Annotated in this window: 100 protein-coding genes, 3 tRNA genes, 1 other RNA gene and 2 riboswitches (2 of these 106 only partly in view); of the genes, 42 read left to right on the top strand and 62 right to left on the bottom strand. The window is 70.2% G+C overall.

The genetic code is table 11. The annotated features are described in order from the left end of the window. Together BLQ61_RS01260 and BLQ61_RS01255 are read right to left on the bottom strand one after the other, a co-directional pair. Nucleotides 1-1,472: the 5' portion of a phosphoethanolamine transferase gene (locus tag BLQ61_RS01260; protein WP_091565688.1), read on the bottom strand. The gene continues 259 nt to the left of window position 1, outside the view; only the first 1,472 of its 1,731 coding nucleotides appear in the window; the start codon lies at nt 1,470-1,472; the stop codon falls past the left edge of the window. Nucleotides 1,473-1,520: 48 nt separating this feature from the next. Then, nucleotides 1,521-2,240, bottom strand: coding sequence for a phosphatase PAP2 family protein (locus BLQ61_RS01255; RefSeq protein ID WP_091565685.1), 720 nt, complete (start codon nt 2,238-2,240; stop codon nt 1,521-1,523). Nucleotides 2,241-2,366: 126 nt separating this feature from the next. On the opposite strand from BLQ61_RS01255, the gene BLQ61_RS01250 reads away from it, so the two are divergent. Both BLQ61_RS01250 and BLQ61_RS01245 read left to right on the top strand, forming a co-directional pair. Next, nucleotides 2,367-3,047: a response regulator gene (locus BLQ61_RS01250; RefSeq protein WP_091565683.1), complete on the top strand. Its 681-nt coding sequence runs from the start codon at nt 2,367-2,369 to the stop codon at nt 3,045-3,047. Next, nucleotides 3,044-4,399: a sensor histidine kinase gene (locus BLQ61_RS01245; RefSeq protein WP_091565680.1), complete on the top strand. Its 1,356-nt coding sequence runs from the start codon at nt 3,044-3,046 to the stop codon at nt 4,397-4,399. Before BLQ61_RS01250 ends, BLQ61_RS01245 begins: the two co-directional genes overlap by 4 nt. Before the next feature lie 16 nt (nt 4,400-4,415). Here BLQ61_RS01245 and BLQ61_RS01240 read toward each other — a convergent pair whose 3' ends face one another. Next, nucleotides 4,416-4,835 (bottom strand): acyl-CoA thioesterase, encoded by a 420-nt coding sequence (locus tag BLQ61_RS01240; protein WP_091566451.1) that lies wholly within the window; start codon nt 4,833-4,835, stop codon nt 4,416-4,418. A 176-nt stretch (nt 4,836-5,011) separates the two neighbouring features. Here BLQ61_RS01240 and BLQ61_RS01235 point away from each other — a divergent pair, with 176 nt between their 5' ends. The 4 genes from BLQ61_RS01235 to BLQ61_RS01220 all read left to right on the top strand — a co-directional run bounded on the left by BLQ61_RS01235 (nt 5,012) and on the right by BLQ61_RS01220 (nt 9,675). Continuing rightward, complete coding sequence (locus BLQ61_RS01235; protein ID WP_091565678.1) at nt 5,012-6,718, top strand: electron transfer flavoprotein-ubiquinone oxidoreductase; 1,707 nt, start codon at nt 5,012-5,014, stop codon at nt 6,716-6,718. A gap of 170 nt (nt 6,719-6,888) precedes the next feature. Then, nucleotides 6,889-7,857: an ABC transporter substrate-binding protein gene (locus BLQ61_RS01230; protein WP_091565675.1), complete on the top strand. Its 969-nt coding sequence runs from the start codon at nt 6,889-6,891 to the stop codon at nt 7,855-7,857. A gap of 98 nt (nt 7,858-7,955) precedes the next feature. Then, nucleotides 7,956-8,864: an ABC transporter permease gene (locus BLQ61_RS01225; RefSeq protein ID WP_091566449.1), complete on the top strand. Its 909-nt coding sequence runs from the start codon at nt 7,956-7,958 to the stop codon at nt 8,862-8,864. A 16-nt stretch (nt 8,865-8,880) separates the two neighbouring features. After that, nucleotides 8,881-9,675, top strand: a complete 795-nt coding sequence (locus tag BLQ61_RS01220; RefSeq protein ID WP_091565672.1) for an ABC transporter ATP-binding protein — start codon at nt 8,881-8,883, stop codon at nt 9,673-9,675. 65 nt (nt 9,676-9,740) lie between these two features. Here the strand turns inward: BLQ61_RS01220 and BLQ61_RS01215 are convergent, their stop codons facing one another. After that, nucleotides 9,741-10,196, bottom strand: coding sequence for an Lrp/AsnC family transcriptional regulator (locus tag BLQ61_RS01215; protein ID WP_091565669.1), 456 nt, complete (start codon nt 10,194-10,196; stop codon nt 9,741-9,743). 321 nt (nt 10,197-10,517) lie between these two features. On the opposite strand from BLQ61_RS01215, the gene BLQ61_RS01210 reads away from it, so the two are divergent. The 11 genes from BLQ61_RS01210 (at nt 10,518) to bktB (ending at nt 24,044) form a co-directional block, all read left to right on the top strand. Beyond that, nucleotides 10,518-11,489, top strand: coding sequence for a TRAP transporter substrate-binding protein (locus tag BLQ61_RS01210; RefSeq protein ID WP_091565666.1), 972 nt, complete (start codon nt 10,518-10,520; stop codon nt 11,487-11,489). A 77-nt stretch (nt 11,490-11,566) separates the two neighbouring features. After that, on the top strand, nt 11,567-12,061 hold the full coding sequence (locus BLQ61_RS01205) for a TRAP transporter small permease (RefSeq protein ID WP_091566447.1): 495 nt from the start codon (nt 11,567-11,569) through the stop codon (nt 12,059-12,061). A gap of 40 nt (nt 12,062-12,101) precedes the next feature. Beyond that, nucleotides 12,102-13,379: a TRAP transporter large permease gene (locus BLQ61_RS01200; RefSeq protein ID WP_091565664.1), complete on the top strand. Its 1,278-nt coding sequence runs from the start codon at nt 12,102-12,104 to the stop codon at nt 13,377-13,379. A gap of 21 nt (nt 13,380-13,400) precedes the next feature. Continuing rightward, nucleotides 13,401-13,501: riboswitch (glycine riboswitch) on the top strand. 17 nt (nt 13,502-13,518) lie between these two features. Then, a riboswitch (glycine riboswitch) is annotated at nt 13,519-13,634 on the top strand. Between the two features lie 63 nt (nt 13,635-13,697). Beyond that, on the top strand, nt 13,698-14,837 hold the full coding sequence (gene gcvT, locus BLQ61_RS01195) for a glycine cleavage system aminomethyltransferase GcvT (RefSeq protein WP_091565661.1): 1,140 nt from the start codon (nt 13,698-13,700) through the stop codon (nt 14,835-14,837). 87 nt (nt 14,838-14,924) lie between these two features. Then, on the top strand, nt 14,925-15,299 hold the full coding sequence (gene gcvH / locus BLQ61_RS01190; protein WP_091565657.1) for a glycine cleavage system protein GcvH: 375 nt from the start codon (nt 14,925-14,927) through the stop codon (nt 15,297-15,299). A gap of 289 nt (nt 15,300-15,588) precedes the next feature. Next, nucleotides 15,589-18,549 (top strand): aminomethyl-transferring glycine dehydrogenase, encoded by a 2,961-nt coding sequence (gene gcvP, locus BLQ61_RS01185; RefSeq protein WP_091565654.1) that lies wholly within the window; start codon nt 15,589-15,591, stop codon nt 18,547-18,549. A gap of 82 nt (nt 18,550-18,631) precedes the next feature. Beyond that, the gene (locus BLQ61_RS01180; protein ID WP_091566445.1) at nt 18,632-19,036 is read left to right on the top strand and encodes an FKBP-type peptidyl-prolyl cis-trans isomerase; all 405 of its coding nucleotides are present in this window, start codon (nt 18,632-18,634) and stop codon (nt 19,034-19,036) included. Nucleotides 19,037-19,103: 67 nt separating this feature from the next. Next, nucleotides 19,104-21,338 carry a hybrid sensor histidine kinase/response regulator gene (locus BLQ61_RS01175; RefSeq protein ID WP_091565653.1) on the top strand — a complete coding sequence of 745 codons (2,235 nt, stop codon included), beginning with the start codon at nt 19,104-19,106 and terminating at the stop codon, nt 21,336-21,338. Beyond that, complete coding sequence (locus tag BLQ61_RS01170) at nt 21,331-21,996, top strand: RluA family pseudouridine synthase (protein ID WP_091565650.1); 666 nt, start codon at nt 21,331-21,333, stop codon at nt 21,994-21,996. Before BLQ61_RS01175 ends, BLQ61_RS01170 begins: the two co-directional genes overlap by 8 nt. Before the next feature lie 13 nt (nt 21,997-22,009). Further along, complete coding sequence (locus BLQ61_RS01165) at nt 22,010-22,765, top strand: SDR family NAD(P)-dependent oxidoreductase (RefSeq protein WP_091565647.1); 756 nt, start codon at nt 22,010-22,012, stop codon at nt 22,763-22,765. Nucleotides 22,766-22,859: 94 nt separating this feature from the next. Further along, nucleotides 22,860-24,044, top strand: coding sequence for a beta-ketothiolase BktB (gene bktB / locus BLQ61_RS01160; RefSeq protein ID WP_091565645.1), 1,185 nt, complete (start codon nt 22,860-22,862; stop codon nt 24,042-24,044). A 92-nt stretch (nt 24,045-24,136) separates the two neighbouring features. Here bktB and BLQ61_RS01155 read toward each other — a convergent pair whose 3' ends face one another. From BLQ61_RS01155 to BLQ61_RS01145, 3 genes are all read right to left on the bottom strand, one after another. Next, nucleotides 24,137-24,577, bottom strand: coding sequence for a universal stress protein (locus tag BLQ61_RS01155; protein ID WP_091565642.1), 441 nt, complete (start codon nt 24,575-24,577; stop codon nt 24,137-24,139). Between the two features lie 82 nt (nt 24,578-24,659). Continuing rightward, nucleotides 24,660-25,418 (bottom strand): 2OG-Fe dioxygenase family protein, encoded by a 759-nt coding sequence (locus BLQ61_RS01150; protein ID WP_091566443.1) that lies wholly within the window; start codon nt 25,416-25,418, stop codon nt 24,660-24,662. A gap of 94 nt (nt 25,419-25,512) precedes the next feature. Further along, nucleotides 25,513-26,376, bottom strand: coding sequence for a c-type cytochrome (locus BLQ61_RS01145; RefSeq protein ID WP_091565639.1), 864 nt, complete (start codon nt 26,374-26,376; stop codon nt 25,513-25,515). Between the two features lie 49 nt (nt 26,377-26,425). Here BLQ61_RS01145 and BLQ61_RS01140 point away from each other — a divergent pair, with 49 nt between their 5' ends. From BLQ61_RS01140 to BLQ61_RS01125, 4 genes are all read left to right on the top strand, one after another. Next, complete coding sequence (locus BLQ61_RS01140) at nt 26,426-26,797, top strand: c-type cytochrome (protein ID WP_091565637.1); 372 nt, start codon at nt 26,426-26,428, stop codon at nt 26,795-26,797. Beyond that, nucleotides 26,794-27,717, top strand: a complete 924-nt coding sequence (locus BLQ61_RS01135) for a cytochrome c oxidase subunit II (RefSeq protein WP_091565634.1) — start codon at nt 26,794-26,796, stop codon at nt 27,715-27,717. The genes BLQ61_RS01140 and BLQ61_RS01135 overlap by 4 nt, the downstream gene beginning before the upstream one ends. Continuing rightward, a complete protein-coding gene (locus tag BLQ61_RS01130) occupies nt 27,714-30,218 on the top strand; it encodes a cbb3-type cytochrome c oxidase subunit I (RefSeq protein ID WP_091565631.1) in 2,505 nt (834 codons plus the stop codon). Before BLQ61_RS01135 ends, BLQ61_RS01130 begins: the two co-directional genes overlap by 4 nt. Before the next feature lie 89 nt (nt 30,219-30,307). Next, nucleotides 30,308-31,654: a PQQ-dependent sugar dehydrogenase gene (locus tag BLQ61_RS01125; RefSeq protein WP_091565628.1), complete on the top strand. Its 1,347-nt coding sequence runs from the start codon at nt 30,308-30,310 to the stop codon at nt 31,652-31,654. Nucleotides 31,655-31,739: 85 nt separating this feature from the next. On the opposite strand, the gene BLQ61_RS01120 is transcribed toward BLQ61_RS01125, so the two are convergent. From BLQ61_RS01120 to BLQ61_RS01110, 3 genes are all read right to left on the bottom strand, one after another. Next, nucleotides 31,740-31,816: transfer RNA gene (locus tag BLQ61_RS01120), tRNA-Pro, on the bottom strand. A 68-nt stretch (nt 31,817-31,884) separates the two neighbouring features. Continuing rightward, the gene (gene infA, locus BLQ61_RS01115; protein ID WP_091565626.1) at nt 31,885-32,136 is read right to left on the bottom strand and encodes a translation initiation factor IF-1; all 252 of its coding nucleotides are present in this window, start codon (nt 32,134-32,136) and stop codon (nt 31,885-31,887) included. 260 nt (nt 32,137-32,396) lie between these two features. Further along, a complete protein-coding gene (locus tag BLQ61_RS01110) occupies nt 32,397-33,521 on the bottom strand; it encodes an HPP family protein (RefSeq protein ID WP_245703759.1) in 1,125 nt (374 codons plus the stop codon). Nucleotides 33,522-33,743: 222 nt separating this feature from the next. Here BLQ61_RS01110 and asd point away from each other — a divergent pair, with 222 nt between their 5' ends. After that, nucleotides 33,744-34,589, top strand: a complete 846-nt coding sequence (gene asd / locus BLQ61_RS01105) for an archaetidylserine decarboxylase (protein ID WP_091565621.1) — start codon at nt 33,744-33,746, stop codon at nt 34,587-34,589. Between the two features lie 13 nt (nt 34,590-34,602). Here asd and BLQ61_RS01100 read toward each other — a convergent pair whose 3' ends face one another. Beyond that, nucleotides 34,603-34,863, bottom strand: a complete 261-nt coding sequence (locus BLQ61_RS01100) for a hypothetical protein (protein ID WP_091565618.1) — start codon at nt 34,861-34,863, stop codon at nt 34,603-34,605. Between the two features lie 188 nt (nt 34,864-35,051). On the opposite strand from BLQ61_RS01100, the gene BLQ61_RS01095 reads away from it, so the two are divergent. The 3 genes from BLQ61_RS01095 (at nt 35,052) to BLQ61_RS01085 (ending at nt 37,328) form a co-directional block, all read left to right on the top strand. After that, nucleotides 35,052-35,387: a hypothetical protein gene (locus BLQ61_RS01095; protein ID WP_091565615.1), complete on the top strand. Its 336-nt coding sequence runs from the start codon at nt 35,052-35,054 to the stop codon at nt 35,385-35,387. Between the two features lie 138 nt (nt 35,388-35,525). Continuing rightward, nucleotides 35,526-36,053: an Rrf2 family transcriptional regulator gene (locus BLQ61_RS01090; RefSeq protein ID WP_091565612.1), complete on the top strand. Its 528-nt coding sequence runs from the start codon at nt 35,526-35,528 to the stop codon at nt 36,051-36,053. 168 nt (nt 36,054-36,221) lie between these two features. After that, a complete protein-coding gene (locus BLQ61_RS01085; protein WP_091565610.1) occupies nt 36,222-37,328 on the top strand; it encodes an acyltransferase family protein in 1,107 nt (368 codons plus the stop codon). Between the two features lie 11 nt (nt 37,329-37,339). On the opposite strand, the gene BLQ61_RS17150 is transcribed toward BLQ61_RS01085, so the two are convergent. Next, entirely contained in the window at nt 37,340-37,573 is a 234-nt protein-coding gene (locus tag BLQ61_RS17150) for a hypothetical protein (protein WP_139182701.1), read from the bottom strand. Here BLQ61_RS17150 and argA point away from each other — a divergent pair. From argA to BLQ61_RS01065, 4 genes are all read left to right on the top strand, one after another. Next, entirely contained in the window at nt 37,557-38,909 is a 1,353-nt protein-coding gene (gene argA / locus BLQ61_RS01080) for an amino-acid N-acetyltransferase (protein ID WP_091566440.1), read from the top strand. The genes BLQ61_RS17150 and argA overlap by 17 nt on opposite strands. An 85-nt stretch (nt 38,910-38,994) precedes the next feature. Further along, on the top strand, nt 38,995-39,657 hold the full coding sequence (locus BLQ61_RS01075; protein ID WP_091565608.1) for a phosphoribosyltransferase: 663 nt from the start codon (nt 38,995-38,997) through the stop codon (nt 39,655-39,657). Further along, on the top strand, nt 39,654-41,024 hold the full coding sequence (locus BLQ61_RS01070; protein ID WP_091565605.1) for an erythromycin esterase family protein: 1,371 nt from the start codon (nt 39,654-39,656) through the stop codon (nt 41,022-41,024). Before BLQ61_RS01075 ends, BLQ61_RS01070 begins: the two co-directional genes overlap by 4 nt. 14 nt (nt 41,025-41,038) lie before the next feature. Further along, entirely contained in the window at nt 41,039-41,743 is a 705-nt protein-coding gene (locus BLQ61_RS01065) for a glutathione S-transferase (RefSeq protein WP_091565602.1), read from the top strand. Nucleotides 41,744-41,803: 60 nt separating this feature from the next. On the opposite strand, the gene BLQ61_RS01060 is transcribed toward BLQ61_RS01065, so the two are convergent. The 6 genes from BLQ61_RS01060 to BLQ61_RS01035 form a co-directional block, all read right to left on the bottom strand. Further along, nucleotides 41,804-42,334 (bottom strand): disulfide bond formation protein B, encoded by a 531-nt coding sequence (locus tag BLQ61_RS01060; protein WP_175488180.1) that lies wholly within the window; start codon nt 42,332-42,334, stop codon nt 41,804-41,806. A gap of 67 nt (nt 42,335-42,401) precedes the next feature. Beyond that, entirely contained in the window at nt 42,402-43,526 is a 1,125-nt protein-coding gene (locus BLQ61_RS01055; RefSeq protein WP_091565599.1) for a sulfate/molybdate ABC transporter ATP-binding protein, read from the bottom strand. Between the two features lie 63 nt (nt 43,527-43,589). Then, on the bottom strand, nt 43,590-44,492 hold the full coding sequence (gene cysW / locus BLQ61_RS01050) for a sulfate ABC transporter permease subunit CysW (RefSeq protein WP_091565598.1): 903 nt from the start codon (nt 44,490-44,492) through the stop codon (nt 43,590-43,592). Then, on the bottom strand, nt 44,489-45,367 hold the full coding sequence (gene cysT / locus BLQ61_RS01045; RefSeq protein ID WP_091565597.1) for a sulfate ABC transporter permease subunit CysT: 879 nt from the start codon (nt 45,365-45,367) through the stop codon (nt 44,489-44,491). Before cysT ends, cysW begins: the two co-directional genes overlap by 4 nt. Nucleotides 45,368-45,392: 25 nt before the next feature. Beyond that, the gene (locus BLQ61_RS01040; RefSeq protein ID WP_091565595.1) at nt 45,393-46,400 is read right to left on the bottom strand and encodes a sulfate ABC transporter substrate-binding protein; all 1,008 of its coding nucleotides are present in this window, start codon (nt 46,398-46,400) and stop codon (nt 45,393-45,395) included. A gap of 99 nt (nt 46,401-46,499) precedes the next feature. Then, nucleotides 46,500-47,441, bottom strand: a complete 942-nt coding sequence (locus tag BLQ61_RS01035; protein ID WP_091565592.1) for a LysR substrate-binding domain-containing protein — start codon at nt 47,439-47,441, stop codon at nt 46,500-46,502. Between the two features lie 139 nt (nt 47,442-47,580). On the opposite strand from BLQ61_RS01035, the gene BLQ61_RS01030 reads away from it, so the two are divergent. Further along, entirely contained in the window at nt 47,581-48,231 is a 651-nt protein-coding gene (locus tag BLQ61_RS01030) for an FMN-dependent NADH-azoreductase (RefSeq protein WP_091565589.1), read from the top strand. A gap of 115 nt (nt 48,232-48,346) precedes the next feature. Here the strand turns inward: BLQ61_RS01030 and BLQ61_RS01025 are convergent, their stop codons facing one another. The 5 genes from BLQ61_RS01025 to dnaX all read right to left on the bottom strand — a co-directional run bounded on the left by BLQ61_RS01025 (nt 48,347) and on the right by dnaX (nt 54,328). Then, nucleotides 48,347-48,901, bottom strand: a complete 555-nt coding sequence (locus BLQ61_RS01025; RefSeq protein ID WP_091565587.1) for an NADPH-dependent FMN reductase — start codon at nt 48,899-48,901, stop codon at nt 48,347-48,349. Between the two features lie 156 nt (nt 48,902-49,057). Continuing rightward, complete coding sequence (locus BLQ61_RS01020; RefSeq protein ID WP_245703757.1) at nt 49,058-51,136, bottom strand: ATP-binding protein; 2,079 nt, start codon at nt 51,134-51,136, stop codon at nt 49,058-49,060. A 144-nt stretch (nt 51,137-51,280) separates the two neighbouring features. Further along, nucleotides 51,281-51,871 (bottom strand): recombination mediator RecR, encoded by a 591-nt coding sequence (gene recR / locus BLQ61_RS01015; protein WP_091565585.1) that lies wholly within the window; start codon nt 51,869-51,871, stop codon nt 51,281-51,283. A gap of 165 nt (nt 51,872-52,036) precedes the next feature. Continuing rightward, the gene (locus BLQ61_RS01010; protein ID WP_091565582.1) at nt 52,037-52,369 is read right to left on the bottom strand and encodes a YbaB/EbfC family nucleoid-associated protein; all 333 of its coding nucleotides are present in this window, start codon (nt 52,367-52,369) and stop codon (nt 52,037-52,039) included. A 69-nt stretch (nt 52,370-52,438) separates the two neighbouring features. After that, entirely contained in the window at nt 52,439-54,328 is a 1,890-nt protein-coding gene (dnaX, locus tag BLQ61_RS01005) for a DNA polymerase III subunit gamma/tau (protein WP_091565580.1), read from the bottom strand. Nucleotides 54,329-54,393: 65 nt separating this feature from the next. Here dnaX and ffs point away from each other — a divergent pair. Together ffs and BLQ61_RS00995 are read left to right on the top strand one after the other, a co-directional pair. Continuing rightward, nucleotides 54,394-54,490, top strand: an RNA gene (gene ffs, locus BLQ61_RS01000) — signal recognition particle sRNA small type. A 174-nt stretch (nt 54,491-54,664) separates the two neighbouring features. After that, complete coding sequence (locus tag BLQ61_RS00995) at nt 54,665-55,330, top strand: hypothetical protein (RefSeq protein ID WP_091565577.1); 666 nt, start codon at nt 54,665-54,667, stop codon at nt 55,328-55,330. Between the two features lie 27 nt (nt 55,331-55,357). Here BLQ61_RS00995 and BLQ61_RS00990 read toward each other — a convergent pair whose 3' ends face one another. The 16 genes from BLQ61_RS00990 to BLQ61_RS00915 all read right to left on the bottom strand — a co-directional run bounded on the left by BLQ61_RS00990 (nt 55,358) and on the right by BLQ61_RS00915 (nt 75,143). Next, entirely contained in the window at nt 55,358-55,789 is a 432-nt protein-coding gene (locus tag BLQ61_RS00990) for a TOBE domain-containing protein (protein WP_342672222.1), read from the bottom strand. A gap of 97 nt (nt 55,790-55,886) precedes the next feature. Beyond that, nucleotides 55,887-56,747 (bottom strand): ModD protein, encoded by an 861-nt coding sequence (gene modD / locus BLQ61_RS00985; protein WP_245703756.1) that lies wholly within the window; start codon nt 56,745-56,747, stop codon nt 55,887-55,889. Continuing rightward, complete coding sequence (locus BLQ61_RS00980) at nt 56,744-57,406, bottom strand: molybdate ABC transporter permease subunit (protein WP_091566435.1); 663 nt, start codon at nt 57,404-57,406, stop codon at nt 56,744-56,746. Before BLQ61_RS00980 ends, modD begins: the two co-directional genes overlap by 4 nt. A 5-nt stretch (nt 57,407-57,411) precedes the next feature. Next, nucleotides 57,412-58,140 (bottom strand): molybdate ABC transporter substrate-binding protein, encoded by a 729-nt coding sequence (gene modA / locus BLQ61_RS00975; protein ID WP_245703754.1) that lies wholly within the window; start codon nt 58,138-58,140, stop codon nt 57,412-57,414. A 47-nt stretch (nt 58,141-58,187) separates the two neighbouring features. Next, nucleotides 58,188-59,099 carry a DUF364 domain-containing protein gene (locus BLQ61_RS00970; RefSeq protein ID WP_091565570.1) on the bottom strand — a complete coding sequence of 304 codons (912 nt, stop codon included), beginning with the start codon at nt 59,097-59,099 and terminating at the stop codon, nt 58,188-58,190. Then, nucleotides 59,093-59,887 (bottom strand): class I SAM-dependent methyltransferase, encoded by a 795-nt coding sequence (locus tag BLQ61_RS00965; RefSeq protein WP_091565567.1) that lies wholly within the window; start codon nt 59,885-59,887, stop codon nt 59,093-59,095. The genes BLQ61_RS00970 and BLQ61_RS00965 overlap by 7 nt, the downstream gene beginning before the upstream one ends. Beyond that, nucleotides 59,884-60,699, bottom strand: coding sequence for an ABC transporter ATP-binding protein (locus BLQ61_RS00960; protein WP_091566430.1), 816 nt, complete (start codon nt 60,697-60,699; stop codon nt 59,884-59,886). Before BLQ61_RS00960 ends, BLQ61_RS00965 begins: the two co-directional genes overlap by 4 nt. A 44-nt stretch (nt 60,700-60,743) precedes the next feature. Then, nucleotides 60,744-61,778, bottom strand: coding sequence for a FecCD family ABC transporter permease (locus BLQ61_RS00955; protein ID WP_091566428.1), 1,035 nt, complete (start codon nt 61,776-61,778; stop codon nt 60,744-60,746). Nucleotides 61,779-61,894: 116 nt separating this feature from the next. Next, a complete protein-coding gene (locus tag BLQ61_RS00950; RefSeq protein WP_091565563.1) occupies nt 61,895-62,965 on the bottom strand; it encodes an ABC transporter substrate-binding protein in 1,071 nt (356 codons plus the stop codon). Next, entirely contained in the window at nt 62,965-63,540 is a 576-nt protein-coding gene (locus BLQ61_RS00945; protein ID WP_091565560.1) for a DUF2478 domain-containing protein, read from the bottom strand. Before BLQ61_RS00945 ends, BLQ61_RS00950 begins: the two co-directional genes overlap by 1 nt. A 184-nt stretch (nt 63,541-63,724) precedes the next feature. Continuing rightward, nucleotides 63,725-64,630 carry a substrate-binding domain-containing protein gene (locus tag BLQ61_RS00940; RefSeq protein ID WP_091565558.1) on the bottom strand — a complete coding sequence of 302 codons (906 nt, stop codon included), beginning with the start codon at nt 64,628-64,630 and terminating at the stop codon, nt 63,725-63,727. Then, nucleotides 64,611-66,644, bottom strand: coding sequence for a TonB-dependent receptor plug domain-containing protein (locus tag BLQ61_RS00935; protein ID WP_091565555.1), 2,034 nt, complete (start codon nt 66,642-66,644; stop codon nt 64,611-64,613). Before BLQ61_RS00935 ends, BLQ61_RS00940 begins: the two co-directional genes overlap by 20 nt. A 156-nt stretch (nt 66,645-66,800) precedes the next feature. Beyond that, the gene (locus BLQ61_RS00930; RefSeq protein ID WP_091565552.1) at nt 66,801-68,210 is read right to left on the bottom strand and encodes a TIGR03862 family flavoprotein; all 1,410 of its coding nucleotides are present in this window, start codon (nt 68,208-68,210) and stop codon (nt 66,801-66,803) included. 5 nt (nt 68,211-68,215) lie between these two features. Next, the gene (locus BLQ61_RS00925; protein WP_091565549.1) at nt 68,216-71,548 is read right to left on the bottom strand and encodes a UvrD-helicase domain-containing protein; all 3,333 of its coding nucleotides are present in this window, start codon (nt 71,546-71,548) and stop codon (nt 68,216-68,218) included. Between the two features lie 17 nt (nt 71,549-71,565). Further along, nucleotides 71,566-72,588, bottom strand: coding sequence for an alpha/beta hydrolase family protein (locus BLQ61_RS00920; protein WP_091565546.1), 1,023 nt, complete (start codon nt 72,586-72,588; stop codon nt 71,566-71,568). Beyond that, nucleotides 72,585-75,143: a PD-(D/E)XK nuclease family protein gene (locus BLQ61_RS00915; protein ID WP_091565543.1), complete on the bottom strand. Its 2,559-nt coding sequence runs from the start codon at nt 75,141-75,143 to the stop codon at nt 72,585-72,587. The genes BLQ61_RS00920 and BLQ61_RS00915 overlap by 4 nt, the downstream gene beginning before the upstream one ends. Before the next feature lie 116 nt (nt 75,144-75,259). On the opposite strand from BLQ61_RS00915, the gene trxA reads away from it, so the two are divergent. The 6 genes from trxA (at nt 75,260) to BLQ61_RS00885 (ending at nt 82,237) form a co-directional block, all read left to right on the top strand. After that, complete coding sequence (trxA, locus tag BLQ61_RS00910) at nt 75,260-75,592, top strand: thioredoxin TrxA (RefSeq protein WP_091565541.1); 333 nt, start codon at nt 75,260-75,262, stop codon at nt 75,590-75,592. A gap of 258 nt (nt 75,593-75,850) precedes the next feature. Next, complete coding sequence (rho, locus tag BLQ61_RS00905) at nt 75,851-77,113, top strand: transcription termination factor Rho (protein WP_091565538.1); 1,263 nt, start codon at nt 75,851-75,853, stop codon at nt 77,111-77,113. An 89-nt stretch (nt 77,114-77,202) separates the two neighbouring features. After that, entirely contained in the window at nt 77,203-78,615 is a 1,413-nt protein-coding gene (locus BLQ61_RS00900) for an EAL and HDOD domain-containing protein (RefSeq protein ID WP_091565535.1), read from the top strand. Nucleotides 78,616-78,747: 132 nt separating this feature from the next. Then, nucleotides 78,748-79,011, top strand: coding sequence for a type B 50S ribosomal protein L31 (locus BLQ61_RS00895; protein ID WP_091565533.1), 264 nt, complete (start codon nt 78,748-78,750; stop codon nt 79,009-79,011). Between the two features lie 173 nt (nt 79,012-79,184). After that, nucleotides 79,185-80,891 carry a hypothetical protein gene (locus tag BLQ61_RS00890; RefSeq protein ID WP_091565530.1) on the top strand — a complete coding sequence of 569 codons (1,707 nt, stop codon included), beginning with the start codon at nt 79,185-79,187 and terminating at the stop codon, nt 80,889-80,891. Continuing rightward, nucleotides 80,891-82,237 carry an MATE family efflux transporter gene (locus BLQ61_RS00885; RefSeq protein ID WP_091565528.1) on the top strand — a complete coding sequence of 449 codons (1,347 nt, stop codon included), beginning with the start codon at nt 80,891-80,893 and terminating at the stop codon, nt 82,235-82,237. The genes BLQ61_RS00890 and BLQ61_RS00885 overlap by 1 nt, the downstream gene beginning before the upstream one ends. Here BLQ61_RS00885 and phoR read toward each other — a convergent pair. From phoR to pstS, 7 genes are all read right to left on the bottom strand, one after another. Further along, nucleotides 82,188-83,582 (bottom strand): phosphate regulon sensor histidine kinase PhoR, encoded by a 1,395-nt coding sequence (gene phoR, locus BLQ61_RS00880; protein WP_091565525.1) that lies wholly within the window; start codon nt 83,580-83,582, stop codon nt 82,188-82,190. The two genes, BLQ61_RS00885 and phoR, sit on opposite strands and share 50 nt — an antisense overlap. 100 nt (nt 83,583-83,682) lie before the next feature. Continuing rightward, nucleotides 83,683-84,405: a phosphate regulon transcriptional regulator PhoB gene (phoB, locus tag BLQ61_RS00875; RefSeq protein ID WP_091565523.1), complete on the bottom strand. Its 723-nt coding sequence runs from the start codon at nt 84,403-84,405 to the stop codon at nt 83,683-83,685. A gap of 16 nt (nt 84,406-84,421) precedes the next feature. Next, the gene (gene phoU / locus BLQ61_RS00870; RefSeq protein WP_091565520.1) at nt 84,422-85,123 is read right to left on the bottom strand and encodes a phosphate signaling complex protein PhoU; all 702 of its coding nucleotides are present in this window, start codon (nt 85,121-85,123) and stop codon (nt 84,422-84,424) included. Beyond that, nucleotides 85,120-85,896, bottom strand: a complete 777-nt coding sequence (gene pstB / locus BLQ61_RS00865; protein WP_091565518.1) for a phosphate ABC transporter ATP-binding protein PstB — start codon at nt 85,894-85,896, stop codon at nt 85,120-85,122. The genes phoU and pstB overlap by 4 nt, the downstream gene beginning before the upstream one ends. Before the next feature lie 38 nt (nt 85,897-85,934). Further along, the gene (gene pstA, locus BLQ61_RS00860) at nt 85,935-86,816 is read right to left on the bottom strand and encodes a phosphate ABC transporter permease PstA (RefSeq protein WP_091565515.1); all 882 of its coding nucleotides are present in this window, start codon (nt 86,814-86,816) and stop codon (nt 85,935-85,937) included. Continuing rightward, a complete protein-coding gene (pstC, locus tag BLQ61_RS00855; RefSeq protein ID WP_091566426.1) occupies nt 86,813-87,736 on the bottom strand; it encodes a phosphate ABC transporter permease subunit PstC in 924 nt (307 codons plus the stop codon). Before pstC ends, pstA begins: the two co-directional genes overlap by 4 nt. Nucleotides 87,737-87,899: 163 nt before the next feature. Next, nucleotides 87,900-88,937 carry a phosphate ABC transporter substrate-binding protein PstS gene (pstS, locus tag BLQ61_RS00850; RefSeq protein WP_091565512.1) on the bottom strand — a complete coding sequence of 346 codons (1,038 nt, stop codon included), beginning with the start codon at nt 88,935-88,937 and terminating at the stop codon, nt 87,900-87,902. A gap of 287 nt (nt 88,938-89,224) precedes the next feature. Here pstS and BLQ61_RS00845 point away from each other — a divergent pair, with 287 nt between their 5' ends. Continuing rightward, nucleotides 89,225-91,453, top strand: coding sequence for a putative bifunctional diguanylate cyclase/phosphodiesterase (locus BLQ61_RS00845; RefSeq protein ID WP_091565509.1), 2,229 nt, complete (start codon nt 89,225-89,227; stop codon nt 91,451-91,453). 118 nt (nt 91,454-91,571) lie between these two features. Here the strand turns inward: BLQ61_RS00845 and BLQ61_RS00840 are convergent. The 16 genes from BLQ61_RS00840 to BLQ61_RS00765 all read right to left on the bottom strand — a co-directional run bounded on the left by BLQ61_RS00840 (nt 91,572) and on the right by BLQ61_RS00765 (nt 108,712). Next, nucleotides 91,572-91,647, bottom strand: a tRNA-His gene (locus BLQ61_RS00840). Between the two features lie 50 nt (nt 91,648-91,697). Further along, complete coding sequence (locus BLQ61_RS00835; RefSeq protein ID WP_091565506.1) at nt 91,698-93,620, bottom strand: SurA N-terminal domain-containing protein; 1,923 nt, start codon at nt 93,618-93,620, stop codon at nt 91,698-91,700. 302 nt (nt 93,621-93,922) lie between these two features. After that, a complete protein-coding gene (locus tag BLQ61_RS00830; protein ID WP_091565503.1) occupies nt 93,923-95,059 on the bottom strand; it encodes a M20 family metallopeptidase in 1,137 nt (378 codons plus the stop codon). 14 nt (nt 95,060-95,073) lie between these two features. Continuing rightward, nucleotides 95,074-95,949 carry an alpha/beta hydrolase family protein gene (locus BLQ61_RS00825; RefSeq protein WP_245703752.1) on the bottom strand — a complete coding sequence of 292 codons (876 nt, stop codon included), beginning with the start codon at nt 95,947-95,949 and terminating at the stop codon, nt 95,074-95,076. Continuing rightward, a complete protein-coding gene (locus BLQ61_RS00820; RefSeq protein WP_245703751.1) occupies nt 95,949-96,968 on the bottom strand; it encodes an ABC transporter ATP-binding protein in 1,020 nt (339 codons plus the stop codon). The genes BLQ61_RS00825 and BLQ61_RS00820 overlap by 1 nt, the downstream gene beginning before the upstream one ends. Continuing rightward, complete coding sequence (locus BLQ61_RS17495; protein ID WP_091565498.1) at nt 96,952-97,944, bottom strand: ABC transporter ATP-binding protein; 993 nt, start codon at nt 97,942-97,944, stop codon at nt 96,952-96,954. The genes BLQ61_RS00820 and BLQ61_RS17495 overlap by 17 nt, the downstream gene beginning before the upstream one ends. Beyond that, a complete protein-coding gene (locus BLQ61_RS00810) occupies nt 97,941-98,873 on the bottom strand; it encodes an ABC transporter permease (protein WP_245703750.1) in 933 nt (310 codons plus the stop codon). Before BLQ61_RS00810 ends, BLQ61_RS17495 begins: the two co-directional genes overlap by 4 nt. Continuing rightward, nucleotides 98,870-99,847, bottom strand: a complete 978-nt coding sequence (locus BLQ61_RS00805; RefSeq protein WP_091565494.1) for an ABC transporter permease — start codon at nt 99,845-99,847, stop codon at nt 98,870-98,872. Before BLQ61_RS00805 ends, BLQ61_RS00810 begins: the two co-directional genes overlap by 4 nt. 65 nt (nt 99,848-99,912) lie before the next feature. Further along, the gene (locus BLQ61_RS00800) at nt 99,913-101,529 is read right to left on the bottom strand and encodes an ABC transporter substrate-binding protein (RefSeq protein WP_425415592.1); all 1,617 of its coding nucleotides are present in this window, start codon (nt 101,527-101,529) and stop codon (nt 99,913-99,915) included. Between the two features lie 259 nt (nt 101,530-101,788). Continuing rightward, nucleotides 101,789-101,864, bottom strand: a tRNA-Val gene (locus BLQ61_RS00795). A 17-nt stretch (nt 101,865-101,881) separates the two neighbouring features. After that, the gene (locus tag BLQ61_RS00790) at nt 101,882-102,154 is read right to left on the bottom strand and encodes an HU family DNA-binding protein (protein ID WP_091565488.1); all 273 of its coding nucleotides are present in this window, start codon (nt 102,152-102,154) and stop codon (nt 101,882-101,884) included. Between the two features lie 226 nt (nt 102,155-102,380). Beyond that, nucleotides 102,381-102,947, bottom strand: coding sequence for a CDP-diacylglycerol--glycerol-3-phosphate 3-phosphatidyltransferase (gene pgsA, locus BLQ61_RS00785; protein WP_091565486.1), 567 nt, complete (start codon nt 102,945-102,947; stop codon nt 102,381-102,383). 36 nt (nt 102,948-102,983) lie between these two features. Further along, nucleotides 102,984-104,933 carry an excinuclease ABC subunit UvrC gene (gene uvrC, locus BLQ61_RS00780; protein WP_091565482.1) on the bottom strand — a complete coding sequence of 650 codons (1,950 nt, stop codon included), beginning with the start codon at nt 104,931-104,933 and terminating at the stop codon, nt 102,984-102,986. A gap of 105 nt (nt 104,934-105,038) precedes the next feature. Continuing rightward, a complete protein-coding gene (locus tag BLQ61_RS00775) occupies nt 105,039-106,019 on the bottom strand; it encodes a TIGR03915 family putative DNA repair protein (protein WP_091565479.1) in 981 nt (326 codons plus the stop codon). 12 nt (nt 106,020-106,031) lie between these two features. Next, nucleotides 106,032-107,321: a putative DNA modification/repair radical SAM protein gene (locus BLQ61_RS00770; RefSeq protein WP_091565476.1), complete on the bottom strand. Its 1,290-nt coding sequence runs from the start codon at nt 107,319-107,321 to the stop codon at nt 106,032-106,034. Nucleotides 107,322-107,482: 161 nt separating this feature from the next. Continuing rightward, nucleotides 107,483-108,712: a CaiB/BaiF CoA transferase family protein gene (locus tag BLQ61_RS00765; protein ID WP_091566422.1), complete on the bottom strand. Its 1,230-nt coding sequence runs from the start codon at nt 108,710-108,712 to the stop codon at nt 107,483-107,485. A gap of 83 nt (nt 108,713-108,795) precedes the next feature. Between BLQ61_RS00765 and BLQ61_RS17490 the strand changes: the two genes are divergently transcribed. The 3 genes from BLQ61_RS17490 to BLQ61_RS00750 form a co-directional block, all read left to right on the top strand. Next, the gene (locus BLQ61_RS17490) at nt 108,796-110,112 is read left to right on the top strand and encodes an elongation factor P maturation arginine rhamnosyltransferase EarP (protein WP_245703749.1); all 1,317 of its coding nucleotides are present in this window, start codon (nt 108,796-108,798) and stop codon (nt 110,110-110,112) included. 167 nt (nt 110,113-110,279) lie between these two features. Continuing rightward, nucleotides 110,280-110,834 (top strand): elongation factor P, encoded by a 555-nt coding sequence (gene efp, locus BLQ61_RS00755; protein WP_091565473.1) that lies wholly within the window; start codon nt 110,280-110,282, stop codon nt 110,832-110,834. A gap of 208 nt (nt 110,835-111,042) precedes the next feature. After that, nucleotides 111,043-111,862, top strand: the 5' portion of a protein-coding gene (locus tag BLQ61_RS00750) for an MFS transporter (RefSeq protein ID WP_091565471.1). 410 nt of this gene lie beyond the right edge of the window; 820 of the gene's 1,230 nt are visible here — the first part of the coding sequence; its start codon is at nt 111,043-111,045; its stop codon lies beyond the right edge, outside the window.

Raw genomic sequence — 111,862 nt, 5'->3', positions numbered from 1 at the left:
AGCGACTCGCCGTGGTCGCTCAGGTACAGCAGGCCGGTGTCGTAGTCGGCCGTGCGCGTGCGCAGCCAGTCGATGGTGTGCGCCAGGAAGGCATCGGTGGCGGCGATGCTGTTGTCGTAGGCGTTGACCAGCTCGCCGTGCGCGCAGTCGGCCAGCACTTCGGTGCGGCATTCCGGCAGGAAGACTTTCTGGTTCTGCCCGGATCGCTTGTGGTACGCCGGGCCATGGCTGCCCATCTGGTGCAGCACCAGCAGCACGCCGGCGGCGCGCTGCGCGGGTGGCAGGGCCGCCAGGCGCGCGTCCAGCCCCACCAGCAGCGCCTCGTCGCGGCACTCGCCGCCGTCGCACAGCTGCTGGCGCTGGGCCGGCGACAAGGCATCCACGGCCTGGGCATGCGGCACACGTTCGCACACGCCCTTGCAGCCGGACTGGTTGTCCACCCACAGCACCGCCATGCCGGCGGCCTGCACCACGTCCAGCAGGTTCTCGGTGTCGGCCTTGCGCGACTCGAACGCCGCCTTGCCCAGCGGCGAGAACATGCACGGCAGCGACGCCAGCGTGCTGGTGCCGCACGAGCGCACGTTGCCCCACGACAGCACGCCGCGCCGCGCCAGCTCGGGCGTGGTGTCCCGGCCGTAGCTGTTCAGGCCGAAGTGGTCGGCACGCGCCGTCTCGCCCACCACCAGCACGAGCAGCGGCGGCCGTGCCTGTCCGGCGTGGCTGGCGCCCAGGGCCGCGCCGGCGCCCATCGGCACCAGGGTACGGCTGCGCGCAAAGGCCGGCCGCACCAGCGCCGTGGCGGTCGAATACAGGCTGGCCAGCGGGTTCATCAGGTAGCGCAGCTGCGGGTGGTTGCGCATCAGCGGCGCCAGGTCGCGCGCGTCCACCAGCACCGTGGCGCCGGCCACGGCCAGCGCCAGCGCCAGCAGCACCAGGTTGCGCGCCACCTGGCGCAGCACCGGCAGCGCCGGGATGCGCACCCGTGCCAGCCACCAGGTCGGCAGCGCGAGCACCGCCAGCACCGCCAGCGCCATGCGCGCGCCCAGCAAATCGCGCACCTCGTGCAGGTCGGTCTGCAGCACGTTGGCGGCCATGCCCGGGTCCATGACCACGCTGTAGGTCAGCATGTAGTACTGCGCCAGCGCGGCAACGGCCGCCACCAGCCACCACACCAGGCGCATGCCGCGCGTCCAGGCAGTGAACGCCAGGATCGCCACCTGGCCACACACCAGCAGCAGCGCCAGCGCCAGGCCGGAGCGCAAATACAGGCTGGGCGCGCCGCCCACGCGCGCCAGCTGCAGCCACAGCGGCACGTTCGCCACCAGCGCCAGGTAGAGCGCCAGGCGCAGCACGACCTGCTGCGCGCTCAGGGGCCGGGCCAGCCAGCCATCGATGCGGCGCAGCAGCTGCCAGACGGGTTGCAGCAGGGAGCCGGCAAAGGCCGGCCGGGGAGACAAGGTGGAGAAGGCCATGACGGCGGATGCTCGCCGCGCCACCTGAAAGCGACCTGAAACGCGCGTTCAGCCAGCGTTCAGCTGCCGGTTTCCAGCCGCGGCGCGGCGCGCGTCCCAGGCGCGTACCAGCGCCTCGACCACCACGCCCACCGTCCAGCAGATCCACGCCGTCCACAGCGTGTGGCTCAGGTAGTGCGCGCCGCGCAGCTGCTGCGCCACACCCAGCACTGCCCCGGCCAGCAGCGCCAGCACCAGCCAGCGCGTGGCCAGGCGCGGCAGCGCACGGCGCAGGACGCACCAGCCGGCCACGAAGGCCAGAGCCGCCGAGGCGTGTCCGGCCGGGAAGCAATGGCCGCTGCCGCCATCGCGCACGCCCCACAGCCAGTGCGAGACATAGGCCGCGCTGCCGCCGAACTCCGCCAGGTCCCACGGGCAGCTGGTGCTGCTGGCGCGCTTGAGCGCCGTGATGGCCAGCATGGCCAGCAGGATGGAGCCGACCAGCTGCCAGCGATCGCGCGGCGCCAGGCGCCGCAGAAAGCCCCAGGGCCGCCACGCGCCCAGCGCCAGCGCCAGCAGCAGCGCGCTGCTGGCCCAGCGCGGCAGGCTGTGCAGCAGCAGCACGTACAGCGCATGCCCGCGCCAGGCGAAGCCGCTGGCGCCGCCCGACAGGCGCGCCAGCGCCAGGTCCAGCCCGCCGGCATCCCACAGCAGCAGGGGCACCAGCAGCAGCACGGTGCACGCGGCCAGGCGCCGCAGGGACAGAGGTGGGACGGCAGGAACGGACATGGGCTCACCAGCGTGAAGCAATCAAACGGCCAGACTAGGCGGCCGCGCTGAACGGCGCCTGAACACCCGCCGCGCCTACACTGGCGGCCCTGTTCATGAGCCCCGGCCTTCGACGGCCCGCCGACCATGCGCCTGCTGCTGGTAGAAGACGACACTGCCCTGTGCGCCGCCGTGTGCGGCTACCTGCGCGCCAAGGCCTTCGTGGTGGACGTGGCCACCACGCTGGGCGAGGCACGCGCCGCACTGCACGGCGCGCGCTACGCGGCGCTGCTGCTGGACCTGCATCTGCCCGACGGCGACGGCCTGACGCTGCTGCGCGAGCTGCCCGCGTCAAAGGAGCGCCCCATCGTCATCGTGCTGACCGCGCGCGACCAGGTCAGCGACCGCATCCGCGGACTGGACGCGGGCGCCGATGACTACCTGGTCAAGCCCTACGACCCGGCCGAGCTGCTGGCGCGGTTGCGCGCCGTCGAGCGCCGGCGCACCGACGCGCAGGCGCCGCTGCTGCAACTGGGCGCGCTGCAGATCGACCTGGGCGCCGAGCAGGTGCGCCGCGCCGGCCTGCCGGTGGCGCTGACGGCCAAGGAATGGGCGCTCTTGCGCGTGCTGGCCACGCGCGCGCACCGGGTGCACACGCGCGAGGCGCTGCAGGACGCGCTGTACGGCTGGGGCGACGAATCCGACAGCAACACGCTGGAGGTCTTCATCAGCCGGCTGCGCAAGAAGCTCGGGCGCGAGCACATCGAGACCGTGCGCGGCCTGGGCTACCGGCTGGCGGCACCCAGCGCGCCGGACGCTGCGCCATGAGGGCGCGGCCCACGCGCGCCTGGCTGCATGCGCAGACACTGGCCGGGCGGCTGGCGCGCACGCTCATCCTGTGGGTCGGCGGGGTGTGGCTGGCCTGCGTGCTGGGCGTGGTCTGGTATGTCGATGGCGAGATCAACTACAACTTCGACAGCGAGCTGATCGAGGTCTCGCACCGGCTGTTCGGCATTGCGCTGGAGCACCTGGACGCCGCCGGCCCGACACCGGACGGGGCGCCGCGCGCCATGCCCGCGCCGCAGGATTTTGCCGACGCCGAGGTGCCCTACCGGTTGGTCGGCAGCGACACGCGCGAGCTGGCGCACTCGTCCAGCGCCCGCGACGGGCAGTTCGACGTGCCGCTGGCCACGGGCTTCGCCGACCAGGGCGAGTGGCGCATCTACACGCTGCGCCATCCCACGCGGCCGGTGTATTTGCAGGTGGCCGACCCGCTGCACGAGCGCCGCGAGGCGGTGAACCGCACCTTGGTTGGCCTGATCGTGCCGCTGGTGGCGGTGCTGCCCCTGCTAGCCTGGCTGCTGCGGCGCATCGCCCGGCGCCAACTGCGCGTGCTGGAGGCGCTGGCGCGCGAGATCGGCCTGCGCGACGGCGCGCTGCTCACCCCCATCGCCCTGCCCGGCCTGCCGCACGAACTGCGCAGCGTCGAGGAGCACGTGAACCACCTGCTGCAGCGCCTGTCGCTGGCGCTGGACGTGGAGCGTGCCCTGGCGGCCAACGCCGCGCACGAGCTGCGCACGCCGCTGGCCGCGGCCCGGCTGCGGCTGCAGACCGCGCTGGACCATGGGCTGGCGCGCACCGACGTGCAGGCGGCGCTGGACGCGCTCGGCACGCTGGCCCAGCGCACGGAGAAGCTGCTGCAGCTCTCGCGCGCCGAATCCAGCGCGCCGCTGGCGCGCGAGGCCGTGCCGCTGGAGCCCCTGGCGACCCAGGTGGCGCAGGAATTCTGGGCCGACGAGGCGCTGGTGGACCGGCTGGACCTGGTGGTGGCGCCGGACGCCGCGCACGCCGTGGCCGGGGATGTCGATGCCTTGGGCATCGCGCTGCGCAACCTGGTGGAAAACGCCCTGCGCTACAGCGCCGGCAGCGCGGTCGAGCTGCGCGTCGGCCCCGGGCCGGTGCTGGCGGTGCGCGATGCCGGCCCCGGCGTGCCCGCGCACGCGCTGGATGGCCTGCGCCAGCGCCACGTGCGCGCCAGCGCCGACCGTGCCGGCTACGGGCTGGGGCTGTCCATCGTGGCCAGCATCGCCGAGCGGCACCAGGCGCGGCTGGTGCTGGCCTCGCCGCCGCCCGGCCAGGCGCGCGGCTTCGAGGCGCGACTGGAGCTGCAACCCGGCTGACGCGCCCGGTGGGACTTCACGCCACCGCCGCCCGCAGCCACTCGGGGAGCGGCGCCGCCTTGTGCTGCGTGAAATCGACCCACATCAGCGTGGCGCCGCCCTCGGCCAGCACCACCCCCGGCTGGTCCTCGCGCTCCATGGTGATCCAGGTCTCGACGGTGGTGCGCGCCGCGTCGCTGACGTAGAGCGTGAGCAAGAGCTGCGCCGGATAAGCAATCTCGCGCAGGAAGTTGCAGAAGGCGTGGGCAATGACCGCGCCCTGGCCCGGCGGCGCGGTGTCGCGGCCCACGGCGCGCATCCACTCGATGCGCACGTCCTCCATGTAGCGGAAGTACATGGCATTGTTCACATGGCCCACGGCGTCCATGTCGCCCCAGCGCACGGGCATGCGCGTCTGGTGCACCAGTTTCTTGTGTGTCGGCAGGGGAGTCTTCATGGCGCGCATTGTCCCTGGCGCCGCGCCAGCGGCGCGTGCAGCGCCGGCACCCGCGTGACAGCGGCGACGCAGGGCAGTCGGGCGGCATGCATACAATCGTCCGATTCGGCTCGCGCCATGGCGCCAAGGGCCCTGCACCTCATTATTAATTACGTCCTCCCTGGACCGAGACACCCATGACGAACGAAGACATCCTGCAGCAGTACGGGCCGCGCGAAGCCATGGAATACGACGTGGTGATCGTCGGCGGCGGCCCGGGCGGGCTGGCCACCGCCATCCGCCTCAAGCAGATGGCCGCAGCCAACGGCACCGAGGTCTCGGTGGTGGTGCTGGAAAAGGGCTCGGAGCCCGGCGCGCACATCCTGTCGGGCGCCATCATGGACCCCAAGGCCCTGACCGAGCTGATCCCCGACTGGAAGGAAAAAGGCGCTCCACTGAACCAGCCGGTAAGCGACGACGCGATGGTCTTCCTAGGCGAGAACTCGTCGTTTCGCACACCCAACTTCCTGCTGCCACCGTGCTTCCAGAACCACGGCAACTACGTCGTCAGCCTGGGCAACGTGACACGCTGGCTGGCCGAGCAGGCTGAGGGCCTGGGTGTGGAGATCTTCCCGGGCTTCGCCGCCGCCGAGGTGCTCTACCACGACGACGGCTCGGTCAAGGGCGTGGCCACGGGCAACATGGGCGTCGGCAAGGACGGCGAGCCCACCGGCGACTTCCAGCTGGGCATGGAGCTGCACGGCAAGTACACCATCTTCGCCGAAGGCGCGCGCGGCCACCTGGGCAAGCAGCTGATCGCACGCTACAAGCTCGACGACGGGCGCGACCCGCAGGCCTACGGCATCGGCGTCAAGGAGCTGTGGGAGATCGATCCGAAGCGCCACCAGCCCGGCTTCGTGCTGCACACCGCTGGCTGGCCGCTGGCCAATGACACCTATGGCGGCGGCTTCCTCTACCACCTGGAGGACAACAAGGTCACGCTGGGCTTCATCACCGGGCTGGACTATGCCAACCCCTACCTGAGCCCGTTCGAGGAAATGCAGCGCTGGAAGCTGCACCCCAACATCCGCTGGTACCTGGAGGGCGACGAGTCCCAGGGCATCAAGCCGGCCAAGCGGTTGGGCTATGGCGCGCGCGCCATCACCGCCGGCGGCCTGATGAGTCTGCCCAAGTTCGTCTTCCCCGGCGGCGCGCTGGTCGGCTGCGACGCGGGCTTCCTGAACGCCAGCCGCATCAAGGGCAGCCACGCCGCCATCAAGACCGGCATGCTGGCGGCGGACGCCGCCTTCGAGGCGATTGCCGCGGGCCGCCAGGGCGACGAACTCACCGCCTACACCCGCGCGTTCGAGTCCAGCTGGCTGCACGAGGAGCTGAACAAGGCGCGCAACTTCAAGGCCTGGTTCAAGAAGGGCCTGACCGTGGCCACGCTGGCCAACGGCATCGAGCAGTTCGTGCTGCGCGGCCACATTCCCTGGACGCTGCACCGCGACAAGCCCGACCACGCCTGCCTGAAGCCCGCGGCCGAGTGCCAGCCCATCGTCTACCCCAAGCCCGACGGCAAGCTGACCTTCGACCGCCTGTCCAGCGTGTTCGTGAGCAACACCAACCACGCCGAGGACCAGCCCGCGCACCTGAAACTCAAGGACGCGGCGGTGCCCACGCAGATCAACCTGCCGCTGTACGCCGGGCCGGAGAGCCGCTACTGCCCGGCCGGCGTGTACGAGTTCGTGCCCGACGAGGCCGCCGGCGGCAATGCCCAGCGGCTGCAGATCAACGCGCAGAACTGCGTGCACTGCAAGACCTGCGACATCAAGGACCCGACGCAGAACATCGTCTGGGTCACGCCCGAGGGCGGCGGCGGGCCGAACTACTCGGGCATGTAAAAAGCATAGCTGCAGGCCCTGACAAACAAAGGGCTTGCACCGGTTTTGCTTCAATTTCCAGCCGTGCTGTCACAACACGTACACTCCCGCTCCAGCGCACCGTGCTGCGCCGGGGCCGCGAGGACGATCCGCATTCCGAGCCCTGCTCATCGATACCCAAGGAGAGACACATGAAGAAGCTGCCCTGGATGGGCCTGGGCGCCATCGCGCTGGCCGTTGCCGCCGTGGCCCCCGCCGCCGCACAGGACATGAAGTCCGTGGCCGTGACGGCCATCGTCGAGCACCCGGCGCTGGACGCCGTGCGCGACGGCGTCAAGGACGCGCTGAAGGCCGCAGGCTACGAGGACGGCAAGAACCTGAAGTGGCAGTACCAGAGCGCCCAAGGCAACACCGGCACGGCGGCGCAGATCGCGCGCAAGTTCGTCGGCGACAAGCCGGACGCCATCGTCGCCATCGCCACCCCTTCCGCGCAGGCCGTCGTGGCCGCCACCAAGAGCGTGCCGGTGGTGTTCTCCGCCGTGACCGACCCGGTGGCCGCCAAGCTGGTGCCCAGCTGGGAGCCGTCGAAGAACAACGTCACCGGCGTGTCCGACCTGCTGGCGCTGGACAAGCAGATCGACCTGATCAAGCAGGTGGTGCCGAACGCCAAGCGCGTGGGCATGGTCTACAACCCCGGCGAGGCCAACTCGGTGGTGGTGGTCAAGGAACTCAAGGCGCTGCTGCCCAAGCACGGCATGACGCTGGTCGAGGCTTCGGCGCCGCGCTCGGTGGACGTGAGCAGCGCCGCGCGCAGCCTGGTCGGCAAGGCTGACGTGATCTACACCAACACCGACAACAACGTGGTCTCGGCCTACGAGGCGCTGGTGAAGGTGGGCCAGGACGCCAAGCTGCCGCTGGTCGCCTCGGACACCGACAGCGTCAAGCGCGGCGCCATCGCCGCTCTCGGCATCAACTACCGCGACCTGGGCGAGCAGACCGGCCGCATGGTGGTGCGCATCCTCAAAGGCGAAAAGCCCGGCGACATCAAACCCGAGGTCAGCACCAAGATGGAGCTGTTCGTGAACCCCGGCGCCGCCGAGAAGCAGGGCGTGAAGCTGTCCGACGCCCTGGTCAAGTCCGCCGCGCAAGTGGTGCAGTGACCCGCGCCTGACCCCGCTGCCGGTGGCGCTGCCCGCCGGCCCCTGCAGGAGCCTCGCCACGCGCGGGCTCCTGCTTTTCGTTGTACCGCTTCGCTGCCATGTCCCTGTTTTCCCTGCTGGGCGCCGTCGAGATCGGGCTGATCTTCAGCCTCGTCGCTTTGGGCGTGTTCATCTCGTTTCGGCTGCTGCGCTTTCCCGACCTGACGGTGGACGGCAGCTTCCCGCTGGGCGGCGCGGTCTGCGCCATCCTGATCTCCAGCGGCACCAACCCCTATGCGGCCACGCTGGCCGCCACCGCCGCGGGCGCCGTGGCCGGGCTGGTCACTGGCTGGCTGAACGTGCGCCTGAAGATCATGGACCTGCTGGCGTCCATCCTGATGATGATCGCGCTGTACTCGGTCAACCTGCGCGTGATGGGCGGGCCGAACGTGCCGCTGATCAACGACCCCACGGTGTTCACCCTGCTGCAGCCCGAGGGGCTGGAGGACTACTGGTGGCGCCCGCTGCTGCTGGTGGTGATCGTGGTCGCCGCCAAGCTGGCACTCGACTGGTTCTTCGCCACCGAGCGGGGCCTGGCGATCCGCGCCACGGGTTCGAACGCGCGCATGGCGCGCGCGCAGGGCATCAACACCGGCGCCATGGTGCTGCTGGGCATGGCAGTGTCCAACGCGCTGGTGGGACTGGCCGGCGCGCTGTTCGCGCAGACCCAGGGCGGCTCGGACATCTCCATGGGCATCGGCACCATCGTCATCGGCCTGGCCGCGGTCATCGTGGGCGAGAGCATTCTGCCCTCGCGCAAGCTGGTGCTGGCCACGCTGGCCGTCATCATCGGCGCCATCGTCTACCGCTTCTTCATCGCGCTGGCGCTGAACAGCGACTTCATCGGCCTGAAGGCGCAGGACCTGAACCTGGTCACCGCCGTGCTGGTGACCGTCGCCCTGGTCATCCCGCAGCTCAAGCGCCGCCTGCGCAGCAAGCGCGTGCCCGATGCGCCCAAGAGTCTGTGAACCCGGGGAACCCACCATGCTGAGCGCACAAGACCTGTTCATCACCTTCAACCCCGGCACGCCGATCGAGACGCGCGCGCTGCGCGGCATGTCGCTGGAGATCCCGGCCGGGCAGTTCGTGGCCGTCATCGGCTCCAACGGCGCGGGCAAGTCCACCTTTCTGAACGCCATCTCGGGCGACCTGCCGGTGGACACCGGCCGCATTGCCATCGACGGACTGGACGTGACGCGCCAGCCGGTGTGGGCGCGCGCCCAGCGCGTGGCGCGCGTGTTCCAGGACCCGATGGCCGGCACCTGCGAGGACCTGACCATCGAGGAAAACATGGCCCTGGCCCAGCAGCGCGGCACGCGCCGCAGCCTGCGCGGCGCGGTGAAGGCCAGCGAGCGCGCCATGTACCGCGACCGCTTGGCCACCCTCGGCCTGGGGCTGGAGAACCGCCTCACCGACCGCATCGGCCTGCTCTCGGGCGGCCAGCGCCAAGCAGTGAGCCTGCTGATGGCGGCGCTGCAGCCCTCGCGCATCCTGCTGCTGGACGAGCACACCGCCGCGCTGGACCCGCGCACGGCCGACTTCGTGCTGCAGCTCACCGCGCGCATCGTGGCTGAGAACAAGCTGACCACCATGATGGTCACCCACAGCATGCGCCAGGCGCTGGATGTGGGCGAGCGCACCGTCATGCTGCACCAGGGCCAGGTGGTGCTGGACGTGTCGGGCGAGGCGCGCGCGCGCATGGACGTGCCCGACCTGCTGCAGATGTTCGAGCGCGTGCGCGGCGAGAAGCTGTCGGACGACGCGCTGCTGCTGGGCTGACCGGCAAGCTCACTTTTTCATAGCACAAAGCCCTTGAGGGACAAGGGCTAGCGGCATTTTTTTCTTCAAATATCCAGCGGCAGGTCGGCTTTCTTCAGCGTGCGCAGCACGAAGCTGGAGCGGCTGTGGCGGATGCCGCGGATCCTGTAGAGCTTCTCGCGCAGCAGGCGCTCGTAGTCGCGCGTGTCCTTGACGACCACGCGCAGCAGGTAGTCGTAGTCGCCCGAGACCAGGTGCGCCTCGACCACCTCGGGGATGCTGGCCAGCACCTCGCCGAATTTCTCCAGCGTGTTGTCCGAGTGGCTGTCCAGCGTCACCATGACCAGCACCGTGTCGCCCAGGCCGAGCGCCAGCGGGTCCAGCCGCACGGTGTAGCCCTGGATCACGCCGGCTTCCTCCATTTTCTTGATGCGCGCCCAGCACGGCGAGGGCGACAGGCCAACGGCGGCGCCGATGTCCTGCAGGCTGGCGCGCGCATCGCGCTGCAGGACGGAGAGGATTTTTCTGTCGAGACGGTCCATGCGGTGGATTATTCATCCATATCCACGAATGCAGAAAAATTTGCTGCAAGGGCGCTAAAACCCCAGAAATACAGCAAATCCAACTGCACCCGCTTGCGCATACTTCATCCCAGACAGGCGCTCTTACCGGGGCGCACGACATTGACCAGCGCCCCGCCCGGTTACCCCTGGGCGGGGCTTTGGCAAGCCAGTCTGCACACCGCCTGTCGCGCACGCGCCAACGCCGCCGCGCTCCACCGGCACAAACCCCGATGGCCCCCTGATGCTGCACCGCCATAATTTTTCGGTGGCATCTGCCCGGCATTCAGGAGACAAGCACCCATGCAACCCACCCGACTCGCGCTCGGCCTCGCCTTGGCCCTTGGCCTGGCTGGCTCGGCGCTGGCGCAGACCACCATGCGCATCAGCATTTCCACGGCACAGAACTCGCACCAGGGTGTGGCCATCGACACCTTCGCCAAGGAGGTGGAAAAGCGCACCGGCGGCCGCTACAAGGTACAGACCTTCTACAACGGCGCCCTGGGCGGCGAACGCGAATCCATCGAGTCGGTGCAGCTGGGCACGCAGGAGCTGGCGTTCTCTTCTACCGGGCCGGTGCCCAACTTCGTGCCCGAGACCAAGATCCTGGACGTGCCCTTCCTGTTCCGCGACAAGGCGCACGCCCGCGCCGTGCTGGACGGCCCCATCGGCCAGGACCTGCTGGCCAAGTTCGACGCCAAGGGCTTCAAGGCGCTGGCTTGGGCCGAGAACGGCTTCCGCCACATGACCAACAGCAAGCGCGATGTGAAGACGCCCGAGGATCTGAAGGGCCTGAAGCTGCGCACCATGGAGAACCCGGTGCACATCGCCGCCTACAAGGGCTTCGGCATCATCACCACGCCCATGGCCTTCCCGGAAGTCTTCACCGCGCTGCAGCAGGGCACGGTGGACGGCCAGGAGAACCCGCTGCCGGTCATCATCTCGGCCAAGTTCGACCAGGTGCAAAAGCACCTGTCGCTGACGGGCCACGTGTATTCACCCTGCATCTTCGTGATGAACAAGGGCGTGTTCGACAAGCTCTCCGCACAGGACAAGCAGGCCTTCATCGACGCCGCCAAGGAAGGCACCAAGGCCAACCGCGCCCGCGTGGACGAGGACGACGCCAAGGGCGTGGCCGACCTGCGCGCCAAGGGCATGACGGTGATCGACAACCTGGACAAGGCCAAGTTCGTCGCCGCCCTGGCGCCGGTGAACGCCCAGTTCGAAAAGGAATTTGGCAAGGCCAACCTGGACAAGATCCGCAACTACCAGTGATGCTCTTGTTTCGATAGCTGCCAGCGCCCGTGGCATCAGCGCCACGGGCGTTTTTCTTTCAAGGAAAAGCATTGCACGTGAAAGACTTCTTCCTGCGCGCCGAGCGCGTGAGCAGCGGCGCCAGCATGGCCCTGGCCTGCGCCATGCTGGCGCTGGCCGCCAGCCTGGGGCTGTTCCAGATCCTGATGCGCTTCGTCTTCGAGGAGCCGGCCGAATGGACCGAGGTGCTGATCCGCTTCAGCCTGATCTGGATGGTGTTCCTGGCCATTCCCACCGCCTTCCGCCAAGGCGCCATGGTCAGCGTGGACGTGCTGCGCCGCTGGAGCCCGCCCGCGCTGCGCCGCGCGCTGGACTGGGCGGTGTGCCTGGCGTCGCTGGCTCTGATGGCGGTGCTGGTCTGGTGGGGCTGGGACTACGCGCGCCGCGGCGGCGTGCAGACCATGGCCGGGCTGGAGTCGCTGTCCATGTTCTGGGCCTACCTGGCGATTCCCGTGGGGGCGCTGTGCGCGGTGCCGGGCATCGTCGGCAACCTGCTCGACCCGCGCCACGAAGAGCTGGAGAACGCGCAATGAGCGCCTTGCCCCAGCGCCGCGCCACCGGGAGGGCGGCGCCATGACCGGCGTGATGATTTCCACCATGGCGCTGTGCTTCGCGCTGACCATCTCCGTGGCCGTGTCCATCGGGCTGTCGGCCATCCTGGGCATCCAGGTGAGCGGCGCCAACATGCTGATCGCCGTGAAGGAGATGTTCGGCGCGATCAACAAGTTTCCGCTGGCCGCGATTCCGTTCTTCATCCTGGCGGGCAACCTGATGGAGACCGGCGGCATCTCGCGCCGCCTGGTCGAGTTCGCCAAGAGCCTGGTCGGCGGCGTGCAGGGCGGCCTGCCCATGACCTGCGTGCTGACCTGCATGATCTTCGCGGCGGTGTCCGGCTCGTCGGTGGCGACCACCTTCGCCATCGGCGCCATCCTGATCCCGGCGCTGGTCAAGCACGGCTATCCGACCAGCTACGCCGCCGCGCTGCAGGCCACCAGCGCCGAGCTGGGCGTGATCATCCCGCCGTCGATCCCCATGATCCTGTACGGCGTGTCGGCCGAGGTGTCCATCGGCGAGCTGTTCATCGCCGGCTTCGGTCCGGGCGTGCTGATCAGCGGCGCGCTGATGCTGTTCGTCTGGCTGTACTGCAAATACAAGGGCTGGGGCCAGCACGACGGCGACGGGCGCATGCCGTTCGGGCGGGCGCTGTGGCAGGCCGGCTGGGCGCTGCTGATGCCTGTGATCATCCTGGGCGGCATCTACGGCGGCGTCTTCACGCCCACCGAGGCCTCGGCCGTGGCGGTGTTCTACGCGCTGCTGGTGGGCATGGTGATCTACCGCGAGATCCACCGGCGCAACCTGGTCGCGGTGCTGAGGAAGTCGGCGATCTCCTCGGCGGTGATCATGTTCATCATCGCCAACGCCGGCCTGTTCGCCTTCCTCATCACCCGCGCCGGCGTGCCCGACGCCATCGGCCGCTGGCTGCAGGAGGTGCTGCAGACGCCGGTGCTGTTCCTGCTGGGCGTGAACGTGGCGCTGTTCCTGATCGGCATGTTCATCGAGACAAGCGCCGCGATCATCGTGCTCGGCCCCATCCTGGCGCCGGTGGCGCAGCACTTCGGCGTCGATCCGGTGCACTTCGGCCTGATCATGGTGGTGAACCTGGCCCTGGGCATGATCACCCCGCCCTTCGGCGTGAACCTGTTCGCCGCCTGCACCGTGGCGCGCATCCCGCTGGACCGCATCGTCGGGCACCTGCTGCCCTTCGTCGCGGTGATCCTGGGCTGCCTGCTGGTCATCACCTACGTGCCGCAGCTGTCGCTGTTCCTGCGCGACCTGGTGTACGCCCGCTGAGGGCGGCGGCGTGGCATAGAATCATTTTCGTCAGGAGAGAGTCCGCGCGCCGCACCCGGCGCCGGGCCGCCGAAGGCGCAGGCAGCGGCCGAACGCTCAGGCAAAAGGACTGACACCGGCGCCCGCCAAGGATGTGGGCGCACCCCCAGCTGGAGAGAGGCCGGACGCGCGCAATCCGATTGAGCCGGCCCACCGAAGGAGCAACCCCCGCGCGCCGGGGCGAATCTCTCAGGTCAAGCGGACAGCCGGGCAAATCCCCGTGGCCCTGCGGCAGGCATGCTGGCAGGCTGCGCCTTCATTTGCCCGAAAGCCCTGCCCATGACCGACGCCATCCCCACCACCGCCCTGCAGACCACCCCGCTACACGCCCTGCACCAGGAGCTGGGCGCGCGCCTGGTGCCGTTTGCCGGCTACGAGCTGCCGGTGCAGTACCCCGCCGGCCTGATCGCCGAGCACCGGCACACGCGCACCGGCGCCAGCCTGTTCGACGTCTCGCACATGGGCCAGCTGCTGGTGTCCGGCCCCGAGGCCGCCGCCGCGCTGGAGGGCCTCATGCCCGTGGACCTGATCGACTTGGGCCTGGGCCGCCAGCGCTACGGCCTGCTGCTGAACGACGAGGGCGGTGTGATCGACGACCTGATGGTCTTCCGCCAAGGCGAGGAGCTGTTCTTCCTGATCGTCAACGGCGCCTGCAAGGCGGGCGACATCGCCCATATCCGCGCGCACATCGGCCAGCGCTGCGAGGTGCGCGTGCTGCAGGACCAGGCGCTGCTGGCGCTGCAGGGCCCGCAGGCGGCGCAGGCGCTGGCGCGGCTGGTGCCCGAAGTGACGCAGCTGGTCTTCATGGGCGGCGCGCAGTTCGACTGGCAGGGCGTGCCCTTGCTCGTCACGCGCAGCGGCTACACCGGCGAGGACGGCTTCGAGATTTCCGTGCCCGCCGCGAACGCCGAGGCGCTGGCGCGCGCGCTGCTGGGGCAGCCCGAGGTGCGCCCGGCCGGCCTGGGCGCGCGCAATTCGCTGCGGCTGGAAGCCGGCCTGTGCCTGTACGGCAACGACCTCGACACCGGCACCACGCCGGCCGAGGCGTCGCTGGGCTGGGCCATCCAGAAAGTGCGGCGCACGGGCGGCGCCCGCGCCGGCGGCTTTCCGGGCGCCGAGCGCGTGCTGGCGCAGCTGGCCGACCCGGCGCAGGTGGCGCGCAAGCGCGTCGGCCTGGTGGCGCTGGAGCGCGTGCCGGTGCGCGACGGCACCGAGCTGCAAACCCTGGACGGCACACCCGCCGGCCGCGTCACCAGCGGCCTGCTGGCGCCGGGCGTGGACCGGCCGATCGCCCTGGGCTATGTGGCGCCGCAGCTGGCGCAGCCCGGCACGCGGCTGCAGGCGCTGGTGCGCGGCAAGGCGGTGCCGATGGAGGTGACGGCCACGCCGTTCGTGCCGCCGCGCTACCACCGCGGCTGAAATACACCGTGCCGCCGCTACAGTGGCGGCAGGCACGCTGTCGTGCCGTTTTTCTTCCTCCAACCCTGATTGATTTTCGGAGCCCCCATGAGCATCCAGTATTCCAAGGACCACGAGTGGATCGACACCAGCGAGCCGGCCGCGGCCATCGTCGGCATCACCCAGCACGCGCAGGATGCGCTGGGCGACGTGGTCTTCGTCGACCTGCCCGCCGTGGGCGCGACGTTCAAGCAGGGCGAAGTGGCGGGCGTGGTCGAGTCCGTGAAGGCCGCGGCCGACGTCTACATGCCCGTGACGGGCGAGATCGTCGAGGTCAACGAGGCGCTGCGCAACGACCCGTCGCTGGCCAACAGCGACCCGCTGGGCGCCGGCTGGTTCTTCAAGGTTCGGCTCAGCGACGAGAAAGAACTGACCGGGCTGCTGGACGAGGCCGCCTACAACGAGTTTGCCGCCAGCGCCTGAGTGGCGATGAGAGCCGAGGTGGACGCGGTGCCAGCCCTCACCCCGGCCCTCGTCCAGATGGAGAGGGAGAGCAGGCAGCCAGCGTCCCCGCGGTATTGCCCCTCACCCAGCGGCACGGGAAGCCAGCTCATCCCGCGCCCCTGCGGTATTGCCCCCTCTCCCTCTGGGAGAGGGTTGGGGTGAGGGCCTGCCCACCCGAGCGCCATTTCCAAGTCAAAAGCCGCTTCAGCCCTTGTTCTATATAGGCCTGAAGCTCCTCATTCAATAGCAATACCGCAAAGGCCCCGCCATGCAGATGCCCGACGCCCTGCCCCTCGCCGTGCTGGAGAACGCCACTGAATTCCTGCCGCGCCACATCGGCCCGGACGCGGCCGAGCAGGCGCACATGCTGTCGGTGGTCGGCGCGGCCTCGCGCCGCGCGCTGGTGGACTCCATCGTGCCGCGCGCCATCGCGCGCCGCTCATCCATGCAGCTGCCCGCGCCCACGACCGAGGCGGCGGCGCTGGCCGAGCTGAAAGCCATCGCGGGCCAGAACCGGGTGCTGAAAAGCTTCATCGGCCAGGGCTACCACGGCACGCACACGCCTGCCGTCATCCTGCGCAACGTACTGGAAAACCCCGCCTGGTACACCGCGTACACGCCCTACCAGGCCGAGATCAGCCAGGGCCGGATGGAGGCGCTGGTCAACTTCCAGACCATGGTGACCGACCTGACGGGCATGGACATCGCCAACGCCTCGATGCTGGACGAGGCCACCGCTGCGGCCGAGGCCATGACGCTGGCGCGCCGCTCGGTGAAGGCGCAAAGCCAACGCTTCGTCGTCGCCGGCGACGCACACCCGCAGACCATCGAGGTCATCCAGACCCGCGCCGCGCCGCTGGGCATCGAGGTGGTGCTGGCGAACTCGCGCGAGGAATGGGACGCGCTGGTCTCGGGCGAGTATTTCGCGCTGCTGGTGCAGTACCCAGCCACCAGCGGTCGCATCGACGATGTGGACAGCTTGCGCGCCGCCGCCGAAGCGGCCCACGCGCGCGGCGCCGCCGTGATCGCCTGCGCCGATCTGCTGGCGCTGACCCTGATCGTGCCACCCGGTGAATGGGGTGCAGACATCGTCGTCGGCACCACGCAGCGCTTCGGGATGCCCATGGGCGCAGGCGGCCCGCACGCCGCCTACATGGCCTGCCGCGACGCCTACAAGCGCAGCCTGCCCGGGCGCCTGGTGGGCGTGAGCGTGGACGCGCACGGCCAGCCGGCCTACCGCCTGGCGCTGCAGACGCGCGAGCAGCACATCCGCCGCGAAAAGGCCACCTCTAACATCTGCACCGCCCAGGTGCTGCCGGCCGTGGTGGCCAGCATGTACGCCGTCTACCACGGCCCGCAGGGCCTGACGCGCATCGCCCGCCGCGTGGCGACCTACACGGCCATCCTGGCGCAGGGCCTGCGCGCGCTGGGCGCGCCGCTGCGCGAGCACGCGGCCTTCGACACTCTCAGCCTGCACACCGGTGGCGCTACGAAATCCATAGCTGCCCGCGCAGTCTCCATGGCGGCCAACCTGCGCATCTACTGGCAGGACTGGCTGTGCATCACCCTGGACGAGACCACCACGCGCGCCGACATCGAGCTGCTGTGGCGCATCTTCGCCTCCGATGGCCAGGCCGTGCCCACCTTCGCCGATTTCGAGATGGGCGTGGACACCCTGATCCCGCCCGCGCTGCAGCGCAGCAGCGCCTTCCTCACACACCCGGTGTTCAACACGCACCACAGCGAGACCGCCATGCTGCGCTACATCCGCCGCCTGGCCGACAAGGACCTGGCGTTGGACCGCACCATGATCCCGCTGGGCAGCTGCACCATGAAGCTGAACGCCACCAGCGAGATGATTCCCATCACCTGGCCGGAATTCGCGCACATCCACCCCTTCGCCCCGGCGGACCAGCAGCAGGGCTACGCCGAGCTGGACGCGCAGCTGCGCCGCTGGCTGTGCGAGGCCACCGGCTACGCGGGGGTGAGCCTGCAGCCCAACGCCGGCAGCCAGGGCGAATACGCCGGCCTGCTGGCAATCCAGGCCTGGCACCGCGCGCAAGGGCAGCCGCAGCGCAATGTTTGTCTGATCCCCAGCAGCGCCCACGGCACCAACCCGGCCAGCGCGCAGATGGTTGGCATGCAGGTGGTGGTCACGCAGTGCGATGCCGACGGCAACATCGACTTGGCGGATTTGCGTGCGCAGTGCGAGCAGCACAGCCAGCAGCTGGCCTGCATCATGATCACCTACCCGAGCACGCACGGCGTGTTCGAGCAGCAGGTCAAGGAGGTGTGCGCGCTGGTGCATGCCCATGGCGGGCGCGTGTACGTGGACGGCGCCAACATGAACGCCCTGGTTGGCGTGGCCGCGCCGGGCGAGTTCGGCGGGGACGTGAGCCACCTGAACCTGCACAAGACCTTTTGCATCCCGCACGGCGGAGGCGGTCCCGGCGTGGGGCCGGTATGCGTCGCGCCCGACCTGGTGCCCTACCTGCCCGGCCACCGCACGGCGGCCGGCATGGGCGCACTGGCCGGCGCCGGGCAGCCCGATGCCTCGGACGGAGCCCGCGATGCGCTGTTTGCGGCGGGCGTGGGCGCCGTCAGCGCCGCACCGCTGGGCAACGCGGCGGTGCTGCCGATCTCGTGGATGTACATCCGCATGATGGGCGCGCAGGGCCTGACGGAAGCGACTGAGGTGGCCATCCTGTCGGCCAACTACATCAGCGCGCGGCTCAAGGACCACTACCCGACGCTGTATGCCTCCGCCAACGGCCACGTCGCGCACGAGTGCATCCTGGACCTGCGGCCGTTCAAGGACACCAGCGGCGTGCTGGCCGAGGACGTGGCCAAGCGCCTGATCGACTACGGCTTTCACGCGCCCACGCTGTCGTTCCCGGTGCCGAACACGCTGATGGTCGAGCCCACCGAGAGCGAGGACCTGGCCGAGCTGGACCGTTTCATCGACGCCATGGTCGCCATCCGGGGCGAGATCCGCCAGATCGAGAATGGCCACTGGCCGCGCGACGACAACCCGCTGAAGAACGCCCCGCACACCGCCGAGCGCCTGGTAGCCGCCGACTGGCCCCACCCCTACCCGCGCGAGCTGGCCGCCTACCCGCTGCCGGCGCTGCGCCGCGCCAAGTACTGGAGCCCGGTGGGCCGGGTGGACAACGTCTACGGCGACCGCAACCTGTTCTGCAGCTGCGTGCCGCTGGACGCAAGCGACTAACGGATACATCCGGCCACGGCGTGCCGGCACGAAGGGCCCTACTATCGGGCCCTTCTTTTTTTGCCTGAAAGCCTTGATCGCCATGCGCCCCACCCTTGCCTGCGCCCTGCTCGTCAGCCTGCTGGCGGCCCCCGCCGCCTTCGCCCAGTCCGCGCCCGTCACCACGGCCAGCGGGCTGGTGTACGAATCGCTCAAGGACGGCAGCGGCACCCCCCCGAAGGCCACCGACACCGTCAAGGTGCACTACCGCGGCACCCTGGCCGACGGCAAGGAATTCGACAGTTCCTACAAGCGCGGCGAGCCGACCGAGTTCCCGCTGAACCGCGTCATTCCCTGCTGGACCGAGGGCCTGCAGCGCATGAAGCCCGGCGGCAAGGCGCGCCTGACCTGCCCGGCGGCCATCGCCTATGGCGCGCGCGGCGCGGGCGGCGTGATTCCGCCCAACGCCACGCTGACCTTCGAGGTCGAGCTGCTGTCGGTGCGCTGACGCCCGCCCCGGGTCGGGCGGGCCTACACTGGCCCTCCGTCCTGTCTGCCTTGTCCGTTCAACCCCCATGAGCCGCCCCGACCTGTCCTTTCTGATGCACGCTGCCGGCGGCGAGGAAGGCAGCGCCGCGCCCGCCCAGGCGCCCGCGCCCGCGGACGAGCGCCGCGGCCCCGCGCGCGCCCGGGGCGACGTGGCCGCGCTGATCGAGGAGCTGCGCGCCTCCAAGGCCGAACTGGAAGCGCAGAACCACATGCTGCGCTACAGCCAAGCGGTGGCCGAGAGCGCCAGCGAGCGTTTCGAGGCGCTGTTTTCCAGCGTGCCGCTGGCACTCATGGTGCTGGACGAGCACGACATGGTGGTGCAGGCCAACTCCATGGCGCAGCGCTCGTTCCAGCCCGCCGAGCACGACCGGCCGCTGGTGTCGCTGATGCCCTTCGTCGACCCGGCACACGCGGCGCGCGTGCAGGCGGCATTCGACGCCGCGCGCCACCAAGCCACGGCCGAGGCCACCGAGGTGGTGTTCCGCCTCGACGCCGAGCGCGCCATCACCGGCGACCTGCACATCGCGCGCATCGAATCGCGCACCGAGGACGAGCAGCCGCTGACCCAGTTCCTGTGCGCGGTGATCGACCAAGGCCCGCTGCTGGCCGAGCGCCAGGCGCTGCAAAAGAGCGCCGCCGAGCTGCGCGAGCGCAACGAGCAGCTGCACACCAGCGAGCGCCGGCTGGAGGCGGTCATCAACTCGGCGCTGGACGCCATCATCTGCGTCGACCAGCACCAGCGCATCACCGTCTTCAACCCCACGGCGGCGATGCTGTTCCAGTGCCCGGCCAGCGACGCCCTGGGCAGCGCCATCACCCGCTTCATCCCCAACGCCGAACAGCTGCTGGCCTTCGCCCAGTTGACCACACAGGCGGTGCTGGGCGAGATGACGGCGCTGACCGCCTCGGGACGCGAGCTGGCGGTGGAGATCGGCGTGTCCTTCGAGCGCCACGCCGGCGGCGAGACCACCACTGTGTTCGCGCGCGACCTGACGGCCCGAAAGCGCGCGGAGGCGCGCCGCGCCGAACTGGAGGGCCAGCTGCGCGAGTCGCACAAGATGCAGGCCGTGGGCACCATGGCCGGCGGCATCGCGCACGACTTCAACAACATCCTGCACGCCATCCTGGGCAACGTGGAGCTGGCGCGTGCCGACTGCCCGCCCGGCAGCCCTGTCTGCGACAGCCTGGTGGAAATCGACAAGGCCGGCCGGCGTGCGCGCGACCTGGTGCGCCAGATTCTCACCTTCAGCCGCAACGAGCCGCCCCGTCGCGCCCGCGTGTCGCTGACCGACGTGGCGCGCGACACCCAGCAGCTGCTGCGCGTGACCCTGCCGCCGCAGATCGAGCTCACGGTGCACGAGGCCGACGGCGTGCCGCCGGTGCTGGCCGATGCCACGCAAGTCGAGCAGGCGCTGTTGAACCTGTGCACCAACGCCGTACACGCCATCGGTGCGCAGCGCGGCCGGGTCGAGGTGGACATTGCCGTGGCGCAGCCCGCCCAGCGCCTGCGTGAGCGGCTGACCCTGTCCGGCGACCGATACGTCGCCGTCAGCGTGCGCGACGATGGTCCGGGCATGGACGAGGCGACGCTGACGCGCATTTTCGAACCCTTCTTCACCACCAAGCCGGTCGGTCAGGGCACCGGCCTGGGGCTGGCGGTGGTGCACGGCGTGATGCGTACCCATGAGGGCGCGGTGGATGTGCACAGCGTGCCGGGCGAGGGCAGCCGTTTCACGCTGTACTTTCCGGCGCTGCTGAAGCTGCGGGCCGCCGACGACGGTGCGCCGCCAGCCCATGGCGGCGCACCCGGCACGGCCACCCCGGCCACTGCGCCAGCCCCCGCCGCCTTGCTTGTCGCCACTGCGCCTGAGCCGACGCCCGACGCCCCCGGCCGCCAGCGCCATGTCATGTATGTGGACGACGACGAGGCGCTGGTGCTGCTGGTCCAGCGCCTGCTGCGCCGCCGCGGCTATGTCGTCAGCGGCTTCACCGATCCGCGGCAGGCCACGCAGGCGCTGCAGGAGGCGCCCGAGCGCTATGACCTGCTGGTGACCGACTACAACATGCCGGGTTTCTCCGGCCTGGACCTGGTGCGCGCGGCGCACGCCATCCGCGCCGACCTACCCATCGCCCTGGCCTCGGGCTACGTCACCGCCGACATCGAGCAGCAGGCCCTGGCCGAGGGCGCGCGCGCGCTGATCCACAAGCCCAACGACGTGCAGGAGCTGTGCGCCACCGTGGACCGGCTGGTGCATGGCTGAGGCTTCGGCCGTTGCAGACGGCGTGGTGTGCCTTCACGAGGACGCGCACCTGCTGGTGCTGGACAAGCCCGCCGAGCTGCTGTGCGTGCCCGGCCGCGGCCCGGACAAGCAGGACTGCCTGAGTGCCCGCGCCCTCCAGCGCTGGCCGGACGCGCTGGTGGTGCACCGGCTCGACCAGGCCACCTCCGGCCTGGTGCTGATGGCGCGCAGCCTGCAGATGCAGCGTGCGCTGGGCCAGGCCTTTGCCGCGCAACGGGTGGACAAGCGCTACCAGGCCGTGGTGCAGGGCGTGCCCGCCGGGGCGGACGGGGGTTGGCACGCCATCGACCTGCCGATTGCCGCCGACTGGGAGCGCCGGCCGCTGCGGGTGGTCGATCCGGCGCACGGCAAGCCCAGCCTGACGCGCTGGCGCTGCCTGCCCGGTGCGCAGGCGGATGCGCAGCGCACCCGGCTGGAACTGCAGCCGGTCACCGGCCGCACCCACCAACTGCGCGTGCACCTGGCCGCCATCGGCCACCCCATCCTGGGCGACGCGCTGTATGGCACGGGCAGCGCGCAGGCGCAGGCAGCACGCCTGCTGCTGCACGCCTGCCGCCTGGAGCTGACGCACCCAATGCACGGTGGTCGCCTGCGTGTCGAGTCGCCCTGCCCTTTCTGACTACCATCGGCGCATGACAAGCACACCGCAGCACCTCACCATCCTCACCGGCGGCTCGCGTGGCATGGGCCAGGCCATGGCGCGCCAGTTGCTGGCCGACGGCCACTTCCTGGTCAGCATCGCCCGCCATGCCAGCGCCGAGCTGCAGTCCAGCAGCGGCAGCCTGCAGCAATGGACGCTGGACCTGAGCGACGGCGCAGCAGCCGCTGCCCGGCTGCGCGAGTGGCTGGCGCAGCAGGGCGCCGGACGCTTCGCCAGCGCCACGCTGATCAACAACGCAGGTGTCATCCCAGCCATCGCGCCGCTGTCGGCCAGCGACCCGGCCGAGCTGGCGCGCGCGCTGCGCGTGGGGCTGGAGGCGCCCATGCAGCTCACCGCCGCGTTTCTGGCCGCCACCGAAGAGTGGGGCGTGCCGCGCAAGGTGCTCAATATCTCCTCAGGCCTGGGGCGGCGGCCCATGGCGTCGCAGTCCGCCTACTGCGCCGCCAAGGCCGGCATGGACCACTTCACCCGCTGCTTGGCGCTGGACGAGGCGGCCAAGCCGCACGGCGCGCGCGTGTGCTCGCTGGCGCCAGGCGTGATCGACACCGACATGCAGGTCCAGCTGCGCAGCGCCGACGCAGCGCAGTTCCCCGATGTCGGCAACTTCGCGCAGCTCAAGGCCGGCGGCCTGCTGACCTCGCCCGACGATGCGGCCAAGCGGGTGCTGGCCTGGCTGGCGCGGCCGGACTTCGGCGCCGCCCCGGTCGCCGACGTGCGCGACGCCTGATCCGTTTTACTATTGAAAACATAGCTATCGGCCCTTTATTTACAAAGGCTGAAGGCCGATTTGATTCTTACTTTCCCAAAACAGGAGTTGTTCCATGACCCGTGAAGTCGTCGTCGTCAGCGCCGTGCGCACCGCCATCGGCACCTTTGGCGGCAGCCTGAAGGATGTACCGCCCACCCAGCTGGGCGCCACCGTGGTGCGCGAGGCGCTGGCGCGCGCCAGCGTCGAAGGCAAGGACGTGGGCCACGTCGTGTTCGGTCACGTCGTGAACACCGAGCCGCGCGACATGTACCTGTCGCGCGTGGCGGCCATCGAGGGCGGCTGCGCCGAATCGACCCCGGCGTTCAACGTCAACCGCCTGTGCGGCTCGGGCCTGCAGGCCATCGTCTCGGCCGCGCAGAGCATTCTGCTGGGCGACGCCGACGTAGCCATCGGCGCCGGCGCAGAAAACATGAGCCGCGCACCCTACGCCAGCCTGGCCAGCCGCTGGGGCGCGCGCATGGGCGACTTCAAGATGATCGACATGATGGTCGGCGCGCTGCACGACCCGTTCCACAACATCCACATGGGCGTGACGGCCGAGAACATCGCCGCCAAGTGGGGCATCACCCGCGAGGACCAGGACCGCCTGGCGGTGGAGAGCCACAACCGCGCCGAGCGCGCCACGCAGGCCGGTTACTTCAAGGACCAGATCGTGCCGGTGACGCTGAAGTCGAAAAAGGGCGAGGTGCAATACGCCACCGACGAGCACTTCCGCGCTGGCGCCACCATGGACGACATGGCCAAGCTGAAACCCGTTTTCACCAAGGACAACGGCACGGTGACCGCCGGTAACGCCTCGGGCATCAACGACGCCGCCGCCGCGCTGGTGCTGATGGACGCGCAGGTGGCCCAAGCGCGCGGCGCCAGGCCCATGGCGCGCCTGGTGGCTTACGCGCACGCCGGCGTCGATCCGAAATACATGGGCATCGGCCCGGTGCCGGCGACGCAGGCGGTACTGAAGAAGGCCGGCCTCACGGTGGCCGACCTGGACGTGGTCGAGGCCAACGAGGCCTTCGCCGCGCAGGCCTGCGCCGTGACGCGCGACCTGGGCCTGGACCCGGCCAAGGTCAACCCGAACGGCTCGGGCATCTCGCTGGGCCACCCGATCGGTGCCACCGGCGCCGTCATCACCGTCAAGGCGCTGCACGAGCTACAACGCATCCAGGGCCGCTACGCGCTGGTGACGATGTGCATCGGCGGCGGCCAGGGCATCGCGGCGATCTTCGAGCGCCTGTGAGCGCCTGCTGGGCCTCCCACCCGGCATGGCAGCACCAACAAAAACGGCTGCCGCGGCAGCCGTTTTGCATGGCGCGCGCAGGCCGCCGGATGTCAGTCGCGCACCACCAGCACCGGCACATGCACCACGCCCAGCACTCGCTGGGTGACACTGCCCAACACCAGCTTTTCCAGCCCGCGCCGGCCATGCGAGCCCATGACGACCAGGTCGGCGCCGGTGCTCTCGACCGCGCGCACGATGCCGTCATGGATGGCGTGGCCCTCGCCCACCACCGATTCGACATTCGGGATCCCGGCCTGCATCACCGCTGCCTTGGCCGCGTCCAGCGCAGTATTGGCCTCGGCCGTGGCGGCGCTCAGGTACTGCGCCTGGCCATAGGCAAAGTCGGCGCCCACGCCGGTGAACGGGTACGGGTCGAGCACGTACATCACCGTCACCTTGCTGCCGAACGTCTTGGCCAGGGCCGCGGCTTTGGCCACGGCCTTCATGGATGTCTCGGAACCATCGACGGGAACCAGAATGTGCTGGAACATGGCATACCTCCTACGTTATGGGTGACTGGAAGATCGACCACGCCCAGTGTGCCGTGTCGTGCACGATGCACCCTGCCACGGATCAATCGCCCGGTGCATCATCGCCCAGAAAGCTGCCCCGCCGGCAGGTCAGCACCAGCGTGTCGCGCCAGCCGTGCGCGCCCTCGGGCTGGATCGGCGTGGTCTCGTGGATCATGCGCGCGTCGTCCAGCAGCATGATGGACCACGGCTCGCTGAGCGTGAAGCGCTGGCCGCTGGGGCCGGTGGCCTCAAAAATGCGCGTCTCGCCGCCCTTGATGCCGTGGCGCTCGACCAGCAGCACCGCCACCAGGTCCACGCCGTCGCGGTGTGCGCCCTCGGGCGTAGGCCGGCCGATGCCGCCCTCGGTATCGATGCGGAACTGATGCGCCTCGACGAACCAGCGCGCCTCATCCGGCGCCAGCACTGCGCGCGTGGTGCTGGCTACCGCGCGCACCAGCGCCTGCCAGCCGCGCTGCGCCACGGTGGTGTCGCGCATGGGGGCGAACCAGCGGCGCATGCCGCCGTGCAGTGCGTTGTATTCCACCGGCTGGTAGTGCGCGCGGTGCGGCGCCAGCTGTACCTGGTCGCCTTCCAGCACGAAGCTGGCGTGCCGGCGGTTGCGATAGCGCCCGCCGTCCTTCAGGAACTCATCCGGTGGCAGGCTGGCCCAGTCGCCCTGCAGCGCCTGCAGCTCGGCCAGGGAACAGCCGGCCCACTCGGCCGTGTCCTGCGGGCGCAGCACGGCGTAGCCGCGGTCGCGCAGCTGCTCCACAACGTGGCAGGGCGTGGTGTAGGGAGGAGAAAAGGTGATGTGGGCCATGCGCTGAATGTAGGGCATGACCTTTGGGCCGGCCTGCGACCTGACGGCAAAACGCCCGCCATTTGCGTGCGGCCAATCGCCTGTGTAAAGGCGTTCAGTGCAGCGTGGACAGATAAGCCGCCATGTCACGCGCATCCTGCAGCGGCACGTCCAGCTCGGGCATGGCGGTGCCCGGCTTGACCTGCTGCGTGTGCATGATCCAGCGCACCAGGTTTTGCGGCGTGTTGTCCAGCGTGCCGGCGATCAGCACGCGCCGGCCCAGCGCATCCAGCGGCGGGCCCACCAGCGCGGGGGCTCCGGTCACGCCCGGAATCTGGTGGCATGAAGTGCAGGCATGTTGGTGCAACGCCTGACGTCCGCGCCGCGCATCGGGCGCCTGCCCGGGCGCCGGCGTGGCACTGCTCCGGCCGCAGGTCGCGCTGCCGCGCATCGCGCGCGCGTCGCGCTGCCATTGCCCATACTGGCTGGCATTCAGCTCTGGGAGGTGCTGCATGAAGGCGACCACATCCCAGATCTCGTCGTCTTTTAGGCGGTACTGCCAGGCCGGCATGCCGGTCATCTTCAGCCCGTTGCGCACCAGCCAGTACAGTTCGCGCGGGCGCCAGTGCTGGCGCGCATCGACCAGCGGGCCGGGCAATGGCTGCAAGCTCTTGCCCACATCGCCCTGTGACACACCCGGGGCGCCGTGGCATTGGACACACTTGGCCTGAAAGCACGCCGCGCCGCGCAGCAGGCGCAATGGGTCCGCCAGCGGCGGCTCCTCGATGTCCCGCGCGCGATGCTTCACCGAGCGCTGCATGGCATAGGCCAGCGTGGAATACACCGGCTGCCAGTGCTGGCGCGTGGCCGACACGTCATAGACGCCGGTGTAGAGAAGCAGCGCCGCGCTGCCCAGCGCCGCCAGCAGCAGCACACCGCCAGTAGCGGCAACGACCAGAAACAAACGGACTCGGCGCATGCCGCGGCATTCTGGGCCCGTTTGCCCCGGCGTACGTCAGAATTCCCCGATGCATGCTTGGTTCACGCCCTGCCTCGCGCTGGCGCCCGCCCTGTCCATCGGCTTGGCGATGGCGCAGCCGCGCGAGCCGGCACCCGCGCGCGCCAGTATCGAGCGTGGCCGCCAGCTGCTGGCGCAGTACCAGTGCGGTTCGTGCCACACCATCCCCGGCGTGCCGGCGGCACGTGGCGAGGTGGCGCAGACCCTCAGATCGTGGGGCCGCCGCAACTACATCGCTGGCCGCCTGCCCAACCGCGGTGACCTGCTGGCGCGCTGGATCGTGGATCCACCTGCCCTGGTGCCGGGCACCGCCATGCCGCGCATGGGTGTATCGCCCGAGCAGGCCCGGGCCATGGCTGCATACCTGCTGTCGTTGCAATGAGCATGGGCGGTGCGCTGCAGTCCGCGGGCGAGGCAGCCCGCCAGATCGAGACTGTGACCTGGGTGCTGGTGGCCGGCGGCGCGGCCATTTTCCTGGGCGTGATGGCGCTGCTGGGTGCGTCGCTGCGCCAGCGCAAGGGTGCCGTGCGGCCGGCGCATTGGATCTGGGGCGCGGGGCTGCTGCTTCCCGGCGTGTTGCTGGCCGCGCTGGCCGCCTGGACGCTCCCGCACACGCCGGCCTGGAAGCCGGTGCCACCGGCGGACGCGCTCATCGTCACCGTGAAGGCGCACATGTGGTGGTGGGAGGTGCGCTACCGCGATCCGGCGACCGGGCAGGACATTGCCACGGCCAATGAGATCCACCTCCCCGTGGGGCGGCCGGTGTACCTGGCGTTGGCCAGCGCGGACGTGATCCACAGCTTCTGGGTACCGCAGCTGGCGGGCAAGATGGACATGCTGCCCGGTCGCATGCAGCATCTGCTGGTACAGGTTGACCGGCCGGGCACCTGGCGTGGCCAGTGCGCCGAGTTCTGCGGCGACCAGCACGCGCAGATGGCACTGCACGTAGTGGGTCTACCGCCGGCGAATTTTGACGCTTGGCTGCAGGCGCAGGCCCGGCCGGCCGCCGCTCCCGCGACGGGCCTGCAGGCTCGGGGCCGAGATGCCTTCCTGGCTCAGCGCTGCGACGCTTGCCATGCAGTGCGTGGCACCGGCACGGCGGGTCGCCTGGGGCCTGATCTGACGCACGTCGGCAGCCGCTTTTTTGTAGGTGCCGGCACGCTGGCCAACAGTGCAGAGGGTCGCCAGCGCTGGCTGGCGCACGTTCAGCAGGTCAAGCCCGGAGCGCGCATGCCCTCCTATGACCGGTTGGACGATGCCACGCTGCATGCCATCGCCGACTGGCTGGGATCGTTGCAATGAACCAGCCCCCAGTCCTGCCCAATGCACTGCCGCGCCCTGCGGGCGAGCTACAGGCGCTGCAGGACGCCTGGCGCCCACCCACTGGCTGGCGCCGCCTGACGGCGGTGAACAATAGCCAGATCGGGCTGTACTACCTGGGCACAGCGCTGCTGTTCTTCGTGCTGGCCGGAGCGCTGGCACTGCTCATGCGCGCGCAACTGGCGCTGCCGGGCAACGCACTGGTGAGCGCCAGCACCTACAACCAGCTGTTCACCATGCACGGTTCGGTGATGATGTTCCTGTTCGCCGTGCCAGTGGTCGAGGCGGTCGCCGTCTGGCTGCTGCCCAACATGCTGGGCGCGCGCGATCTGCCGTTTCCGCGTCTGTCGGCCTATGCCTTCTGGGCCTACGCCATCGGTGGCGTGGCGTTCTTCTGCACCCTGTTCTTCGGTGCCTCGCCCGACGGCGGCTGGTTCATGTACCCGCCACTGACGGGAAAGGAGTATTCGCCCGGCATCGGCGCCGACTGGTGGCTGCTGGGCATCGGCTTCATCGAAATCTCGGCCATTGCCGGCGCCATCGAGCTGATCGTCGGCATCCTGTTCACGCGCGCGCCAGGCATGACGCTGATGCGCATGCCGGTGTTCGCCTGGGCGGCGCTGGTCATGGCGCTGATGGTTATCCTGGCCTTTCCAGCGCTGATCGCCGGCACGCTGCTGCTGGAACTGGAGCGTGCCTTCGACTGGCCATTCTTCATTGCCGCGCGCGGCGGCGACCCATTGCTGTGGCAGCACCTGTTCTGGTTCTTCGGCCATCCGGAGGTCTACATCATCTTCCTGCCGGCCGCCGGCATGGTGTCGATGATGGTGCCGGTGCTGGCGGGCTCTTCGCTGCTGGGGTATCGGGCCATCGTCTGGGCGCTGGCAGGCGTGGGCGCCATCAGCTTCCTGCTGTGGATGCACCACATGTTCACCGCCGGGCTGGGGCCACTGGCGCTGCAGCTGACTTCGGTGGCCAGCTTCGCGGTCTCGATACCGAGTGCCGTACAGGTGTTCGCCTGGATCGGCACGTTCTGGCAGGGCCGTCCGCGCATGGTGACGCCGACGCTGTTCCTGCTGGGCTTTCACGTCATCTTCGTGCTCGGCGGCCTGACCGGCGTGATGCTGGCCGTGCTGCCGTTCAACTGGCAGGCGCACGACAGTTACTTCGTCGTGGCGCACCTGCACTACGTGCTGATCGGCGGCATGGTGTTTCCGTTGTTCGCGGGCATCTACTACTGGGCGCCTTTGGTCAACGGCCACCGGCTGTCCGAGCGTGCCGGCCGCTGGAGTTTCGGCCTGATGCTGGGCGGCTTCAACTTGGCGTTCTTTCCCATGCACATCGCCGGCCTGCTGGGCATGCCGCGCCGCGTCTATACCTATGCCGCGGGACTGGACTGGACCCTGTGGAACCTGCTAGCCACCGCTGGCGCGTTCATTTTCGCGGCGGGGGTGCTAGTGTGCCTGGCCGATCTGATGCGCACGCTGCGCAGGCCTTCCGTGCTCCCCGGCAACCTCTGGGGCGCAGACTCTCTGGAGTGGCTGCCGCAAGGCGACTACGGCGTGCGCAGCATCCCGCAGATCACTTCGCGCGAGCCGCTGTGGCACCAGCCAGGCCTGGAGCTGGAGGTGGCGGATGGCCGACACTGGCTGCCAGGCACGGTCTTCGGTGGCCGCGAGACGCTGGTGACCAGCCCGATGGCTGCCGATATCCGGCACCTGCTGCGCCTGCCAGGAGACGGCTGGTCGCCTTTCGCGGCAGCGGCCGGCACGGCAGGTTTTTTCCTGCTGCTCACCGTAGGCTGGATCACTGCGGCATTCGCCGCAGCTGCACTGTCGCTGGCGGCAATGCTGTTCTGGCTCTGGGCAACGGATCGCCCGGCACCGAGCCCGCTGGCCACGATCGGCATGGGCGTCAGCGTGCCAACGCTGGCCGTTGGCAGGGCCACACATTCCTGGTGGGCCATGGCGATCACGGCGGCGGTCGACGCCACCATCTTCGCCTCCTTCGCTTTCGCGCACGTCCACGTCTCGATGGCGCTGGACGTATGTCCGCCTCCTGGTGCGAAATTGCCGGACGGGTGGGGGCCGGTCGCGCTGCTGACAGCCTCGTCCGTGCTGATGCTAGGCGCGACACGCTGCCTGCAGCGCCAGAGCTGGCTGCGATTGATGGTGGTGCTGGCACTGGTATGCCTGCTGAGTGCGGTGGCATTGGATCTGGCCAGCCATCTACGGCTTGGCCTGTCACCGCGCGCCAATGCCTGGAGCGCGAGCGTCGCAGCGCTGTTGTCCTGGCAGGGGTTCCATAGCCTGGTACTGGCGGTCATGGGGCTATACCTGCTGGCGCGCTCGTGCGCAGGCCATCTGCGCTGCGACGCACGCGCCACGCTGGACAACACCGCGCTGCTGTGGCATGCGCTGGTCCTGCAGACGCTGGTTTCCATGACCCTGGTTAGGTTGCTGCCCGGCTGGATGGGCGATTGAGCCGAATCCAGAGACAAGTTCAAGGCTTCACATCCGGATGCGGTTTCGGACTACAGCGCAGTCAGCGACAGCGTTCAGACACTGCGCACATGAACACCCCATTCGCCCTCCGCCGACCGCCTTTCCAGCCCTTCTGGACCTTGCTGCTGCTTGCCGGTTCGCTATCGGCGGCGATGGCGCAGCCCACTGCGGCGCCAGGGGTGGGTCCCAATCCCGCCCTGCCGGCACCGGACAAGGACGGGCTGATCCCTACCGTCAACATCGCCCCGGCCGAGCGCTGGCCAGAGGGAAAAATGCCACGGGCGCCAGCGGGCTTCACCGTCACTGCATTCGCCACCGGGCTCGACCATCCGCGCTGGGTCTACACCCTGCCCAATGGCGACGTGCTGGTGGCCGAAAGCAACAAGCCCGGACCAGAGCCCGGCACCAAGGATGTGCATTCGGAAGGGCTCAAGGGCAAGGCCATGGGCGTGGTCATGAAACGTGCCGGTGCAGGCGTGCCCAGCGCCGACCGCATCACCCTGCTGCGCGATGCCGACGGTGACGGAATTGCCGAAAGCCGGACGGAATTCCTCAAGGGCTTGAAGTCTCCGTTCGGCATGGCCTTGGTCGGCGACCAACTCTATATCGCCAACGCCGACGCCATCGTGCGCGTTCCCTATGAGCGCGGCCAGACGAAGAGCAGCGCCACGCCATCGCATGTCACCGACCTGCCCGCAGGCGCCAATCACCATTGGACCAAGAACATCATCGCCAGCGCCGACGGCAAGCAGCTCTACGCTACCGTGGGCTCGAACAGCAACATCGGTGATAACGGCATGCAGGCCGAGCAGGGCCGCGCCGCTATCTGGCAGGTGGATTTGCCCGGCGGCGCGAAGCGCCTGTTCGCCAGCGGTTTGCGCAACCCCAACGGCTTGGGCTGGGAACCGCATAGCAAGGTGCTGTGGACGGTAGTCAACGAGCGCGATGAACTGGGCAACGACCTCGTGCCCGACTACCTCACGTCGGTGAAGGAAGGCGCGTTCTACGGTTGGCCCTGGAGCTATTGGGGGCAGAACGTTGATGCCCGCGTCCAGCCACCCAACCCGGAAATGGTGGCCAAGGCCATCGCACCTGACTATGGCCTGGGCGCGCACCGCGCACCGTTGGGACTGGCGTTTTCGGACGAACGCATGCCTGCGCCCTATGCCAACGGCGCATTCATCGGCCAGCATGGTTCCTGGAACCGCAAGGAGCTGGCAGGCTACAACGTGGTGTTCGTTCCTTTTGCCGAGGGCAAGCCCGCCGGCGCACCGGTCGAGTTCCTGACCGGCTTTCTGAGCAGCGACGGCAAGGCCTATGGCCGGCCGGTGGGCGTGGCGCTGGACGGTAAGGGCGCGCTGCTGGTGGCAGACGACGTCGGCAACGCCATCTGGCGCGTGGCGCCACAAAAGTGAGGCCTTGCCAGGCAAGCAATTATTCAGAAAGCCATCGGCAAAACAAAAGGCCCTGCACCGAAACGATGCAAGGCCTTGATTTCATTGGTCGGAGCGGCGGGATTCGAACTCGCGACCCTCTGCTCCCAAAGCAGATGCGCTACCAGGCTGCGCTACGCTCCGACAGCGCGCATTCTAACCCGTAGAGGCGTTCCCAAAACCAAATTGCAGAGCTTTCGCCGTGAAAAGCGTCATCGATTGCTCGATGGTCCAGGCCCACGGCCGGGCAGGTGGCGGAAGGTGATGCGGCCCTTGGTCAGGTCATAGGGCGACATTTCCAGCGAGACCTTGTCACCGGCCAGGATGCGGATATGGTGCTTGCGCATCTTGCCGCCGGTATAGGCGATCAGCTGGTGTCCGTTGTCCAGCGTTACGCGGAAGCGCGAGTCGGGCAGCACTTCAGTGACGCTGCCCTGCATCTCGATGAGTTCTTCTTTGGCCATGAATGATGATGATTTCTGGAAACGCAGATACGCAAGGCGACAAATCCGAACGATGCGTAGGCCGTGAACCACGCATGCTCCGGCATGCAGGCGCCAGACGCAAAACAATGCAATCTGGAAGAAATACCGTGCCCGAAGACACACAACCCGAATGTCGCGTGCTGGCTGATGGCACGCTGCCCGGGCAAGGCCAGCGGTAGTAAAACGCGCTGCACGACAACCATAAATTGTAGCGCGCGGCATCGCGCGCAACACAGGCGTCAGCGCGGCGCAACAGCCCGCGCCAGGGCTCGCACCAGATCGGTCTGGGTGATGATTCCAGCCAGCTGACCCTGCTCGTCCACCACCGGAAAATGGTGATGCCCGGCCTCGGAAAACAACGGCACCAGGTCCATCAGCGGCTGCCCTGCCTGCACCTGCTGCGCCGGTATGCTCATCAGGCTGGCCACCTGGTCGGGCTGACGCGAGCGCCCCAGGATCAGCTTGCGCAGCCGCTCGCCGACACCTTCGTGCGTATCCAGATTGGCCAGGCGCATGAAATCGGCCACGGTGATGATGCCCACGACATCGCGCCGCGGCCCGATCACCGGCAGCGCCTTGACGGCCTGGCGGCGCATCAGCGTCCAGGCGTCGGCCAGCGCTGTCCCGGGCACCACCGCATGTACCGGCGCCGACATGATGTCGCTGCAGCGCAGCTCGCCCAGCGTGCGCTGGAAAGCCGCCCGTCCGGCCAGATGCAGCAGACCTTCCAGGTCGGCGCGGCTGATGTCCAGCACATCGTTGTAGTGCGCCAGGGCCGCGTCCACGTCGGCCGAGGTGAATGCACTGCCACCGGCCGGCGCTGCCGCCGCGGCTGCCTTCTGGCCATGCGGGTAGCTGCGGCCGGTCAGGTGGTTGTAGACGATGGCCGCCAGCACCAGCACGCTGACATTCAGCAGCAGCGGGCCGGCGGCCGGCAGCGTGGCTTCCGGCGGGTGCAGCACGGCGAACAGCGCCAGCGCGCCGCCCGGCGGGTGCAGGCAGCGCAGCGCCAGCATGGCCGCCACTGCCAGCCCCACCGCCATGCCGCAGGCCAGCACGACATCGCCGATCCAGCTGGCGCAGGCAATGCCGGTGAGGAACGACACCGCCGAGCCCGCCAGCACCGCCCACGGCTGCGCCAGCGGACTGGCCGGCACGGCGATCACCAGCACCGCGCTGGCGCCAATGGACGCCACCATCCAGGGCGTGGGCAGGCTGGTCTCCAGCTGATGCGCCAGCACTGCCACCAGCGCAATGCCCAGCCCCGTGCCGAGCACCATCCGCACGCGCTCGTGCCAGGTGATGCCCACCGGCTGGGGGAAGAACAGGCGCAGCCAGTCCATGCAGGCGCGGCGTCCGGGCATGGCGGCGGGCCGCAGGTCGGCAGCGGTGCGGAGAAAGCGAAAGGAGGGCATCGGAGGCCAATGCGCAGCGCCACGGTCGGGCGCTGCCCGAGAGCTTGGGGGACGCGGGGAAAACCCGCGATTATCCGCCGCTGGCGCTGCATCCTGTGGCCCACTGGAACGGCTTTTTGCTTCAACCGCCACCCCTACAATGGCCGGCCGCCCTGCTTGGAGCCCTGCCCAGTGTCTGACCGCCTTGCCGTCCTGCCCCAGTATCTGCTGCCCAAGCAGGCCATCACCATACTGGCCGGCTGGTTCGCCAACGCCCGCGCCGGTGCGCTGACCACTGCGGCCATCCGGCGTTTCGTGGCGCACTACGGGGTGGACATGGAAGAGGCCGCCGAGCCCGACATCACACGCTACGCGACGTTCAACGACTTCTTCACCCGCGCCCTGAAGCCCGATGCACGGCCGCTGGCATCGGCCGACGTGATCTGCCCGGTCGACGGCGCCGTCAGCCAGCTGGGAGCGATTGACCGGGACCGCATCTTCCAGGCCAAGGGCCACGACTACGGCACCGCCGCCTTGCTGGGCGGCGACGCGCAGCTGGCGCGCGAGTTCGACAACGGCAGCTTTGCCACGATCTACCTCAGCCCGCGCGACTACCACCGCATCCACATGCCATGCGATGGCCGGCTGCTAAGCATGGTGCATGTGCCTGGCGTGCTGTTTTCCGTCAACCCGCTGACGGCACGCGGCGTGCCCGGGCTGTTCGCGCGCAATGAGCGGGTGGTGTGCCTGTTCGACACGCCACTGGGCCCCATGGCGCTGGTGCTGGTGGGCGCGACCATCGTCGGCAGCATGGCCACCGTGTGGCACGGCCAGGTCAACCCGCCGCGCACGGGCCAGCTGCAGCGCTGGGACTATGCGGACCAGCAGGTCGTGCTGCGCAAAGGCGAGGAAATGGGCCGGTTCATGCTCGGCTCGACAGTGGTGCTGCTGTGGCGCCAGGGCGCGCTGCGGTTCGAGCAAGGCTGGGGTGCGTTGCGTCCAACACGGCTGGGCGAAGCGATGGCGCGGCGCGCCTGAAAAGGCGCTGGCTTCAGGTCGGCTGCGGCACGCGGCGCGTGGTGAACAGCGTCGGATCCAGCTCCAGGCTCAGCGGATCGACCGGCTCGGTCCGGCCCACCAGGTACACCGTCAGGTCATGGCGCCGCAGCGCGACATGGCTCACCGTTTCCCAGGCGCCGGCATGGCGCACCCGTGTACCAGGCCTGTACAGCGGCATGCGGAAACGCTCGCTCCAGCCCCACGGCACTATGGCGTGGTCCTGCGGAGACGGGCTGCTTGAGGCGAGTTCCATGGCTTGGGATTTTAATGAAGCATCCCGCATGCGCCAGAGTCCACCTACATAACCCGGCCATTCCCAGCGTTCCAGTGCCGCCTGAACAGGCGCAGTGCACACACTCCATGAGACGGAACACCGCCGCAGGCGGCTTGCGTCACCAAGTGGCATGGCAGGGTATTCGGGGTTCCTATAATTTGCCTTCCATGTTGCGCTGGCTGCTCACCCTTCTTGCCCTGCAGTTCCTGCTGGGCATGGGCGTGTCCGCGTATGCGCACGGGCTGCCTGTGGATGCCGGCCCTGCGCCGCTCGTCGCGACGGTGCACGACTCGCAGCACTGCACCGCTGCATCCGATCTGCTGGCGCTCGAAGACAGCCCGGGTGACGTAACGCCGGATGCAGGCATCGACCTGCCAGACGACCAGGAATTCCACCAAGTGTGCAGCCCGCGGCGGACCGCGCATTTCAGCTGCCCGGGTCTGGCCGAGGTGGCGCTTGCCTGCGCACCGCCACGGCGCCTGCTGCGCCCGCCTCGCGCCTGAAGGCCGGCGCGCGCACGCTCGTGCGCGCCCCCACGCCGGTCTGCCTTTCCTGCTTCCTGCACCGCGCGCCTGCTGGCGCCGCCTTGCGCCCAGCACGGCCAGCGTTGCACCCCATTCGCTCACCCCCGGAGCAACCCCATGCGTCTGACCACCCGCGGCAAGCTTGCCGTCACTGCCATCACCGACCTGGCCCTGCGCTCGCACGGCCAGCCCGTGGCCCTGCCCTCCATCAGCGCCCGCCAGGGCATCTCCCTGTCGCACCTGGAGGACATCTTCGGCGCCCTGCGCCGCGCCGGCCTGGTGCGCAGCAGCCGCGGCCCGGGCGGCGGCTACACCCTGGCGCGGCCAGCCGAACAGCTGAGCGTGGCGCAGATCGTGCAGGCTGCCGAGGCTGCGCTGTCGCCCCCGGCACGCAAACGCAGTGCCGCCGTCGCCGAGGCGCCGGACATGACTGCCGAGCTGTGGACCAGCTTCCAGAGTCGGGTGATGGACTACCTGCAGTCGGTCAGCGTCGCCGACCTGGTGGCGCAGCAGGCCGCCGATCCGGCGGCGCTGCAGCGGCAGGACAGCACGGCCGTCCGGCGCCGGGCCGGCACGCCAGCACGCCAGCTGCCCGCGCCCGATGTGCCGAACTCGGTTTTTGCCCTGGGCCTGTCTGCGTCCTGACCCGCTCGACACACAAAGTCACCAGCGAGACTTTTCGGCGACATTAACCACATTCCTGACGAGGACGGCCTGACTACAATCGCCCGCTGATTTTTCCCAGGGTAAACCCTTGGGGTTGCGCAGCACCACGGGAAATACAGGGCTTTGTCCACAGTCCAGGTCCATCACATGCAAGCCGGCTCGGGCCACCCGCCCGCGCCTGCCCTGCCCTACAACCCGGCGCTGGACGGCCTGCGCGCCGTGGCCATCGTGCTGGTCATCCTGTCACACGCGCACGCGCCGCCGTTCGACGGTGCGTTCTACGGCGTGGACGTGTTCTTCGTCCTGAGCGGCTTTCTCATCACCTCGCTGCTGCTGATCGAACTGCAGAAAAGCGGCCGGCTGGACTACTGGCGCTTCTATCGGCGGCGCTTCTTCCGGCTGATGCCGGCGCTGGTGCTGTTCCTGGCCGCCTACTGCCTGGTCGCGCCGCGCGTGTGGCCCGAGCTGACGGACATGTGGAGCGACGCGCTGCTGTCGCTGCTGTACCTGGCGGACTATGGCATCGCCTTCTTCGACAGCCCTGGCACGCTGCTGCACATGTGGTCGCTGTCGGTGGAGGAGCACTTCTACCTGGTCTGGCCGCCGCTGCTGGCATTGCTGGTGCGCTGCACCGCGCCAGGCCGGCGCTGGCGGCCGATCGCCGGCCTGGTGCTGCTGGCCTGGGCCTGGCGCGTGCTGTGGGTGCTGCGCGGCCAGCAGTTCTACGAGATCTTCTTTCGCTTCGACACCCGCGCCACCGGGCTGCTGATGGGCGCGCTGCTGGCGGCGTTGCTGCACGAGCGCCCGGCGTGGTTCGAGCGGCTGCGCGCGCGGCTGTCGCACGGCATGTGGTTCGTGCTGGCGGTGCCGCTGCTGCTGGCCCAGACCTGGGACGACATGAACGTCATGGCCTGGGGCATGACGGTGGTCGAATGCGCCAGCGCGGTGCTGCTGCTGGCGGTGCTGCAGCAGCGCGGCGCCGCCTACGAGGCGCTGTCGGCGCCGGCGCTGGTGCTGGTGGGCAAGCTGTCCTATGGCATCTACCTGTGGCACTACCCCATCGTGCGCTGGCTGCGTGCCGACCAGCACTGGCTGGTGACGGCGGTCGCAGGCTTTGCCCTGTCCGCCGCCATGGCGGCACTGTCGTACTACACCGTCGAGCGCTGGGCACTGCGGCGCCGCGATGGCGCGTTCGCAACACACAGGCCGCCGGCGCCATCACCCCTGGCGCAGCCACGGCGCGGCACCCGCTGACATCCGCAGCGCTACTTGAACGATAGCTGCAGGCCATTGTGCTTCATGGGCTTGAGGCCGATTTGACCTGAAAACTCCAATTCCGTCCGCCCCTGCGGCGTGATGCCTGCTGCCGCTACACTGCGCGCTTTCTTTTCGCTGGCCAGCCCGGCCGCACGCCCATCGGTGGCGCGCGGCGTGCAGGCTTTTTTTGTCTGCGGCAGCGCCTGCCCGTTCCATCCGCCCGACATGTCCACGGTCTTCAACTTCACCTTCGTGCCCTGGTTCCGGTCGGTGGCGCCGTACATCCACAAGTTCCGCCACCAGACCTTCGTGGTCGGGCTGACGGGCGAGGCGATTGCTGCCGGCAAGCTGCAGAGCATCGTGCAGGACCTGGCGATGATCCAGGCCATGGGCGTGAAGATCGTGCTGGTGCACGGCTTTCGACCCCAGGTCAACGAGCAGTTGGCCGCCAAGGGGCATGCGGCGAAGTATTCGCACGGCATGCGCATCACCGACCCGGTGGCGCTGGACAGCGCGCAGGAGGCGGCCGGCCAGCTGCGCTACGAGATCGAGGCTGCCTTCAGCCAGGGCCTGCCCAACACGCCCATGGCCGGCGCGCGTGTGCGCGTGATTTCGGGCAACTTCCTCACGGCGCGGCCGGTGGGCATCGTCGATGGCGTGAACTTCCAGCACACCGGGCTGGTGCGCAAGGTGGATGTCGAAGGCATCCGCCGCACGCTGGAATCGCAGGCGCTGGTGCTGATCTCGCCGTTTGGCTTCTCGCCCACGGGCGAGGCGTTCAACCTGTCGATGGAGGACGTGGCCACGCGCGTGGCCAGCGAGCTGCGTGCCGACAAGCTGCTGTTCCTGACCGAGGTGCCGGGCGTGCGCACCCAGCCGTTTGAGCCACCCGGCGAGGACAACCCGGTCGATACCGAGCTGCCCCTGGCCGCCGCGCGCCGCCTGCTGGCGCAGCTGCCGGCGCCGCAGGTACCGACCGACGTGGGCTTTTACCTGCAGCACTGCGTGCGCGCCTGCGAGCACGGCGTGGAGCGCAGCCATATCCTGCCGTTCGCGGTGGACGGCGCGCTGCTGCTGGAGATCTACGTGCACGACGGCATCGGCACCATGGTCATCGACGAGAAGCTGGAAGAGCTGCGCGAGGCGACCATCGACGACGTGGGCGGCATCATCCAGCTGATCGAGCCGTTCGAGCGCGACGGCACGCTGGTCAAGCGCGACCGCACCGAAATCGAGCGCGACATCGCCAGCTACACGGTCATCGAGCACGATGGCGTGATCTTCGGCTGCGCCGCGCTGCACCCCTACCCCGAGGCGCGCACCGCCGAGATGGCCGCCGTCACCGTCTCGGCGCAAAGCCAGGGCACGGGCGATGGCGAAAAGCTGCTCAAGCGCATCGAGCAGCGCGCCCGCCTGCTGGGGCTGGACAGCATCTTCGTGCTGACCACCCGCACCATGCACTGGTTCCTGAAGCGCGGCTTCGCCCCGGTCGATCCCAACTGGCTGCCCGAGGCACGCAAGCGCAAGTACAACTGGGACCGCAAGAGCCAGGTGCTGGTCAAGAAGCTGACGCCGTAGGGCCTGTCCTACCCGCCCAGCGCCGCGCGCCGCACGGCAGCGGCGGCAAGCGCGGCCTAAGGTGGCCTTCAGCAAGGAGGCCACGATGACCGATCCACTAATCTACCGCGACCGCAGCGAGGCCGGCCAGGTGCTGGCGCGCGCGCTGGAGCACTACCGCAACACTGACAACGCCCTGGTGCTGGCCCTGCCGCGCGGCGGCGTGCCCGTCGCCTACGAGGTGACACGCGCGCTGGGCATTCCGTTGGATGTCTTCCTGGTGCGCAAGGTCGGCCACCCGCGCCAGCGCGAATACGCCATCGGGGCCCTGGCCAGCGGCGGTGCGCTGGTGCTGGAGCCCCACGGCGAGCAGCTGCCCGGCGCCGAGATCGACCCGGTGGTGCAGGAGGAAACGCTGGAGCTGGAGCGGCGCGAGCGCCTGTACCGGCACGAGCGCCCGCTGCCGCCGATCGCCGGGCGCACCGTGATCGTCGTGGATGACGGCCTGGCCACCGGCGCCAGCATGCGAGCCGCCCTCCAGGCACTGCGCGCGCAGCAGCCCGCGCGGCTGGTGGTGGCCGCGCCGGTGGGCGCGCCGGACACCTGCCGCGCCCTGGGTGCGCTGGCCGACGAGGTGGTCTGCCCCAGGCAGCCCGAGGACTTCGAGGCTGTGGGCCGTTGGTACCAGGATTTCGCGCAGCTCAGCGATGAGGAAGTCCTGGCCTTCCTGCAGCGCGCGCTGCTGCGCACGGCGCAGTCGCCGTCATGAGCGCAGCCCCTGCGCCGAATCGCGGGCTGCAGCACGACGACGTGCGGCTGCTGCAGGCACTGCGCCCGCACTTGCGCGCGTTCAAGCGCGCCGACACGGCGCCGGGCCTGCTGGAGCTGGTCGGCGATGCGCACTTTGTGCTGATCGGCGAGGCCAGTCACGGCACGCACGAGTTCTACTTGGAGCGTGCGCGCCTGACCCGGCGCCTCATCACCGACCACGGCTGCGCCGCCGTGGTGGCCGAGGCAGACTGGCCCGACGCGCTGCGCGTGCATCGCTATGTCTGCGGGCGCTCCGACGATGCCGACGCGGAAGCCGCACTGTCCGGCTTCGAGCGCTTTCCGACCTGGATGTGGCGCAATACGGTCATGGTGGAGTTCGTCGAGTGGCTGCGCGAGCACAACCGCCACCTGCCGCCCGGGCGCCAGGTGGGCTTTTTCGGCATGGACCTGTACAGCCTGTACGGCTCCATCCAGGCGGTGACGCAGTACCTCGACGAAGTGGACCCCCAAGCCGCCAGCCGCGCCCGCGCGCGCTACGCCTGCTTCGATCACCGGGGCGAAGAGGACAGCCAGGCCTATGGCCACGGTGCCGCCTTCGGTGCCCGCCCGAGTTGCGAGGACGAGGCCATCGCCCAGCTGTTCGAGATGAACCGCCGCGCCGCCGCACAGCTGCAGGCGGGCGAGCCCGACGAGGCCTTTTACGCCCAGCAGAACGCGCGCCTGGTGCGCAATGCCGAGCAGTACTACCGCAGCATGTTCCACGGCCGCGTCTCCACCTGGAACCTGCGCGACCAGCACATGGTGCATACCCTGGCGGCGCTGCTGCAGCACCTGCAGGCCACGCACGGCGCCGCGCCGCGCCTGGCGGTGTGGGCGCACAACTCGCACCTGGGCGACGCCAGCGCCACCGAAATGGGCCGGCTGGGCGAGTGGAACGTCGGCCAGCTGGCGCGCGAGCGCTGGCCGGGCGACTGCGCGCTGATCGGCCTGTCCACCTTCCACGGCCGCGTGACGGCGACCTCCGAATGGGACGGCCCGGCCGAGCGCAAGCGGGTGTGCGACGGCCTGTCCGGCAGCTACGAGCGGCTGTTGCACGACTGCGACATGGACCGGCTGTGGCTGCCGCTGCGCGGCAACCCGGCGCTGGCCGGACTGCTGCAGGCCGAGCGCCTGCAGCGCGCCATCGGCGTCATCTACCAGCTCGGGACCGAGCGCCAGAGCCATTACTTCCATACCCGGCTGCCCGCGCAGTTCGACGCGCTGCTGCACATCGACCGCACGCACGCACTGCAGCCGCTGGTGCACGAGCCGCTGTGGCACGGTAGCGAGGGCGACGTGCCTGAGACCTGGCCGAGCGGGCTGTAGGTAGCATCGGGCGCATGTCCACGCCTGCCTGCTCCGTATCCGACGCATCCGATGCCCAGCCCGCGCCCCCTGGCGTACCCGTGCTGTATTCGTTCCGCCGCTGCCCCTACGCGATGCGTGCCCGGCTGGCGCTGGCCGTGAGTGGCCAGCGCGTCGAGCTGCGCGAGGTGGTCCTGCGCCACAAGCCGGCCGCGCTGCTGCAGGCCTCGCCCAAGGCCACCGTGCCGGTGCTGGTGTTGCCCGATGGCGACGTGCTGGAGCAGAGCCTGGAGATCATGCTGTGGGCGCTGCGGCGCCATGATCCGGCGCATTGGCTGGAGCCGACGCACGGCACGCTGCAAGAAGCCCTGGCGCTCATCGCCGAATGCGACGGCCCTTTCAAGCAGGCGCTGGACCGCTGCAAGTACCCCGAGCGCCATCCAGACAGCCATCCTGCCGCCGCACGGGAGCAGGCGCATACCTGGCTGCAGGAGCTGGAACAACGCCTGCGGTGCCACGCCTGGCTGCTGGGCGAACATGCCACGCTGGCCGACATGGCCCTGCTGCCCTTCATGCGCCAGTTTGCCGCCATCGACGCGGCACAGTGGCTGGCCCTGCCCTGCTCCGGCGTGCAGGCCTGGCTGCAGCGCTGGCTGGAAGGCCCGCTGCAGGCGCGCAGCATGGACAGGCACGCGGCGTGGGCGCCAGGCGCCACGCCGGTGTTCTTCCCGCCCGCCTGAAACGCCACAGGGCGCCCGAAGCGCCCTGTGACAACATGCGAAAGCGAGGCGATCCGCTCGTCAGGCCACGGCGGCGCGGCGCCCGGCGCCCGGGCGGGCCTGACGCAGCAGCAGCACCAGCAGCATCAGCCCTATCACCACGAAGCACACGAACGACCAGTTGGCGATCGAGCCGCCCAGGAAACGCCAGTCCACCGCCGTGCAGTCGCCCGAGCCGCGGAAGATCATCGGGATGGCGCGGCTGATCGGGTAGTTCTCGATCATCCCGTAGAAGTCGCGCCCGCAGGTCGCCACTTCGGGCGGGTACCACTGCAGCCAGCTCTGGCGCGCGGCGACGAAGGCGCCGAAACCGGCGGCCAGCACCCCCAGCGCAGTGAACGCCAGCCGCCAGCCTCGCCCCCGCCCCGCTGCTGCCAGCGCCGTGAACACCGCCAGCGCGATCAGTGCATAGCGTTGCACGATGCACATCGGGCAGGGCTCCAGCCCGACGGCGTATTGCAGGTACAGGCCGAAACCCAGCAGGCCCACGCAGGTCGCGGTGGTCAGCGCCAGCACGCGGCGCGGTGCGCCATCCATCCATTCGAGCAACATCTGTCGAAACCCCTTTTCTCGTCATGCGGGCGCGCCGGGCGGCGCACCTGCCCACGGGGCAAGGCGCTCAGATGCCGGCGGCTTGGTCCAAAAACACCTGGGCGCGGCGCGGCGTCACCACCAGCGTCTCACCCTCGCGCAGTGCCATGGCATGGAACTGCTGCGCCGGAATCTGCGCCTCGATCAGGCCGTCCGACTGCGTATTGTCGGCGGATGGAGTGCCGCCCTCGGGCACAAGTTCCAGCCGGGCGATGGGGCCGACGACGATGGCGCGTGCCAGCTGCGCCACGATGCCGCTCGCGCGGTCCTGCGCCGCGCCGGGCACGTAGCGCTCCACGTCCAGGTCGTGCGGGCGCACATAGGCCCAAGCGGCGGTGCCGTCGCTGGGCGTGGCGTGGCCGTGCGGGCTGTCCAGCTGCAGGCCTTCGTCCAAGTGGATGCGCCCGCCGCTGGCGCGGCCCTTGAACAGGTTCACGTCGCCCAGGAAGCCATAGACGAACGGGCTGGCCGGGTTGTCCCATACCTGTTGAGGCGTGCCTTCCTGCTCGATGCGGCCCTTGTTGATGACCACCACCCGGTCGGCCACCTCCAGCGCTTCCTCCTGGTCGTGCGTGACGAAAATGCTGGTCACGTGCAGCTCGTCGTGCAGGCGGCGCAGCCAGCGGCGCAGTTCCTTGCGCACCTTGGCGTCCAGCGCGCCGAAGGGCTCATCGAGCAGCAGCACCTTGGGCTCGACGGCCAGCGCGCGCGCCAGGGCGATGCGCTGGCGCTGCCCGCCCGACAGCTGCGACGGGTAGCGCTCGGCGATCCAGTCCAACTGCACCAGCTGCAGCAGGCTCATCACTTTTTCCTTGATCTGCGCTTCGCTGGGGCGCTCGCGGCGCGGCTTCATGCGCAGGCCGAAGGCCACGTTGTCGAACACCGTCATGTGCCGGAACAACGCGTAGTGCTGGAACACGAAACCCACGCCGCGCTCGCGCACATGCACGTCGGTGGTGTCGGCGCCGCTGAAGTGGATGCTGCCCTCATCCGGCGTCTCCAGCCCGGCGATGATGCGTAGGAGCGTCGTCTTGCCACAGCCCGACGGGCCCAGCAGCGCGATCAGCTCGCCCGAGGCGATGTCCAGGTTCACATGGTCCAGCGCCCGGAAGCTGCCGAACTGCTTGCTGACGTTGCGGATTTCGATGCTCATTTTTTAATAGCTATAGGCCATTTGTGTATCAGGACAAAAGGCCGTTTTGACAGTATTTTTCGCTCAATGGGTCGGCGTAGGCCGCTCGGGCGGCAGCGCGGCCGCCGCGCGGCGCTCGCGCTCGCTTTGCCACTCGGCGCCGGTCTTGATGGCCAGCGTGACCAGTGCCAGCAGCGCCAGCAGCGACGCCGAGGCGAACGCCGCCACCGACTGGTACTCGTTGTAGAGAATTTCCACGTGCAGCGGGATGGTGTTGGTCTGCCCGCGGATGTGGCCCGAGACCACCGAGACCGCGCCGAACTCGCCCATGGCGCGCGCATTGCACAAGATCACGCCGTACACCAGGCCCCACTTGATGTTGGGCAGCGTGACGTGCCAGAAGGTCTGCCAGCCGCTGGCGCCCAGCACCACCGCCGCCTGCTCCTCGTCGTTGCCCTGCGCCTGCATCAGCGGGATCAGCTCGCGCGCGATGAAAGGGAAGGTGACGAACACGGTGGCCAGCACGATGCCCGGCACGGCGAAGACGATCTTGATGTCGTGCGCCGCCAGCCACGGCCCCAGCCAGCCGTTGGCGCCGAACACCAACACGTACATCAGGCCCGCGACCACCGGCGAGATGGAAAACGGCAGGTCGATCAGCGTCGTCAGGAACGCCTTGCCGCGGAACTCGTACTTGGCGATGCACCAGGCGGCGGCGACGCCGAACACCAGGTTGAGCGGCACAGCGATCAGCGCGGTGAGCAGCGTCAGGCGGATCGCCGCCCAGGCATCGGGCTCCTTCAGCGCTGCCAGGTAGGCGTCCAGCCCCTGGCGCAGCGCCTCGGCGAACACGGCGGCCAGCGGCAGCACCAGGAACAGCAGCAAGAAGGCCAGCGCGATGCCGATCAGCAGCCACTGCAGCCAGCGCGCCTCGGTGGTGCCGGCCAGCGCACGCCGCGCGGGAGCGGAAGAAGACGGCGCGCTCATGCCGGCATCCCCGCGTGGCGCCGCTGCCAGGCCTGCAGCGCGTTGATGACCAGCAGCATGACGAACGAGATCGCCAGCATCACCACCGCCACGGCGGTGGCGCCGGCCACGTCGTACTGCTCGAGCTTGCCGATGATGATGAGGGGCGTGATTTCCGAGACCATGGGCACGTTGCCGGCGATGAAGATGACCGAGCCGTACTCGCCGATGGCGCGCGCGAACGCCATGGCGAAGCCGGTGAGCAGCGCCGGCGTGATGCCCGGCAGGATGACGCGGGTGAAGATCTGCCAGCGCGTGGCGCCCAGGCTGGTGGCGGCCTCCTCCAGCTCGCGCTCAGAGTCCTGCAGCACCGGTTGCACCGTGCGCACCACGAACGGCAGGCCGATGAAGATCAGCGCGATGACCACGCCGCCGGGCTGGAACGCCAGCTGGATGCCCAGCGGCTCCAGGTACTGCCCCACCCAGCCGTTGCCGGCCAGCAGTGCCGTGAGCGAGATGCCGGCCACGGCCGTGGGCAGGGCGAACGGCAGGTCCACCAGCGCATCGACGATCTTTTTGCCCGGAAACGAGTAGCGCACCAGCACCCAGGCGATCAGCAGGCCGAACACCGCGTTCACGCAGGCGGCGATCAGCGAGGCGCCGAAGGTCAGGCGGTAGGCCGCCAGCACGCGCGGCGCGGCCACGGCCTCCCAGAACTGCGGCCAGCTCAGGGTGAAGGATTTGAGCAGCAGCGCGATCAGCGGGATCAGCACCACCACGCTCAGGTAGAACAGCGTGTAGCCCAGTGTCAGCCCGAAGCCCGGCAGCACCCGTCGCGGGCGGCGCCGGGTGGCTGGGGCCTGGGCCGCCTCGGGCGCCGCGGCGGCGCCCGTCATGACGGCAGCAACCATGGCGCGCTTCTTACTTGCCCGGCTGGTACAGCTTGTCGAACTGGCCGCCGTCGTTGAAGTGCACCTTCTGCGCCTCGGTCAGGCTGCCGAAGTACTTGGCCACGGTGAACTGCTGGATGGGCTTGAACAGGTCGGCGTGCTTCTTCAGGATGGCCTCGGAGCGTGGGCGGATGGCGTGCTTGGCGGCGATCTCCTGCGCCTCATCCGAGTACAGGTAGTCCAGATACGCCTTGGCCAGTTCGCCCGTGCCCTTCTTGGCCACCGTGCGCTCGACCACCGCCACCGGGTTCTCGGCCGTAACGCTGACCGACGGGTAGATGGCATCGACCTTGCCCTTGCCGAACTCGCGCTCGACCGACACGACTTCGGATTCGAAGGTGATCAGCACGTCGCCGATGTTGCGCTGCAGGAAGGTGGCCGTCGCGTCGCGCCCGCCCTTGGCCAGCACCGGCACGTTCTTGTACAGCTTGGCCACGAACTCCGCCGCCTGCGCGTCGGTGCCGCCCTTCTCGCGCACGCTGCCCCAGGCGCCCAGGTAGGCGTAGCGGCCGTTGCCGCCGGTCTTGGGGTTGACGACGATGACCTTCACGTCGGGGCGGATCAGGTCGTTCCAGTCGCGGATAGCCTTCGGGTTGCCGTGGCGCACCAGGAACAGCATGGTCGAGGTGGTGGGCGAGGCGTCGTGCGGGAACTTCTTCGCCCAGTCCTTGGCGACCACGCCGTTGTCGGCCAGGAACTGCACGTCGGTGGTGGTGTTGAAGGTCACCACGTCGGCCGCCAGGCCGTCGTTCACGGCGCGCGCCTGGGCGCTGGAGCCGGCGTGCGACTGGTCCACCTTGACGTCCACGCCCTTGGTCTTCTTGTAGTGGGCGACGAAGGCCTGGTTGTAGTCCTTGTAGAACTCGCGCGCCACGTCGTAGCTGACGTTCAGCAGGCTATTGGCCTGGGCGGCGGCGAGGCCGCTGGCGGCCACCAGGGCGGCGGCGACGAGGGTCTTGAGGGAAGTCTTGACGTTCATGGTTCTGATGCTGCAGGAAATGGCGGACCCGTAACGGGGCGTTTCGCCGGTATTGTCAGGACCGCGCTACAAAACCCAAACGAATCATTTCTTGTTTGTTTATCCAGAACTTGTATATGCCGCTTGCTGCGCCTGGCACAGCCGCACCCGCGCGGGCAACTCCTCGCCCAGAAAGTCCAGCAGGCTGCGCACCGCAGGCGCCAGGCCGCGGCGCGAGGCGAACACCGCGTGCACGATGCCGCGCGCCGGCGCCCAGCCGGGGAGCACCCGCACCAGCCGGCCGGCGGCGATGTCGGCGGCGCACAGGTAGTCGGGCAGCCAGCACAGCCCGGTGCCGGCCAGCGCGGCGAAGCGCAGGGTCAGCAGGTCGTCGGCCACGTAGCGCGGGCTGAAATGCAGCGTCTCCTGGCGCCCGCCGGGGCCGTGCAGCACCAGGCTGGCGCGCCCATCGGCGGCCGACATGGCCAGCGTGTCCATGTCCTGCAGCTGCGCCAGCGTGGCCGGCTGGCCCTGGCGCGCCAGCTGCGCCGGGCTGGCCACCAGCCACTGCACGCCCTCGCCCAGGCGCTTGACGACCAGGCTGCCGGCCTCGTCCAGCTGGCTGCGCACGCGCAGGGCGATGTCCACGCCCTCCTCCACCACGTTCACCACCCGGTTGCCGACCTGCATCTCGACCCGCACCGCCGGGTGGCGCGCGAGGAAGTCGGGCAGCAGCTCGCCGACCACCGACTGCGCCAGCGTCACCGGGCAGGCCAGGCGCACGGTGCCGCGCGGCTCGCTGTACACCTGCTCGACGGTTTCCTGCGCGGCCTGCGCCGCCTCGCGCAGCGCCAGGCAGTGGCGCAGGTAGGCCTGGCCGACCTCGGTCAGCGACAGGCTGCGCGTGGTGCGGTTCAAGAGACGCACGCCCAGGCGCGCCTCCAGCTCGGCCACGCGGCGCGAAAGGCGCGACTTCGGGATGCCCAAGGCGCGCCCGGCCGCGGCGAAGCCGCCGCGCTCGGCGACCTCGGCGAAATACAGCATGTCGTTCAAGTCCTGCATGGCGCGCCCTCATCGTTGCATAGACGGGACAATCTATCGTGCAGCTGGGGACTTATCAAGCATTCGCACCAAATACACAATGCCTGCATGCCCGCCGCTGCGGGTTCACCCGAATACGAGCCCAAAAAAGGATCACACCATGCGACTGCTGCACATCGACTCGGCCATCACCGGCGAACAATCCGTCTCGCGCCAGCTCACGGCGCGCATCGTGCGCGACTGGCTGGCCCACCACCCCGGCACGCAGGTCGAGTACCTGGATCTGGCGCAGGACGCGCCGGCCCACTTCACCCTGGACGCCATGGCGCCGCGCACCGGCCAGACCGACGGCCTGAGCGACGCGCAGCAGCGCGAGAACGCGGTGTCCGAGCGCCTGGTGCGCCAGTTCCTGGCGGCCGATGTGGTGGTCATCGGCGCGCCCCTATACAACTTCACCGTGCCGACGCAGCTCAAAGCCTGGATCGACCGCATCGCCCTGCCTGGCCGCACCTTCCGCTACACCGCCGGCGGCCCCGAGGGCTTGGCCGGGGGCAAGACGGTGTTCATCGCCTCCAGCCGCGGCGGCGTGTACTCGACGACCGAAGCCGGTCGCATGCTGGAACACCAGGAAAGCCTGCTGCAGACCGTCATGGGCTTTTTCGGCGTGACCGACTTACGCATCGTGCGTGCCGAGGGCACCGGCATGGGCCCCGAGGCGCGCGCCCAGGCATTGGCCGACGCGGCGCGCGCCAGCGCGGCGCTGACGCGCAGCGCCGCATCGAACCAGGACCGATTGGCGCAGATGGCGTGACGCCCGGTGGCCGGTGGCATCGCCCCGGCCAGGATTTTAGATTTTATATAAAAAGTGCCTCTAGCCCTTTGAGTACAAGGTCCGCAAGCTATTCAAACAATAGCAAACGCTTGGCTTATACCTGGGCAAAGCGCTTCACCCAGGCCACATAGCGGTCCAGCCAGCCCTGCACGAACTGCCGGCTGGCCTCGCCGATCTGGCCGTCTTCTTGGAACAGCCCGTCCTTGGCCTGGATGAACGCCTCGGGCTGAGCCAGCGTGGGCATGTCCAAATAGGCCAGCACGTTGCGCAGGTGCTGCTGCGCCATGCAGGTGCCGGCGGCGCCGATGGACACGCCGATCACCCCGGCCGGCTTGCCGGCCCAGGCGCTCTGGCCATAGGGGCGCGAGGCGTGGTCGATGGCGTTCTTCAGCACACCGGGGATCGAGCGGTTGTATTCCGGCGTCACGAACAGCACGCCCTGCGACGCCGCGACCTCGGTTTTCAGCCGGCGCACGCTGTCGGCCTGGTGCGCGTCGTCGTCCTGGTTGTAGGGCGGCAGGTCGTCGATGCGCAGCTCGGTCAGCACGACATCCTCGGGCGCCATGCGCCGCAGCGCGTGCGCCAGCTGGCGGTTGAAGGAGTCCTTGCGCAGGCTGCCGACGAGCACGGCGATGCGGAACTTGTCCATGGAAGAGGCCTTTGGTGGAGCCGCGTGCCGCGGCGGGTTGCTGGAATCGGGGATCAAGCCATCGTAATTCCATGCTTCGCACGGCGTCTGTCGGCCGGCGCCGCACTGACGCGCGCACGGGTGGCCAGCGGCGGCCGGCTCAGGGTGCGCAGCGGCTCAGGACCGCGTGGCGGCATCGTCCACGCCCATGATGGCCTGCACCTTGCGCACGAAGGCCGGGGCGTCGAAGGGCTTGACCAGCAGCTCCATGTCCTGGCCCAGCAGGCTCTGCTCGCTCATGGCGGCGCGCTCGGCGTAGCCGGTCATCAGGAGCACGCGGATGGACGGCAGGCGCTCGCGCGCCATGTCGGCCACTTGGCGGCCGTTGGGCCCGGGCAGGCCCACGTCGGTGATCAGCAGGTCGAAGTGCAGCGCGCCCGACAGCAGCGCCATGGCTTCGGTGCCGCTGGCGGCCTGCATGATCTGAAAGCCCATGTCGCGCAGCAGCTCGACCACCATCGAGCGCACCGTGGCTTCGTCCTCGACCACCAGCACCGCGTCGCGCCGGCGCTCGTGGTCGTGCGTGTCCAGCGTCGCCGGGGCCTCGTCCTGCGGCCCGTCCTCGCTGCGCGGCAGATACAGGTGTACCGTGGTGCCGTCGCCGATGCTGCTCTCGATCTCCACCGCGCCACCGGTCTGGCGCATGTAGCCGTAGATCATCGACAGCCCCAGGCCCGTGCCCTGGCCGATGGGCTTGGTGGTGAAGAATGGGTCGAAGGCGCGCTCGATCACCTCGGCCGGCATGCCGGTGCCGGTGTCGGAGACGCTCACCCGCACGTATTCGCCCGCCGCCATGCCGCTGCTGCCGCTGGCGATGGCGTGCTCGGCGCGCACCGGCGCATTGGCCGTCGCGACGCGCAGCCGCCCGCCCACGGGCATGGCATCGCGCGCGTTGATGGCCAGGTTCAGCACGGCGTTCTCGAACTGATGCAGGTCGGTGCGCACGTTCCACAGGCCGGGCGCAATGTCCAGGTCCAGCAGGATGTTCTCGCCGCAGCTGCTGCGCAGCATGGTCTCCAGCCCGCTCAAGGTGGCCGCCACGTCGGTGGCGCGCACGTCCAGCGGCTGGCGCCGCGAGAAGGCCAGCAGCCGCTGGGTCAGCGAGGCCGCGCGCCGCGCCGAGCCCAGCGCCGCGTCGATGTAGCCCTGCACCTCCTGCGTGCGGCCCTGCTGCAGGCGCCGCTGCATCAGCTGCAGCGGCAGCACGATGCCCTGCAGCATGTTGTTGAAGTCATGCGCGATGCCGCCCGTGAGCTGGCCGATCGCCTCCATCTTCTGCCCCTGGCGCAGGCGCTCCTGCGCTTCGCTGAGCTGCTGGGCACGCTCCAGGTCCTCGGTCTCGTCGCGCCCCACGGCATGCAGGAAGCCGTCGGCCGCCACCACCGACCAGGCGATGGTGCGCACCTGGCCGTCGCGGCGCATGAAGCGCATGCGCACTTGGCGCCGCTGCGTGCCGGTGCGCAGCATGGTGCCCTCGGCGTCCAGCTCGGCCGTGTCGCCGCCGAAGACGAAGGCACGCACATGGCGCCCCAGGGTATCGGCCTCGCTCCAGCCCAGCGCCGCCGTCCAGCCCGGGTTGACCGCGGCGATCACGCCATCGAAGCGGGCGACGATCATGATCGCGTCGGCCATGGTCCACAGCCGGTCGCGGTCGGCGGTGCGCAGCGCCACCTGCTGCTCGAGCGACGAGGCCTCGGCGCGCAGCTGCTGCTGCAGGTGGTGCATTTGCGTAGTCTCGATGACGGTGATGGCGAAGCCGCCGACCACGCCCACGTCATCGCGCACCGGGCTGAAGCAGAAGGTGAAATAAGTCTGTTCGGGATAGCCGAAGCGCTGCACCACCAGCGGCATGTCCTGCATGAAGGTGGCCTCACCCAGCAGCGCGCGCTCGGCCATGTGCTCGACCTGGCCCCAGGTCTCGTACCACACCCGATCGAAGGGCTGGCCCAGCGCCTCGGGCTTGTCGCCCAGGATGGGTCGGTAGGCGTCGTTGTAGAACGTGGTGCGATGCTCACCCCAGACCAGGCATTTGGGGAAATGCGAGGCCAGCATCAACTCCAGCACCACGCGCAGCGCCTGCGGCCAGCCCTCGATGGGACCCAGCGGGTGCGAGGCCCAGTCGAACGCGCGCACCTTGGCGCTCATCACGCCCGGCGCGTGTGGAAACTGAGTGGGGGCAATGCGGTTGTCGGCCATGGTGAATGCAGCGAAGGCCCGGCCCGGGCGCCGCCGGCGGACTGCCAGGCGATGCGCGCCACGCCGGGCACAGCCAGGGCCGCAGTCTAGCCGGCCACGGCGCGCCCGCAACCCTGCGCAAAAAGCGCTGCCCGCGGCGCGGCTTCAGCGCCGGTCGGCCAGGGCGTGGGCGATGGTGCCCAGGTCCACGTATTCCAGCTCGCTGCCGACGGGCACGCCGCGCGCCAGGCGCGTGACGCGCACGCCGCGGCGCTTGAGCGCCTCGGCCAGGGCGTGCGCCGTGGCCTCGCCCTCGGCGGTGAAGCTGGTGGCCAGGATGACCTCCTGCACCACGCCGTCCCCGGCGCGCTCCAGCAGTTCCTGCACACCGATGTCGCGCGGGCCCACGCCGTCCAGTGGCGACAGGCGGCCCATGAGCACGAAGTACAGGCCCTTGAAGGCACCGGTGCGCTCCATCGCCGCCTGGTCGGCGGGCGTCTCCACCACACACAGACGCGCGGTGTCGCGCCCCGGGTCCTGGCAGACCTCGCACAGCTCGCCCTCGGTGAAGGTGTGGCAGCGCACGCAGTGGCGCACGTGGCTGGACGCCTGCGCCAGCGCCTGCGACAGCAGCTGCGCGCCGGCGCGGTCGTGCTGCAGCAGGTGGAACGCCATGCGCTGCGCCGACTTCTGCCCGATGCCGGGCAGACGGCGCAGCGCCTGGATCAGCGCGTCAAGCGAACTGGTGTCGGACATGTCTCAAACCCACGTTGGCCAGGCAAGACCCTGGGAAAACTGGCGCCCCAAGCCGGCAGACGCCGTGGAGCCGGCTGCGCCGGACCAGTGGCATCGCCCCCGTCCCAGCGCGCAGCGCGCCAGAGAAGCGGGAAGGCCAGCAGGGCCTCAGGGGATGTACTTAGCTTAGAACGGGAATTTCATGCCCGGCGGCAGGCCCGGCATGCCGGCGGTGAGCTTGCCCATCTTTTCCTGCGAGGTCTCCTCGGCCTTGCGCACGGCGGCGTTGAAGGCGGCGGCGACCAGGTCCTCCAGCATGTCTTTGTCGTCGGCCAGCAGGCTGGGGTCGATGGTCACGCGGCGCACGTCGTGCTTGCAGGTCATCAGTACCTTGACCAGGCCGGCCCCGGCCTCGCCCTCAACCTCGATGTTGCCCAGCTCGTCCTGGGCCTTCTTCAGGTTGTCCTGCATGGCCTGGGCCTGCTTCATGAGGCCGGCGAGCTGTCCCTTGTTGAACATGGTGGTTTCCTTGAATGGGATGGAAAGAAAAAACGAAGAATGGGGCGAAGGATAGCCCGCCCCTTGCGCTCACGCCGGCTTGATGCTGCCGGGCACGATGCGCGCGCCGAAGTCGCGCATCAGCTGCTGCACGTAGGGATCGGCATGGACGATGGCCTCGGCGCGGCGCTGGCGCTCGCTGGCGGCGTGGGCGTTGCGCCGCGCCGGGCTGTCGCTGACGCGGCCGACCTCGACGCTGATCTGGCGCGCGCAGCCGGCCGCTTCCAGCGCGGCGCGCAGGCGCTCGTGCGCGACGGGCTGGTTCAGCGACTCGCGCTCGATGCGCAGCAGCCAGTGCTCGCCGTCGCGTGCCACCAGCTGTGACTGCAGTGCCAGCTCGCGCGTCAGGGCGCTGATGGCGCCCTCCTGCACCAGGCGCTGCACGGTGGCGTGCCAGACATTGCCGTCCTCGGTCGGCACCAGCGCCTCGGCGCCGGCCTGACGCGCCAGCGGCTGGGTTCGTGGGCCCGGCTCGGGTGCGGCACGCACCGGCACTGCTACGGTTTCAGTAGCTACTGGCCGTTGCTCGATATGGGCTTGCGGCAGATTTCGCCCAAACTCTTCAGGCGCACGCACGGGCAGGCGCACGGATGGGCGGGGAGCTTCGGGCGGCTGTTGCGCGTGCGTTGCCGGCTCCACCGCCAGCGGGGCGGCGCTGCGCTGAAGCGCAGGCGCTTGCGCAGTAGCAGAAGGCGTAGGCGCGTGTGCTGGCGCCGGCCGGGCCGACGGCGCCGTGGCAGGCAGGGTGGCGACAGCGTCAGCCGGGCCGGATTTCAGAGTTTTTTTTTCCGCCGTGCCCGCCTGCGGAGCCGGCGCCGGCTTGAACGCCAGCAGGCGCAGCAGCGCCATGGTCAGCGCGGCGTACTCGTCGGGCGCCAGGCCCAGCTCGGTGCGGCCGTGCAGACAGATGCTGTAGAGCAGTTGCGTCTCGTCGGCCGGCAGCAGTGCGGCCAGGCGGGCGATCTCGCCGGCCTCCGGGTCCTGCGGGTCGGGCTGTTGCGCCAGCTGTGGCACGGCCTGCAGCACCGCCATGCGCTGCAGCACGGCGCCCATGTCCTCGAGCGTGGATGCTGCCGACAGGCCGTGCGTGCGCAGCAGCTCGCAGGTCTGCACCACCGCCAGGCCGTCGCCGCGCGCCAGCGCGTCGATCAGCGTGAAGACATGGCTGCGATCGACGCTGCCGAGCATCTGGCGCACCGGCGCCTCCTCGACCTGCCCGCCGCCAAAGGCGATCGCCTGGTCGGTCAGCGACAGCGCGTCGCGCATCGAGCCGCGCGCCGCGCGCGCCAGCAGACGCAGCGCCGGCGGCTCGGCGGCGATGGACTCGGCCGCCAGCACGTGGCCCAGGTGCTGCTGCACCACCTCGGGCGCCATCGGCCGCAGGTTGAACTGCAGGCAGCGCGACAGCACTGTCACGGGCACCTTCTGCGGGTCGGTCGTGGCCAGCACGAACTTCAGATACTCCGGCGGCTCCTCCAGCGTCTTCAGCATGGCGTTGAACGCCGTGTTGGTCAGCATGTGCACCTCGTCGATCATGAAGACCTTGAAGCGTCCCTGCACCGGCTTGTAGACGGCCTGTTCCAGCAGGCCCTGCACCTCGTCCACGCCGCGGTTGGAGGCCGCGTCCAGCTCGGTGTAGTCCGGGAAGCGCCCTTCGTCGATCGCCGTGCACGCCGCGCACACGCCACACGGCGTGGCGGTGATGCCGCCCTGGCCGTCGGCGCCCTGGCAGTTCAGCGACTTGGCCAGGATGCGCGAGACGGTGGTCTTGCCCACGCCGCGCGTGCCGGTGAACAGATAGGCATGGTGCAGGCGCTGCTGGGTCAGCGCGTTGGTCAGCGCCTGCACCACATGCTCCTGGCCCACCATCTCCGCGAAGGTCTTGGGACGGTATTTGCGGGCGAGCACGAGGTAGGACATAGGGCCGTGATTCTATGTGTCCGTCTGCGGCCGAAGGGCTCTGCAGGCCGGGTACAATCGACGCTGACGGGCCTCCCCGCATGGGGAAGCGGCCAACCGGGTCAGGTGGGGAACCAAGCAGCCCTAACCGTGGAGCCAGTGCCGGGGGTAAGGCTCGTCACCCTCTTCTTTTCTCCTCCCCCTTCTCCCTTTCGCGCGCCGGGGCTGCATAGCACAGCCCACATGCGACTGTCTGCCGTCCCCGTCTGACAGGCAGTCAGGGCAAACGGAGATGACCGCGCAGGAGGCGGCGCCCATACTGTGGTCCAGCCCGTAGCCGACCATTTGGGTGCCGCCATGACCTCGCGCCTGACCACCATCCTGCCGCCATCCGGCCGCCCCGTGGCCCGGATCTGCTCGTTGACGCTGCTTGCGGCCCTCGGCCACGGCCTTGCCTGTGCCCAGGACAGCCTGGGTGACGCGGCCCAGCTGGCGCTGGCGCATACGGGCACCAGCGCAGCGCCCCTCGATTCCATAGCCCCCGCCACGTTCACCTCGCGAAGCGAAGAGCTGACCGCGCTGGCCGCCAGCCTGGACAGCCCGCCGGTTCCGGGGCTGCGGCTGAACGAGGTCACCGGCTGGCTGACGCCGGACAGGCCTTCCAGCCTGGGCGTCACGCTGGGCGTGTTGTCGGCGTCCGACCCTGGCAATCGACAAGGCAGCGCAGCCGCCCTGGCCTATGACCTGGGGTTGCGCTGGCGCTCGCGCCTGGAGCAGCGCGTGCACCTGGACGTGCAGGCCTGGGCGCGCACGCCCCAGCCGGCGTTCGACGCCATTACCATGATCTGGTCGCGCGAGCCCGCCAGCGTGGGCACGCGTCTGGAGGTGCAGTGGAAGGCCTCGCGCACGCGCGGCGTGGTGCCCGAGTTCGGCGCCATCGGCGTGCAGCTGCAGGGCGACGCCAAGCTGCTGCTGCGCGCCCGGCACGGCGGGCCGATGGTGTACTACCGCACCAAGTTCTGACGCCCAGGCACTGTGCCGGTCACGGCGTCAGGCGGCGACGCCGAGGATGACGCTGGACGCCTTGAACAGCGCTGCTGCCTGCATGCCCTCGACCAGGCCCAGGTTCTCTGCGCTCTCGTTGGTCACGATGGACACCACCGAAGCGCCGCCAGGCAGTCCGATCACGACTTCGGTATTCACTGCGCCGGTCTGGACCCGCTTGACCTGGCCCTGGAGATGGTTACGCGCGGAAAAGCGCATGCCGGGGTCCTGCGCCACGACGATGACCGACGACGCCTTGATCAGCGCCGTGGCCTCGGCGCCTTCGCGCAGGCCCAGGCTGCTGGCGCTGCCGTGGGTGACGATGGCCACCACGGCGCCGACGCCGAGCACGTCGAGCTCGATTTCATCGTTGACGGCACCCGGCACCACGCGGGTGACCTTGCCGGAAAACTGGTTGCGTGCGCTGCTCTTGAGCATGTCCATTCCTTTATTTTGATATGAACGAATGACGGGAATAAGTAGTTACCCGCAGGCATTGTGACCCACGCCACGCGGGCGCCGGCCATCGCAGGCGTCACAGCGCGGCCACCCGCACCGACACGTCGGCCGGCGGTGCATGGTGCAGGCTGCTGGTGACCAAGGCGTCCACGCCCGTGGCCGCATAGTCGGCCGCGTTGTCCAGGCGAATGCCGCCCGCCGCCAGGACGCCCAGCGCCGGGTGCTGCACGCGCAGCGCGGGGCACCAGCAGCGCAACTCTTGCGGCGTGGCCTTGTCGAACTGCACCACATCCGTGCCCGCGGCCGCGGCCTGCAGCGCTTCCTCCAGGCTGTGCGCCTCGATCACGCACTTCTTCTCGGCCAGTGCCGGCGCTACATGGTGCAGACGCACCGCCAGGCCCGGCCAGCCGCCCTCGACCAGCGCCCGGTGCTGGCCAAAGACCAGCACCGTCTCGCCCACGCCCAGCCGGTGCGGGAAGGCACCGCCCGCCAGCGTGGCCTTGAGCGCGATGCGGCGCAGCCCTGGCGCGTGCTTGCGCGTGGTCAGCACCGCCACGCGCGGATTCGCTGCCTGCACGGCCTGCACCATGCGCTGCGTGGCGTGGGCCACGCCGCAGGCGTACTCCAGCAGGTTCTGCGCCACCTTCCAGGCGCGCAGCAGGCCGCTGGCGGCGCCGGTGGCGCACAGCAGCAGCTCGCCATCGGCCAGCGGCGTGCCGCTGGCGACCACCTGCTCCACCTGCCCGCCGCAGGTCTGCACCACGCGCGCGGCCTCCTCGGTGCAGGCGGCGACGCTGGCGCCGCGCACGCGCCATTCGATGCGTGCCTGCGTGTTGCCCACGGCCAGCAGGTGCGTCGTCAGGTCCAGCAGCGGCGCGTCCTCGGCGATCCACGCATCGATGCTGGCCTGGTCGAAGAAAACGGAATGCAAAGTCACAGCGCCCCCCAGCGGCGAAGAATGAAGAAAGCCGCCAGCGCCACCGCGCCCAGCAGCAGCGACAGCGCGTTGGCGCAGGCCAGGTTGCCGTCCAGCACATGGTTGTAGATGGCCAGCGACAGCGTCTCGGTGCGCCCGGCGATGTTGCCGCCCAGCATCAGCGACAGCCCCACCTCGCCCAAGCCCCGCCCCAGCGCCAGCACCAGGCCGGCGGCCACGCCGCGGCGCGCCAGCGGCACGTCGATGCGCCAGAACACGGCCCACGGCCGGTGCCCGAGCAGCGCGGCCGCCTCGCGCAGGCGCGGCGCGATGCCGGCGAACGCCGCCTGCGCCGGCTTGACCATCAGCGGCAGCCCGGCGACGAATGCCGCGACCACCAGCCCGGTCTGCGAGAACACGATCTGCGGCTGCAGCGCCGCCGGCAGCCAGGCCGTCAGCCAGCCCTCGCGCCCCAAAGCCAGCAGCAGGCCGTAGCCCAGCACGATGGGCGGAAACACCAGCGGCAGCGTGACCAGCGCGTCCAGCAGCGCGCGCCCGGCGAACGGCCGGCGCGCCAGCAGCCAAGCCAGCAGCGTGCCCAGAGTCAAGTGCAGCGCCAAAGCCCAGGCCAGCACCTGCGCCGTCAGCCCGATGGCATTGCCCTGGCAGCCGCCGCCCAGCACGCTCACATGCCGTGGCGCTGCAGCACCGCGCGCGCCGCGGGCGAGGCCAGGTACTCGACGAAGGCGCGCACCGCCGGCTGCTCGCCACGGCCCTTGAGCACGCCGGCGCTGAGTTCGATGGGCGCGTAGCAGTGCTGCGGCGCCTCGATCAGCGTGCCGATGCGGCCCTGCAGCGCCTGGCCCTCGGTGACGTTGACGAAACCGGCATCCACCTCGCCGGTGGCGACATAGGCACCCACCTGTGGCACGGTGGCCACCTCCAGCAGGCGCGCGGCCAGCGGCTCGGCCAGGCCCGTGCGCTGCAGGCAGGTAGTGGCGGCGTTGCCATACACCGCCTTGACGCGGTCGGGCAGCGCGATACGGGCAAAGCGCGGCTCGCGCAGGTCGGCGATGTCTTTCAGCTCCAGCCCCTCGCGCGTGACCAGCACCAGCCGGCCCTTGCCCAGCAGCGTGAAGCGCTCGGCCAGGCCCATGGGCTCCAGGAACGCCTTGTCGCCGATCAACAGGGCGATGTCGGGGTTCTGGCGCGCCTGCGTTTCGACCTGCTTCATGTTGCCGAAGCTGGCCTCGGCGCGGATGCCGCTGGACCGGGAAAAGTCCTCCAGCAGCTGCAGCACCGGCCGGCGGTAGCCGGCGCCTGCCGCCACCAGCAGGCTGCCCTCGTTCGGGGCCGCCCAGGCAGGCAGCGCACACACCACGGCCGCGCAGGCCAGAAACAGACGTCGCAACATCGCAATACGCTCCAATGACAGTGAAGAAAGCAAAGCAAACAGCCTCGTCAGGCGCACAGGCACACGCGCTGCACCGAACGGCCGAACAGGTGGTAGCCCGACGCCCCCTCGGCCAGCAGGTCCAGCATGGCGCCGGCGTCCAGCACGCGTGTGCCGCCGACCACCGTGGCGCCGCGGCGCGCGAAGGGCGCCAGCCGCAGCGTGGCGGTCGGCCCGACCACGGCGGCGCGCGCCCCCGGGCGCAGCAGCGCCAGCAGGCCTTCCAGCGTGCCGTTGGTGAGCGTGGTGGCCGTCGTCAGCAGCACGTCGGCCTGCGGCAGCACCTCGCCCACGCGCCCGGCGGGCACGAAGTGCGGCAGCTCCTCGGGGCGCAGCGTGGCCGGGTCGCGCTCGACGACGTGAAACGGCTGGCCGCGCTGGCGCAGCGCGCGCAGATACGGCCCGAAGGCGCCGACCACCACCACCTGCTCGCCCGGCGCGATGGCCAGGGCGTCGAAGCCGTCGCCCTCGACCACGCGCGCGCCGTCGGGCGGACCCCCCTCGCGCCACAGGGTCTCGGCCAGCGCGTTCAGCGTGGCAATCGCCAGCGTGCGGCGCAGCGGCTGGGCGTGCTGCAGGTCCTGCAGCACCTCGGCCACCGGCCGGCCCGCCAGGCGCCCGGGCGTGGGCATGGCCAGTGCTGAGCTCGGGCAGCACACGGCCGCCGGGATGTCCTGGATGGGCGTGGCGGCCAGGCCGCCGACGCCGTTGTCCAGCTGCACGCCGGTGAAGAACACGCCCAGCACAGCGCGCGCCAGGTGCCGCTGGCCCAACGCGTTGCCCAAGTGCTGCGCGACGTCGGCGTGCAGCTCGGCCAGCAGGGTGGCGGCGGCAGCGGGCGCCGCCCTGCCCTGTGCGCGCGGCGCGGTGCGTGCGGCTGTGGTCGGCGGCAGGGGGTGCGCGAGAGTCGTCGTCAGCATGGCGGGGTCTCCCAGGAGATGAAGGCCCAGCGCATCGGGGCACCCTCGCGCTGGGTGATGGTGGCCTGCGCGTACCAGTCGCGCAGGCGGGCGGTCTCGGCCGCGTCCAGCCCGCCCATGGACCAGGCGACGCGGCGCGCGAAGTCGTCGAAGTCCTGCGCGCCGGCCAGGCGGTTTTCCTGCGCCAGGTACGACAGCTGCGGGTGGATGCCGCGCGCGTGCAGGATGTTCAGCAGGTAGATGTAGTCGGGCACGGGCGGCACGCGCCGGCCGATGGCCTCCTGGATTGCCGGGTCGGTGAAGTGCCCGCCGACCAGGTGCGTCAGGTACACGCGCCGGCGCGCGTGGCGCTGCAGCTTGTCCAGCGCGGCGCCGATGTCGGCCACGGTGGTCGAGCGCGAAGCCACGGCGATGTCGCACACCGGCACGTCGTTCCAGTCGTCTTCCCACGCCTTGTGCAGCGTCTGCACCTGCGCCAGGCCGCGCGCGGCGGCCTGCTCGCGCATGGCCTGCAGCATGGCGGGGCTGTAATCCAGCCCGACCACCTGCCGCAGGCGCGGCGCCAGCGCCAGGGCGATAGTGCCGGGGCCGCAGCCCACATCCAGCAGCGACTGCGCGCCCGACAGGTCCATGCGGGCGATGAATTCCTCGGCGTAGCGGCTGCCCACGGCGCGCGCGGCCATGCCGGCGGCGCGGCCGTCCCAGGCGCTGGCGTCCTTGCGCGTGCGCCCGGCCAGGGCCAGGTGGTGCTGGTACAACAGGTTGAAGTCGATGGCGGCGATCGTCATGCGGCGGTGTCCTCGTCGGGGGAAAAGGCGCCCAGGCCGGCGCGGATCGCCTGCTCGCTCACGCCGTACAGGTGCGCCAGCGCAGCCGGCGTGGCGGTGGCGCGCGGCGCGCCGATGGCCTGCAGGCGGCCGCCGCCCAGCAGCGCGATGCGGTCGGCCACGCGCAGCGCGTGCTCGGGCTGGTGGGTGGTCATCAAGACCGCCATGCCGGCGGCGCGCAGGCGCGCGACATGCTCCAGCACGCGGATCTGGTTGCCGAAGTCCAGGCTGGCGGTGGGCTCGTCCATGACCAGCAGGCGCGGCTCCTGCGCCAGCGCGCGGGCGATCAGCGCCAGCTGGCGCTCGCCGCCGCTGATGGCGGTGTAGCTGCGCGAGCGCAGGTGGGCGATGCCCAGCGCCTGCAGGCACTCCACCGCCCGCTGCCGGTCGGCGGCCGCCGGCGTGGCGAAGCCGGCCAAGCGCGCGGCGCGGCCCATCAGCACCACGTCGAGCACGGTGTAGGGGAACACCCCGGCGTGCGCCTGCGGCACGTAGCCGACGTGGCGCGCGAAGGCCGCACGGTCCCAAGCGGCCACGTCCTGGCCGGCCATCCGCACGCTTCCGGCCAGCGGCGCCAGCAAGCCCAGCAGGGTGCGCAGCAGCGTGGTCTTGCCGCTGCCGTTGGCGCCCAGCAGGCACAGCACCTCGCCGGGCTGGACGGTGAAGTCCAGCGCCTGCGCCACGCGGCGCGCGCCGTGGCCGATGTCCAGCGCCTGCGCGTGCAGCACGGGCGTGCGAACGCTGCCGCCCGGCCCGGCGTCGGGCACCGCCATGGCGCCCAGGCCGGCACCAGCGCGCAGCGGCAGGACGGACGCGCTCATTCCCGCCCTCCCGAGCGTGCCAGCAGGAACAGGAAGAACGGCGCCCCGGCCAGTGCCGTCAGGATGCCCAAGGGCAGCTCGATGCTGGCGGCGGTACGCGCCAGCGTGTCGGCCGCGACCAGAAAGCCCGCGCCCAGCAGCAGCGACGCCGGCAGCAGGCGCGAGAACTCCGGCCCCACCAGCAGCCGCGCCATGTGCGGCACCACCAGCCCGACCCAGCCGATGATGCCGGTAAGCGATACCGCCGCCGCCGTGCTCAGCGTGGCGGCGGCCACCAGCACGCGGCGCAGCCGCGCCACCGGAACACCCAACGCCTGCGCCTCCTCGTCGGGCAGGCTCAGCAGGTTCACGCGCCAGCGCAGCAGCACCAGCGGCACGATGCCGGCCAGCAGCGCCGGCAGCGTGGCCAGCAGGTCGCCGGTGGTGACGGCATTCAGCCCGCCCAGCAGCCAGAAGGTGATCGAGGGCAGCTGCGTCGTCGGGTCGGCCAGGATCTTGATCAGCGAGATGCCCGCGCCCAGCAGCGCGCCCACCGCCACCCCGGCCAGCACCAGCACCAGCACCGCGTCGTGCCGGCGCACCAGCAGCGCCACCGCCAGCACCGCGCCCACGGCGGCCAGACCGCCGCCGAAGGCCAGCGCCTGCACCAGCGCCAGCGGCAGGCCGAAATAAATGCCCAGCACCGCGCCCAGGCCGGCGCCAGCCGACACGCCCAGGATGTCGGGCGAGACCAGCGGGTTGCGGAACATGCCCTGGTAGGCGGCGCCGGCCGCCGCCAGCGCCGCGCCCACCAGCAGGCCGGCGGCGACGCGCGGCAGGCGAATGTTCCAGACCACCGTGTCGATGGCCGGCGGCAGGCTGGACGGCGCCCCGGCCAGCCGCGCCCACAGCGCCTGCCCCAGCTGCGCCGGGCTGATCGGGTACTTGCCGGCGGCAAAGGCCAGCAGCACCACTGCCAGCAGCAGCGCCAGCGCCAGCAGCCAGCGGCCCGGCGGCGCTATTGAAAATGTAGCTACAGGCCCTTGATTCATATGGGCTGGATCCTGTTTTTCCTTGAAATCGGCGCTGGTGCCACCGGTCGTGGCGGCATCCAGCGCCAGGCCCGGCGTGGCACCGCTGGCGGGGCGGGTGCGCGCGTCCATGGCCGTCACCCCTGCAGCAGCGCGCGCAGCTGCGCATCGGTCAGCGCCGCGCCATAGAACGCTTCATAAAAGCGCGCCACCGCCGGCGCCAAAGGCTGCAGTCCGGCCAGCAGCGCGTGGCCCGGGTGCAGCCGCTCGACGAGCCAGCGCACGCCGATCAGCCGGTTCACGCCCGGCGGGCCGTCCAGCCAGCCGAACGGCAGCGCCGGCGCGCAGTGCACGCGCCGCGCGCGCACGGCGGCGATGCCGCGCCACAGCGGATCGTTCAGCGCCCGGCGCGCGAACTCCGCGTCCTGGGTCACGATGACCTGCGGGTCCCAGGCCAGCAGCTGCTCCAGCGACACGCGCGTGAGCGAGCCGCTGCCGGCCTGCGCGGCGACGTTGCGGCCACCGCAGAACTCCAGCAGCTCGACGTTGATGGAGCCGGCCAGTCCCGTCTCCAGCCCGTCGCTGCCGCGCCCGTAGTACACGCGCGGGCGCTGCGGCGGCGGCACGGCGGCGCGCAGCTGCGCGGCCAGGCGCAGGTGCTCGTCGGCCTGGGCCGCCAGCTGCTCTGCGCGAGCGGCCACGCCCAGCAGGCGCCCCACCTCGCGCAGCTGCGCCGCGTGTTCCTGGATGCGACCCTGCACCAGCAGCGTCGGCAGGCCGGTCTGCTCGCTGGTGCGGCGCATAGTCGAGGCGTGCGTGGCATCGGCCGTTCCCGCGTCCAGCACCAGGTCGGGCTGCAGCTGCAGCAGCGCCTCCAGCGGCACGGTGCTGCCGCGCCCGGCCAAGCGGCCGGTGTGCGGCAGGCGTGCCAGGCGCGGGCCCAGCAGCGCGCGCGCCTCCGCGCCCAGCGTCATTGGCCAGCCCAGCAGCTTGTCCGGCGCCAGCGCCGCCACCAGCACGCCGGCGGGTGGGCCGGCGGCATAGACCCGCGCCACCTGCGCCGGATCGGGCAGCGCGCCGAAGCGGGCGTGGACGATGTCCGCATCGGTGCCGGCCGCCGCAGCCGGGCGGGGCAATGCCGGCTGCGCCCATGTCCAAGTGCCTGCGCCCAGACCGGCGGCGCCCAGCAACAGGTCGCGCCGGCGCATCACGCGGCTTTCCCGGGCGCGGCGCTGGCGCCCTCGGCCGCCGGCGCGCAGGCGCGCTGCGCCCAGTCGTGCAGCGCCTGCACGTCCAGCGGCAGCTCGATGCCGGCATCGCCGGCGAAATGCCGCCACGCCTGCAGGTGCTTGCGCGACACAGCCGTCAGCACCGGCACGCCCTCGCCCGCCAGCGCCGCCAGCTCGGCGGCGAAGCCGCCGCCGGTGGCCTCCAGCTCGCCGAAGCGGTTGACGATGGCCAGCCGCACCCGGTCGGCCAGCGCCTGGCGCAGCACGCCGCTGGCCTGCGCCACGGCGCCGGGATCGACGCAGCAGGCGCGCGACTGGGGCCCCAGGTCCTGCGAGATGCAGAACTCGCGCCCGCTGGCCACGTCGATCAGGAACATGCGCTTGCGCCCGGCCGCATCCAGTCGCCGCGCGTGCACCACCCCGCCAATAGGCCAGCCCTCGCCTGCCAGGCTGCGGGCGAAACCGGTCAGCAGCGCGTCGGCGGCGCACGATTGCAGGTCCTCATGGGCGATCACGGCCAGCCGGGGCGTGGCAGCAAGGGCGTCGATGGTCATGGAAGCGTCTTTCAGGAAACGAGTGTCGAAACGCCGGGCTCGGCCGCAGGCCGGCGGCCGCGGGTCCTGACTGGCCCACCTGCTGCGGCTGGATGCGCTCGCGCTGCGCGCGGCAGAAAGCCAGGCAGTGCCGTGCGCCCGGAACAGGCAGTACGGCCGCTGGCGCACGGCAGGCCAAGCGCGCTCATGCGGGCTCCTTCAGCCACGGCGCCACGCTGGCGCGCGGAAACAGCCACGGCCCGCCGGCCTGGGCGTCGGCGGCCTGCAGCGCCGCCTGGCCGGCGGGCGAGACCAGCCAGTCGGCCAGCCGCTGCGCCTGCGCGCGCTGCGCAGCACCCGCGGGGTGCGCCGGCCCGGGTGCCAGCACCACGTAGGGCCGGCGCATCTGCGGATCGCCCCGAAGCAGCACGTGCATGCCCGGCGCGGCCATCTTGCCGAAGGCGAAAGGGATATGGCCCGCGACCACATAGGCCTGCTGCGCCTGCGCCAGCTGCAGCACCGCCTGTGGACGCGGGCCGGTGTCCATGCGTACCCAGGCGGCATCGGGCCGGACGCCAGCGCGGCGCCACAGGCGCTGCACCACGCCGTAGCTGCCGGGGTCGCGCAGCGCGATAAAGGGCGAGCGCGCATCGGCGATGCGCTGCAGGGCCTGCTGCCCGTCCGGCGCGCCGGCGACGCCGGCCGGGTCGGCCTGCGGGCCGATCACCACGTGCTCGTTCCAGGCCCAGACGCGTGCCGGGCCGGCCAGGCCCGCGGCCTCCAGCCCCATCGCCTCGTCGCTGGCATGGATCAGCAGCAGCTGCGCCTGCCCGCGCGCGAACGCCGGCACCACGCCTTCCTTGGGCGCGGCGGCGACGGTCTGCACGTCGAGGTCCAGCTGCTGCCCGGCGCTGGCCGCCAGGCGCGGCCAGACGCCGCTGAGCGCCAGTCCGCCGACGGCGGCGACCTGGACCACCGGGCGCGCGGCGGGACGGCCGGCAACAGCACCGGGCGGCGCCGCGCAGCCGGCCAGCGCCAGCGCGGCGCCCGACAGCGCGGCGCGCGCCAACACGCGCCGGCGGCGTCGGGCATTAGAAGCGGTAGGTGCCATTGACGAACCAGGTGCGGCCCGGCAGCGGGAAGCCGTCCGAGAGCTCAACCCACTTGTCCGTGAGGTTGTGCGCGCCGAAGTCCAGCGTCATGTCCCGGCGCGGCTTCCAGATGGCCTTCAGGCCGGCGACGCCGAAGCCCACCAGATCGCGGTAGGCAGTACGGCCCGAGCCGGCGAAGGCCACCTTGCGCCCGGTCTCGGCTTCCAGCGTGGCGCGCAGCTCCCAGGTGTCGCTGGGCAGCCAGCTCAGCGCGGCGAACAGGCGGTGGCGCGGCGTGTCGGTCAGCTGCACGGCCGGATCGCTCAGGTTGCGCCGCGCCAGGTAGGTGTAGGCGCCGGTGAGCGACAGGCCGCGCGCCAGTTCCTGCTGCAGCGACAGCTCCAGCCCCAGGTGGCGCGCGCGGCCGATGTTCTGCGCCTGCGCGCAGGTGTCGCTGCCGGCGCCGCAGGTGCCGGTGGGCGCCGGCACGTAGGCGTTCTGCATCAGGTCGGTGATGCGGCTGTAGAACAGCGCCGCCTGGCCTTGGGCGCCGCCCCAGGGCTGGCCGCGCAGGCCCAGCTCCAGGTGCGTGGCGACCTCGGGGCGCAGGTTGGGGTTGGGCAGCGCATTGCCCATGCGCGCCGAATAGCGGTCCTTGATGGTCGGAAAACGCGTCTTGCGCGAGGCGATGGCGTAGGCCTCGTTGCCGCCGCCGGCCAGGATGTGCACCAGCTCGGCCACGCCGTTGGTGGCGCTGGTCGAGCCGGTGGGCCACTCGTACACCTCCTTGGCATCGCGCTGGTCGCGCGACACGCCCAGGCGCAGGCGCCAGGCGTCGGCCAGGGTGATGGTGTCCTCCAGCGCCAGCGAGGTGGTCACGTCGCGGTAGTCCTTGACCGGCGCCTTGGCGTTCTCCGGATTGCTGTCGCGGTGCTTGTCTTCCTTGTAGTGCAGCGCCACGCGCAGCTCGTGGTGGGACAGCGCGTAGTTGGCCAGCTCCAGCGTGCCACCGACCGAGCGGTCGTCATAGACGCTGGGCCAGCTGGTCCCGCCCTGCAGCTTCGCGTAGCTGGCGTCGGTGTAGGCGTCGATGCGGTTGCTGTAACGGTCGTGGTACAGGCGCGCCTTCAGCACATTGTTCTGCCCCAGCCGGGTATTGCCGACCAGGTAGACGCTGTCCTTGTCCCAGTATGGCCAGCGCCAGTAGCGGATGCCGCTTTTGGACAGCCCCGTGTAGACCGGGTTGCCCTTCTCGCCGTCCTGACGCACGTAGCCGATGGCGTACTCGTCGGTGGCGTTGGGCGTCAGGCCCAGCTTGAAGGACAGGCGCTTGTCGGTGCGGTCGGCGTTCTCGCGCCGGCTGCCGGTGTCGGTGGGCTGTGCCTTGTGGTCGACAAATCCCCGGGGCAGCGGGAAGCTGTCGGCGTCCAGGTACGACAGGCCGAGCTGGGCATACCACAAGCCCTGGTTCATGCCCACATTGACGGCCGCCTTGCGCTCGCCGCCCGAGGCGAAGCCCAGGCGCGCGTCGCCCTCGAAGGCGCGGCTGGGCTTGCGCGTGACCAGGTTGATGGCGCCGCCCAGGGTGTTGGGGCCGTACAAGAGCGACGCACCGGCCTTGGCCACGCGGATCTCGGCCAGGTCCAAGGTGGTGAAGCGGCCATAGTCCACGTAGCCGTCGTAGGGCACGTACAGCGGCACGCCGTCGATGAACACCGGCACCTGGCGCGGATCGAAGCCGCGCACGTACACCATCTCCTCGTTGCGGCTGTTGCGCGACAGCGCCACGCCGGGCAGCAGCGCCACGGCGGCGCCCACGGTGTCGCGCCCGTCGCGGGCGATGGCCTGCTGGTCGATCGCCGTCTCGCTGGCCGGCGCGGCCGGCACCGGCGCGCCGACCACGGTCACCGTGCCCAGCTCGAATGCGCCCTGAGCGTGCGCTGCGGTGGCTGCCGCCAGGCCCAGGGCCAGTTGCACCGCCCGGCATGCCGGGCGCAGCCGCGAAATGGATGTTGTCTGTGCAGCGCTTCTCATGGTTTCTCACCCTCGTTATTCAAAATTGGAATAGCGATGGCCGGAAAAAACCACGGGGTGTCGATCCTGCGAAAGACGCGCCCGTGGCCATCGCTTGAGGGCGGGACTATAACGCGCCGCGCTGGCGCCCCCTGCACGGCCCGGCCGCGGCGCCGGTCAGTGGCCGGCCGCGCCCAGCCAGCGCGCGGCGCCGGCACCGGCCGCCTGTCCGCTGGCGAAGCATGCCGTGAGCAGGTAGCCGCCGGTGGGCGCCTCCCAGTCCAGCATCTCGCCGGCGCAGAACACGCCGGGCAGCGCGCGCAGCATCAGCGCGCCGTCCAGTGCCTGCAGCGCCACGCCGCCGGCGGTGCTGATGGCTTCGTCGACCGGGCGCGGCGCGGCCAGCGTCAGCGGCAGCGCCTTGATGGCCGCGGCCAGCCGCTCGGCATCGTGCATGCCCTCCTTGCCCAGCACCTCGTGCAGCAGCGCCGCCTTGATGCCGGCCAGGCCCAGGCGGCTCTTCAGGTGGCTGGCCAGGCTGCGCGCGCCGCGCGGGTGCCGCACTTCGGCCAGCACACGCTCCGGGCTGTGGTCGGGCAGCAGGTCCAGGTGCAGCGTGGCGTGGCCGTGCGCGGCGATCTCGTCGCGCAGCAGGCTGGAGGCGGCGTAGACCAGGCTGCCCTCGATGCCGGTGGCGGTGGCGACGAACTCGCCGCGCCGCGCGAAACTGCGCCCCTGGCTGTCGGTGAAGTGCAGCGCCACCGACTTCAGCGGCTGGCCGGCGAAGCGCCCGGCGAAATACGCCGACCAGCCCGGCCGCGGCGCGTCCTGGCGGCCGAGCAGCTCGCGCAGGAATTCGCGCCGCGTCTCGCCTGCGTCCTGCGCGCCGCCCAGCACGTCGAAGCCGCAGTTGGCCGGCTGCAGCGGCGCGATCTCTACCCCGCGCTCCTGCAGCCAGGGCACCCAGGCGCCGTCCGAGCCCAGCCGCGCCCAACTGGCACCCCCCAGCGCCAGCACCACGGCGCGCGCCTGCACGCGTAGCGCGCCCGTGGGCGTGGTCAGCAACAGCGGCGGCGGCGCCGCGTCGGCAGCGCGCGCGGCATCGGCTTCAGCCCCGGCAGCGCCCCAGCCCTGCCAGCGGTGGCGCATGTGCAGCTGCACCCCGGCAGCGCGCAGGCGCTGCAGCCAGGCGCGCAGCAGCGGCGCGGCCTTCATGTCGGTCGGGAACACGCGTCCGGAGGTGCCGACGAAGGTCTCGATGCCCAGGCCTCCGGCCCAGTCGCGCAGCGCGTCCGGGCCAAAGGCCTGCAGCAGCGGCGCCAGCGCCTCGGCGCGCGCGCCGTAGCGCGTGAGGAAAGGCGCGAGCGGCTCGGAGTGCGTCAGGTTCAGTCCGCCCTTGCCGGCCAGCAGGAACTTGCGCCCGGCGGACGGCATGGCATCGAACACGTGCACCGCGCGCACGCCGGCAGCGGCGGCGGCCTCGGCGGCCATCAGGCCGGCCGGGCCGGCGCCGATCACGGCCAGGTCGCAGTCCAGGGTGGCCACTTCAGGCGTGGGCGATGGGGTTTCAGTCGAAGAAGAAGTCATGGCAGTCAAAACAGTTCGCCCTGGCGGGTGTCGTCCAGGGGCACCAGGTGGCCTTCGCCGGTGAGGAAGGCGGCGCGCACGGTCTCGCCCGGCAGCAGCGCGCGTACCGCGTCGCGGTAGCGCTGCATCTGCGCGCGCAGCTGCGCCTGGCGTTCGGGTTCGGCGGCGCTCTTGTAGTCCAGCACCCACCAGCCGGCTAGCGCCCCAGCGCGCCGGCGCACCAGGCGGTCGATGCGCAGGCTCTGGCCCTGCCAGGTCAGCGGCACCTCGTTCATGGCCTGCTCGACGTGCGCCGCGCTCCAGGCCCAGGCGCCCTCGCCCTGCAGGATGCGCCGCGCCATGGCGGCGGCCTGCGCGGCGGCGTCGGGCGCGATCTCGAAGTCGCAGGCCAGGCGGGCCAGGCGGGCGGCATTCCAGGCGGTCTCGCCGCCGGCGGCCTGCTCCAGCAGCTGGTGCATGGCCTCGCCCTGGCGCGACAGCGGCGTGCTGGCGGACGTGGCGCGCTCGCTGTCCTCGCGCGGCGGCGGGGGCACGTAGGCGGGCAGCTCGGGCAGCTCGATGGGCACGGCGGCGGCCTGCGCGGCCGGGTCGTACGGTGCATCGCCGGGCAGCGGAACGGGCTGCAGGTCGGGCAGCAGGCGGTCCCACCAGCTGCCGGCCAGCGGCCCGTCCTTGCTGCCCTGCACGCTGGACAGCACCAGGCACTGGCGCGCGCGCGTCATGGCCACGTACAGCAGGTTCAGCTCCTCGCGCTGGCGCTCGGCCAGCTCGGCGGCGAGCACCTCGCAGGCGCTGGCCGGCGGCTGCTTCTCGCTGGCCAGGAAGATGAAATGCCGCGGCACCGCGTGCTCGCCCGGCCAGTCCACCAGCGCGCCCATGCTCTCGGCGCGCTGGCCGGCGGCGTCGGTGTCCAGCAGCAGCACGGCGTCGGCCTCCAGGCCCTTGGCGCCGTGGATGGTCAGCAGGCGCACCGCCTGCGCGTCCACGCGCAGCGGCGCGCGCGGGCCGGCGCGGCGCATGGCGCGCACGAAGGCGTAGGGCGTCAGGTAGCGGCCCCCGGCCTCGTCCAGCGCCGCGGCCAGCAGCGCGCGCAGGTGCGCCAGCACGCTGGCGCGCTGGGTCGCGGGCGTGGCGGCGGCGTAGCGCGCCAGCACGTCGCGGTGTTGGTAGATGGCCTGCAGCGCGTCGTGCGGCGGCAGTGTGGCCACCCAATGCTGATATTGGGTCAGATCGGCCCTCAGCCCTTGCGGAACATGGGCATTCAGCTCTTCATTTTGTAGCACGTCGAACCAGCTGCAGGGCACGGGCGGCTGTTGCTCTTCGGGCAGCGCGTCCCAGCGCGCCTGCAGTTCGCGCCGCTTCAGCACGATCTGCACCAGCGCCGCGTCGTCCAGGCCGAACAGCGGCGACTTCAGCGCCCGCGCCAGCGCCAGGTCATGCCCGGGCGAGACCAGCGCATCCAGCAGCGCCACCAGGTCCTGCACCTCGGGCGCGTCGGCCAGCTGCAGCTTTTCCGGCTGCACGCAGGGGATGTGCAGCGCGCGCAGCGCGTCCTGCAGCTGCGCCAGCCGGTCGCGCTTGCGCGCCAGCACCAGGATGGCCTGCGGCGGCGTGCCGCTGGCGACCTGCTGCGCCACCCAGCGCGCGGCCTGCGCGCACTCGCGCATCAGCAGGGTTTCCTCGGCCTCGTGGCGTGCCTGGGCCAGGCTGTCGCGCCAGGGCGGCGCGTCGTCCGCGTCGTCGCTGTCCAGCGCGCCGGCATCGCCCTTGCGCGGGCGCCCGATGGGCGGCAGGCGCAGCAGCGCGCCCGCGTCGCGCGACTCGGTGGTGTGGCCGCGAAAACCGCTGTAGTCGCCGCTGGCCTGCGCCGCCAGCATGACGCGGTTGACGCAGTCGATGACGCCGGTGGCGTTGCGCCGCGTGTGGTCGCAGGCCAGCAGGTCGCCGCCCAGCGCATCGCGCACGAAGGCCTGGGCGGCGCGGAACACCTGCGGCTCGGCGCGGCGAAAGCGGTAGATGCTCTGCTTGGGGTCGCCGACGATGAATACGCTGGGCGCCTGCTGCCCGCCGCCGGCGCCGGCGTAGCCCGACAGCCAGGCGTGCAGCGCCTGCCACTGCAGCGGGTTGGTGTCCTGGAACTCGTCGATCAGCAGGTGGCGCACGCGCGTGTCCAGGCGCTCCTGCACCCAGCCGGACAGCACCGGATCGGACAGCAGCGTCAGCGCCGTGCGCTCGACGTCGTTCATGTCGATCCAGCCGCGCGCGCGCTTGAGCGCGGCGTATTCGGCCACCAGCCGGCGCGTCAACCGCGCCATGCGCTGCTGGTGCTGCCAGGCCTGGTGCTGGCGCTGCGCGGCGCACAGGCGCTGCAGTTCGGCGCCCGCCGCCTGCGCCGCGTCGAACTTCTGCAGGTTGCTGTTCAGGCGGTCATCGGTGGAGACGAACAGCGCCTTGCGCAGCAGCTGCAGGCGCTGAGGCAGGTCGTCCTGCAGCCAGGCGCCGACGATGGCGTCGGCGGCCTTGGGCGCGGTCTTGCCGCCTTGCGTGCCCAGGTCCCGCGCCCAGGCGTGCCAGCGCGCGCGGGCTGCCTCGCCCTGCAGCGCCTCGCAGGGTTCGGCCAAGCCGGCCAGCTCGGCAAACGCGGTGCCGAACGGCGGCACCGAGCGCTCGACCACGCCAGCCTCGTCGGCCAGGGTGAACTCGACGCGCTTGGCCAGCGCCGCCTCCAGCGCCTTGTGCGTTTGCGAGCGGCCATGCCCGGCCACGCAGGCTTGGTAGTCGGCGCGCAGCGCGGCGTCCTGCGCCAGCGCCTGCAGGAACGGGCGCCAGACCTCGGCCACGGCGTCGGCATCGTCTTCCAGCAGCTCGTAGCCGGTGGGCAGGCCATGCGCCGCCAGCACCGACATCGGCGCCATGGACAGCAGCGCGGCGAACCAGCTGTGGAAGGTGCGGATCTGCAGCGGCCGGCCCGCATCCAGCATCTGGCGGTACAGTTTTTGTAGCTGCCCGGCCTTGTCGCGTGCGGGCTGGGGGGCGATTCCCCGGTCGATCAGCTCCTGCACCAGCTGCTCGGGCGGGCGCGCGGCGAAGTCCTGCAGCCATTCCTGCAGGCGCTGGCGCATCTCGCCGGCGGCCTTCTTGGTGAAGGTGATGGCCAGGATCTCGTGCGGTGCGCAGCCGTCCAGCAGCGCGCGCAGGATGCGCGAGACCAGCATCCAGGTCTTGCCGGCGCCGGCGCAGGCCTCCACCGCCACGCTGCGCCGCGGGTCGCAGGCGATGGCGTAGAAGGCCTCGCGGGAAACGGACTGGCCGTTGTGTTCGTAAGCGGCTTGAACCATAAAAAGTGCGGTGCGGATCAATGCAGCGCCAGATGCTGGCGCAGGAAGGCCAGCACCTGCGCATTGAACGCCTGGTGGAATATTGCCCTGGAGAAACCCGGCCTGTCGTTGCATATGTCGGGCTGTGCCTGGGCCAGCGCCTGTGGGCAGGGGGCGAGGAAGGCGAAATGCGCAGCGCCTTCGACCACCTGCACCTGCGCCCGTACGGGCAGGTACCGGGCCAGCGCGGCAACCTGTTCGGGCAGCACGCCGTCGCCACCCCATTGCGACGACCACAGCTGCAGCGGCGCCCGCACGCCCGCCAGCGACTGCGGCCCGGGAAAGGCATTCAGCGGATCAGCGATCACCAGGGCTTTGAAGCGGCCGTCCGCCACCCACGGACCCGTGGCGGAACGGGGGTCGCGCATCTGTGCGCACAGAGGTGCGGACACGTCTGGACACGGCAGGCCGGCGCGCGCGAAATCCGGGCGCGCCCCCGCCAGCACCAGCCCGGTGAATCCGCCGCGCGAAAACCCGAAGAAACCGACCCGCCGGGCATCGATGTGCGCTGCCAGGCTCGCGTGCTGCAGCAGATGGTCGAGCAGGCGGCGCACATCGGCAGGGCGGCGCCGCAGCGTCGCCATGTCGCCGCTGCCAGCCATGTCGGTGGCCGAGTCGCCGGGGTGGTTCAGCGCCGCCACGATGAAGCCCGCGTCTGCCAACGCCTGCGCGGTATCGTGGTGACTCAGGGCACTGCCTGCGTGGCCATGCGAGACCAGTACCAGCGGATGCGTGCCTGGCGACAACGGGCAGTCGCGGACACCCTGCAGCACGAAGGGTCCCACAGGCAGGGCTTGCGCGGCCTGGGCACAGGGTGACCAGACCAGCGCCTTGAAGGCAGGGCCCTGCCCCTGCCCCTGCCCCTGCGCCTGCGCTTGCGCGGGAATCTCGATCGTGCGCAGCCCTGCCGCCTGCGCGCACAGCGCCGTGCCCCACAGCAGCAGCGCCGCCACCGCTTTGCCGCCGGCGTGAATGCCGGATAACGGGCGGTACAGCTTCATGCTTGGTCCTGCCAGAAATCTCGCCGGCACAGCCCGCGCGCGTCGCACCACTCACACGCCGCGCCCTCGCCCAGGGCGGTGATGGGCGCGCCGGCGGCGATGCGCTCCAGGTCGCGCTGGATGCCCGCGACCAGCGCGTCGCGCAGCGCTGCCACGTCGGGCTGTTCGTGGAACTTGGTCTCGCCGCGCTCGCCGACGTTGACGTAGGCGGCGCGCAGCGCGCTGCCCGGCGGCATCAGCGCGGCGTAGAAGGCCAGCTGCGTGTCCTCGCCGCCGGCCTTGACGCGCGCGGCGGTGCGCGTGCCGCTTTCGCTCTTGTAGTCGATGACCAGGTGCAGCGGCGCGCCGCCGCCCGCCGGGCGGATCACATCCACCCGGTCCAGCGTGCCCACCAGGGACACGCCGGCCAGCGGCTGCGTGGCGCGCAGCTCGGCCTGGCCGAAGGACGCGCCCTCCTTGGCTTCGTGCTGCGCCAGCCACTGCAGGTAGCCGTCGCGCAGCTGCGGCCAACCGCTGGTGTAGGGCAGGAAGTCGGCCTCGGACAGCCGCAGCGCGCACAGCGCACGTTCGGCGGCGGCGTCCATCAGCGCCGGGCGCGCTGCCTGCGCGTCCGTCGCCAGCGCCTCGTGGAAATGCTGCAGCACGGCGTGCAGCCAGGTGCCGAAGTCGCGCTTGTCCACGCCGCCGTCCAGCTCGTCGTCGCCCCGCAGGCCGAGCTGGCGCAGCGCGAAAAAGCGGTACGGGCACTGGCGCAGGTCCTCATAGGCCGAGGCGGACAGCTGCGCGACGGGCAGCGCGCTGCCATCGGCGCACGGGCGCGCCACGGGCGCGGGCGCCACGCGGCGCGGCGCGCAGGCGTCCCGGCCGGCGGCGGCCACGCCGTCGAGCTGCAGCGCCTGCACCAGCGCGCTGGCCAACAGCGGCTCACCGCCCTCGCCGGTACGCCACAGCACGTCCACGTGGGCGGTGGCCAGTGCCTGCTGCCAGGCGGCGCGCTGGGCCTGCGCCAAGTCCTCGCGCGTGGGCAGGCCCAGGCCCTCGCGCTGCGCCGCGCTCCACGGGCCGGGTGGCTCGGGCGCCACGGGCAGGCGCTTTTCGTCGCAGCCGGGCAGCACCAGCGCGTCGAAGGGCCGCGCCAGCAGCTGCGCCAGCGGCAGCACCACCACCGGCGCGCCCTCGGGGTATTCGGGGCGGTGGCGCGCGCACTCCAGCACCTCGCTGACCCAGTGCGTGAACTCGGCCAGCGCCAGGCGCCGGCCGGCGCCATCGGCGTCGTGCAGGCCGGCGTCCAGGCCGGCGGGCAGGCGCAGCTCGGCCAGCACGCGCGCACCGGCGGCGTCCTGCGCCAGAGCGTCCCAGGCGCCGCTGGCCTGCAGCGCCTCGCGCAGCGCAGCCAGCCAGTCGCGCAGCGGCCGCGCGGCCCGCAGGGCGCCGCGCCAGCGCTCGCACTGCGCCACCAGGGCGGCCTCGGCCGGGTGGCGCTGCGCCTGCTCGGCCAGGTCGTGCGCGGCGGCGCTCCAGTGCGGCGTGCCACGGCGGCGCAGCCAGCGTTCGAGCGCGCGCAGCGCCAGCGCGTCGGCGGCCGGGCTGTGCTTGAGCCAGTCGAGCACGGTATCGCTGCCCGCGTCCCAGGCACAGGCGCGCAGCAGCGCCAGCACCCGGGCGGCGGCGCGGGTGGTGGACAGCGTCCAGCCGGTCTCGTCCCGCAGCGGCACGCCTGCGCCCTGCAGCAGCGCGCATACGCGCCGGGTGAGCGCGCGGTCCATCGCCGCCAGCGCCACCGGTGCGCGGCCCTGCGCCAGGTGCGCCAGCACGCAGGCGGCGGCGCGCCGGGCCTCGGCCTCGGCATCCTCGGCCGGGTGCAGGGCGATGCATGCGGGTGGCAGTTCCGCTGCGGGGCGCAGCTGCAGCGCACCGCCGTCGTCGCCCCAGTGCTCGCGCAGCGCCTGCGCCAGCGGATCGGGCTGCAGCCCTTCGATGACCAGCAACAGCCGGGCGCAGGAGCGCGCAGGCGCGTCGAACAGCGCGTCGCTGGCGTGCCGCGAGGCCAGCACCCATTCCAGCGCCAGCTGCGCGGCGGCGGCCTCCAGGCGCAGCGCGCCGCCATCGCCGGCAGTGGGCAGCAGCGTGCGCGCCATGTCGCCCCAGGCGGCGCGGCGCCCGGGCGGCACCGCGGCAGCGGCAGCGGCCAGCTGCGCGGCCAGCTCCAGCAGCGGCCCGGCCAGCACCTCGCGCTGATCGCCCAGGCCAGCGCGCACGAGCAGCGCGCGGGCGGTGATGCTGTCGCGCGCCCGCTCGCCGGTGTATTCGGTGGCGTGAGGCGCAGACGCGGCGAACTGGCCGGCCCAGTTGCGCGTGGTCTCGAAACGCGGGGCGAAGCCTTGCGGGCAATGGCGCTGCCAGTGGCGCCGCGCCTGGGCCATCAGCTGCGCGTACGGCACCAGCACCACAGCGGCACACAGCGGCACGCCGAGCTGCCCGGCGCGTGCCTGCAGCCAGGCAAAGGCCTCGGTCCAACCCCGCGCGGGGCCATCATCTGCCGCTATGACTGTCATAGCGTCTTGCGGGCCGTCCAGGGGCCGGTGCGGGATGCGGGTTTCTGTCACAATGGCCGGCACTGTAAACGCGCCCGACGGCGCCCGTACCCGAAAAGGACTGCAAGGAACGCACCATGGCCAGCGAACTCATCAAACAACTCAGCGACGCCAGCTTCGACGCCGACGTGCTCAAGGCCTCCACGCCGGTGCTGGTGGACTATTGGGCCGAGTGGTGCGGCCCGTGCAAGATGATCGCCCCGATCCTGGACGAAGTCGCCAGCGCCTACCAGGGCCGACTGACGGTGGCCAAGATGAACGTGGACGACAACCGCGAAGTGCCGGCCAAGTTCGGCATCCGCGGCATCCCGACGCTGATGCTGTTCAAGAACGGCCAGCTGATGGCCACCAAGGTCGGCGCCCTGAGCAAGGCGCAGCTCACCGCCTTCATCGACCAGCAGCTGGGCTGACACCCCTGGCCCGCAGGACCCCGAACGGCTGCCTGCGGGCAGCCGTTTTGCTTTTCATGCGCAGGATCGCCGGCAGACCCGAAAATTTTTCCTGTCATAATTTGCGCTCCGATCACCTGTCGCAGCCATCCCTCGCGGCCAGGACCTGATCCTCGGCTCGGCCCCCCGCCACCTGCGCGTGGCACCCACGGCCCGCAGCCCGCCCCTTTCGCACCCCCCTTCGAGACATACCTTCCACTCCGCTGCAGGAGTCATTTCATGCACCTGAACGAACTCAAGGCACTCCACGTTTCCGAAGTGCTCAAGCAGGCCGAGGCCCTGGAGATCGAGAACGGCGGCCGCATGCGCAAGCAGGAGCTGATGTTCGCCATCATCAAGAAGCGCGCGAAAGCCGGCGAGCAGGTGTTCGCCGACGGCGTGCTGGAGATCCTGCCCGACGGCTTCGGCTTCCTGCGCAGCCCCGACACCAGCTACACGGCCAGCACCGACGACATCTACATCAGCCCCAGCCAGGTGCGCCGCTTCAACCTGCACACCGGCGACATGATCGAGGGCGAGGTGCGCATCCCCAAGGATGGCGAGCGCTACTTCGCGTTGACCAAGCTGGACAAGGTCAACGGCGATGCGCCCGAGAAGAACAAGCACAAGGTGATGTTCGAGAACCTCACGCCGCTGTTCCCCAAAGAACAGATGAAGCTCGAGCGCGACATCAAGGGCGAGGAGAACATCACCGGCCGCATCATCGACATCATCTCGCCCATCGGCCGCGGCCAGCGCGCGCTGATCGTCGCGCCGCCGAAGAGCGGCAAGACGGTGATGATGCAGCACATCGCCCACGCCATCACCGCCAACAACCCGGACGTGCACCTGATGGTGCTGCTGGTGGACGAGCGGCCCGAGGAAGTGACCGAGATGCAGCGTTCGGTCAAGGGCGAGATCATCGCCTCGACCTTCGACGAGCCGGCCGCGCGCCACGTGCACGTGGCCGAGATGGTCATCGAGCGCGCCAAGCGCCTGGTCGAGCTGAAGAAGGACGTGGTCATCCTGCTGGACTCGATCACCCGCCTGGCGCGCGCCTACAACAACGTCGTGCCGTCCTCGGGCAAGGTGCTGTCGGGCGGCGTGGACTCCAACGCGCTGCAGCGCCCCAAGCGCTTCTTCGGCGCGGCGCGCAAAGTGGAGGAAGGCGGCTCGCTGACCATCATCGCCACCGCGCTGGTGGACACCGGCAGCCGCATGGACGAGGTGATCTTCGAGGAGTTCAAGGGCACGGGCAACTGCGAGGTGCACCTGAGCCGGCGCCTGTACGAAAAGCGCGTGTTCCCGGCGATCGAGATGAACAAGAGCGGCACGCGCCGCGAGGAGCTGCTGCTGCCGCCCGAGATCCTGCAAAAGACCCGCATCCTGCGCCAGTTCATGTACAACATGGACGAGATCGAGTCGATGGAGCTGATGATCAAGAAGATGAAGGAGACGAAGAACAACGTCGAGTTCTTCGAGGCCATGCGCCGCGGCGGCTGAGCCCCGCCCTTCCCGGCCCGTCCAGGGCGTCCCGATAGACTCCGCAGCAGGCGCACCCGGCGCCGCCATGCTGCGGAGTTTTTTCTTTCATGCTCGAGTACCTGCGCCGCCTGCTGGGTTCGCCTCGGTCTTCCGCCGCACCTGCGCCGCCCTCGCCGCAAGTGCGCAGCCGCCAGCAGTTCGAGGCCCTGGAGCGCATCGCGCCGCTGAGCCGCGCGGGCACGGCGGACGCGTCCGACAGTGCATCGTTCGTGCGCCGCGAGCCGGTGCTGGGACGTGACGAGCGCATCGCCGGCTATACCTTCAACCTGCAGGACCAGCTGCAGTCGCGCCTGCAGGGCAAGCAGGACCTGCAGCTCAAGGTCTACGACGACCTGCTGCTGCGCAGCCTGGCATCGCTGGGCATCCACAGCCTGCTGGGGCACCGCCTGGCGTTCGTCGGGCTGTCGCCGGTGTCGCTGGACAACACCCTGCTGCGCCGGTTGCCGGCTAGCGGGACGGTGCTGATGCTCAAGCCCGGCCGCCAGCCGCTGGCACCCGATCAGCTGCAGCCCCGATTGCAGGCGCTGCGCGAAGCGGGTTTCGGTATCGGCTGGGTGCTGGGCGCCCGACTGCTGGCCGATCACCCGGCGCTGACCGCGCTGGCAGCGCAGAGCGACTATGTGCAGTTCCAGACCGCCGGCCTGGATGGCCTGCAGCTGGACACGCTGCGCCGCGAACTGGCGCGCCAGCGTCCCGCAGGCGCCCCGGCGCTGCGCCTGATGGCCCAGGAACTGGGCGCCTACGAGGAGTTCCACCTGTGCTTCAAGATGGGCTTCGACTACTTCCTGGGCGACTTCATCACCAGCCGCGAGGACTGGCACCCGCCCAGGAGCGAGATCAACCGCGCGCTGACCTTCAAGCTGCTGAACCTGCTGCGCGAGGAGGCCCCGCCGAAGGATATTGCCCAGCAGATCGCCGCCGATCCGGTGATGACCTTCAAGCTGCTGCGCTACCTGAATTCGCCCGCCATCGGCCTGCCCAGCCCGGTGGCGACCATCGACGCCGCGCTGCAGCTGCTCGGGCGTGAGCGCTTCTTTCGCTGGCTGTCGCTGCTGCTGTTCGACATCCGCCAGGCGGGCTTCCGCGAGCGGCTGCTGGCCGAACAGGCGCTCACGCGCGCCTATTTCCTGGAAGGCCTGGCAGGCCAGGGCCAGGTACCCGATCACCCCGACGAACTGTTCATCCTGGGGCTGTTTTCCATGCTCGACCTGCTGCTGGGCCAGCCGCTGGCGCGCATCGTGCAGGACACGCGCCTGCCGGACGCCGTGCAGCAGGCGCTGCTGGGCGCGCCCGGCATCCACCACGACGCACTGGCGCTGGCGCGCGCCAGCGAAAACCCGCAGTCCGGTGATCTGGAGAACCTGGCCACCGCCTGCGGCGTGGACGCGCGCCAGGTGCTGCAGCTGGGCATCGACGCGCTGGGCAAGGCCTACGCCACGCTGGAGGCGGGACAAGCCTGACCACCCGTTTTCGGCCACCCGCGCTATAATCGCCGGCTTTTCCCCTGCGACAAGTATGCTGGATGTTTCGGTGAAACAAGGGTTGTTTCCCATCCGGCACGGCTGCCGCACCTGACCGCGAAGGCCAAGACCATGAAAGAAGGCATCCACCCCAACTACCGCGACGTGCTGTTCGTGGACCTGTCCAACGGCTTCAAGTTCGTGACGCGCTCGTGCGTGAACACGAAAGAGACCGAGACCTTCGAGGGCAAGGAATACCCGCTGTTCAAGCTGGACACCTCCTCCGAATCGCACCCGTTCTACACCGGCACGCAAAAGTCCGTGGACAACATGGGCGGCCGCGTGGAGCGTTTCCGCAACCGCTTCGGCAAGAGCGCCGCAGCCGCCAAGCAGTAAGCCGCTTCGGCACCCACGCTCCTGGCGCAGCCGCTGCGCCGGCAGCGTGACATCAGGCAGCCCGGCCTCCGCCGCGCTGCCTTTTTTCTTGCCCGCGACAGCTGCGACATGGCTGGGGTTTTCCCGGCTATCCTCGCCCGATCGCGGCGCTGCCGCCCTCCCTGCCCGCCCGCGTGAACCTGCCCTCCCCTGCCATCGTCACCCAGGACGCCGTGCGCCCGCTGCCGCGCTGGGCACTGGTGCTGCTGTGCCTGACCTACACCCTGGCCGGCTATGTCGGGCGCGACCCCTGGCGTGGCGAGGATGTGGCGGCGTTTGGCTACATGCGTGCGCTGGCGCTGGGAAAGACCGACTGGACCGCGCCGCTGCTGGCCGGCCTGCCGCCTGACACCGACGGCCTGCTGCCGTATTGGCTGGGCGCCTGGGCCATCCAGGCGCTGCACGGCTGGCTGCCGGCGGACGTGGCCGCGCGCCTGCCCTTCATCGCGCTGCTGGCGCTGACTTTCATCGCCACCTGGCACGCGGTACGCCACCTGGCGCTCAACCCAGGCGCGCAGCCGGTGGCCTTCGCCTTCGGCGGCGAGGCCGAGGCGGGCGCCTATGCCCGCACCATTGCCGACGGCGGCGTGCTGGCACTCATCGCCTGCCTGGGGTTGATGCAGTACTCGCATGAGACCACCAGCTATCTCACGCAGCTGACCTGCAGCACGCTGGTCTTCGCCGCCGGCGCGCTGCTGCCGGCGCGCCCGGGCTGGGGCGCCGCAGCAGCCACTGCCGGCCTGTCAGGGCTGGTGCTGAGCGGCGCGCCGGCGCTGGCCGTGCTGCTGGGGCTGGGCAGCGCCTGGCTGGTGGCGCAGGCCCAGTCAGCCACACCACGCATGCGCTGGCAGGGCGCGGCGCTGTTGCTGGCGCTGACCGGGGCAGCTGCCGTGCTGGCCGCCGCGCTGGGGCTGTGGCGCTGGCGCATCGTGGCCTGGGACGAGGCCAAGGAGTGGCAGAGCCTGCTGCGCCTGTTCACCTGGTTCACCTGGCCGGCCTGGCCGCTGGCGCTGTGGACCTGCTGGCGCTGGCGCCAGCAGATCGCCAGCCGCGCCTGGCAGCGCCACCTGTGGCTGCCACTGTGGTTTGTGGGCGTGGCAGTGGCCGCCACCCTGACCACCCAGCCGGCCGACCGCGCCCTGCTGCTGGCGCTGCCGGCGCTGGCCACGCTGGCCGCGTTCGCGCTGCCCACGCTGCGGCGCGGGCTGGCGGCGCTGATCGACTGGTTCACGCTGCTGTTCTTCAGCATCGGCGCCATCGGCGTGTGGGTGGTGTGGCTGGCGGTGCAGACCGGCGTGCCGGCCAAGCCGGCGGCCAACGTGGCGCGGCTGGCGCCGGGCTACGAGCCGCAGTTCCTGCCGCTGGCGCTGGCCGTGGCGCTGGCGGCCACGCTGGCGTGGGGCGTGCTGGTGCGCTGGCGCACCGGCCGGCACCGCACCGCGTTGTGGAAAAGCCTGGTGCTGCCGGCCACCGGCGCCACCCTCGGCTGGGTGCTGGTGATGACGCTGTGGCTGCCGCTGTTGAACTATGGCCGCAGCTATGCGCCGCAGATCGCCGGCGTGAGCGCCGCCCTGGGCGCGCAGCCCGGCTGCATCGCCTGGCAGGGACTGAGCCGGGCGCAGCTGGCCGCCCTGGCCTACCACGGCGGCCTGGACCTGGCGGCGCCCGCGGCGCAGGCAGCGTGCGACTGGATGGTGGCCGACGCCAACGCCAGACCCGCCCCCGGCGCCGACTGGCAGCTGGTGACCAGCGTCGGCCGGCCCACCGACCGCAGCGACCGCCTGCTGGTGCTGCGCCGCGCGCTGCCACCGCCACCGGCCGAAACGCCGGACGCGCGCTGATGCGCGAACTGTCCACCGTCCTGCGCCACGCGCTCACCGTGCTGGCCGGGCAGCTGGCGGTGATGGCCTTCGGCATCACCGACACCATCGTCGCCGGCCGGCATTCACAGGACTCGCTGGCCGCGCTGTCCATCGGCTCGGCGGTGTTCATCAGCGTCTACGTGGCGCTGATGGGCGTGCTGCAGGCGCTGCTGCCGGTGTGGTCCGAGCAGCGCGGCGCCGGGCGCGACGCCGACATCGGCGCCAGCGTGCGCCAGGCGCTGTACCTGTGGCTGGTCGCCTGCGTGCTGGGCATGGCGGTGCTGCTGCTGCCCGGCACCATCCTGCGCGCCACCGAGGTGCCCCCGGCGCTGCGCGGCGAAGTCCGCGCATACCTGGCCATCCTGGCCTTCGGCCTGCCGCCGGCGATGCTGTTTCGCCTGTACAGCACGCTGAACCAGGCGCTGGGCTGGCCGCAGCTGGTGACCTGGCTGCAGGTGGGCGCGCTGGGCATCAAGATTCCGCTGTCCATATGGTTCACCTTCGGCGGCGCCGGGCTGCCGGCGCAGGGCGTGGCCGGCTGTGCCTGGGCCACGCTGGTGGTGAACTACGCGCTGGCCGGCTTCGGGCTGGTCATGCTGCGCCGCCCGGCGCTGTACGCGCCGCTGCGGCTGTGGCAGCGGCTGGAGGCGCCGGACCGGGCGCAGCTGGCGCGCTTTCTGCGCCTGGGACTGCCGGCCGGGCTGGCGATCCTGGTGGAGGTCACCTCGTTCACGCTGATGGCACTGTTCATCGCGCGCCAGGGCTCGCTGGCGTCGGCGGCGCACCAGATCGCCTCCAACCTGGCGGCCGTGCTGTACATGGTGCCGCTGTCGCTGGCGATTGCCACCAGCGCGCGCGTGAGCTTCTGGCGCGGCAGCGGCGACGAGCGCAGAGCGGTGGTCGTGGCCTGGCAGGGTTTTGGCCTTGCAGCCCTTGCTGGCTGCGGGCTTGCAGCTACGTTATTCGTAACGCGCGAGCAGATCGCCGGGCTGTACACCGACAGCGCCGAGGTGGTCGCCCTGGCCAGCGCGCTGCTGGTCTGGGTCGCCGCCTACCACGTGGCCGATGCGCTGCAGACGCTGTGCATCTTCGTGCTGCGCAGCTGGCACGTGACGCTGGCGCCGCTGCTGGTCTACGGCGTGCTGCTGTGGGGCGTGGGCCTGGCCGGCGGCCATGCGCTGGCGTACCGCGGCTTGGCCGGCATTGCGCCGCTACAGTCGCCGGCGGCGTTCTGGGGCGCCAGTGCGGCGGCGCTGGCCCTGGTGGCGCTGCTGTTCACGGCGCTGCTGGCGCTGGTGATGCGCCTGCGGCTGCGGCAGGCATGACCACGCCCGCGTCCGCGCGCACGCGCCCGGGCGGAAAGCGCAGGGCGAAGCGGCTGCCGCACCCCGGCGTGCTGTCGATCAGCAGCTGCGCGCTGTGGCGCTGCGCGACATGCTTGACGATCGCCAGGCCCAGGCCGGTGCCGCCGGTGTCGCGCGAGCGGCTGCGGTCGATGCGGTAGAAGCGCTCGGCTACGCGCGGCAGATGCTCGGGCGCGATGCCGGGGCCGCTGTCGGCCACCTCCAGCAGCGCGCCGCCATCCGCCTGTGGCTGCCAGCGCAGCGCGATGCGCCCGCCCGGCGGGGTGTAGCGCACGGCGTTGTGCAGCAGGTTGGCCAGGGCGCTGTGCAGCTCGGCGGCGTTGCCCGCCAGGCGCGCCACCGCGGCATCGGGCGGCAGCGCGATGGCCTGCGCCGGCCCCCCCGGGTACAGCGTGGCCGACAGCGCCCGGGCCTCGTCGGCGCACTGGCGCAGCAACGCCGACACGTCCACCTCGTCGCTGAAGGCGGGCAGCGGGCTGCCCTCCAGGCGCGACAGGGTCAGCAGGTCCTGCACCAGCTGCTGCATGCGCTCGCCCTGACGCGCCATCAGGCCCAGGTAGCGCTCGCGCTCGGCCCCGTCCAGCGGCAGCGTGCGCAGCGTCTCGACGAAGCCGACCAGCACGGTGAGCGGGGTGCGGATCTCGTGCGAGACATTGGCCACGAAGTCGCGGCGCATGGCCTCGGCCTGTTCCAGCTGGGTGATGTCGCGCGACAGCAGCAGGCGCCGGCCGTCGCCGCAGGGGTGCAGGCGTACCTCGACGCGCACCGGACGCGCCGGCGTGCTGGCGCGCCCGGCCAGCACCACGCCGTGCGCGCCGTCGCCGGGCGCCGCCAGCTGCTCGGTGAAGGCCGGCTCGCGCACCAGGTTGGCGATCGCCTGGCCGGCGTCGCGCGCGGCGTCGACGCCGAAATGCTCCTGCGCCGTGCGATTGCACCACTCGATGCGGTCCTGGGCGTCCAGCAGCATCACGCCGTTGGGCGAGGCCTGCAGCGCGCTCAGGATGGCCTGCAGCCGGTCCTCGCCGGCCTGCTCGCGCCGCTGCGCTTGGCGCAGCAGCCGGCGCATGTGACCGGCCGCCTCGCCCCAGGCGCCGCGCGGCTGCGGCCCGTCCTGCGCCGCGCCGCCGCGCAGCCAGGCCAGCACGCGCGCCGCGCGCCAGGCGCTGGCGGCCTGCCACAGCACGCCGGCCAGAGCGGCGCCGGCGGCCGCCCCCCAGCCCGGCGCCAGCCACGCGCCCAGCAGCCAAGCGCCCAGGGCGGCGCCGGCCAGCTGGCTGGCGGCAAACAGGCACAGGCTCGGGAGCATGGTTTTTTGCTACTCTTTCAATAGCCTAAAGCCGTTCATACATAAGGGCTAGAGGCACATTTGGCTAAAAAATAGGCCCTGCGGACAGATGCGGCACGGTTCATGCCCGCGCCGCGCCCGTGTACTGCCCCTGCGCCAGCTGGGCCGTCAGGCGGTAGCCGGCGCCACGCACCGTCTCGACCATGGCGGCGGCGTCGCCCAGCGCCTCGCGCAGCCGCTTGATGTGCACGTCCACGGTGCGTTCCTCGATGAACACATGGTCGCCCCACACGTGGTCCAGCAGCTGGGCGCGGCTGTGCACGCGCTCGGCATGCGTCATCAGGTAGTGCAGCAGGCGGAATTCGGTCGGCCCCAGCTTCAGTGGCTGCCCCTGCCAGGCGACGCGGTGCGTGGCCGCGTCCAGCGCCAGGGCGCCGATGATCACGTTCTCGCCCGACTGCAGCGGCGCGCGCCGGCGCAGCACGGCGCGCATGCGCGCCAGCAGCTCCTGGGTGGAGAACGGCTTGGTCACGTAATCGTCGGCGCCGGCATCCAGCCCGGCGATCTTGTCGGGCTCGTCGCCGCGTGCGGTCAGCATCACCAGCGGCACGCCGCGCGTGCGCGCGTCGGCGCGCCAGCGCCGCGCCAGCTGCAGGCCGCTGGCGCCGGGCAGCATCCAGTCCAGCAGGATCAGGTCGGGCAGCACGGCGTCGATCTCGCGCTGCGCCGCTTCGCCGTCCTCGGCCCAGACCGGCACGAAGCCGTTGTGCCGCAGGTTCACGGCGATCAGCTCGGCGATGGCCGGCTCGTCCTCGACGATCAGCACGCGGGGCAGTTTCTTCATGGTGAATAAAAGGGGGTCAGGCCAGCGCGGACTCGATCTCATGCAGCGCCCGGTGGCGCACGTCGCGGCCCTCGACCAAGTAGATGATCAGTTCGGCGACGTTCTTGGAGTGGTCGCCGATGCGCTCGATGGCCTTGGCCAGGAACAGCAGGTCCAGGCTGGGCGAGATCTTGCGCGGGTCTTCCATCATGTAGGTGACCAGCTTGCGCACGAAGCCGTCGAACTCGCGGTCGATCAGGTCGTCCTCCTTCAGGATGGCCAGCGCCGCGCGCGTGTCCAGCCGCGCGAAGGCGTCCAGCGCCTTGCGCAGCAGGCTCGACGCCAAGTCGGCGGCCAGACGCAGGTCGCCCGTGGGTAGCGCCCGGGCGGCGCCGCTGTCGATGATGGAGCGGCACATGCGCGCCATGCGCGTGGCCTCGTCGCCCATGCGCTCCAGGTTGGCCGTGGCCTTGGAGAACGCCATCAGCAGGCGCAGGTCGCGCGCCGTGGGCTGGCGCCGGGCGATGATGGTCGTCAGCTCGTGGTCGATCTGCACTTCCAAGGCATTCACGCGCTGCTCGATCTGCTCGACCTCGGCGGCCGCGCTCTCGCTGAACTGCGCCAGCGCGGTGATGGCGGCACGGATCTGCGCCTCGACCAGCCCGCCCAGCTCCATCACCCGCGCCGAGACCTGGTTCAGCTCGCTGTCGAATTGCGAGGAAAGATGTTTTTCCGTCATCCGAACCTTCCTGTGATGTAGTCCTCGGTTTCGCGGCGCTGGGGCTTGAAGAACATGGCCTCGGTCTCACCGAACTCGACCAGCTCGCCCAGGTACATGTAGGCCGTCCAGTCGCTCACGCGCGCGGCCTGCTGCATGTTGTGGGTGACGATGACCACCGTGTAGTCCTTCTTCAGCTCGGCGATCAACTCCTCGATCTTGGCGGTGGAGATCGGGTCCAGCGCCGAGCACGGCTCGTCCAGCAGCAGCACCTCGGGCAGCACGGCGATGCCGCGCGCAATGCACAGGCGCTGCTGCTGCCCGCCCGACAGGCCGGCGCCGCTGTGGCGCAGCTTGTCCTTGACCTCGCTCCACAGCGCGGCCTTGCGCAGCGCCCATTCCACGCGCTCGTCCATGTCGGCGGCCGACAGCCGCTCGAACAGCTTCACGCCGAAGGCGATGTTGTCGTAGATGGACATCGGGAACGGCGTGGGCTTCTGGAACACCATGCCGACCCGCGCGCGCAAAAGCGCCACGTCGCGCCGCGCGTCCAGCAGGTCCTCGCCGTCCAGCAGGATCTGGCCGCTGGCGCGCTGCTCCGGGTACAACTCGAACATGCGGTTGAAGGTGCGCAGCAGCGTGGACTTGCCGCAGCCCGAAGGGCCGATAAAGGCCGTGACCTGCTTGTCCGGGATGTCCAGGCAGATGTTCTTGAGCGCGTGGAAGCGCCCGTAGTGGAAGTTCAGGTCGCGCACCGCCAGCTTCGCGGGCGCCACGGCAATCGGGGAAGGCATGACGGCAGGTCTTTCGCAAAAAAACGAGGGGCCGGGCGCTAGCGCTGGCGGGCCAGCAGGCGCGCCAGGATGTTCAGCCCCAGCACGGCGGCGGTGATCAACAGCACCGCGGCCCAGGCCAGCTGCTGCCAGTTCTCGTACGGGCTCATGGCGAACTTGAAGATGGTCACCGGCAGGCTGGCCATGGGCTTGGACAGGTCGGCGTTCCAGAACTGGTTGTTCAGCGCAGTGAACAGGAGCGGCGCCGTCTCGCCGGAAATCCGTGCCACGGCCAACAGCACGCCGGTGACGACGCCGGCGCGCGCCGCGCGCAGGGTGACCAGGGTGATCACCTTCCACTTGGGCGCGCCCAGGGCATAGGCGGCCTCGCGCAGGCTGGCCGGCACCAGCGCCAGCATGTTCTCGCTGGTGCGGATGACCACCGGGATGACGATCAACGCCAGCGCCAGCGCCCCGGCCCAGCCGGAAAAGCTCTTGAAGCGCGCCACCACCACCGCATAGACGAACAGCCCAATGACGATGCTCGGCGCGGACAGCAGGATGTCGTTGACGAAGCGCGTCACCGGCGCCAGCCAGCCGCGGCGGCCGTACTCGGCCAGGTAGACGCCGGCCAGCACGCCCACCGGCGTGCCGACACAAGTGGCCAGCAGCACCATCATGAGCGAGCCCCACAGCGCATTCGCCAGGCCGCCGACTTCATTGGGCGGCGGCGTGGACTGGGTGAACAGCGCCAGCGACAGCCCGCCCAGCCCCAGGCGCAGCGTCTCCCACAGGATCCACACCAGCCAGAACACGCCAAAGGCCATGGCCGCCAGCGCCAGCGCCAGCGCCACGCGGTTCACGCGCCGGCGCGCGGCGTGGCGCGCCTGGCGCGTGCGTTGCAGCTCGGCGCGGTCGATCAGCTTCTGCGATGTGCTCATGCGCGCAGCCCCTCGCCTTTTTGCAGGCGCGACAGCAGCACCTTGGACAGCGCCAGCACCACGAAGGTGATGAAGAACAGCACCAGCCCCAGGTAGATCAGCGAGGCCTGGTGCAGGCCCTCGCCGGCCTCGGCGAACTCGTTGGCCAGCGCAGAGGTGATGCTGTTGGCCGCCTCGAACACCGAGGGCGACTGCAGCTGGTTCATGTTGCCGATGACGAAGGTGACGGCCATGGTCTCGCCCAGCGCGCGCCCCAGCCCGAGCATGATGCCGCCGAGCACGCCGGTGCGCGTATGCGGCAGCACCACGCGCCAGACCACCTCCCAGGTGGTCGCGCCCAGGCCGTAGGCCGATTCCTTGAGCAGCGCTGGCGTCACCTCGAACACGTCGCGCATGACCGAGGCGATGAACGGGATGATCATGATCGCCAGAATGATGCCCGCCGGCAGGATGCCGATGCCCACCGGCGGTCCGGACACCAGCGCGCCCAATCTCGGCACGCCGTGCAGGAGCGCCTGCAGCGGCTGCTGCACCCAGGTGGCGAGGATCGGGCCGAAGACCATCAGCCCCCACATGCCATAGACGATGGACGGCACCGCCGCCAGCAACTCGATGGCCGTGCCCAGCGGGCGCTTGAGCCAGGGCGGCGACAGCTCGGTCAGGAACAGCGCGATGCCGAAGCTCACCGGCACCGCCACCGCCAGCGCGATGGCCGAGGTGGCCAGCGTGCCGTAGATCATCACCAGCCCGCCGTACTCGTCCTGCACCGGGTCCCAGGCGCTGCGCACCAGGAACGACAGGCCGTAGCGCTCGATGGCCGGCCAGGCGCCGATGACCAGCGACACCAGGATAGCCACCAGCAGCGCCAGGGTCAGGAAGGCGGCGCCGCGCGCCAGCGCGGCGAACAGCCAGTCAGCCAGCGCGGCGCGCGCCGGCGCCGGGCGGACCGGTGCCGGCGTGCTGCCGGCGTGCTGCGCGAGAAGCGGCGTGGCGGGGGCGGAAAAGGTCGTGGACACGAAAAGCCTCGGGGTCGTGCGGATGCCGCCGCGGCCCGGGCTGCGCCCAGGGCCGCGGCGGGCTGGATTATTTCAGCGCGACCGGCTGGCCCGCGCCGTCCTGGATGGCGCTCCAAGACTGCACGATCACGCGCTTGACGCTGTCCGGCATGGGCACGTAGTCCAGCTCGCCGGCGGTGGCGTCGCCCTGCCGGTAGGCCCAGTCGAAAAACTTCAGCGCGGTGCTGGCCTGCGCCGGCTTGTCCTGGCGCTTGTGCATCAGGATGAAGGTGGCCGAGGTGATGGGCCAGGCATCCTCTCCAGGCTGGTTGGTCAGGATCTGGTGAAAGCTCTTGTTCCACTCGGCGCCGGCCGCGGCGGCCTTGAAGGTGGCCTCACTGGGCGAGACGAAACGCCCGGCGCTGTTTTGCAGCTGCGCGTAGGTCAGCTTGTTTTGCTTGACGTAGGCGTATTCGACGTAGCCGATGGAGTTGGCCAGCCGCGCCACGAAGGCCGCCACGCCCTCGTTGCCCTTGCCGCCCGTGCCCAGCGGCCAGTTCACCGCCGTGCCCTCACCCACCTGGGACTTCCACTCGGCGTTCACCTGCGACAGGTAGTGCGTGAAGCCGAAGGTGGTGCCCGAGCCATCGGCGCGGCGCACCGGGGCGATGGCGGCGGCGGGCAGCGTCAAGCCCGGGTTCAGCGCGCGGATGGCAGCGTCGTCCCAGCGGGTGATCTTGCCCAGGTAAATGTCGCCCAGCACCTGCCCGTTGAGCTTGAGCTGGCCCGGCTGCAGGCCCTGAATGTTGACCACCGGCACGATGCCGCCGATCACGGTGGGAAACTGCACCAAACCCTTCTTCTCCAGCTCCTCGTCCTTGAGCGGCGCATCGGAGGCGCCGAAGTCCACGGTCTTGGCTTCGATCTGGCGCAGCCCGGCGCCAGAGCCGACCGACTGGTAGTTGATTTTCACGCCCGTGGCCTTGTGGTAGTCGGCCGCCCACTTGGCGTACAGCGGCGCGGGGAAGCTGGCGCCGGCGCCGGTGGCCTCCTGCTGCGCCAGCACCGGGGTAAGGGCCATCGCCAGCACGCCGGCCAGCAGCACACGATTTGCGGACAGTTGCATGAAATCCTCTGGGTTGCGAATGGGATGCAGCGCACTGTAGGCAGGTTGCGTGACAGTCATGTGACACACCCCGCACCAGGCGAACTTCTGGTGTTTTTGGCGTAAAGCCCTTGTTCTACAAGGGCCTGTAGCTATAGTTTTGATGAATGCCCTGCATGCGCCGGTGCGTTGCCCATGACGCCGGGCAGCGGCGCAAATGCGACAGCTGGCCGCTGGCACAAAAATACACATCTGGCTACAATTGCCGGTTTTGGCGGCGCCCTGCCGCCGGCGAGGCTCAAACCCCCATGTACCTCCTGCCTGAGGCCCCGGCGACCGAGTCGTCGGGGCAGGCGTCCGCTGCCACCCTGCAACGAACGCTGCGCGAACAGCAGACCCTGCTGGACAGCGCAGGCGTGGGTATCGTCTTCATTCGCAACCGCCGCGTGGTGCGCTGCAACCAGCGTCACGCCGAGATTTTCGATCTGCCCTCGGCAGAGTCCGCGATAGGCTCGCGCAGCGAGGTGCTGCACCCCAGCCGCGAAGCATTCCGTGCCCTGGGCCGCGCTGCCTACCCGGCGCTGGCGCGCGGCGACACCTTCCGCGTCGAGCGCCAGCTGCGCCGCAGCAACGGCCAGCTGTTCTGGGCGCACTTGGCGGGACGCCTGATCAACCCGAACGATCCAGGCGAAGGCTCCATCTGGACGGTGGACGATATCGACGAGCACAAGCAAGCGCAGGTCAGGCTATCCACCGCGCTGCGCGAAAAGCAAATGCTGTTCGACACCGCCATGGTCGGGCTGGTGGTGCTGCGCGAGCGCCACATGGCGCGCTGCAACCGGCACTTCGAGCGCCTGCTGGGCTACGCGCCCGGCGAGTTGGCGGGCAAGTCCTCGCGCATCTGGTACTTGTGCGACGCCGACTGGGAGCAGGCGCGCGAGCGCTGCTACGGCCCGATCCTGCGCGGCGAGGATTTCGAGGGCCAGATGACGCTGCGCGCCAAGGACGGCAGCGCCGTGGCGTGCGAGGTGCGCAGCCGCGCCGTGGACCCGCACGACCTGTCGCAGGGCACGATGTGGACGGTGCTGGACATCAGCGAGCGCCTGCGCGTGCAGGCACAGCTGGCGCAGATGCACGGCGCGCTGGAGCAGCAGGTGCGCGAGCGCACCCAGGAGCTGCGCGAGACGGTGGCCGACCTGCACCGCGAGATCGCCCAGCGCCAGCAGGACCAGGAGCGCATCCACTGGCTGGCACACTACGACACCCTCACCGGCCTGCCCAACCGCCTGCTGCTGGCCGAGCGCGGCCAGGAAGCCGTGCGCCGCGCGCGTGAAGCCGGCACGCCGCTGTCGGTAATGTTCCTGGACCTGGACAACTTCAAGCACGTCAACGACTCGCTGGGCCATCGTGCCGGCGATGCGCTGCTGCAGGAGATCGCCCAGCGCCTGCGCCAGACGGTGCGCGAGCGCGACACCGTGGCGCGCCTGGGCGGTGACGAGTTCGTGCTGCTGCTGCCCGGCGCCAACGCCGAAGGCGCGGCGCGCGTGGCCGACAAGATGCAGCAGGCCGCGCGCCAGCCGGTGCAGCTGGACGGCCACGAGCTGTGCCTGTCGCCGTCCATGGGCATTGCGCTGTTCCCCGAGCATGGCGAGGATTTCGAGGCGCTGATCCAGGCCGCCGACACGGCCATGTACCACGCCAAGTCCGATGGCCGCAACAGCTTCCGCTTCTTCAGCCCGACCATGCAGGCGCAGTCCAGCCGCGCGCTGCAGCTGACCAACGCCCTGCGCCGCGCGCTGGAGCGTGAGCAATTCACGCTGCACTACCAGCCGCAGTTCGACCTGGCCACCGGCGTGGTGTGCGGCGCGGAAGCCTTGCTGCGCTGGCAGCACCCGGAGCTGGGCGCCATCAGCCCGGCCGAATTCATCCCGGTGGCCGAGGACAGCGGGCAGATCGTGGCCATCGGCGACTGGGTGCTGCGCAACGCGCTGGCCCAGCTGGCGCGCTGGCGCGCCCAGGGCCTGACGCAACTGACCCTGGCGGTGAACCTGTCGGCGGTGCAGTTCCGCCACCCGCCGCTGGCCGAGCTGATCGAGCGCCTGCTGGCCGAGCACCAGCTGCCTGCCGACCGCCTGGAGCTGGAGCTGACCGAGAACGTTGCCGTGGCCGACGCACGCGCCGCGGCGCAAATCATGGACCGCATGCATGGCCAGGGCGTACGCTTGGCGGTGGACGACTTCGGCACCGGCTACTCGTCGCTCAGCCAGCTCAAGCGCTTCCAGATCTTTCGCCTGAAGATCGACCAGTCCTTCGTGCGCGACCTGGACCACGACGGCAACGACCGGGCCATTGTCAGCGCCATCGTGCGCATGGCCCAGGCGCTGGGCATGCGCACCACCGCCGAGGGCGTGGAAACCGCCGAACAGCTGGCCTATCTGCGCGAGCAGGGCTGCGACGAGGCCCAGGGCTACCACTTCGCGCGCCCGATGCCGGCGCAGGATTTCGAGCGCTTCGTGCGCCAGCGCGCAGCGGCCTGAAGGCGTTCACATCGGCCGCGGCGATCAGCGTGCAGCACAGGCAACGCCGCTGCCTGCAGAAGCAGGAACAACAAAAAACCCCGCCATCGAAAAGATGGCGGGGTTTTCTTGCTTTATTTGGGGTGGCTGATGGGGCTCGAACCCACGACAACAGGAATCACAATCCTGGACTCTACCAACTGAGCTACAGCCACCGTAGCCTCGCATTATAGCTTCATAAAACCCCAGTTCCGGGCACGCTTCGTCAATTCTCTGCTTCGGGTTGCGCGGTCGGGCGCGGCGCCTTGATTTGCACCTTCAGCCGCTGCTTGAGCAGCTCGTAGTAGGCCATGGCCTCGGCGGTGGACCACAGCTGCGCGTACTGCTGCCGCTCGGCCTGCTGCCGGTCCGCCTGCAGCGCCTCGCGCGGCACCACGCGGTTGACCTTGACCACGGCATAGCCGTCGCTGCCCAAGTCCACGCCGTTCCAGCCCGGTAGCGCATCCAGGCTGGCATGCAGGGTGGCGTCGACGATGGCGCGCGGCTGGCCTTGCGGCTGGTCGCGCGAGACCACCACCGGCGGGGTCAGGCCGTTGGCGGCGTCCGGCTGGGCCTTCCAGGCGGCCAGTTTCGCCATGCCCTCCTCGCGCGCCAATTCAGCCGACTTGTCGGCCAGGTACAGGGTGCGCGCGCGGCCCTGGGCTTGCTCCAGGGGCAGCGTCATGGCGGGCTGATAGGCGGTGATGCGGCCGGCCACCAGGGTGCTGGGGGCGATCTCCACGGCCTCGGTGTTGCGCTTGGACTGCACGGATTCGGGCTGGAACAGCGCCTCCAGGAAACGCGGGCTGGCCAGTGCGCCAGTGGCGCCGGGTGCCGGCTGGCGCGTGACGCCGGATGCAGTGTGTACCTGCAGCTTGAGCTTCTCGGCCACTGGCGCCAGGCTGTCGGCCTGCTCGTAGACGGCGTTGGCGAAGGTCTCGGCCACTTCGGCGAACTTGCGCTGCGCCTGCTGCTTCTTCAGGTCTGCCTCCAGCGTCAGACGCAGTTCCTCGAAGCTGGGCTCGCGCGGCTTCTTGATGTCGGTCAGCTGGATGATGTGGAAGCCGAAGTCCGACTCCACCACATCGCTGATGTCGCCCTTGTGCATGGCGAACACCGCGTCCTCGAACGGCTTGACCATGGCGCCGCGGCCGAAAAAGCCCAGGTCGCCGCCCGACGGAGCGGAGCCCGGGTCCTGCGACTCCTTCCTTGCCACTTCGGCAAAGCTGGCAGGCGCCTTGCGCACCTGCTCGAGCAATTCCTGCGCGCGGGCGCGGGCCTTCTCGCGGTCGGCGGCCGGCGCGTCCTTGGGGGCGTTGATCAGGATATGGCTGGCGCGGCGCTCTTCCTTGCCGGCCAGGCGCGACAGGTTTTCCTTGTAGTAGGTGCGCAGATCGTCCTCGCTCAGCGTGATGCCGGCCTTCACGGCGTCCAGATCGAGCACAACGTACTCCACCGTGGCCTGCTCCGCCTGCTGGAACTGCGCCGGATGGGCCTGGTAGTAGGCCTGCACCTCGGCATCGGTCACCTTCACCTTGCCGGCGAAATCGGCCGCCTTGAAGCGCGCCACCTGGATTTCGCGGCGCTGCAGCAGTGCATCGAAAGCCAGGGCGGCTTCGGCCGGAGTGGCGATGGATGAGGCCACCACACTGCCGAGCACGTTGCCCACGGCGATGTCCTGGCGCATGCGCGCTTCAAAACCCTCGGGCGACAGCCCCTGCGCGCCCACCAGTGCCCGGTAGGCCTCGGTGTCCAGCGACCCGTCAGCACGTTTCAGTGCAGCGATCTGCGGGATGGACTGCAGTTCGCGCGCCAGGCGCGCGTCACTGGTCATCAGGTGCATCTTGCCGGCTGCGGCCACCAGCACGCGGTCGCGCACCAGGCGCTCCAGCGTCGCATAGCGGGCCTGGGGCGAGTCGAACAGCTTGGCGTCCACGCCCGGCGACTGCGCGCGGATGCGGTCACTCTCCATGCGATGGGCGTTGTCCCACTCGTCCTGGGTGATGTCCTTGCCATCCACGCGCGCCACCACCGGGCTGCCGCCAGAAAAGTAGTTCGCATCGATGCCCACCAGGACAAAGGACGGAATGATCAGCAGGAACAGCACAAGCATCACCACCTTGGAATGCTTGCGGATGGATTCGAACATGGTCGGTCAGGCTTTCAACTACGGCAGGAGCGGCAAAAGAAAAGGCGAACTCTCGTTCGCCTTCGCTCCATTGAATGAGACAGTGGGTGCTGAAGGGTCGGAACCGCCGACCCACGCCGTATAAGGGATTTAAAAACAAGAATTAAATCAACCGCTTACATGACGTGCCAACAGGCACCACCCGCACGTGCAGGCAAAGTGCAAATCTTACTTCATGCACCTGGGAGCGATGGCAAAACCTCTGGCCGGGCGTGCAGGCGGCCCATGGCCGGCTTTGCTCCAGGCGGCGTGGGCATGCGGGCCTAGGACAGCTGCGTCAGCAGGTGATGCCAGAACCGTGTGCGCGTGGCGAGGGTGGAGATCAGGACATGCTCGTGCCAGGTGTGCGCGCCGTCGCCGTCGGCACCCAGGGCGTCCAGGGATGGCACGCCAAGCGCCGATGTGAAATTGGCGTCGCTGGCGCCACCGGTGGGGGGCGCTTCCTCCAGTTCGAACCCGGCTGCACGCGCCGACACCTGGACCCGTTCGAGCAGGGCCACCACCTTGTCGTCGCGCACCATGGGCGGGCGGTTGACGTCCACCTCCATCTTCAGCTGCACGCCCTCGCCCACCGGCTGCAAGGCCTGCATTTTCTGCACGATCTCGTCGGCCGAAACCATGTCGGAAAAGCGGAAGTCCACATGGCAGCGGCACAACGCCGGCACGGTGTTGCTGGTGGTGCCGCCCTCGATGGTGCCCACGCTCACCGTGATGCCCCGGGGATAGTCGGTCATGGCTTCCAGCGCCAGCACCTGGTGCGCCATCTCGCGGATGGCGCTGCGCCCTTTTTCATGTGCCAGGCCGGCGTGGGAAGCCACACCTTGCACCTGCAGCTGCAGCGTGCCGGTGCCCTTGCGCGCGGTGACGCAGCGTCCGCCATTGGCCCGTGCCGGCTCTGCGACCAGGCAGTAACGCGCATTTCGGGCGTAGGCCTCGATGGACGCACGCGAGGCATGGCTGCCGACCTCTTCGTCGGGCACCACCAGCATATCCACCGGCAGCGGTGTGTCGCCGGGCCTGGCGCATGCGCGCAAGGCTGTGAGCGCCAGGTAGACGCCGGCCTTCATGTCGTAGCCACCCGGCCCGTAGAGCCGGTCTCCCTCGACACGCACCGGGTTGACATCCAGCGTGCCGATGGGGTGGACAGTGTCCAGGTGCCCCAGGATCAGCAATCCCGGCCGCGTATCGCCCGGCGCGCGGTTGGTGAACACCAGCAGCGGCAACTCGGGCGCCTCGGCCGTCGCACGCACCGGGTCCAGGCGCGCCTGCAGACCGCCTGCTGCGCCATGGGCGCGCATCAACTCTGCCATGCGCCACAGCGCCTGCGGATCATGCGAGGGCGATTCGCAGGCCATCCATTCCGAAATGCCAGCCACCAGCTGCTCGGTCGTCACGTTCATGTCATCTTCCCAGTTCAAGCGATCTGGCGTCCGCCCAGGCGGCCCAGCTCATCGGCCGAAGGCAGGCCGCCTTCGAACCACCAATGTGCGCAAATGGCGCTCATGGCCTCCCCGTCGTGCCCGATACCTGGCACGCTGTGCAGTTGCCATGCCAAGGGCATGCCCAGCCGTGCCGCCTGCTGGCGGGCACACTTCAGGTAATGCAGGGCGCGGGCATGGCGGTGCGGGCCCTGGCGCAGTGCCGCCGGTTCGGCCGGCAGGTGAGGGTCGCCCGTGTCGGTGTCGCACTCCCCGGCGAAAATTACCAGCGGCGTGGCCAGCAGGCGCGCCAGCGCTGCTGGCGCCAGGCCCACGCCTGCCAGCCCTTCCGGAAAGGCCAGCGCATCGTCGGCCAGCGTGTACCAGCCGGGATTGGCGGTGACGACGCCCGCCAGGCCCTGCACCCCCAGCAGGCTGGTCAGCCGGTGCACGAACTGCCCGCCCGCCGAATGGCCGAAGAGGTATACCGGTTGATCGTGCAGCACCTGCTCCAGCCGCAGTTGCTCCACCAGCGCCGGGATGGCCCGATAAGCCCAGCTGGCCGGCGCAGCCAGCTGGCCATCGCCCTGCCACACCCCGCCGTTGTTGTAGCTTTCCACTCCCGGCCAGTGCTCGTCGGAAAACGTCGTGGCGATGACCTGCAAGCCATGGCGATCGGCCGCGTCGATCCAGAAGTCGCGGTAGTCGTCGCCGTTGCGCAGCACACCATGCTGCACCAGCACCAAGGGTGCATGCGCGCCCGCAAGGTCGGCCGGGCGATAGCAATGCAGCGTCAGCGGCCGGCCGGCAAAGGCCCACGGCAGGGCGAAACGCCCGCTGCAGTGACCAAAGGAAGACAGGGAGGGATCCATCATTCGTCGAGCAGGTGGCAGGCCGCGTGGTGGCCCGGTGCGATCTCGCGCAGCTGCGGTTCTTCGCGCTTGCAGCGCTCCATGGCGTGCGGGCAGCGCGGATGGAAGGTGCAGCCTGGGGGGGGGTTGAGCGGCGAGGGAATCTCGCCTTGGATGGGCGTGAAGACACGCTTTCTGCGCGTGACGTCCGGCACCTCCGCCAGCAGGGCCTGGGTATAGGGATGCTGCGGGTGCGCGAACACCTGTGCGGTGGGCGCGATCTCGACGATCTTGCCCAGGTACATGATGGCCACGCGGTCCGAGATGTGGCGCACCACCCCCAGGTCATGGCTGATGAACAGGTAGGTGAGCTGGCGCTGCGCGCGCAGCTCCATGAAGAGGTTGATAACCTGCGCCTGGATGGACACATCCAACGCCGCCACGGGCTCGTCGCAGACCAAAAACTCGGGCGCCACCATCAGCGCGCGCGCGATGCCGATGCGCTGGCGCTGCCCCCCGGAAATCTGGTGCGGCAGGCGCTGGCGGTACTCGGCGGACAGGCCGACCTCCGCCAGGGCCGCGTCGACGCGCGCGTCGAGCTGTGCAGCAGGCGCAAGCCGGTGCACGGCGAGGGGCTCAGCCAGGATCTGACGCAGCCGCTGGCGCGGATTGAGCGACGCCTGGGGGTCCTGGAACACCATCTGCACGCCCAGCACGTAGTCGCGCCTGGCCCTGCCGGAAAGCCCGGCCACGTCCTGGCCTTGATAGAGCAGCTCGCCACTGCTGGCCCCGTGCAGCCCGGCGACGACGCGCCCCAGGGTGGACTTGCCGCAGCCGGACTCTCCCACCAGGCCCACCACCTCGCCGCGGGCGATGGCCAAGCTGACGCCATTGACCGCGTGGACCGTGCGTTCGCGCGCAGGTTTGCCGGTGACCGCGCCCATGGCCTTCTCCAGCGCGCCGGGCCGGCTGGTGAAGCGCTTGTAGACTGCGCGCAACTCGATCACCGGCGCGTCGGCGCCCTTATTCGCGCGCGTCACGGCGTGTCTCCTGAAGGGGGTGAAAACACCGGAACATGCGCCCCGGCACCTGGGTCGGCGCAGGCTGCTCGGTGACGCAGCGCTGGCTGGCACGCGCGCAGCGCGGCGCGAAGGCGCAGCCCGGAACCCGCGCCGACAGGCTGGGCGCCATGCCGTTGATCTGCGCCAGGCGCTCGCCCGGCTGCGTGCGGCTGGGCAGCGACGACAGCAGCCCTTGCGTGTACGGGTGCCGCGGTGCATCCAGCACATCGGCCACCGCGCCCTGCTCGACGATGCGTCCGGCATACATCACGGCGACGCGGTCGGCGAGCTCGGCGATCACGCCCAGGTCATGCGTGATCCAGATCAGTGCCGTGCCCTGGTCGGCACAAATGCGCTGCATGCGGTACAGGATCTGCCCCTGGATGGTCACATCCAGCGCCGTCGTCGGTTCATCGCAGATGATCAGCTCCGGCCGGTTGAGCATGGCGATGGCAATCGCCACGCGCTGGCGCATGCCGCCGGAGAACTCGTGCGGGTAGCTGCGCAGCCGCTTTTCCGGGGCCGGAATGCCGACCATCTCCAGCGCCTCGACGCAGCGCTGGCGGGCCTGCGGACGGCCAAGCTTCTGGTGCTGCTCGATGGCTTCGAGCATCTGTTCCTCGATGCGCAACACCGGGTTGAGCGTCATGAGGGGGTCCTGGAAGATCATCGCGATGCGGTTGCCACGCAATTGCCGCAGGGCTTCGGGCGCCATGCGCCGCAGGTCTTGGCCCTGCAGCAGCACCTCGCCGGCGATGACCTCTCCGGGCGGATCGATCATGCCGAAGAGGGAAAAGCCGGTCACCGACTTGCCCGAGCCGGACTCGCCGACCAGGCCGAGGATCTCGCCCGGCGCCAGGCGGATGTCCACCTCGCTCACGGCGGGCCAGGCGCCCTCCTCGGTGTGGAACACCGTCGACAGGCCGCGCACATCCAGCAGTGGTGCGTCGCTCATGATTTCCTCGGGTCCAGGGCGTCGCGCAGGCGGTCGCCGATGAGGTTGATGGACAGGATCAGCGCCACCAGGGCCAGCCCGGGGAACATGCTGATCCAGTAGTCGCCCGACAGCAGGTACTGGAAGCCGTTGGCGATCAGCAAACCCAGCGAAGGCTCGGTGATCGGCACGCCCACGCCCAGGAAGGACAAAGTCGCCTCCAGCGCGATGGCGTTGGCGATCTGGATGGTGGCGAACACCAGCACCGGGCCCATGCAGTTGGGCAGCAGGTGCCGGGTCATGATGCGCCAGGTGGAGTAGCCCAGGTTGCGAGCCGCCTCGACATATTCCTTCTTGCGCTCTTGGAGGGCCCGGCCGCGCATGATGCGGGCATAGTGTGCCCACTGCACCGCCACGATGGCGATGACCACCTTGTCCACCCCGCGCCCGAGGATGGCCAGCAGCACCAGCGCGATAAGGATGGTCGGGAACCCAAGGATGAAATCCACCAGCCGCATCAGCAGCGTGTCGACGATGCCGCCCAGGTAGGCCGCCACCAGCCCGACCAGCGCGCCGATGGCGGCGGCGATGGCAACCGCCGACAGCCCCACGGACAGGCTGATGCGCAGACCATAGAGGATGGCGCTGAGCATGTCGCGACCCTGGTCATCGGTGCCCAGCCAGTAGTGCATCCCGGCTGCGGCCTGCGCGCCGGGCGCGAGGCGACCATCCATCAGGTCCAGCGCGCCCAGGTCATAGGGATTCTGTGGCGCCAGCAAAGGCGCCAGCAATACCGCCGCCAGCAGCAGCACCAGCGCGATCACGGCGCCGCGCACCGACGGCTTGCTGCGCAGCTGGCGCAGCATCTCGGCGCGGCACGGCGTATCGGCCAGCGGCGCGGCGCGGGGCATTTCCGTGGCCGGCGAAGTTGGAGTGGGCGTGGCGCTCATGCCGAAGCCTCCTGCAGTTGCACGCGCGGGTCCAGCACCGCGTAGAGCAGGTCAACCAGCAGGTTGACCATGACGAAGATGAAGGTCACCAGCATCACGTAGGCGACGATCACCGGCCGGTCCAGCTTGTAGATGCTGTCGATGAGCAGCTTGCCCATGCCCGGCCAGGCGAACACCGTCTCGGTGATCGTGGAAAACGCCAGCAGTTGGCCGAACTCCAGACCGATGACGGTGACCACCGGAATCAGGATGTTGCGCAGGATGTGGCGCGTGAGGATGCGCCGTTCGGACACCCCCTTGGCACGCGCAAAGCGCACATACTCTTGCGTCTTGGCCTCCATCACGCCGGTGGCCGTCAGGCGCAGCACCAGGGCGATGTTGGCCAGCGCGAGGTTGACCGCGGGCAGCAGCACATGCGCCCAGCCATCGCGCGTGAACAGCGAGAACGGTATCCCGAATACCTCCACCGTCTCGCCGCGCCCGGCCGCCGGCAGCCAGTGCAGCCAGACCGCGAACAGCAGGATCAGCATCATTCCCTGCCAGAAATTGGGCAGAGAAAATCCGAGCACCGAGCCCCCCATCAGCGACCGCCCCAGCGCCCGGTCGTGGTACAGCCCGGCCACCAAGCCGAGCGAAATGCCCAGCAAGCAGGTCAGACCAATGGCCACCAGCACCAGCTCAAACGTCGCCGGAATGCGCTGCACAATCAGTTCGATGGCCGGGATGCCATGCACGAACGAGGTGCCGAGGTCTCCGTGCAGGGCGCGCACGGCGAAGCCGGCGTACTGCTGCCACAGCGGCAGATCCAGTCCCAGGCGGGCGATCATCTGCTGGCGATCGGCCTCGGTGGCCTCGGCGCTCACCAGCAGTTCGATCGGGTCGCCCACGGCATACACCGCGACGAACACCACCAGCGACACCGCCAGCAGCACGAAGAAACTTTGCACCAGGCGGCGCAGCACGTAGACCACCATCACGGCCCCTCAAAAAAGAGGCGCGCCGCTGCCATCGCTGGCGGCGGCGCGCCGATGCGCCAGCCTTACTTGGCCGGCTTGACCGAAGCCGCGAGGGTGTACTGGTCGCGGCGGCCTTCGTAGGTCAGCCCCTTCTTGAAGGCCCAGATGCTGCTTTCGAAGTGCAGCGGGATCAGCGGCACATTGTCCAGGGCGATCTTCGTGGCGCGCTCCAGTTCGGAGCGGCGCTTGGCCTCGTCCATGGTGATGGCGGCCGGGATGTAGACCTTGTCGAACTCCGGGCTGACAAAGCCGCCGTAGTTGCTGGTGCCCTGGCCCTTGGGCGCATCAGTGGAGGCGACCCACAGCTGGAAAAGCCCGGAGGCCTCACCGTTTTCCGACGGCCAGCCGCCCATGGCAAAGCTGAACTCACGCTTGGCGCGCTTGGGGAAGTAGATTGAGGCCGTCATGGCATCGACCTTGGTCTTGATGCCGATGCGCGACAGGTACTGCGCCACGGCCTGGGTCACCTGGGCGTCGTTGATGTAGCGGTCGTTCGTCGAGGACAGCGTCAGCTCGAAGCCGTTGGCATAGCCGGCCTCGGCCAGCAGCTTCTTCGCGCCTTCCGGGTCGAACTTGATCTCGGGCGCATGCGCCAGGCCGCCGAACATGCCATCGGGCATGTATTGGTAGGCCACCGTGGCCATGCCGTCCATCAGCCGCTCGACGATCGCCTTGCGGTCGATCGCCATGTTGATGGCGCGGCGCACGCGCAGGTCCTGCAGCGGGTTCTTGCCATCCGCCGCCTTGGAGAACGGGGAGTTTTCCCGGCCGATATCGGGCTGGAAGAAGACCAGGCGCGTGGACGGCGTGGCCACGTAAGACAGCTTGGGATCCTGCTTGACACGCGCCAGGTCGCGCGCGGCCGGGTTCTCGATCAGGTCATAGTCGCCCGAGAGCAGGCCGGTCAGGCGCGGGCCGGCGGCGGGCACCGGCACCATCTTGACGGTCTTCCAGTGCGGCTTGTCGCCCCAGTAGCCCTCGTTACGCTCCAGCGTGATGCCGGTGCCCTTGACATAGCTCTTGAGCACGAACGGCCCGGTGCCGATGGCCATCTTGCCGCTGTTGAAGTCGGCCACCGAAGGCCAGGGCCCCTTGTAGCCGCAGCCCTCCTTGGGCGCGAACTTCCAGCCATCGAAGGCGACGATGGAACTGGAGATGATAGGCAGGTTGCGCGCGAACTCGGCAGGGATCAGCGGTATCGGCGTGGCCGTCTTCACGATCACCGTGTAGGGGTCCGGCGTCTGCACATCGGTCAGGCGCTTGGTGGTGTCCATATAGGACTGCGAGACGTTGGTCTCGTTGTTCAGCGTGCGGCAGATGGTGAACAGCACGTCCTTGGATGTGAACGGTGCGCCGTTGGAGAACTTCACGTCCTTGCGCAGCTTGAACTCCCACGTCAGATCGTCGAGGTTCTTCCAGGAAGTGGCCAGCGCCGGCACCAGTTCCATCTTGGCCGTGCGGCCGACCAGCGAGTCGTACACGTGAGCCGTGAAGGAGTCGTTGGTGGTCATCTTGTGATAGTGCGGGTCCGCGGCCGTAGGCTCCGACGCCAGCCCTATCGTCAGCTGCTGCGCATGTGCGGCACCCAGTGCACCTGCCATGCCCAGCACCAGCGCTCCCTGTTTCCAAACCACGTGCATCGTCTTCATCTCCTTGAATGTGACAACCATCCGCGGCCATGACGGCGGATGGGGATCGGACGATTCTGGCATGGCACGACATACACCGGCCTTAGTGGAAACCGAGTAAGGACCGGCCGCTTGCCGTGGCAGGAATCCGCTGCGGCACCAGCTCCTCGCAGCCACGGGTGCGGCCCCTGCGCCTTGCCGTACAGCGCCGTCAGCCAAAGAAAAAGGGCCTGGAATTGCTCCAGGCCCTTGATTTGCTTGGGGAAAGGGGTGGTGGGTGCTGACGGGCTCGAACCGCCGACCTACGCCTTGTAAGGGCGCCGCTCTACCAACTGAGCTAAGCACCCCCTTTCACATCATGTGTTCAGTTCAAGGCATCCTTCAAAGCCTTGCCGGGCCGGAACTTCGGCACCTTGGCGGCCTTGATTTTAATGGTGTCACCGGTACGCGGATTGCGGCCGGTGCGGGCCGCGCGCTTGCCGACGGCGAAAGTGCCAAAGCCCACCAGCGATACCGTGCCGCCCTTCTTCAGCGTCTTCTTGACCGCATCGATCGTGGACTCCAGCGCGCGTGTGGCAGCGGCCTTGGAGATGTCGGCATTGTTGGCGATGTGCTCGATCAATTCGGTCTTGTTCACAGAAAAAGCTCCCGCATGGACGGTGAATGGATGTGGCCGGAAGGACTGCAGGAGACAAATCTGCCTGCGTGCCTCGACCACATGCACAAGCGGCAAATTCTAGACGCAATTGTCGGGCTTGCCGGGCTCGAGCGGCGGGTGTCTCGCAAACGCTGCTTCGGGTTGAAACGGGATTGACGCGCCACGCACTCCGCGCAAGCCGGAACACCTGCGCGGGCCGCCGGCTTCAGCGTGCCACGCGGGCACGGATTTCCGGCAACGCCTTTTGCAGGTAATACGCCATGGACCAGACGGTGAGCACCGCCGCCAGCCAGATCAGCCAGATGCCCCACACGCCGGTGTCGATGCCCGCCACGCGCCCGTCGTACAACAGGAACGGGATGGCCACCATCTGCACCGTGGTCTTGAGCTTGCCCAGCATGTGCACGGCCACGCTGCGGCTGGCGCCGATCTGTGCCATCCACTCGCGCAGCGCGCTGATGGCGATCTCGCGGCCGATGATGATCAGCCCGACGAACACGTCGGCGCGCTGCAGGTGCACCAGCACCAGCAGCGACGCGCAGACCAGGAACTTGTCGGCCACCGGGTCGAGGAAGGCGCCAAAGGCCGAGGTCTGGTTCAGCTTGCGCGCCAGGAAGCCGTCCAGCCAGTCGGTGGCGGCGAACACGATGAACATCACCGTGGCGATCAGGTTGCGCGTCTCGGGCGCCAGCGGCAGGTAGAACACCCCGACGATCAGCGGGATCGCGACGATGCGCGTCCAGGTCATGACGGTGGGGATGGTGAGAAACATGGGGCGCGATTGTGGCATGGGGTTTTCCGGGTTTCTTCAGCGCAGCGCCCGGTAGATCTCCTCGGCCAGCGCCGGCGAGATGCCCTCCACCGTGGCCAGGTCCTGCACGCTGGCGTCCGCCACGCCGCGCACGCCGCCGAAGCGCTGCAGCAGCCGGGCACGCTTTTTCGGCCCCACGCCCGGGATGTCCTCTAGCCGGCTGCCGCCCACGCGCACCTTGGCGCGCGCCGCGCGCATGCCGGTGATGGCGAAGCGGTGCGCCTCGTCGCGGATCTGCGCCACCAGCATCAGCGCCGCCGAGTCGCGCCCGAGGAAGATCTTCGGGCGCCCGTCGGCGAACACCAGCTCCTCCAGCCCGACCTTACGGCCCTCGCCCTTTTCCACGCCGACGATGCGCGCGATGTCAAGCCCCAGCGCGGTGAACACCTCGCGCGCCATGCTGACCTGCCCCTTGCCACCGTCGATCAGCACCACGTCGGGCAGGCGCGCCTGGCGGTTGCTCACCTCGGCGCCGCCGGCCTCGCGCTGGGCTTCGGCGACGTGCGCGTAGCGCCGCGTGAGGACCTGGCGCATGGCGGCGTAGTCGTCGCCGGGCGTGATGCCCTCGATCTTGTAGCGCCGGTACTCGCTGTTTTGCATCTTGTGGTGGTGGAACACCACGCACGACGCCTGGGTCGCCTCGCCGGCGGTGTGCGAGATGTCGAAGCACTCGATGGTGATGCTGTCCAGGTTTTCCAGGTCCAGGTCCAGCACCTCGGCCAGCGCGCGCGTGCGTGCCTGCTGCGAGCCCTCCTCGGCCAGCAGCCGTGCCAGCTGGATTTCGGCGCCGCGCTGCGCCATCTCCAGCCAGGCGCGGCGCTGCTCGCGCGGCTGCTGCACGGCGGTGATGCGCTGCCCCGCCTGCTGGCCCAGGGCGGCCAGCAACTCGGGGTCCACCGGCTCGCTGACGATCAGTGTGGGCGGCACTGGCACACCGATGTAGTGCTGGGCGATGAAGGCGGCCAGCACCTGCGCCGCCACGCTGTGCAACCCGTCGGGCACGGGCACGTCATCCTCGGCGTGATGGATGGCCGCGGCGTCCTCGACATGCACCGGAAAGTACGCCCGGTCGCCCAGGTGTCGGCCGCCGCGCACCATCGCCAGATTGACGCAGGCGCGCCCGCCCTGCACGCGCACCGCCAGGATGTCCACGTCCTTGTCGCTCACCGTCTCGATGGCCTGCTGGTGCAGCACCCGCGACAGCGCCGCGATCTGGTTGCGCACCTCGGCCGCCTGCTCGAACTGCAGCTGCTGCGAATGTTCCAGCATGCGCGCCTCCAGCTGCGCCAGCAGTTCCTGCGTCTCGCCGCGCAGCATGGCCTCGGCGCTGGCGACGTCGGCGGCGTATGCGGGCGCGCTGATCAGGCCCACACAGGGCGCAGTGCAGCGCTTGATCTGGTGCAGCAGGCACGGGCGCGTGCGGTTGGCGAACACCGTGTCCTCGCAGGTGCGCAGGCGAAACACCTTTTGCAGCAGCTGGATGGTCTCCTTCACGGCCCAGGCACCGGGGTATGGGCCGAAGTAGCGGTGCCGCTTGTCGGTGCCGCCGCGGTAGTAGGCAATGCGCGGAAAGCGTTGGCCGGGCGCGTCGCCCGTGCCGTCCCGGGCGGCCACGCCGGTGATCTTCAGATACGGGTAGCTCTTGTCGTCGCGGAACAGGATGTTGTACTTGGGGTTCAGCGACTTGATGAGGTTGTTTTCCAGCAGCAGCGCCTCGGCCTCGGAGCGCACCACCGTGGTCTCCAGCCGCACGATCTTGCCGACCATGTGGCCGATGCGCGTGCCGCCATGCTGCTTGGTGAAGTAGCTGGAAACGCGCTTTTTCAGGTTGCGCGCCTTGCCCACGTACAGCAGCGTGTCCTGGGCGTCGAAGTAGCGGTAGACGCCCGGCAGGCCAGGTAGCGCCGCCACCTGGGCCAGCAGTTCATCGGAATGGGAAGCGGACATGGCGATATTGTGGTGGCAGCCATGCCTGCTTCTAAAACAATAGCTGCAGGCCCTTATTGGACAAGGGCCAAAGGCCTCAATCGCTTGAAAACCGGGGAAGGCGTTTCAGGACGGGCGGCGTGGCGGCGCGGTGCCAGGTGCCGCGATGCGTCGGCGCGGCGTGGTCGGCGCGGCCTCGACCATGCGCGCGCTGCGCGAGGCCGCGCCCTGCACCAGCTCGCCGATCAGCGCCGCCTCGGGCAGGTTGCGCCAGTAGTGCCGTGGCATCTCCCGGTGCATGGCGGCGGTCTTCAGGCGCGCGGGGTTGAAGATGTGGCGGTAGTAGGTCAGCCACAGGGCCTCGCCGGCGTCTGGCGGCGGGGCGTCGGCGCGTTGCGCCCCAGGCCCCAGGTGCAGGCGCGCGCCGTCCCAGCGCACGCTGGCATCGGGCGTCAGGATGGCCCAGCGCAGCTGCGTGAAGCGGCGCACGAAGAACGGCGCCGCCGCCTCGGCGATGTAATGCCGCGGCTCGAACCAGGCGACTTGCAGCGTCTGGTCATCCGCTTCGGTCACCGGGCGAAAGCGCACGAAGGCATGCATCTTGTGCAGGTCGCGCGCCACGGCGCGCGCCATGTGCTGGGCCTGCAGGCGGTCGGCGTCCAACGGGTCGTGGCGCAGCGCGGGCTCGTGCGCCAGGCGCCACAGCAGGCGGTACATGAGCGCGAAGCGCGCCGGGTCGCGGTGCAGCACCAGCCGCTGGCACAGGCGCACGAAGGCGGCGGGCACGTGCAGCGCCGCCACGCCAGGCGCTGGCAGGTGTCCGGCGCTCCCCTCCGCGCCAACGCCATGCGCTCCAGCGGGATGTGCCTCGGCGCCCGCCGCTGCCCCATCCTCGGCGGCGCGCGCCGCGCTACATGCCGGGGCACTGTTCCCGGCAGCCAGGGGCAGGCACGCGCCATCCGCCGCCTGCGCGAACAGGTCGATGTCGGCGTCTTGCGCGGTGCACCACTGCACCTGTGACGGCAGGACGCCCGCCTGCACCAGTGCACGCGCCGCGTGGCGAAAGCCCTGCCAGTCGGTGGGGTGCGCCAAAGTGACGGTATGCACAAACCCAGCCTTTCAGGCGAACAGCCGGCCCTGTACTGGCGGCGGCGCCAAGCGGGTGGCCAGGTCGGCGGCGTCCAGCGCGCGGCCGGGGCGATGGTCCAGGGTCTCGACGAAGTGCAGCACCTTCTTCATCGGCACCCGCAGCCGCACCAGGTCGGCGTGGCGCAGGCGGCGCACGCGGCGCGCGGCCAGCAGCCGGTCCACCGACGCCACGCCCAGGCCCGGCACGCGCAGCAGCAGCTCGCGCGGGGCGGCGTTGACGTTGACCGGAAAGCGTTCGCGGTGCGCCAGCGCCCAGGCGAGCTTGGGGTCCATGTCCAGCGCCAGCATGCCGCTCTGGGTGGGCGGCACGATCTCGCCATGGTCGAAGCCGTAGAAGCGCATCAGCCAGTCGGCCTGGTACAGCCGGTGCTCGCGCAAGAGCGGCGGCGCGGCCAGCGGCAGCGCGCGCGCGGCGTCGGGAATCGGGCTGAAGGCCGAGTAGTACACGCGCCGCAGCCGGTGCACGCCGTACAGGCCGGCGCTGGTGGCCAGGATGGTGCGGTCGTCGGTGGCGTCGGCGCCGACGATCATCTGCGTGCTCTGCCCGCCCGGCGCGAACGCCGGCGCCGCCGCGCGGCGCGTGCTGCGCCGGGCGTTGGCGCCGCCCAGCGACACGGCGGCCGGCGCGCGCTCCTGCTCGCGCCGCGCCTGGCGCGCGTCCGCGATATGGATGGCGATGCGCGCCATCGAGCGCTTGATGGCCACACCGTCCTTTTCGGGCGCCAGCGCCGCCAGGCCCGCCTGCGTGGGCAGCTCGATGTTGATGCTCAACCGGTCGGCGTAGCGGCCGGCGCGCTCCAGCAGTTCGGGCGCGGCGTCAGGGATGGTTTTCAGGTGGATGTAGCCGCGAAAGTCGTGCTCCTCGCGCAGCACGCGCGCCACCTCGACGACCTGCTCCATGGTGTAGTCCGGGCTCTGGATGATGCCGCTGGACAGGAACAGGCCCTCGATGCAGTTGCGTCGGTAGAAGTCCAGCGTGAGCCGTACCACCTCTTCCACCGCGAAGCGGGCGCGCCGCACGTTGGAGCTGACGCGGTTCACGCAGTACAGGCAGTCGTACTGGCAGTAGTTGGTCAGCAGCACCTTGAGCAGCGAGATGCAGCGCCCGTCCGGCGCATAGCTGTGGCAGATGCCCATGCCTTCGGTCGAGCCCATGCCGCGCCCGCCGACCGAGTCGCGCGGCGCGGCGCCGCTGGACGCGCACGAGGCGTCGTACTTGGCCGCGTCGGCCAGGATGGCGAGCTTGGATTGCAAATTCACTGTATGAATTTACAGGATTTCGCCCTTGGTCGCCAGCCGAACCACGTATCGCCCTGGCCCTTTTTGCTATTTTTCCGATAGCTTTTGGCCCTTCAAATACAAGGGCTGAAGGCCAAAAACACCCAAAACCTTCCGCGCCGCGGGGCGCCCGCCAGCTGGTGCTACTGCACCACGCCCTTGGCACGCAGCAGCGCGATCTGCCCGGGCGTCAGCCCGGCCTCGGCCAGCACCGCGTCGGTGTCTTCGCCCAGGCGCGGGGCGCTGGCGCGCACGCGCCCGGGCGTGCCCGAGAGCTTGGGCACGATGCCCGGCATCAGCAGCTCGCGCCCTTCGCGCGTGGTCTGTGTCAGCAGCATGTCGCGTGCGCGGTAGTGCGGGTCCTCGGCGATGTCGCGCGCGGTGTAGACCTTGCCGGCCGGCACGCGCGCGGCGGCCAGCTGCTGCACCACGTCCGCCACTTGGCGCGGGCCGGTCCAGGCAGCGATGGCCGCGTCGATCTCCTCCGCCCGCGCCACGCGCCCTGCATTGCCGGCCAGCTGCGGGTCGTCGGCCAGGTCTTGCCGCCCGATGGCGGCCATCAGCCGCTTGAAGATGCTGTCGCCGTTGCCGGCCACCAGCACCCAGCCGTCCTGGCAGGGGTAGGCGTTGGACGGCGCGATGCCCGGCAGCGCGCTGCCGGCCGGCTCGCGCACCGCGCCGAAGGCGCTGTACTCGGGGATCAGGCTTTCCATGCAGTTGAACACCGCTTCGTGCAGCGCCACGTCGATTACCTGGCCTGCGCCGCCGTGCGCCTTGCGGTGGTACAGCGCCAGCAGCACGCCGATGGTGCCGTGCAGCGCCGCCAGCGTGTCGCCGATGGACACGCCGACGCGCACCGGCACGCGCCCGGGCTCGGCCGTCAGGTGGCGCAGGCCGCCCATGGCCTCGCCCACCACGCCGAAGCCCGGCAGGTCGCGGTACGGCCCGGTCTGGCCGTAGCCGGAGATGCGCAGCACGATGAGGCCGGGGTTGAGCGCATGCAGCTGCTCGGGCGCCAGGCCCCAGCCCTCCAGCGTGCCGGGGCGGAAGTTCTCGATCAGCACGTCGGCCTCGGCGATCAGGCGCCGGGCGATGTCCTGGCCCTCCGGCTGGCGCAGGTCCAGTGCGACGGACTGCTTGTTGCGCGACTGCACCTGCCACCACACCGACGTGCCGTCCTGCAGCAAGCGCCACTGGCGCAGCGGGTCGCCCGTGCCCAGCGCCTCGATCTTGACCACGTCGGCGCCGAAGTCGCCCAGCGTCTTGCCGGCGAACGGGCCGGCGATCAACTGGCCCATCTCGACGACGCGCACACCGGCCAGGGCCTGGGGCGCGGAGGGACTGGAAACATCGGGGCGAAGGTCTTGGGCCATGGGCATCGCGGCAGGGGCCGGCAGTGGGACAAAGGGGCGCGCGGCATCTTGCCATGCGGGGCGTGCCGATAATCACCGCCGCCATGGCTTCCAGCGTCATTTCACCTGTGCCCTTGCCCGCCTCATCGCCCCGGCCAGCCGCCGGCGGCCCGGCCCAGCGCTGGGACATCCTCTGCCGCGTCATCGACAACTTCGGCGACATCGGCGTGTGCTGGCGCCTGGCGGCGCAGCTGGGCGCGCGCGGCCATGCCGTGCGGCTGTGGACCGACGACGCCAGCGCGCTGGCCTGGATGGCGCCGAGCGGCGCGCCAGGCGTGCGGGTGCTGCCTTGGCCGGCGGACCACGACGCGCCCGCGGACGGCCCAGGCGATGTGGTGGTCGAGGCCTTCGGCTGCGAGACCCCGCCCGGCTTCGCCGCCGCCATGGCCGGGCGCGCCCGCACGCACGGCCGCGCGCCGCTGTGGCTGAACCTGGAATACCTGTCGGCCGAAGGCTATGTCGAGCGCTGCCACGGCCTGCCCTCGCCCGTGGGCAGTGGCGCGGGCGCGGGACTGACGCGCTGGTTCTTCTATCCCGGCTTCACGCCGCGCACCGGCGGGCTGCTGCGCGAGGACGACCTGGCCGCGCGCCAGGCGGCGTTCGACCGCGCGGGCTGGCGCGCGGCGCGCGGCGTGGCGCCGCACGCGCTGGCCGTCAGCCTGTTTTGCTACGAACCGCCGGCGCTGGCGAATCTGGTGCAGCAGCTACGGGACGGACCACGTCCGGCGCACCTGCTGGCAACACCCGGCCGTGCTGCGGCGGCGCTGGCGGCACTTCACCCTGGCGTCCTGGACTTGCTCCCTCTCCCCGCTGGGGGAGAGGGCGGGGGTGAGGGGGTGGCAACTGGCACCCGGCCTGCCCTGGACCAGCCCCCTCACCCCGGCCCTCTCCCGCGCGCGGGAGAGGGAGAAAGACCCCAAAAAGCGCCGATTGCAAGCCAAAACGGGCCTCAGCCCTTGAACGGCAAGGGCTGGCAGCTATCAATTTCATGCCTGCCGCATTGCCCCCAGCCCCGCTTCGACGAGTTGCTCTGGGCCTGCGACCTGAACTTCGTGCGCGGCGAGGACTCGCTGGTGCGCGCGCTCTGGGCCGGCCAGCCCTGCGTCTGGCAGATCTACCCGCAGCACGACGACGCGCACCACGCCAAGCTGCACGCCTTCCTGGACTGGCTGGACGCGCCGGCCTCGCTGCGCCGCGCGCACCTGGCCTGGAACGGGCTGGCGGCGCCGCGGGAACTGCCGCTGCTGGCGGCAGCCACGCTGGCCGACTGGCGCGCGTGCATCCAGGCGGCGCGCGATCGCCTGATGCGGCAACCGGACTTGTTGACCCAACTGCTGGGTTTCGCCGGGCAGAAAAGCTAGAATTGCCGGCTTTGCGCCATCCCTGGCAGCGCCACACGTCTTGCGGCCGCTGCCGCCGGCGCCCCCCGCCGCTTTACTTGGACGCGCCGGGGTGACTCAGGCAGGTCCTGCCGGTTTCGCCCCGCCCCGTGCGAGCGGCCCAACCTCCACTTTTCTCAGGCCAAGCCATGAAACTCGCTCAAGAAATCCGCGCCGGCAACGTCATCATGCAGGGCAAGGACCCGATGATCGTCCTACGCACCGAATACGCCCGCGGCGGCCGCGGCGCCGCCACCGTGCGCATGAAGCTCAAGGGCCTGCTCAACAACATGGGCACCGAGCTGGTCTACAAGGCCGACGACAAGATCGACAACGTGGTGCTGGACAAGAAGGAGTGCACCTACTCCTACTTCGCCGACCCGATGTACGTCTGGATGGACACCGAGTACAACCAGTACGAGGTCGAGGCCGGCAACATGGGCGACGCCATCAGCTTCCTGGAAGACGGCATGACCGCCGAAGTGGTGTTCTACGACGGCAAGGCCATCTCGGTGGAGCTGCCCACCAGCGTCGAGCGCGAGATCACCTGGACCGAGCCGGCCGTCAAGGGCGATACCTCGGGCAAGGTGCTCAAGCCCGCCAAGATCGCCACCGGCTTCGAGGTGCCGGTACCGCTGTTCGTGTCGCAGGGCGACAAGATCGAGATCGACACCCGCACCGGCGAGTACCGCAAGCGCGTGTAATCCACCCCGCAGCGCCAGCGCGCGGCCCATCCGCCGCGCACTGCCACTTGCCTACAGGCCCCGCCCGTGCGGGGCCTGTTTGTTTTCGGGCAACTGCAGGCCGCTGGCCGGTCTGCCACGGGCGGGCAGCGGGCGCTGGCCCGGCGCCGGCTAGCCACTATCACGCCGGCCGGATGGCGCCGGCGCCGGTCCGGGCTATGGTGGCTGAATGTCCGGAACCGCCCTGTTCGCCCGTATATCCCGGGTTCCAAGCAGCGCCTGGCTGGTAGCCGCAGTGCTGCTGCTCGCCGCCAACCTGCGCGCGCCCATCACCGGCGTGGCGCCGCTGCTGGACGTGCTGCAAACCGCATTCACCCTCTCACCGGCGCAGGCCGGGCTGCTGACCAGCCTGCCGGTGCTGGCGTTTGCGCTGCTGTCGCCGTTCGCGCCGGCATGTGGCAAGGCCTGGGGGCTGGAGCGCACCCTGCTGCTCGGCCTGGTGCTGGTGTTGCTGGGGCTGGTGCTGCGCGCCACTGGCGGGCTGGCGGGCCTGTACCTGGGCACCTGCCTGATGGGTGCCGGCATCGCGTTGGCCAACGTATTGCTGCCCAGCCTGATCAAGCGCGACTTTCCGGACAGCGTGGCGGCCATGACCAGCGCCTACTCGATCAGCATGGGGCTGGCGGCGGCGCTGGCATCGGCCAGCGTGGTCGGGCTGGACCGCACCTGGGGCTGGCAGTGGGCGCTGGCGGCGCCGCTGCTGCTGGCCCTGCCGGCGCTGGTGTTGTGGGCCCGCGTGCCTCGCCTGCCCGCTCCGGCGGCGCAAGCCGCGGCTGCCCGGCAGTCCGCCGCAGCCGTCTTCGTGCCGGTGTGGCGCTCGCGCCTGGCGTGGCAGGTCAGCCTGTTCATGGGGTTCAGCTCGCTGCTGTACTACGTGCTGGTGACCTGGCTGCCCAGCATGCTGAAGGCCGCCGGCCTGTCGCCGCAGGCAGCCGGGCAGCTGCACGGCGTGATGCAGCTGGCCACCGCGATTCCCGGCCTGCTGCTGG

The organism is Oryzisolibacter propanilivorax (assembly GCF_900103645.1).
Taxonomy (GTDB): domain Bacteria; phylum Pseudomonadota; class Gammaproteobacteria; order Burkholderiales; family Burkholderiaceae_C; genus Melaminivora; species Melaminivora propanilivorax.
The sequence above is the reverse complement of the archived record's forward strand: the minus strand, read 5'-3'. Positions and strand labels throughout refer to the sequence as shown.

What these genes read in the sequence shown, in the direction of transcription:
- pgsA (WP_091565486.1), bottom strand. Translation starts at nt 102,947, where the DNA reads ATGTTTCTCACCATCCCCACCGTCATGACCTGGACGCGCATCGTCGCG.
- BLQ61_RS01235 (WP_091565678.1), top strand. Translation starts at nt 5,012, where the DNA reads ATGACGAACGAAGACATCCTGCAGCAGTACGGGCCGCGCGAAGCCATG.
- BLQ61_RS01070 (WP_091565605.1), top strand. Translation starts at nt 39,654, where the DNA reads ATGAGCGCAGCCCCTGCGCCGAATCGCGGGCTGCAGCACGACGACGTG.
- phoR (WP_091565525.1), bottom strand. Translation starts at nt 83,582, where the DNA reads ATGCTCCCGAGCCTGTGCCTGTTTGCCGCCAGCCAGCTGGCCGGCGCC.
- gcvH (WP_091565657.1), top strand. Translation starts at nt 14,925, where the DNA reads ATGAGCATCCAGTATTCCAAGGACCACGAGTGGATCGACACCAGCGAG.
- BLQ61_RS00990 (WP_342672222.1), bottom strand. Translation starts at nt 55,789, where the DNA reads ATGCTCAAGAGCAGCGCACGCAACCAGTTTTCCGGCAAGGTCACCCGC.
- BLQ61_RS01130 (WP_091565631.1), top strand. Translation starts at nt 27,714, where the DNA reads ATGAACCAGCCCCCAGTCCTGCCCAATGCACTGCCGCGCCCTGCGGGC.
- argA (WP_091566440.1), top strand. Translation starts at nt 37,557, where the DNA reads ATGTCCACGGTCTTCAACTTCACCTTCGTGCCCTGGTTCCGGTCGGTG.
- BLQ61_RS00995 (WP_091565577.1), top strand. Translation starts at nt 54,665, where the DNA reads ATGACCTCGCGCCTGACCACCATCCTGCCGCCATCCGGCCGCCCCGTG.
- BLQ61_RS01055 (WP_091565599.1), bottom strand. Translation starts at nt 43,526, where the DNA reads ATGAGCATCGAAATCCGCAACGTCAGCAAGCAGTTCGGCAGCTTCCGG.
- BLQ61_RS01095 (WP_091565615.1), top strand. Translation starts at nt 35,052, where the DNA reads ATGTTGCGCTGGCTGCTCACCCTTCTTGCCCTGCAGTTCCTGCTGGGC.
- dnaX (WP_091565580.1), bottom strand. Translation starts at nt 54,328, where the DNA reads ATGTCCTACCTCGTGCTCGCCCGCAAATACCGTCCCAAGACCTTCGCG.
- rho (WP_091565538.1), top strand. Translation starts at nt 75,851, where the DNA reads ATGCACCTGAACGAACTCAAGGCACTCCACGTTTCCGAAGTGCTCAAG.
- BLQ61_RS01040 (WP_091565595.1), bottom strand. Translation starts at nt 46,400, where the DNA reads ATGAACGTCAAGACTTCCCTCAAGACCCTCGTCGCCGCCGCCCTGGTG.
- pstB (WP_091565518.1), bottom strand. Translation starts at nt 85,896, where the DNA reads ATGCCTTCCCCGATTGCCGTGGCGCCCGCGAAGCTGGCGGTGCGCGAC.
- recR (WP_091565585.1), bottom strand. Translation starts at nt 51,871, where the DNA reads ATGTCCGACACCAGTTCGCTTGACGCGCTGATCCAGGCGCTGCGCCGT.
- uvrC (WP_091565482.1), bottom strand. Translation starts at nt 104,933, where the DNA reads ATGTCCGCTTCCCATTCCGATGAACTGCTGGCCCAGGTGGCGGCGCTA.
- pstA (WP_091565515.1), bottom strand. Translation starts at nt 86,816, where the DNA reads ATGAGCACATCGCAGAAGCTGATCGACCGCGCCGAGCTGCAACGCACG.
- BLQ61_RS01155 (WP_091565642.1), bottom strand. Translation starts at nt 24,577, where the DNA reads ATGTTCCAGCACATTCTGGTTCCCGTCGATGGTTCCGAGACATCCATG.
- BLQ61_RS00830 (WP_091565503.1), bottom strand. Translation starts at nt 95,059, where the DNA reads ATGAACGTGACGACCGAGCAGCTGGTGGCTGGCATTTCGGAATGGATG.
- BLQ61_RS00940 (WP_091565558.1), bottom strand. Translation starts at nt 64,630, where the DNA reads ATGGCACCTACCGCTTCTAATGCCCGACGCCGCCGGCGCGTGTTGGCG.
- BLQ61_RS01025 (WP_091565587.1), bottom strand. Translation starts at nt 48,901, where the DNA reads ATGGACAAGTTCCGCATCGCCGTGCTCGTCGGCAGCCTGCGCAAGGAC.
- trxA (WP_091565541.1), top strand. Translation starts at nt 75,260, where the DNA reads ATGGCCAGCGAACTCATCAAACAACTCAGCGACGCCAGCTTCGACGCC.
- BLQ61_RS01220 (WP_091565672.1), top strand. Translation starts at nt 8,881, where the DNA reads ATGCTGAGCGCACAAGACCTGTTCATCACCTTCAACCCCGGCACGCCG.
- BLQ61_RS01225 (WP_091566449.1), top strand. Translation starts at nt 7,956, where the DNA reads ATGTCCCTGTTTTCCCTGCTGGGCGCCGTCGAGATCGGGCTGATCTTC.
- BLQ61_RS01175 (WP_091565653.1), top strand. Translation starts at nt 19,104, where the DNA reads ATGAGCCGCCCCGACCTGTCCTTTCTGATGCACGCTGCCGGCGGCGAG.
- BLQ61_RS00845 (WP_091565509.1), top strand. Translation starts at nt 89,225, where the DNA reads ATGTACCTCCTGCCTGAGGCCCCGGCGACCGAGTCGTCGGGGCAGGCG.
- gcvT (WP_091565661.1), top strand. Translation starts at nt 13,698, where the DNA reads ATGACCGACGCCATCCCCACCACCGCCCTGCAGACCACCCCGCTACAC.
- BLQ61_RS00920 (WP_091565546.1), bottom strand. Translation starts at nt 72,588, where the DNA reads ATGAAGCTGTACCGCCCGTTATCCGGCATTCACGCCGGCGGCAAAGCG.
- BLQ61_RS01110 (WP_245703759.1), bottom strand. Translation starts at nt 33,521, where the DNA reads ATGCCCGGACGCCGCGCCTGCATGGACTGGCTGCGCCTGTTCTTCCCC.
- BLQ61_RS01060 (WP_175488180.1), bottom strand. Translation starts at nt 42,334, where the DNA reads ATGTTGCTCGAATGGATGGATGGCGCACCGCGCCGCGTGCTGGCGCTG.
- BLQ61_RS00885 (WP_091565528.1), top strand. Translation starts at nt 80,891, where the DNA reads ATGCGCGAACTGTCCACCGTCCTGCGCCACGCGCTCACCGTGCTGGCC.
- BLQ61_RS01200 (WP_091565664.1), top strand. Translation starts at nt 12,102, where the DNA reads ATGACCGGCGTGATGATTTCCACCATGGCGCTGTGCTTCGCGCTGACC.
- infA (WP_091565626.1), bottom strand. Translation starts at nt 32,136, where the DNA reads ATGGCCAAAGAAGAACTCATCGAGATGCAGGGCAGCGTCACTGAAGTG.
- pstS (WP_091565512.1), bottom strand. Translation starts at nt 88,937, where the DNA reads ATGCAACTGTCCGCAAATCGTGTGCTGCTGGCCGGCGTGCTGGCGATG.
- BLQ61_RS00800 (WP_425415592.1), bottom strand. Translation starts at nt 101,529, where the DNA reads ATGCACGTGGTTTGGAAACAGGGAGCGCTGGTGCTGGGCATGGCAGGT.
- BLQ61_RS01170 (WP_091565650.1), top strand. Translation starts at nt 21,331, where the DNA reads ATGGCTGAGGCTTCGGCCGTTGCAGACGGCGTGGTGTGCCTTCACGAG.
- BLQ61_RS00970 (WP_091565570.1), bottom strand. Translation starts at nt 59,099, where the DNA reads ATGCTGACGACGACTCTCGCGCACCCCCTGCCGCCGACCACAGCCGCA.
- BLQ61_RS01090 (WP_091565612.1), top strand. Translation starts at nt 35,526, where the DNA reads ATGCGTCTGACCACCCGCGGCAAGCTTGCCGTCACTGCCATCACCGAC.
- BLQ61_RS00810 (WP_245703750.1), bottom strand. Translation starts at nt 98,873, where the DNA reads ATGAGCGCCACGCCCACTCCAACTTCGCCGGCCACGGAAATGCCCCGC.
- BLQ61_RS01210 (WP_091565666.1), top strand. Translation starts at nt 10,518, where the DNA reads ATGCAACCCACCCGACTCGCGCTCGGCCTCGCCTTGGCCCTTGGCCTG.
- BLQ61_RS01020 (WP_245703757.1), bottom strand. Translation starts at nt 51,136, where the DNA reads ATGGCCGACAACCGCATTGCCCCCACTCAGTTTCCACACGCGCCGGGC.
- cysW (WP_091565598.1), bottom strand. Translation starts at nt 44,492, where the DNA reads ATGAGCGCGCCGTCTTCTTCCGCTCCCGCGCGGCGTGCGCTGGCCGGC.
- BLQ61_RS01100 (WP_091565618.1), bottom strand. Translation starts at nt 34,863, where the DNA reads ATGGAACTCGCCTCAAGCAGCCCGTCTCCGCAGGACCACGCCATAGTG.
- BLQ61_RS01065 (WP_091565602.1), top strand. Translation starts at nt 41,039, where the DNA reads ATGTCCACGCCTGCCTGCTCCGTATCCGACGCATCCGATGCCCAGCCC.
- BLQ61_RS01035 (WP_091565592.1), bottom strand. Translation starts at nt 47,441, where the DNA reads ATGCAGGACTTGAACGACATGCTGTATTTCGCCGAGGTCGCCGAGCGC.
- BLQ61_RS00925 (WP_091565549.1), bottom strand. Translation starts at nt 71,548, where the DNA reads ATGGTTCAAGCCGCTTACGAACACAACGGCCAGTCCGTTTCCCGCGAG.
- BLQ61_RS00900 (WP_091565535.1), top strand. Translation starts at nt 77,203, where the DNA reads ATGCTCGAGTACCTGCGCCGCCTGCTGGGTTCGCCTCGGTCTTCCGCC.
- BLQ61_RS00805 (WP_091565494.1), bottom strand. Translation starts at nt 99,847, where the DNA reads ATGGTGGTCTACGTGCTGCGCCGCCTGGTGCAAAGTTTCTTCGTGCTG.
- modA (WP_245703754.1), bottom strand. Translation starts at nt 58,140, where the DNA reads ATGTTGCGACGTCTGTTTCTGGCCTGCGCGGCCGTGGTGTGTGCGCTG.
- BLQ61_RS01230 (WP_091565675.1), top strand. Translation starts at nt 6,889, where the DNA reads ATGAAGAAGCTGCCCTGGATGGGCCTGGGCGCCATCGCGCTGGCCGTT.
- gcvP (WP_091565654.1), top strand. Translation starts at nt 15,589, where the DNA reads ATGCAGATGCCCGACGCCCTGCCCCTCGCCGTGCTGGAGAACGCCACT.
- phoU (WP_091565520.1), bottom strand. Translation starts at nt 85,123, where the DNA reads ATGACGGAAAAACATCTTTCCTCGCAATTCGACAGCGAGCTGAACCAG.
- BLQ61_RS01240 (WP_091566451.1), bottom strand. Translation starts at nt 4,835, where the DNA reads ATGAAGACTCCCCTGCCGACACACAAGAAACTGGTGCACCAGACGCGC.
- BLQ61_RS01180 (WP_091566445.1), top strand. Translation starts at nt 18,632, where the DNA reads ATGCGCCCCACCCTTGCCTGCGCCCTGCTCGTCAGCCTGCTGGCGGCC.
- BLQ61_RS00895 (WP_091565533.1), top strand. Translation starts at nt 78,748, where the DNA reads ATGAAAGAAGGCATCCACCCCAACTACCGCGACGTGCTGTTCGTGGAC.
- BLQ61_RS01255 (WP_091565685.1), bottom strand. Translation starts at nt 2,240, where the DNA reads ATGTCCGTTCCTGCCGTCCCACCTCTGTCCCTGCGGCGCCTGGCCGCG.
- BLQ61_RS00935 (WP_091565555.1), bottom strand. Translation starts at nt 66,644, where the DNA reads ATGAGAAGCGCTGCACAGACAACATCCATTTCGCGGCTGCGCCCGGCA.
- BLQ61_RS01085 (WP_091565610.1), top strand. Translation starts at nt 36,222, where the DNA reads ATGCAAGCCGGCTCGGGCCACCCGCCCGCGCCTGCCCTGCCCTACAAC.
- BLQ61_RS01165 (WP_091565647.1), top strand. Translation starts at nt 22,010, where the DNA reads ATGACAAGCACACCGCAGCACCTCACCATCCTCACCGGCGGCTCGCGT.
- BLQ61_RS00930 (WP_091565552.1), bottom strand. Translation starts at nt 68,210, where the DNA reads ATGACTTCTTCTTCGACTGAAACCCCATCGCCCACGCCTGAAGTGGCC.
- BLQ61_RS00955 (WP_091566428.1), bottom strand. Translation starts at nt 61,778, where the DNA reads ATGAATCAAGGGCCTGTAGCTACATTTTCAATAGCGCCGCCGGGCCGC.
- BLQ61_RS00835 (WP_091565506.1), bottom strand. Translation starts at nt 93,620, where the DNA reads ATGTTCGAATCCATCCGCAAGCATTCCAAGGTGGTGATGCTTGTGCTG.
- BLQ61_RS17495 (WP_091565498.1), bottom strand. Translation starts at nt 97,944, where the DNA reads ATGAGCGACGCACCACTGCTGGATGTGCGCGGCCTGTCGACGGTGTTC.
- BLQ61_RS01245 (WP_091565680.1), top strand. Translation starts at nt 3,044, where the DNA reads ATGAGGGCGCGGCCCACGCGCGCCTGGCTGCATGCGCAGACACTGGCC.
- BLQ61_RS00915 (WP_091565543.1), bottom strand. Translation starts at nt 75,143, where the DNA reads ATGACAGTCATAGCGGCAGATGATGGCCCCGCGCGGGGTTGGACCGAG.
- BLQ61_RS01135 (WP_091565634.1), top strand. Translation starts at nt 26,794, where the DNA reads ATGAGCATGGGCGGTGCGCTGCAGTCCGCGGGCGAGGCAGCCCGCCAG.
- bktB (WP_091565645.1), top strand. Translation starts at nt 22,860, where the DNA reads ATGACCCGTGAAGTCGTCGTCGTCAGCGCCGTGCGCACCGCCATCGGC.
- BLQ61_RS01250 (WP_091565683.1), top strand. Translation starts at nt 2,367, where the DNA reads ATGCGCCTGCTGCTGGTAGAAGACGACACTGCCCTGTGCGCCGCCGTG.
- BLQ61_RS01215 (WP_091565669.1), bottom strand. Translation starts at nt 10,196, where the DNA reads ATGGACCGTCTCGACAGAAAAATCCTCTCCGTCCTGCAGCGCGATGCG.
- BLQ61_RS01010 (WP_091565582.1), bottom strand. Translation starts at nt 52,369, where the DNA reads ATGTTCAACAAGGGACAGCTCGCCGGCCTCATGAAGCAGGCCCAGGCC.
- BLQ61_RS00765 (WP_091566422.1), bottom strand. Translation starts at nt 108,712, where the DNA reads ATGGCCCAAGACCTTCGCCCCGATGTTTCCAGTCCCTCCGCGCCCCAG.
- BLQ61_RS01125 (WP_091565628.1), top strand. Translation starts at nt 30,308, where the DNA reads ATGAACACCCCATTCGCCCTCCGCCGACCGCCTTTCCAGCCCTTCTGG.
- BLQ61_RS00945 (WP_091565560.1), bottom strand. Translation starts at nt 63,540, where the DNA reads ATGACCATCGACGCCCTTGCTGCCACGCCCCGGCTGGCCGTGATCGCC.
- efp (WP_091565473.1), top strand. Translation starts at nt 110,280, where the DNA reads ATGAAACTCGCTCAAGAAATCCGCGCCGGCAACGTCATCATGCAGGGC.
- BLQ61_RS01145 (WP_091565639.1), bottom strand. Translation starts at nt 26,376, where the DNA reads ATGCGCCGAGTCCGTTTGTTTCTGGTCGTTGCCGCTACTGGCGGTGTG.
- BLQ61_RS01030 (WP_091565589.1), top strand. Translation starts at nt 47,581, where the DNA reads ATGCGACTGCTGCACATCGACTCGGCCATCACCGGCGAACAATCCGTC.
- BLQ61_RS17490 (WP_245703749.1), top strand. Translation starts at nt 108,796, where the DNA reads ATGGCTTCCAGCGTCATTTCACCTGTGCCCTTGCCCGCCTCATCGCCC.
- BLQ61_RS01140 (WP_091565637.1), top strand. Translation starts at nt 26,426, where the DNA reads ATGCATGCTTGGTTCACGCCCTGCCTCGCGCTGGCGCCCGCCCTGTCC.
- BLQ61_RS01150 (WP_091566443.1), bottom strand. Translation starts at nt 25,418, where the DNA reads ATGGCCCACATCACCTTTTCTCCTCCCTACACCACGCCCTGCCACGTT.
- BLQ61_RS00950 (WP_091565563.1), bottom strand. Translation starts at nt 62,965, where the DNA reads ATGCGCCGGCGCGACCTGTTGCTGGGCGCCGCCGGTCTGGGCGCAGGC.
- phoB (WP_091565523.1), bottom strand. Translation starts at nt 84,405, where the DNA reads ATGAAGAAACTGCCCCGCGTGCTGATCGTCGAGGACGAGCCGGCCATC.
- BLQ61_RS01075 (WP_091565608.1), top strand. Translation starts at nt 38,995, where the DNA reads ATGACCGATCCACTAATCTACCGCGACCGCAGCGAGGCCGGCCAGGTG.
- cysT (WP_091565597.1), bottom strand. Translation starts at nt 45,367, where the DNA reads ATGACGGGCGCCGCCGCGGCGCCCGAGGCGGCCCAGGCCCCAGCCACC.
- BLQ61_RS00965 (WP_091565567.1), bottom strand. Translation starts at nt 59,887, where the DNA reads ATGACGATCGCCGCCATCGACTTCAACCTGTTGTACCAGCACCACCTG.
- BLQ61_RS00825 (WP_245703752.1), bottom strand. Translation starts at nt 95,949, where the DNA reads ATGGATCCCTCCCTGTCTTCCTTTGGTCACTGCAGCGGGCGTTTCGCC.
- BLQ61_RS00960 (WP_091566430.1), bottom strand. Translation starts at nt 60,699, where the DNA reads ATGGCGGTGCCCGACGCCGGGCCGGGCGGCAGCGTTCGCACGCCCGTG.